Source organism: Nonomuraea sp. B12E4, from assembly GCF_039871825.1.
Classification (GTDB): domain Bacteria; phylum Actinomycetota; class Actinomycetes; order Streptosporangiales; family Streptosporangiaceae; genus Nonomuraea.
In genome coordinates this window covers 284,941-397,309 of record NZ_JBDPME010000005.1, presented here as the reverse complement: position 1 = coordinate 397,309, position 112,369 = coordinate 284,941, and the positions used below count along the sequence as shown (strand labels likewise).

The window sequence follows — 112,369 nt, the reverse complement described above, 5'->3', positions numbered from 1 at the left end:
GTTCACGAGACCACCTCGCCACTCGCCCCCGCGGACCGGTGCCGCACGGCAGCGGTCGCATCCCCCGTGGTGCGCGCGCTCATGAGGCAGGTCCGTCGGCCGCGGAAGGCGGTTCGACGGGCCTGCCTGGTGGTCTGTCGGTGGCACGCTCGGCGTCGAGCGCGTCCTGCAGCAGCACGACCGCGGCCGCCTGGTCGACGACCCCGCGCTGCTTCTTGGCCTTCACGCCGCTGGCCCGCAGGCCCTGCTGGGCGGCGACCGTGGTCAGCCGCTCGTCGAAGAGTCGTACGGGCGTGGGCGCGAGCCGGGCGGCGAGGTCGGCGGCGAAGCGGCGCGCCAGCGCCGCCGCCTGCCCCTCCCGCCCCGACAGCGAGGTGGGCAACCCCACCACGACCTCGATCGCCTCGTGCTCGGCGACGATCGCGGCGATGCGCGCCAGGTCGCCCTTGCCCCGCCTGACGGTCTCGACCGGCGTGGCCAGCAGCCCCGAAGGGTCACTGCGGGCCACGCCGACGCGTACGGAGCCGACGTCCACGCCGATCCGTGAACCGAACCTCATGTCAGCCGACGTGCCCCACGGTCTTGTCCGCGATGGCCTGCTCGACCAAACGCAGCGCGTCGCCGATCGCCTCCGGTCGTGTGCCGCCACCCTGCGCGACGTCGTCCTTGCCGCCACCGCCACCCCCAAGCGCCTTGGCGGCGACGCCCACCAGTTGCCCGGCCTTGAGCCCCCGCTCGCGTCCCGCCTCATTGACCGCGGCAACCACCACTGGCCGGTCAGAGGGGGCACCGGCGATCACGACGACCGCCGGCCTGTCTGCCGGGAACCTGCCACGCACATCCAGCGCGAGCTTACGCAGATCATCCGCGCCGGTGCCATCAGGCGCGCGGTGTGTCACGACGGAGACGCCCTGCACGTCACGGGGCTGGGCGGCCAGCGAGCCCGCCACTTCGAGCACCTGGGCGGAGCGGAGCTTCTCCAGCTCCTTCTCCGCCGTGCGCAGCCGGGTGACGATGCCGTCGATCCGCTCGGGCAGCTCCTCGCGGCGCGCCTTGAGCTGCTCGGTGAGCTGGGCGACCAGCACGCTCTCGCGGGCCAGGAAGCGGAAGGCGTCGATGCCGACGAGCGCCTCGACGCGGCGCACGCCCGCGCCGACCGACTGCTCGCCCAGCACCTTGACCAGGCCGAGCTGGCCCGAGCTGTGGACGTGGGTGCCACCGCACAGCTCGCGCGAGTAGTCGCCGATCTCGACCACGCGGACCTCGTCGCCGTATTTCTCACCGAACATCGCCAGCGCGCCCATCGCCCTGGCCTCGGCCTGCGAGGTGTAGAAGGCGTTGACCCTGAGGTCGTTGATCAGCACGGCGTTGACCTCGTCCTCGACGTCGCGCAGCACGCTGGCCGGGACCGCGCCCGCCGCGGTGAAGTCGAAGCGGAAGCGGCCCGGCGAGTTTTCCGAGCCGGCCTGCGCCGCGGTCTCGCCGAGCGCGTTCTTGAAGCCGCGGTGGACGAGGTGGGTGGCGCTGTGGCTGCGCGAGATCGCGCGGCGGCGCTCGATGTCGATCTCCGCCTGCGCCTCGTCGCCGACCTTGAGCTCGCCGCCGGTGACCTTGCCGCGGTGCACGACGAGCCCGGCGATCGGCGACTGCACGTCGACGACCTCCACCTCGGCGCCGCCGGTGCGGATCACGCCCTGGTCGGCGAGCTGGCCGCCGCCCTCGGCGTAGAACGGGGTGCGCCCGAGCACGACCTCCACGGTCGTGCCCGCGCCCGCGACGGGCACCGGCACACCGTCCACGAGGACGCCGACCACGCTCGTGTCGGCCTCGGTCTGGTCGTAGCCGAGGAACTCGACCTTGCCCGCCGACTCCAGCAGCTGCCCGAACACCGAGATGTCGGCGTTGCCGGTCTTCTTCGCCGCGGCGTCGGCCTTGGCCGCCTGCCGCTGCTCCTTCATGAGACGGCGGAAGCCCTCCTCATCGACCTCGAGCCCGTGCTCGGCCGCCATCTCCAGCGTGAGGTCGATCGGGAACCCGTAGGTGTCGTGCAGCTTGAACGCCTGCTCGCCCGGGATCGCGGTGGCGGACCTGCGCTTGGTCTCCTCGACCGCCACGTCGAAGATCGCCGTGCCGGTGCGCAGCGTGCCCAGGAAGGACGCCTCCTCGGCGTCGATGATCCCGTGGATCTGCGGCGCGTCGGCCTTGAGCTCGGGGTATTGCTCGCCCATGACGTTGATCGCGACGTCGGTCAGCTCGTGCATGTAGCGGTCGTCGCCGGAGCCGAGCAGGCGCAGGTTGCGCACCGAACGGCGCAGGATGCGGCGCAGCACGTAGCCGCGGCCCTCGTTGCCCGGCAGGACGCCGTCGGCGACCAGCATGGTGCCGGTCCGCACGTGGTCGGCGATCACCCGAAGGCTCACGTCGGCGCGGTGGTCGCGCCCGTAGCGGGTCTTGGTGAGCTCGGCCGCCTTGTCCAGGATCTTGTACGTGGTGTCGATCTCGTAGAGGTTGTCGACGCCCTGCAGGATCGTCGCCATGCGCTCCAGGCCCATGCCGGTGTCGATGTTCTTCGCCGGCAGCTCGCCCGCCACGTCGAAGTCGACCTTGGAGCGGACGGCGCTGAGCTGATACTGCATGAAGACGAGGTTCCAGACCTCCAGGTAACGCTCCTCGTCGGCGACCGGGCCGCCCTCCTTGCCGTATTCGGCGCCGCGGTCGTAGTAGATCTCCGAGCAGGGGCCGCCGGGGCCCGCCACGCCCATGTGCCAGTAGTTGTCCTCCAGGCCGCGGCGCTGGATGCGCTCCACGGGCACGCCGACGCGGTTGCGCCAGATGTCGTACGCCTCGTCGTCGTCGTGGTAGATCGTCGCCCAGAGCCGCTCCTCGGGGAAGCCGAAGCCGCCGTCGGACTCCGACCTGGTGAGCAGCTCCCACGCGAACGGGATCACTTCGGCCTTGAAGTAGTCGCCGAAGGAGAAGTTGCCGAGCATCTGGAAGAACGTCGCGTGCCGCGTGGTCTTGCCGACCTCTTCGATGTCGGGGGTGCGCACGCACTTCTGCGCGGTGGCCAGCCGGGACGCCGGAGGCTTGCGCTGCCCCAGGAAGTACGGCTTGAACGGCGCCATACCGGCATTGATCAGGAGAAGCGTGGGGTCCTCAGCAACCAGGCTGGCCGAGGGCACTACCTTGTGCCCACGCTCCTCGAAGAAGCGCAGGAAGCGGCGGGCGATCTCTGCCGACTCCATGATGGCCATCCTTTGCATTAGTCATCGGGTCGTCTTGCTTGTCTTCAGCTGTTGCTCTCAGGGTTGTCGAGCCCGAACCGTGCCCGCAACTCTGTTTCGCGCTCCGCGGCCTCGCCGAGCGCGTCCGTAGTAAAGTCTCTCACCCGCCGGAGCATCCCCGCCGCGCCGTCGGCGGTCCTGCGGGCGACATGGTCGGGATGGAGCGCCTGAAGCCTGCGCATCACCCAGAGGGTGAGGAAGGCGCCCAGCGACAGGTAGAACAGCCTTCTGATCACGGCTGTCGCCTCCGAGCCGGCACGGTCTCCCGGCGCGGCCTGCGGGACTCGATGGCGCGCCGCACGCCGTAGCCGAGCGCGGACACCTTGATCAGCGGCCCGGTGAAGATGGTCTGCGTCACGGCGCTGAGCTTCGCCGCGTGCCCGCTGACCTGCTTGACGTCCTTGGCGATGGCCTCGACGGCGACCAGTTGCCTGTTGGTCTCGTTGACCGTGAGGCTCATGTCGTCAAGGAGCGGCGCCAGCCGGGTGGTCAGATCGGAGACCGCCTTGGTGGTCTCGGTGAGCAGCCTGGTGAGCTTGACGAGCACCATGGCGAGAACGCAGACCAGGACAATCCAGCCCGTGGCGGCGATCAGACCGGCGACCTCTCCAGCGGTAAGCATCCGCTCATCTCCCTCGTACGCTGGGCCGGAACGCCAGAACCCTATCGCGTTCGAGTGACAACGTTGGTGAGGCCGCCGAGCCCGGTCAGGCCGCCACGCCCGTCCCCGGGGCTCCGGCGGGCGCCCGCATGAGCCCGCGGGCGGCCCTGATCTCCGGCTCCACCAGGCTTTCCGGCATGGCCGTGGCCGCCGCGCGCAACGCCTTGAGCGCCACGTCGGCGGCGTATCCGGCCGCGCTGTCGCCATCGCAACCGTACATCCGCCTGGCCCAGCCGGGCAGCGTGGCGAACGCCAGCGCGCCCGCCGCGGGCAGCGAGCCGAGGGTTAGCGGCGGGGTACGGAGGGCGAGCCGGAACGACAGGCGCGGGCTGACGGTACGGCGCAGCGCGTCGCGGGCCTCGTCGGTGGCGGCCAGGTGCGGGAGCATGCCGTCGAGGTAGGCGCGCAGCCCGGCCACGTCGCCGGGCACGTCGCGGGCGCCGACGAGCAGGGCGCTGCGCCGCTGCTCGGCCACGTACGCGTCGGCCTCGGCGGCGGTGAGCGGCACGCCGGAGCGGCGGGCCAGCTCCAGGAAGGAGGAGACCTCGGCGCAGTGGGCCCAGCGCAGGTTCTCCTGCTCGTCCACCCGGAACAGGACGCCGTTGTCGGTGTCCAGGCCGATCAGCCGGGCGTGCACCTGGCGGATCCGCTCACCGGCCCGCTCGGCCTGCTCGGCGGTGCCGAACGTGCGCACGGTGACGAAGTCGAGCTGCCGCCGCAGCCGGGCGTGGGCCACCTCGGGGTCGTCGAGCACGCAGTTCTGGGCGATGCCGCGGATGGTGCGCGGGTGCAGGGCCTGGAGCTGGAAGGCACGCAGCGCGGCCGGCCGGCCGAGGGTCTCGGTGTGCACTCGCCAGGTGATCGACTCCGGGCCGAAGAGGCCGCCGTGGGGGGTGACAGTCGCCTTCACAGGGTGAGTGATTCCCCGCGATCACCGCGTCTACCGCGCCTCCGCACGCGGCGGTGCGGAGGCGCGGTGGGTGGGTCCGATGCCACGCAGGAGGCCGGAGCGGCGGAGTCGGACGCGCGGTGAGGCGGGCGGAGCGGGGCGGGGTCAGGTGCCGCGCAGGAAGTCGCGGATCCTGGCCCAGCGGTCGGCTATCGGGGCCTCGGCGCCGTGGCGCGTGGGCTCGTAGTAGCGGCGGGTGCGGATCTGCTCGGGCGCGTAGTCCTGGCGCACCAGGCCGTGCTCGAAGTCGTGCGGGTATTTGTAGCCATCGCCGTGGCCGAGCTTGGCCGCGCCCGGGTAGTGGGCGTCGCGCAGGTGGCCGGGGACCTGGCCGATCAGGCCGCGGCGGACGTCGCCGGCCGCCGCGCCGATGGCCTTGACCACGGCGTTGGACTTGGGCGCCGTGGCGCAGTGGATGACCGCGTGGGCCAGGTTGATCTGCCCCTCCGGCAGGCCGATGAGCTGCACCGCCTGCGCGACGGCCACCGCGGTCTGCAGGCAGGTGGGGTCGGCCAGGCCGACGTCCTCGGAGGCGAAGATGACGATGCGGCGGGCGATGAAGCGCGGGTCCTCCCCCGCCTCGATCATCCGGGCCAGGTAGTGCAGCGCCGCGTCGGCGTCGGATCCGCGCATCGACTTGATGAACGCGCTGATCACGTCGTAGTGCTGGTCGCCCTGGCGGTCGTAGCGCACGGCCGCCTTGTCGACGGCCTTCTCCACCACCTCGACGGTGATGTCGTCGGCCAGCAGCGCCGCCGCCTCCAGGTAGGTCAGCGACCTGCGGGCGTCGCCGCCCGCGAGGCGTACGAGATGCTCCAGGGCGGCGGGGGCCAGCGTGGCGCGCCCGCCCAGGCCGCGCGGGTCGGACACGGCCCGCTCCAGCACCGCGCGCACGTCGTCCTCGGACAGCGACTCCAGGGTGAGCAGCAGCGAGCGCGACAGCAGCGGCGAGATGACCGAGAAGAACGGGTTTTCGGTGGTCGCCCCGATGAAGGTGACCCAGCGGTTCTCCACGGCCGGCAGCAGCGCGTCCTGCTGGGCCTTGTTGAAGCGGTGCACCTCATCGACGAACAGCACGGTCTGGCGGCCGGACATGCCGAGCTCGCGGCGGGCGTTGTCGATGGCGGCGCGCACGTCCTTGACGCCGGCCGACACGGCGGACACCTCGACGAAGCGGCGCTTGGTGACATTGGACACCACGTAGGCGAGGGTGGTCTTGCCGGTGCCCGGCGGCCCCCACAGGAACAGCGACATGGGAGCCTCGCTCTCCACCAGCCGCCGCAGCGGGGTGCCCGGACCGAGCAGATGCCGCTGGCCGATCACCTCGTCGAGGGTGCGCGGTCGCATCCGGACCGCGAGGGGCTGCGGGGTGGCCTCCTCAGCCGCCGAATCGAACAGGCTCTCCACAATGCGAGACTACATGCCCCACACCGCTCTCGCTCCCGAGTCACCGGCGCGGAAGACGTAGTAGCCGGCCACCGCGGCCAGCACCACCGTCAGTCCGGACAGGAGCACGGTCACCGACCGGCCGAACCGGTCGCGGCCGACGGAGTCGCGGGCGGGGCGGCTGGCGTACACGAGGAGCAGCGCCGCCACGGCCAGCCCGAGCGCCGACAGCAGCAGCGGTGTGGCGAAGCTCTGGTGGGTGGCGATGCGCGCGCCCAGCGTGCCGTCGGCCGAGGCGAAGCGGGCCTCCTTGAGGTTCTCGCCGCTCTCCCTGGCCGCGAAGACCGCGGCGGGCGCGGCCAGGGAGAGCAGCACCACCGCCCACGCCAGGTGGGTACGCCAGCGCGGCAGCAGCGCGTAGACCGCGGCGGCGGCGACGAGCAGCGGCGTCAGCACGACGGCGAAGTGAATGATCAATGGATGGGCCGGCAGGCCGAGGATCTGGTCGAACATGGGGTCTCCTTAGTGCTCATTTCAACTACGAATCCCGGCACCGGATGGTTCGCGGCCCCGTAGACCCCAGTCAGTGGATTTCGCCACTTATGCCAGACAGATCTCGGAGGCCGGTAGCATTCGCGGAGTTGTTTGGTCATGTGTCGGCAAAAGATGAAGGAGATATGCGGTGAGCGGCGACGACGACCGCAAGAGCGAGCTGGCGCGCGAACACAAGGAGCGGCAGGAGAAGCGCGCGGCCGAAGAGACCTCGAAGACGAGGCGGAACACCTTCATCGGCGCCGGGGTGGCCGTGGTCGTGGTCGCGGGCGGCATCTTCGCCGCCACGACGCTCGTCAACAAGGACCCTGAGCCGGCCGCGGCGGCGGCGAGCGCTTCGCCCTCGGCCAGCGCGAGCCCGTCGCTGCCCACGCCGTCGAGCTCGCCGGCCAAGAAGGGGCCGGTGACCTGCACGTACAAGCGGGACGACTCGGTGCCGAACAAGTTCGTCGGGCTGCCGGGCAAGAAGCCCAACATGAAGCTCAAGAAGATGACGATCGTCACCAACCGTGGCACGGTCGGCGTCGACCTCATGACCGATGCCGCGCCGTGCTCGGTCAACTCGCTGAGCTTCCTGGCCAAGAAGAAGTTCTACGACAACATGAAGTGCCACCGCCTGGTCACGCCCGACGTGTCCGGTGTGCACTTGCTCCAGTGCGGCGACCCGCAGGCCAAGGCCGACGGCAAGAACCCGACCGACGGCCAGGGCACCGCCGGCTACATCTACGGCGACGAGAACATGGACCTCCCGCTGGTCAAGGGCGTGGTGTTCATGACCCAGCCCGGTGACGCCGCGGGCCACAACAACAGCCAGTTCGCCATCTCGCTGTCGGACGAGAACACCCAGATCGGCCAGGGCTACAACGTCGTCGGCATCGTCAGCGAGGGCATGGACATGCTGCTCGGGCTGGCCAAGAGCGGCCAGGACCTGATCGTCAACCCGAACGACATCACCGGCGACGGCGGCACGACCGTTCCCAAGAACCCGGTGATCATCAAGCGGATCACCTTCTCCTGACCCACGAAAAAGGTGCGGCGGGCGTTCGACACGCCCGCCGCACGCTTTTTGTGCCGTTACGGCTTGGGCTGGGCGTCGACGCCCGCCTCCTTGCGCTGCTCGGAGGTGATCGGCGTGGGCGCGCTCGTGAGCGGGTCGAAGCCGGAGGCCGTCTTCGGGAAGGCGATCACGTCACGGATCGAGTCGCCGCCGGACAGCAGCATGCAGATGCGGTCCCAGCCGTAGGCGATGCCGCCGTGCGGCGGGGGGCCGTACTTGAACGCCTCCAGCAGGAAGCCGAACTTGCTCTCCGCCTCCTCCTTGGAGATGCCCAGCACGTCGAACACACGCTGCTGCATCTCGGCCCGGTGGATACGGATCGAGCCGCCGCCGATCTCCATGCCGTTGCACACCATGTCGTAGGCGTAGGCCAGCGCCTGCCCGGGGTGGTCCTGGAAGTTGTCGGCCCACTCCGGCTTCGGCCCGGTGAACGGGTGGTGCACGGCCGTCCAGCCGCCCTCGCCGCCAGACTCATCAGACACAGGCTCGAACATGGGGGCGTCCACCACCCACAGGAACGACCACAGCGACTCGTCGATCAGCCCGCAACGCCGGCCGATCTCCAGCCGGGCCGCGCCGAGCAGGTCGCGGGCGGCGTTCGGGGCGCCGGCGGCGAAGAAGACCGCGTCGCCCGGGTTGGCGCCGACCTTGGCGGCCAGCCCGGAGGTCTCCTCCTCCGACAGGTTTTTCGCGACCGGGCCGCCGAGCGTGCCGTCCTCCTGGACCAGCACGTAGGCCAGGCCCTTGGCGCCGCGCGAGCGGGCCCACTCCTGCCAGCCGTCGAGCTCCTTGCGGGTCTGCGAGGCGCCGCCCGGCATGACCACGGCGCCGACGTAGTCGGCCTGGAAGACGCGGAAGGAGGTGTCGGCGAAGTAGTCGGTCATCTCGACCAGCTCCTGGCCGAAGCGCAGGTCTGGCTTGTCGGAGCCGTAGCGGGCCATGGCGTCGGCGTACGTCATGCGCGGCAGCGGCGTCGGGAGCTCGTAGCCCACGATCTCCCGCCACAGCCGGCCGATCAGCTTCTCGCCGACCTCGATGACGTCCTCCTGGTCCACGAAGGACATCTCGACGTCGATCTGGGTGAACTCCGGCTGCCGGTCGGCCCGCAGGTCCTCGTCGCGGTAGCACTTGGCGAGCTGGTAGTAGCGCTCCAGGCCGGCGACCTGCAGGAGCTGCTTGAAGAGCTGGGGCGACTGCGGCAGGGCGTACCAGTTGCCGGGCTGCAGGCGGACCGGCACCAGGAAGTCGCGGGCACCCTCGGGGGTGGAGCGGGTCAGCGTCGGCGTCTCGACGTAGACGAAGCCGAGCTCGTGCATCACCTCGTTGGCCAGGTAGGTGGCCTTGGAGCGGGTGCGCATGGCGGCGGCCACCTGCTGGCGGCGGATGTCGAGGTAGCGATACTTGAGCCGCGCCTCCTCCGAGACGCCCACGTTGCCCTCGATCGGGAACGGCAGCGGCGCGGCCTCGCTCAGCACGGTCACCCGGTCGGCCACGACCTCGATCGCGCCGGTGGGCAGCTCGGGGTTCGCGTTGCCCTCCGGCCGCACCCTGACCTGGCCCTCGACCTGCACGCAGTATTCGGCGCGCAGGTCGTGGGCGTGGTCCTCCTCGCGGAAGACCACCTGCGCCGAGCCGGAGGCGTCACGCAGGTCGATGAAGACGACGCCGCCGTGGTCCCGGCGGCGGGCCACCCACCCTGCGAGTGTCACCTGCTGCCCGGCGTGCTCCTCGCGGAGCGACCCGGCGGTATGCGTGCGGATCACTGGACTTTCCCTTCGTACGGGTAGGAGAAGGGCGGCGGCGACCCGGCGCGCGCCGGCTGGCGGATCACTGCACTTTTCCCTTCAAAACATCAACGACCTTGGTCAACGGCACCTCGGTCTGCTCAGCGGTGGCCAGGTCTTTCAGTTGCACGGCCTCGGCTGCGAGGTCACGCTCGCCCAGGATCAGCGCGAACCGGGCGCCCGAACGGTCGGCGCCCTTCATCGCGCCCTTGAGCCCCTTGCCGCCGAAGGCCATGTCGGCGCTGACGCCCGCCTGGCGCATCTCGCTCACGAGCAGGAACATCCGGCGGCGCGCGTCGTCACCCAGCGGGACACCGTACACCTGGACGCGCGACTCCGCCGCGTCGTCCAGCAACCCCTCGGCCTCCATGGCCAGGAACGTGCGGTCGACGCCCAGCGCCCAGCCGACGCTGGGCAGCGGCGGGCCGTCGAGCATCTCGCTCAGCCCGTCGTAGCGCCCGCCGCCGCCCACGGCCGACTGCGAGCCGAGCCCGTCGTGCACGAACTCGAACGTGGTGCGCGTGTAGTAGTCGAGCCCCCGCACCAGCCGGGGGTCGTCCTCGAACGCGATCCCTGCGGCGCCCAGCAGCGAGCGGACCTCCTCGTGGTAGGCCTCGCAGGCCGCGCACAGGTGGTCGACGACCAGGGGCGCGCCGGTGAGCTGGGCCTGCACCTCGGGCCGCTTGTCGTCGAGCACCCGCAGCGGGTTGATCTCGATCCGGGCCCTGGTGTCCTCGTCGAGGTCGAGCCCGCGCAGGAACTCCTGCAGGGCGGCGCGGTAGGCGGGCCGGCAGGTCTTGTCGCCCAGCGAGTTGAGCAGCAGCCGGACGCCCTTGAGGCCGAGCGAGGTGAAGCCGCGCACGCCGAGCGTGATGATCTCGGCGTCGAGCGCCGGGTCCTCCGAGCCGAGTGCCTCGGCTCCGACCTGCCAGAAGTGGCGGTAGCGGCCCTTCTGGGCACGCTCGTAGCGGAACTGGCTTCCCGAATACCACAACTTCACGGGAAGCTGGCCGTTGTGCAGGTTGTGCTGGAGAACCGCGCGCACGACAGATGCTGTGCCCTCGGGGCGCAACGTCAGGGAGCGTCCCGCCTTGTCGGGAAACGTGTACATCTCTTTGGAGACGATGTCCGTTGACTCGCCTACGCCCCTGGCGAACAGCTGTGTGTCCTCGAACACCGGCGTCTCGATGTAGCCGTAGCCCGCTCCGCGCAGCGGTGCGGCCAGCGCCTCCCGGACGGCCAGGATCCGCTCGGAGCGGGGTGGCAGCCAGTCGAAGGTGCCTTTCGGTGCTTGGAAGCTCATTAGATCCCTCGCGTGGGACCGGCGTGCGGCGCCGCCTCTTTCAAGTATGGGTTGGCGGCTCGCTCGTGGCCGATCGTGGTCTGTGGTCCGTGCCCCGGCAGCACGACCGTATCGTCAGGCAGCGGCAGACACTTGGTAGCCAGGCTGCGCAGGATGGTCGCGTAGTCGCCGCCGGGGAGATCGCTGCGGCCGATGGAGCCGGCGAACAACAGGTCGCCCGAGAACATGATCTCGTCGTCGGGCAGCCGGAAGCTCACCGACCCCCTGGTATGGCCGGGTGTGTGGTCGACCACGAGCTCCAGGCCCGCGAGCCGCAGGACCGCGCCGTCGGACAGCTCCCGCACGTCGTCGGGCTCGCTCAGGGTGAGGCCGCCGAAGAGCTGCGCGCTCGTGTCCGACCAGCCCGCGGCCGGGTCGGTCAGCAGGTGGCGGTCGTCGGGGTGGATCCACGCGGGGACGTCACGCGCGCCGCAGACCGGGGCCACCGACCAGACGTGGTCGAGGTGACCATGGGTGAGCAGGACGGCGACCGGCTTGAGCCGGTGCTCGCGCAGCAGCTCCTCGACGCCGTCGGTCGCGTCCTGACCAGGATCGACGATCACGCACTCCTCGCCGGCGGCGGGCGCGACGACGTAACAATTGGTCTGGAAGGCCCCTGCGGGGAAGCCTGCGATGAGCATCTGCCTCAGGTGATCTCGTCGAAAAGCCAATGGGAATGTAACCGAAGGGTACCGGTGCGGGTCGCCGGGCTGCGAATCATTACCCGTTGGCCGATACGATTCGCCCACCTCAGTTGATTGACTATGGGAGGCAAAGCGGTGACCACGGGGAAGGACCGGCAGAAGCAGCTGGCGCGCGAGCACTACGAGCGGCAGATGCAGCGCCGCGTAGAGCGCGAGCAGAAGGCCAAGCGCACAGCGATCATCGGCTCGACCGTGGGCGTGGTGATCGTGGTCGGCGGCATCGTGGCCGCGGTCGCCATGCTGGGCGGCGGCGACACGGCCACGGAGGCGGCCGCCTCGCCCTCGGCGTCTCCCGCGGACACCGCGGCGGCACCGCCGAGCGCCGGGCCCAAGCCCTATGACGCGGCGGCGGGCACCTGCGACTACGTCCCGGACACGGCGGGCGGTCAGGTCAAGGACGTCGGCATGCCGCCGGCCAAGGTCAAGAACACACCCGCGACGAAGACGATGACGCTCAAGACGAACCTCGGCGACATCGTGGTCGAGCTCAACAACGCCAAGGCGCCCTGCACCACCAATTCGCTGGAGTTCCTGGCCAAGAAGAAGTTCTACGACGGCAGCAAGTGCCACCGGCTCGGCAGCGCCCAGTTCCCGATGCTGCAGTGCGGCGACCCGACGGCCAAGGCCGACGGCAAGAGCCAGGACGGCGCGGGCGGCCCCGGCTACGTGATGGCCGAGGAGAACCTCCAGGGCGCCCAGTACAAGCGCGGCGTGATGGCGATGGCCAAAACCCAGGCGCCGGGCAGCACCGGGAGCCAGTTCTTCCTCGTTTTCGGAGACATCGGACTCACCCCGGATTACACGCCGGTGGGTACGATCACCAAGGGGCTCGACATCCTGGACAAGGTGAACAAAGCAGGCGTCATAGCCGACATGGGGGACGGGACTGGGGCACCCAAGCAAACCGTCGAAATCAAAGACGTGACAATCGCCGGCAAGAGCTGACGTAATACAAACTAGGGACGAAGTAGTCCCGAAGGGTCTGATGGATAGTGCGGGAGGACACGGTGAGCACCGACCCGTGGGGCCGGGTAGACGACGACGGCACCGTCTACGTGCGTACGGCTGAGGGAGAGCGAGCCGTCGGCTCCTGGCAGGCCGGTGAACCCGAAGAGGCACTGGCCTACTTCCATCGCAAATACGACGAGCTGGCCGGTCAGGTGCAACTGCTGGAGCAGCGCGTCAGAGGCACCGACCTGGCTCCGGCCCAGGCGGAGGCGAGCATCGCCAAGCTGCGCGAGGCCGTCGCCGACGCCCACGCCGTCGGCGACCTGGCCGCCCTGACGGCCCGGCTCGACGGCCTGACCGAGCTGGTCGGCCAGCGCCGAGAGGAGGTCCGGGCGGCCCGTGAGCAGGCACGGGCCGAGGCCAGGGCGGTCAAGGAGCGCATCGTCGCCGAGGCCGAGCGCATCGCCGACGAGACCACCCACTGGAAGTCCGGCGGTGAGCGGCTGCGCCAGCTCGTCGAGGAGTGGAAGGCCGCCGACCGCATCGACCGGGTCACCGAGGCGGCGCTGTGGAAGCGGCTGTCGGCCGCCCGCACGGCTTTCGCCAAGCGGCGCAAGCAGTACTTCGCGGGGCTCGACGAGCAGCGCGAGGGCGTACGCGCGGCCAAGGAGCGCATCGTGGCCGAGGCCGAGGCCATCGCGGACTCGACCGACTGGGGGGCGACGGCGGCGATCTACCGCGAGCTGATGCAGCAGTGGAAGAACGCCGGCCGGGCCTCGCGCGAGGCCGAGGACGAGCTGTGGGCCCGCTTCAAGGGCGCCCAGGACCAGTTCTTCCAGGCCCGCTCCGCGGTGTTCGCCGAGCGGGACGCCTCCCTGGCGGCCAACGCCCAGATCAAGGAGGAGCTGCTGACCGAGGCCGAGAAGATCCTGCCCGTCACGGACGTACGCACGGCCAGAAACGCCCTGCGCCACATCCTGGAGCGCTGGGAGGCCGCCGGGCCGGTGCCGCGCGAGCAGCGCGACCGCCTGGAGGGCGGCCTGCGCAAGGTGGACGAGGCCGTGCGCAAGGCCGAGGACGCCGAGTGGAAGCGCTCCAACCCCGAGGCCAGGGCGCGCGCCCAGAGCACGGTCGACCAGCTCCGCACCTCGATCGAGCAACTGGAGAAGCGCCTGTCCAAGGCGCAGGCCGCCGGCCGCGCCAAGGACGTCAAGGAGGCCGAGGAGGCCCTGATCGCCCGCCGCTCGTGGCTGGAGGAGGCCGAGCGCACGCTGGCCGAGTTCAGCTGACGCCGTCCGGCCGGGGATCGCGGCTGAGGCTTTCTCCCGGCTGAGGCTTTAGGGCCACGCGGTCGCGCCGCGTGGCTCTAGGCTGGCGGCATGGATCCCGTCAGCGCCGCGCGTGCCCTCGTCGAGGAGATGTTCCCCGGCGCCCTGTACGCCTACGTCGGTGGCAGTGTGCTCACCGAAAGCCGCACCAGCACCTCCGACCTCGACGTCGTGGTGGTGCTCGACGGCCTGGCGAGACCCTACCGCGAGTCGCTGCGCTGGCGTGGCTGGCCGGTGGACCTGTTCGTGCACAGCGAGACCAGCCTGACCGCCTACCTCGACAAGGACTTCGAGCGGCGGCAGCCGAGCCTGGCACGCATGTGCGCCGAGGGCGCGGTGCTGACCGACCGCACCGGCGGGCGGGCCAGCGACCTGCAGAGCGCCCTCGGCGAGCGCCTGACGGCCGGTCCCGGCGGCCTGACGACCGCCCAGACCGAGCGGGCCCGCTACGCGCTCTCCGACCTGCTGGACGACCTGGCGGGCACGACGGATCCCGGCGAGCAGGCGTTCATCCGCTGGGAGGTCGTGCAGACGGCCGCGCGGGCGGCGCTGGGCGTGGGGCGCAGGTGGCAGGGCAGCGGCAAGTGGCTGCTGCGCGAGCTGCGCGCGCACGACCCGAAGCTGGCCGACGAGCTCCTTTCCGCCCGCGACGACCCGGCACGCCTGGCGGCCGTCGCCTCGGAGGTGCTCGAGCGGGCGGGAGGGCGCCTCTGGGAGGGTTACCGGGCCGAGGGCGACCCGTTCCACCGGCCGCTGGGTCACATCGCCGCTGGGGAGCTCTCGGGCGATACGGCGCAAAGCTCCGGCATGCGCCGGCTGGCCGCGATCAGTGGCGCGACCACCGGTTCGTCGCGCCTGTGGATGGGCCAGACCCACGTGTCCCCCGCCACCCGCTCCTCCGACCACCACCACGGGGCTTCGGAGACGGCCATCTACGTGGTCAGCGGCACGCCGTCGTTCGTGTTCCTGGAGGACGGCGAGGAGGTGCGCCACGACACCCGGCCCGGAGACTACATCTACGTCCCGCCCTACGTCCCGCATCGCGAGGAGAATCCCGACCCGTCGCAGGAGGCCGTGGTGGTGATCGCGCGCAGCACCCAGGAGGCGATCGTGGTCAACCTCCCCAGCCTCGCCGGTTAGCGCCCGGCGCGGCCGGCCGCCCGCGTCAGCCGCCCGCGCCGCTCACGCGGTAGACGTCGAAGACGCCCTGGATGCTGCGCACGGCCTTCAGGACGTGGCCCAGATGCTTGGGGTCGCCCATCTCGAACGTGAACTTGCTGATCGCCACCCGGTCGCGGGAGGTCGTGACGGAGGCGCTCAGGATGTTGACGTGCTGGTCGGAGAGCGTACGTGTGACGTCGGACAGCAGCCGCGGCCGGTCCAGCGCCTCCACCTGGATCGCCACCAGGAAGACGCTGTCGTCGCTCGGCGACCAGCTCACCTCCACCAGCCGGTCCGGCTGCGCCTTGAGCTGCTGCACGTTGGTGCAGTCGGCCCGGTGCACCGAGACGCCGTGGCCCCGGGTGACGAATCCCACGATCTCGTCGCCGGGGACCGGGGTGCAGCACTTCGACAGGCGTACCCAGACGTCGGCGTCGCCCGCCACGACGACACCCGCGCCGCCACCGCCCCGGGGGCGCCCGCGCAGCCGGGTCGGCAGCGAGGTCTCGGCGATGTCCTCCTCGGCGCTGTCGACGCCGCCGATCGAGGCCACCAGCTTCTGCACGACCGCCTGCGCCGCGACGTGGCCCTCCCCCACGGCCGCGTAGAGCGCGGACACGTCGGGATAGCGCAGGTCGCGGGCCAGCGCCAGCAGCGCCTCGCCGGACATCAGCCGCTGCAGCGGCAGGCCCTGCTTGCGCATGGCGCGGCCGATGGCCTCCTTGCCCGCCTCGATCGCGGTCTCGCGGCGCTCCTTGGAGAACCACTGCCTGATCTTGTTGCGGGCGCGGCCGGACTTGACGAACTTCAGCCAGTCGCGCGACGGGCCGGCGTCCGGCGACTTGGAGGTGAAGATCTCGACCGTGTCGCCGTTGCCGAGCCGCGACTCCAGCGGCACCAGCCGCCCGTTGACCCGCGCGCCGATGCAGCGGTGACCGACCTCGGTGTGCACGGCGTAGGCGAAGTCGACCGGCGTGGCCCCCTCCGGCAGGGCGATGACCTGCCCCTTCGGGGTGAACACGTAGACCTCGGACACCGACAGGTCGAACCGCAGCGACTCCAGGAACTCGCCCGGGTCGGAGGTCTCCTTCTGCCAGTCGAGGAGCTGGCGCAGCCAGGCCATGTCGCTGCCCGGCTTGACCTTGCCCGTGGGGCCGGGGGCGCCGACCTCCTCCTTGTATTTCCAGTGCGCGGCCACGCCGTATTCGGCCCTGTGGTGCATCGCGTGGGTGCGGATCTGCAGCTCGACCGGCTTGCCCTCGGGACCGATCACTGTCGTGTGCAGCGACTGGTACATGTTGAACTTGGGCATCGCTATGTAGTCCTTGAACCGCCCGGGCACCGGATTCCACCGCGCGTGGATGGTGCCGAGCGCGGCATAGCAGTCGCGGACGCTGTCGACCAGCACGCGGATGCCCACCAGGTCGTAGATGTCGTCGAAGGCCACGTCGCGGGCGATCATCTTCTGGTAGACCGAGTAGTAGTGCTTCGGCCGGCCCTTGACCACGGCCCGGATCTTCGCCTCGCGCAGGTCGCCGGAGACCTTCTCGATGACCTCCTGCAGGAACAGGTCGCGGCGCGGGGCCCGCTCCGACACCATGCGCGCGATCTCGTCGTAGCGCTTGGGGTAGAGCATCGCGAAGGCCAGGTCCTCGAGCTCCCACTTGATCGTGTTCATGCCCAGGCGGTGGGCCAGCGGGGCGAAGATCTCCAGGGTCTCGCGTGACTTCTGGTGGCGCTTGTGCTCGGGCAGGTAGCGCATGGTCCGCATGTTGTGCAGCCGGTCGGCCAGCTTGATGATGAGCACGCGGATGTCGCGGGACATCGCCACGACCATCTTGCGCACCGTCTCGGCCTGTGCCGCGTCGCCGAACTTGACCTTGTCCAGCTTGGTGACGCCGTCGACCAGGTTGGCGATCGTGTCGCCGAAGTCGCCACGCAGCTCGTCGAGGCTGTAGGCGGTGTCCTCGACCGTGTCGTGCAGCAGCGCGGCGCACAGCGTCTCGTCGTCCGTGCCGAGCTCGGCCAGGATGGTGGCCACGGCCAGCGGATGCGTGATGTAGGGGTCGCCGGACTTTCGCTTCTGGTCACGGTGGTGATAGGCGGCCACGTCGTAGGCCCGCTCGATGACGCGCAGATCCGCCTTGGGGTGGGTGGCCCGGACCGTCCGGAACAACGGCTCCAGCACCGGATTCATGGCCCCACCCCCAAACCGCCTTCGACGCACCGCTGGAACGCCGGCCGCCGCCTCGGCATTGCCGGAGTCGGTTACGTCGGGCGCGACCACATCACGGGGCACACAGACTCCTCATGCAATGGCTCCCTCCGCCAATGCTCCCTTGCCTTCGAGTCCAGATCCCCCAAGTGTATCCAGGTGGTGTGCCTGGACCGCCGCGGGCCGGGCTCAGACGATCACGAGGGAGTGCAGGTCCACTCCCTCCAGGCGCTCACGTCCCTTGAGAATGCCCAGCTCCATGAGCACCGCGATGCCGGCGACCTGGGCTCCGGCCCGCTCCACCAGCTCCACGGTGGCCTTGGCCGTGCCGCCCGTGGCCAGCACGTCATCGACGATGAGCACGCTGTCGCCGGGGGTGAAGGCGTCACGGTGGACCTCTAGGGTCGCGGAGCCGTACTCCAGATCGTAGGACTCTTCCAGGGTCTCGGCGGGCAGTTTCCCCTTCTTGCGGACCGGTACGAACCCGGCCGCCGCCCGATACGCCACAGGAGCCGCCAGAATGAACCCGCGCGCCTCGATGCCGACGATCTTGTCCACCTGCCGGACCCCGGCCAGCGCGTCCACCACGGCCACCAGCGCGACCGGGTCGGCCAGGAGCGGGGTGATGTCCTTGAACAGGATGCCCGGCGTGGGGTAGTCGGGGACGTCCCGGATCCGGTCCAGGATCATCGTGCTCAGCTCACTCATGGCGATTCCCTCGCATTCCTACCGGCCACGTGCCGGGCACCATGATGGTGCATCCCGACCCGCGACGGAGCCGCCCCCGGCCGAACCCACCCCGACGGCCGACCCCAGGCCGCCCCTCCACAGGCCCCGCACCACCTCCGACCAGCCCCGGGCAACGCCCCCCGGCCAACGCCCCCCGGCGGGGCTCCGGACAACGCGCCACGACACTTCAAGGCCAGAGCGCCACGCCACCCCGGCCACCGCCGGACGGCGTCCTCGCGACAGATGCGCACGTGCCGTCACTGCCCAGCGCCGAGTTCCTGCGTCTTCCCCGCGTCGGACGTGCACGTGCGGCGCGGTTCGGCACCGGATCGCCCGCGCCGGATGCCCTGGCTGGGGTCGCCTGCGGCTGTCCTCCCACGCCGAACGACGTCCGTCGCGCCCCAGGACGTCCTCTACGGCACCACAGGCAGCCCCTGGGGCCCGATTGGTCCCTCCTCGGGGGAAGAGCCCCCAGTGCGTCATAAGCCCCTTACGAGGCCCTCCAGGCCCTTGAGCGCGGCGACGCCCCCGGTCCCACGAGGGACCGGGGGCGTCGCGACGGCGTGAGGCCGTGGGCGCTCAGCCCTTGGCTACTGCTGCGCTTTTGGAACCCTTTCCACCACCGGTGGAGGCCAGCCGCCGGGCGATCGCCTGGTATTTCGGCTCCCGCTCCTTGAGCGTCACCAGCAGCGGCGTGGCGACGCACAGCGACGAGTAAGTTCCGACGATCATGCCCACGAACAGCGCCAGCGACAGGTCCTTCAGCGTGCCCGCGCCGAGCAGGGTCGTGCCGATGAACAGGATGGCCGCCACCGGCAGGATCGCCACCAGCGAGGTGTTCAGCGACCGGATCAGCGTGTGGTTGAGCGCGTTGTTGGCCGCCATCGAGTATGTCTGCTTCGAGGTGTGCCCCAGCTTGGCCGTGACCTCCTTGATCATGTCGAACACCACGACCGCGTCGTAGAGCGAGTAACCGAGGATGGTCAGGAAGCCCAGCAGCGTCGCGGGCGTGACCTCGAAGCCCGACCAGGCGTAGATGCCGGCCGTGATGACGAGGTCGTGAATGAGCGCGACGATCGCGGCCAGCGCCATCTTCGGCTCGAACGCCATCGACAGGTACAGGATGATCGCGACCATGAAGACCGCCAGGCCGATCCAGGCCTTCTGCAGGACCTCACCGCCCCAGGACGGGCCGATGGCCTGGACGCTGACCTGGCCGACCGGGGTGTTGTAGTCCTCGGCGATCGCGGACTGCAACTGCTCCCTGGTGTTCTCGGGCAGGGCCTCGGTGGTCACCCGCCAGCCGTTGGTGCCGGCCTCCTGGACGATCGCCTGATGCACGCCCTCGTCGAGCACGGTCGCGCGGACCTGCTCGACGGTGGCCTGCTCGGACTTGAACGTGAAGACCGTGCCGCCCTTGAACTCCACGCCCAGGTTGAGCCCGTTGATCAGCAGGCCCGCGATCGAGATCAGCAGCAGGAAGCCCGACAGGCTGTACCAGAGCTTCCACTTACCGACGAAGTCAACGTCGATCTCGCCTCGGTAGAGGCGGCGCCCCAGTCCCATCTCAGGCCTCCTGCGGAGTGGTCGTGCGGCCGGTCGAACCCGCCTCGCTCATGCGCTCGGCGTCCAGACCCGACAGCGGGTGCCCCTTGGCGAAGAACTTCAGCCTTGCCAGCAGGGCGATGAACGGCTTCGTGAACAGGAACACCACCACGATGTCGATCAGCGTGGTCAGGCCCATCGCGAAGGCGAACCCGGCCACACCGCCCACCGCCAGGAAGTAGAGCACGATCGCGGCGATGAACATGACGGCGTCGGCGATCAGGATCGTGCGCCGGGCACGGACCCAGGCCACCTCGACGGCCGCCCGGAGCGACCGCCGTCCTTCCTTCATCTCATCACGTATGCGTTCGAAGTACACGATGAAGGAGTCGGCGGTGATGCCGATCGAGACCACCAGACCGATGATGTGCGGCAGCGACAGCCGGAAGCCGGCATTGTGGCCGAGCACGACCACCGCGGTGTAGGTGAGGATCGTGGCGACCACGAGGCTCAGCACCGCCACGATGCCGAGGCCGCGGTAGTAGAGCATGCAGTAGACGACCACGAGCAGGAGGCCGATCAGACCCGCGATCAGGCCGCCCTGGAGCTGGTCCTGGCCCAGCGTCGAGGAGACCGTGTCGACCGAGCTGCGGTTGAACTTGAGCGGCAGCGCGCCGTATTTGAGCTGGTCAGCCAGGTTGGTGGCGCTGATCTGGTCGAACCCGCCGGTGATCTCGGCCCGGCCGCCGGGGATCGGGCTGAGGATGTTGGGGGCGGTGATGACCACGCCGTCGAGCACGACCGCGACCTTGTTGCGCGGCTCCTGGGCGTTGTAGGCGGCCGTGGTGAGCGTGCTCCACTCGGCCGCGCCCTTGCTCTTGAAGTCGAGCTGGACCACCCACTCGGTGGTGCCCTGCTGGACGCCCGCCGAGGCCGTGTCGATGTCGGTGCCGACGACCTTGGCGACGTCTAGCACGTACTTGAAGCTGCCGTCGGTCTCACAGGCGGCGTACTGCTTGTTCGGGTCGTCCTGGACGCCCTGGCCGCGGTTCTTCGGGTTGGCGCAGTCGAGCTTGTTGTACTGGGCCAGCACCGCGGGGTCGATGCCCTCGGTGTTCATGCCCGCGTTGGGGTCCTGGGCGGGCGGCGCGCTGGGCTCGCCGGACGGGGACGCCGTCGGCGTGGCCTTGGCCTGCTGGCCCTTCGTGCCGTTCTTCTGGCCGTCCTGCCGGTCCTGCTGCTGGCCGTTCTGCGTGGCCGGGTCGGCCACGGACGGCGACGCGGCGGGGGACGGCGCGGTCAGGGCGGACGACAGTGCCTTGCCCGTCGGGGAGGTGCTGGGCTTCGGGGCCGTGGCGGACTGCGAGGCCTTGGGGCTGGCCGGCGTGGAAGGCGAGGCCGACCCGCTCGGGGTGGGCGCGTTGGTGGCAAGCTCCTGCGGCACCTGCGTGGGCTCCATGGCCAGCACCTGGCGGAAGCGCAGCTCCGCGGTGGTGGCGACCAGCGCAATGGCCTCGCTCTGCCCGACCCCTGGGATGGAGATGATGATGTTGTCGCCGGACTTGGCGACCTCCGCGTCGGAGATGCCGGTGCCGTTGACCCGCTCGCGGATGATGTTGACCGCGCGGTCAAGGATCTCCTCCGGCGGAGACGCGTTGTTCAGAGTCACCGGAGACAGAGTCACCGTCGTGCCGCCGGCGAGGTCGAGTCCCAGCTTGGGCGTGTACGCCTTCTGCAGGAGCATCGTCCCGCCCAGGGCGAGGATGAGCGCCAGAAGCACGAGGAGCGTGCGCCCCGGTCGGCTGTGGCTGCTGGTCGGTCGGGCCACTGGTCGTCGATTCTTTCAGATAGAGGTTTGTCGCAGAGCTTAGTCAGGACTGCTTCGTGCTGGAGTCCTGGTCTCCGTTGCGATCCACGGCGGCCTCGGACTCCTTGGTGCCCTCCTCGCCGAGCCCGGCCTCCTGACCTGCCGGTTCGACGCTCGCCGCGTCGCCGGGCGTGACGACGCGGCCGATGGCAGCCTTCACCCAGCGAGTTTCGATCCCGGGTGCGACCTCGAGGATCACGTCCTCATTGTCCACAGCGACCACCGTACCGAACAGGCCGGTTGTGGTCATGACTCGCGCGCCGGGCGTAAGGGAGTTTTGCATTTGAACCGCCTCTTGCTGGCGCTTGCGCTGGGGGCGGATCAGCAGGAAGTAGAACACCACCACCAGAAGAATCAGCGGCAGGATGCTACCGAGTTGTCCCATGTCCATAAGGGGCGACCTTCCATGTTCGTACAAGGAGTTGACACCGGCCTCGTGCCGGAAATTCCGCATGGCGCCACGGGCCGTGCCGCTCAGCCCGTCAGCCTACACAGCCAGCCAAGCCACGGAGTGTAGGCGCTTGTTGCGAAACGCGGCAACGAGGCAGCGTTTCGGCGCGCGGGGAAGTTCCCAATTCGAAATGGTTGCAACCGTTCTGTGATCAGTCGGAAAGAGCGGCTCCGAACGCGCCGGGGGGCGGGGTCATGCCCAGATGGCTCCACGCGGCCGCGGTGGCGACCCGGCCGCGGGGAGTCCTGGCCAGCAGTCCCTGGCGTACGAGGAACGGCTCGGCCACCACCTCGACCGTCTCCGGCTCCTCGCCCACGGCCACCGCCAGCGTCGACAGGCCGACCGGCCCGCCGCCGAACTTGCGCAGCAGCACCCCCAGCACCGCCCGGTCGAGCCGGTCGAGCCCCTCGGCGTCGACCTCGTAGAGGTTGAGGGCGGCCGAGGCGATCTCCTGGTTGATCACCCCGTCGGCGCGTACGTCGGCGAAGTCGCGCACCCGCCGCAGCAATCGGTTGGCGATGCGGGGCGTGCCACGGGACCTCCTGGCGATCTCGTGGGCGCCGTCAACCGGCAGCGCGACGTCGAGCAGCTTGGCCGACCGGTAGAGCACCTGCTCCAGCTCGCCGACCTCGTAGAAGTCCATGTGCGCGGTGAACCCGAACCTGTCGCGCAGCGGCGCGGGCAGCAGCCCTGCCCGCGTGGTGGCGCCGACCAGCGTGAACGGCGCGATGTCGAGCGGGATGGCGGTGGCTCCGGGACCCTTGCCGACGACGATGTCGACCCGGAAGTCCTCCATGGCGAGGTAGAGCATCTCCTCGGCGGGCCTGGCCATGCGGTGGATCTCGTCGATGAACAGCACCTCGCCCTCGCTCAGCGTGGACAGAATGGCGGCGAGGTCTCCGGCGCGCTCCAGCGCGGGGCCGGAGGTGATCCTCAGCGGCGCGTTGAGCTCGGCCGCGACGATCATGGCGAGGGTGGTCTTGCCGAGGCCGGGGGAACCGCTCATCAGCACATGGTCGGGGGGCCGCCGGCGCCGCAGCGCGCTTTCGAGCACGAGCGAGAGCTGCTCGCGCACGCGGCCCTGGCCGATGAACTCGCCGAGCCGCTTGGGGCGGAGCGCCGCCTCGATCTGCAACTCGTCGCCCTCGGCATCGGGCGAGACGAGCTCACGCTCGATCCCCACGCCGGCACCTCCTCCCGGCAGCCCTCAAGCCGGCGACGTCCGGCCCGCCGCACCACGGCGATGCGCCGCCCGGGGCCGGGCGGGTCCCGCCGTGCGGGGCGAGGTGGCGGGTGGTGATCATCGTACGCTCAGCGCCCGGAGGGCGGCCTTCAGGAGGACGGCCACCTGTGGCTGCCGGCCGGCGGCGAGGTCCGCGTCGGCCTCCGGCTCCACGACGGCGACGGCCTCGTCGGCGTCCTTGCTGGAATAGCCCAGCCCCACCAGGCCCGAGTGGACCTGCTCGCGCCACACCGCCACCCGCCGATCGCCGTTGAGCGCGGCGTTGACCGCCTCCTCCGGCGTGCCGAGGCGGTCCTTCAGCTCCAGCACGATGCGCTGCGCCCCCTTCTGGCCGATGCCCGGCACCTGCGTGAGGGCCTTGAGGTCGGCGCCGGCCACGGCGACCCGCAGCGCGTTGGGCGTGTGCACGGCGAGCATCGCCAGGGCCAGCTTGGGCCCGACGCCGCTGGCCGTCTGCAGCAGCTCGAACACGGCCCGCTCGTCGGCGGCGGCGAACCCGTAGAGGGTGAGCGACTCCTCCCGCACCACGAGCGAGGTGGCCAGCCGGGCTTCCTCACCGACCCGCAACGTGGCCAGGGTGCCTGGTGTGCAGTGGGCGAGAATCCCGACCCCACCGACCTCGATCACGGCCCCGTCGGGCGCGATCGCCGTCACCCTGCCCGCCACTGACGCGATCACAGCGCCCCTCCCACCGTCGTTTCGTCCACCGGCCCGGCACCGTCCATCGTCCCAGCCACCGACCCCGCACCGGCCATCATTCCAGCCACCAGCGCAACGGCTCCCGCTTTCGGCCGGGCTCTCGGCCCGGCGCCGGTCGCCGACCCGGCGCCCGCCGCGCGGCCGGTCACGGCCTGAGGTCCTTGATCTTGGCCTTGGCCAGTGCCGCGGCGAGGCGGTGCTGGGCGCCGCCGCGCCAGACGTGGCAGATGGCCAGGGCCAGCGCGTCCGCCGCGTCGGCGGGCCTGGGCATCTCGGACAGGCGCAGCAGCCGGGTCACCATGGCGCCGATCTGCTTCTTGTCGGCGGTGCCGCTGCCGGTGATGGCCGCCTTGACCTCCGACGGCGTGTGCAGCGCCACGGGCAGCCCGCGCCTGGCCGCGCACAGCACGGCGATGCCTGCGGCCTGCGCGGTGCCCATGACGGTGCGCACGTTGTGCTGGCTGAAAACGCGCTCGACCGCGACCGCGTCGGGGCGGACGTCGTCGAGCCAGCGCTCGATCCCGGCCTCGATGCCGACGAGCCGCGCGCCGAGCTCCTCGTCCGCGCCGGTGCGCACCACCCCGACCGCCACCAGCGTCAGTGGCGCCCCGGGACGCCCCTCGACAGCGCCCAGGCCGCACCGCGTCAGCCCCGGGTCGACGCCCATCACCCGCACCGGCATGCCTCCCCGCGCCGCCGAACACCTGTTCGGCACGAGACTTTACCCCGGCGGGACCGGCCGTGCACCGGGAAACGCCTGTCACCAGTGCTCAAGCATGTACGGCTTCGCCGCGAAGGCCGAGTCGAGTGCCTCGTCGTATCGGTCATCTCCGGACATGAGCCCGCTGAGCCGCAGCGTGGCGGACGGGATTCCGGCGTACAGGGCGGAGAGGCCGTTCACGCTGAGCTGAACCCCGTCCGGCGACGTCACCGGCGTGACAGCGCCCGATCCGCCGGAGATCTCCAGCCGCCACGTGCCCCCGCCCCGCACCGCGTCGGCCACGCTGACGACCGCGTCGCACGACACGTGCTCCGGATAGCCCCGGCGCTCGACCGCCGTGGCCACGTCCAGCACCCTGAACATCCACCGCACCTGCCGCACCTCGACCCTCGTCCACTCGCGCAGCAGCCACAGCATCGGGTCGTCCGGCGCCACGGAGGCGAGGACCTGCTTGGCGACCGACGACCCGCTGCCCACCAGCGACCACAGCGTCCTGAGCGTCTCCTCCGACCCGGCGACGAGGCTGTCGACCTCGATGTCCGCCCCGGGCCAGCGGTAGATGACGTAGCCGTCCTCGGTGAGGTAGAGGAAGTCGTCCGGGTTGCCGAGCCACAGACGCCAGGTGTCCACGTCCCACGAGGCGGGCCCGCTGGCGCGGGCGGCGCCGTGCACGCGGTGCAGCAAGGAGACCACCTCGGCGGCGTCGGCCGGCCCCATCCTGCGCACCTTGACCTCCGTGGCCGGCCGGATCGCGCGCAGCGCCTCGGCCGGGAGCGTCACGACGTGCTGCGCGCCGGCGTGCTCGTAGCCGACGGAGCGGTAGATGGGCGTGGTGGCGGGGTAGAGCGCGGACACCGCGTCGCCGAGCGCCACGCCCCGGCGGATGACGGCCCGCATGAGCCGGGTGCCGACGCCGCGCCCGCGGTCCTCGGGGCCGACGGTGACCCCGGCGATCCCGGCCATCGGCTGCGGCCTGCCGTGCCACCACTGTGTGAACCCCCGCAACCGGGCCGCTCCTGCCAGCCGCGAGCCGTCGAACACGCCAATGTAGCGGCCCTCACCGAGCACCGGGAGCACGGCCTGGCGCCACCTCTCCTTGTCGGCCTCCGGCGAGGGGCCGAACGAGCGCCTGCGCAGGTCAAGAACGTCGTCAAGATCATCAGGAGTCACATCGCGAATGTCCACGGTCAATCAACTTACGCAGTCGGCGTACGAGGCCGCGAACCGGACAGTGTGACGGCCAGCCTGTCGAGGTAGAGCACCTGCGCGGCCACGACGGCGATCACGGCGACGGCCACGATGACCAGCGGTGTCGCCGCACCGACGTCGACCGGGGCGGTGCCGTACGCGCTGACCCCGGCGAGCTGCGCGACCGGCGTGGGGAAGAGGGCGGTGTCCTGGGCGACCAGCAGGGGCCAGAGCAGGTCGTGGGCGTTCAGCAGGGTGACGGCCCCGGCGAGGATGCCCGCCATGGGGAGCGAGGGCACGAACACGCCGCTGAAGAAGTCGCGGTCCGTACGCTCGGCCAGCCCCTTGCACAGCAACGTGAGCACCAGCAGCGCCGGGACGCTCACGAGCAGCGGCGGGAAGAGCGACAGGAAGGAGTCGAGCACGCCGAGGTTGCGCATGTTCTGCCAGTTCGCGACGGCGAACGGGCCGGGGCCGACGAACAGCCAGGGCGCGAACGCCAGCAGCAGCCACTCACTGCGCCGTCCGAGCGGCCGCAACCCGCCGATGCCGAGCGCCCCCAGGTACGCGACGCCCACCGAGATGATCGCGCCCGCGACGGCGGGCACCCAGGTGTTCACCTGGGTCCGCAGGCCGATCTGCGGCCCCGCCCCTCTGCCGCCGCCGGGTCGACCCAGCACGCCGTCGATCCACGGCCAGGCGAGCACGAGCGCGACGGCGACCACGACCACCAGTGCCACCACGCCGACGGCCATGCCCGCCGCCCCCGCCCGGCGCTCCGGCGACCCCTGCCGCAGATCGGACGCGGCCGGTGCGCCCTCCCGAAAGCCCGGCGAACCCGCCGGCCCCTGCGGAAACCCGGGAGCCCCCCGCGTTCCCCGCGGAAAGCCCGAAGCCCCCGGCGCCCCCTGAGGGAGAGCCGGGGAGCCCGGCGCGCCCTGCGGGAAAGCCTCAAAAGCGCCCTGCGGGGCCTCTTGGCCGGTGCGCGCCCGCCCGGTCACCGTGATGCTCAGCCGCGAGACCACCGCGATGACCGTGGCGACGATGCCCAGCACCCCGAGGATCACCCCCGCAAGGACCGCCACGGCCGCTCCAGCGCCGAAATCGGCCCGGGTGAAGGCATTGTCGTACTGAAGCTGCGCGAGTGTCCGTGTGCTGCCCTGAGGCCCGCCCCGGCTGAGCACAAAGGCGATCGAGAACGTCTGCAGCCCAGTCGCGATCATGGCGAGCGCGACGAGCGCCGCCACGACGAGCATCGCGGGCACCACCCGCCCCCCGCGCAACGCGGGCAGGAACGCCATGGTGGCCAGCGCGCACACCACGCCGAAGGTGCCGGCCGCGATGAGCAGCCGCATCGTCCCCGGCGCGGTCGCCTGCTCGCGGAGCCCCCGCACGAGGGTGGTGATGCCGGTCGAATCCTGCATGGTCCCCTGGATCCAGCCCAGCGCCACGGCCACCGGCGAGAACGTGACGACGGCGAGCGACAGCACGATCCGCCCGGCCCGCCGCACCCAGATGCCGCCCCGGTCGAGCGCCACGGCCAGCAGCGGCCCCACCACCAGGGCCACCAGGAGCGGCATCAGCGACAGCGAGACGGTGAACCCGAGCGCCCGCCACCAGTCGCCGCCGCCCAGCAACTCGGTGTAGTTGGACGGCCCGGCGAAGGTCGCCTCCTTGAGCACGCCACCGCTCTGGAAGCTGAGCCAGATCGACTGGCCCGTCGGCAGCACCAGCGAGATGAGGGTGCCGAGTAATGCGGGCGCGGCCAGCAGCCAACCGAGCGCGGGAGAGGGTGCCTGCGGAGTACGGGTGGGGGAAGTCACGTCGCCCGACCCTACGCCGCCGCGGCCCCGCCCCGCATCCCGCCCCGCGAAGCCGTCAGGGGCGATCGGACGTCAGCCCCTTCCGGCAGGTCAGTCCAGGGCCGCCAGCACGTCGTCGGCGACGTCGAAGTTGGCGTAGACGTTCTGCACGTCGTCGCTGTCCTCCAGCGCGTCGATGAGCCGGAACACCTTCTTGGCGCCCTCCTCGTCGAGCGGCACGCTCATCGTCGGCAGGAAGCTCGACTCGGCCGAGTCGTAGTCGATCCCGTTTTCCTGCAGCGCCTTGCGCACCGGCACCAGGTCACCGGCCTCGGAGACGACCTCGAACGACTCGCCCAGGTCGTTGACCTCCTCGGCGCCCGCGTCGAGCACGGCCATGAGCACGGTGTCCTCGTCGAGCCCGTCCTTGGGCACGATCACGACGCCCTTGCGGTTGAACATGTAGGACACGGAACCGGGGTCGGCCAGCGAGCCGCCGTTGCGGGTCAGCGCGACGCGCACCTCGGAGGCGGCGCGGTTGCGGTTGTCGGTCAGGCACTCGATGAGCACGGCGACACCGCCGGGCGCGTAGCCCTCGTACATGATCGTCTGCCAGTCGGCGCCGCCGGCCTCCAGGCCGCCGCCGCGCTTGCGGGCGCGCTCGATGTTGTCGTTGGGCACGGAGTTCTTCTTCGCCTTGAAGATGGCGTCGAAGAGGGTGGGGTTGGCGTCCGGGTCAGGGCCACCGGTCCGGGCCGCCACCTCGATGTTCTTGATGAGCTTCGCGAACAGCTTGCCGCGCTTGGCGTCGAGCGCGGCCTTCTTGTGCTTCGTCGTCGCCCATTTGGAGTGGCCGGACATTACCTAGAACTCCCTCAGCATGTCTACGAAGTAACGGTGCACGCGCGCGTCCCCGGTCAGCTCGGGGTGGAACGACGTCGCGAGCAACGGCCCTTGACGGACCGCGACGATCCTATCCCCCGGCTCGCACCTGCCCAGCACTTCCACGTCGCCACCGACCGATTCGACCCAGGGAGCGCGGATGAAAACCGCGTGCACCGACTGCCCGGCGAAGTCCAGATCGGACTCGAAGGAGTCGACCTGGCGGCCGAACGCGTTGCGCCTGACGACCATGTCGATGCCGCCGATCGTCTGCTGCCCGGCGATGCCGTCCTCGATCCGGTCGGCCAGCATGATCATGCCGGCGCAGGAGCCGTAGGCGGGCATGCCCTCCTTGATCCGCAGGCGCATCGGCTGCAGCATGTCGAAGGTCTCGGCGAGCTTCCACATGGTGGTGGACTCCCCGCCGGGGATGACCAGGCCGTCGACCGCGTCCAGCTCGGCGGGCCGGCGTACGGCGGTCGCCGACGCGCCGGCCTCCTGGAGCATGCGCACATGCTCGCGCACGTCTCCCTGGAGAGCGAGTACACCGATCGTGGGCACAGTCGATCCTTCCGTCCGGGTGCGAGTTCAGACCATTCAACACCAGGATCGCCCGGGATCTTCCTCCCAGGCGGCCCTGAGGTGGACGGACTTGCGGCCGAACGGGGAGAACCGGGCCGGGCCCGGCGGCCCGGCCCGGTTCTCGGCGGGTTTACGGGCGTTCCGTCTCCAGGCGGACCGTGTCCTCCGCCGTGATCGGCTGCGAGCGCAGCGCCGGGTCGAGCGGCCGCAGGTACGTCTGCTGCACCCCCGGCACCCGGTCCTCGATCACGAACGTGGCCCTGGTGTAGACCTCCGACCCGGGCGTCTGCACCTGAGGCACCACCTTGAAGTCGGCGGTCATCAGGTCGCGCTCGATCTTGGTCAGCACGTAGCCGCGCTGGTTGTTGTAGAACTTCAGGTGCGGGTTGATCGCGAGGAACGGATGCGAGGCCGGGTCCGAGTCGGCGCCGTTGCCGCCGGTCGAGATCGACGTGGCCACCAGCTCGGAGCCGACGCTGGGCCCGGTCGGGTCGTCGTAGTCCAGCTTGAGGTCGCTGGCCCAGTGGGCGTGCACGTCACCGGTGAGCACCACGGGGTTGCGGACCTTGGCGTCCAGCCAGCCCTGCGTGATGCGCCGGCGGGAGGCGACGTAGCCGTCCCAGGCGTCCATGCTAGTGATCTTGGCGGGGCCGGCGTTGTTGTCGCGCTGGGCGAAGAAGACCTGCTGGCCCAGGATGTCCCACTGCGCGCGCGAGTGGTGGAAGCCGTCCAGCAGCCACGCCTCCTGCTTCGCGCCAGTGATCGAGCGCGCCGGGTCCACGGCGGCCGGGCAGTCGCGGTAGCCGTCGTCGCAGCCCTGGTCGTCGCGGTACTGGCGGGTGTCCAGCATGTGGAAGGTGGCCATCCGGCCCCACCGGATGCGCCGGTAGAGCTGCATGTCGACGCCGCGCGGGATCGAGGTGCGGCGCAGCGGCATGTTCTCGTAGTAGGCGCGGAAGGCGGCCTCGCGCCTGGCCATGAAGTTCGGCTGCGGGATGTCCGGACGCTCGGGCACCGCGCCGGCCCAGTTGTTGTCCAGCTCGTGGTCGTCCCACACCACCAGCCAGGACGCGGCGGCGTGCGCGGCCTGGAGGTCGGGGTCGGCCTTGTACTGGGCGTGGCGCTGGCGGTAGCCGGCCAGGGTCTCGGTCTCGGGGCCCTCGTGGTCGCGGACGTTGCCGCCGGGGATGGTGTAGGTGTCCTTGGTGTACTCGTACTGGTAGTCGCCCAGGTGCAGGATGAGGTCCGGGCGGTCCTCGGCCAGCCTGCGGTAGGACGTGAAGAAGCCGTGCTCGTACTGGGCGCACGAGACGAAGGCCATCGACAGGCCCCGGCCGTACGAGAGCGGGTGCGGAGCGGTGCGGGCGCGGCCGATCGGTGAGACGTACGGGCCGACCCGGAAGCGGTACCAGTATTCGCGGTCGGAGCTCAGGTTCTTGACCTCGACGTGCACGCTGTGGCCCCACTCGGGCGCGGCCACGGTCACCCCCGAGCGCACGACGCGGCGGCCGCGCTCGTCGGAGTAGATCTGCCACAGCACCGGGAACGGCCGCTGCGGCATGCCGCCGAGCCCGTCCTCGGCCATGGGCTGCTGGGCCAGCCTGGTCCACAGCACGAACCCCTCGTGGTCGGGGTCGCCGGAGGCGACGCCGAGCGTGAACGGGTCGGTACGCAGACCGCGCGAGGCCAGGGTCTGGGCCGTCTCGGCGGCGGGGTCGGGAGTGGGATCGGCGTGTGCGGCGCCGGCGGGAATGGCAGCCGCGGCCCCCGCGGCTAACCCTGTGACGAGGAAGTGCCTGCGGTTGAGCTGGGACATGTGTGGCTCCTGAAAACGATCAAGGGTTGCCCGTAGCTTGACTGAGAATCATGACTACTCGGTGAACGCCACACAACACGAAAAAGACGACATCCTTCGCGAATGCCGCCCCTTCCGACAATTCTTGCCGTCACAGGATGGCGCCCCGGCCGGGCGGGGATGCGCCGTCCCACGCCCGCCGTGAGCGATCATGCCACATGGACAAGCCCCCGACCTGCGACGACGCGCCGGTCTACCAGCCGCGCTCGGCCAGCCGGTGCGGCTGCGGGATCTCGTCGACGTTGATGCCGACCATGGCCTCGCCCAGCCCGCGGGAGACCTTGGCGACCACGTCGGGGTCGTCGTGGAAGGTGGTGGCCTTGACAATGGCCGCGGCGCGCTTGGCCGGGTCGCCGGACTTGAAGATGCCCGAGCCCACGAACACGCCCTCGGCGCCGAGCTGCATCATCATCGCGGCGTCGGCGGGGGTGGCGATGCCGCCCGCGGTGAACAGCACGACCGGCAGCTTGCCGGTCTTGGCCACCTCGGCGACCAGCTCGTAGGGGGCCTGCAGCTCCTTGGCGGCGACGTACAGCTCGTCTTCCGGCAGCGAGGTGAGGCGCTTGATCTCGGCGCGGATCGTACGCATGTGGGTGACGGCGTTGGAGACGTCGCCGGTGCCCGCCTCGCCCTTGGAGCGGATCATGGCCGCGCCCTCGGTGATGCGGCGGAGGGCCTCGCCCAGGTTGGTGGCGCCGCACACGAACGGCACCGTGAACTGCCACTTGTCGATGTGGTTGGCGTAGTCGGCCGGGGTGAGCACCTCCGACTCGTCCACGTAGTCGACACCGAGCGACTGCAGCACCCTGGCCTCGACGAAGTGGCCGATGCGGGCCTTGGCCATGACGGGGATCGACACGGCGGCGATGATGCCGTCGATCATGTCGGGATCGCTCATCCTGGAAACGCCGCCCTGGGCGCGGATGTCGGCGGGCACCCGCTCGAGGGCCATCACGGCCACCGCGCCGGCGTCTTCAGCGATCTTGGCCTGCTCGGGGGTGACGACGTCCATGATGACGCCGCCCTTGAGCATCTCGGCCATGCCGCGCTTGACGCGCGCGGTTCCGGTGACGGGGGTGTTCTGGGACGTGCTGCTGGACACGGTCATCCTCACGGGCTCTCGGTAAGTTATCAAGCCCATGGTAGGTCCTGCGGGACCACACCTCCGACATGCCAACATGTCAACATTTGTCGCCCACATTATCCAGACAGGCGGCCACAGCGCGTCTCCGCGTACCTACGGGATGACGGGCTTGCGGCTGGCGAGGGCGACCCACACCTGGCCGGGCGCGAAGTTCATCGGATCGCCGCTCTCCGTGGTGAACGTCGTGCCGTCCTTCTCCGACTTCCGCTCCCAGTTGGCGTTGAAGGCCTGGCCGTCGCGCAGCACGACCGCCTTGCCCTTGCCCGTGGTGTGCACGAGCGGCGTGTAGCTGTCGTTCAGGTCGTGGAACTCCGAGCGCTCGGTCTTGGTGTACTGGATGACGACCGTGGGAGCGCCGAGCTGGCCGCCCTCGGCCGCCATGTCCTTCTTGCCGTCCTGCCAGATCATCCACTGCTTCTTCTCCTCCGACCAGGCGAAGGTGAAGCGGGCGGCGGGCCACTTGACGGTGTAGGACTTGCGTGGCGTCCCGCCCTCCGGCGCGTCCCCGAAGGTGAAGCCGATGTCCTTGGCCTTGCTCGCCTTGGGTGCCTTGGCGATCAGCTTCTTCGTGGTGGCGAACAGGTTGTAAGGGGCGAAGCGGCCGGGCTGGCGGAAGTACGCCGCGGGGTTGCGCGTGTCACCCACGTCGAACAGCGACGCCTCGGCGACGAACGGCAGCATCTTGGTCTGCACGCCGGAGTAGGAGAAGGCCGGCTTGCCGAACTGCGGCGCGATGTGCAGGTCGGAGATGCGGGCGCTGCGCACGGGTCCCACCTTGGCGGGAAGCTTGGAGGAGAAGATCGCCATGAGCCTGGTCAGACCGGCTTCGACCTGCTCGACGTAGACGATGTCCGCGCTTTTCAGGCCGAGCTGCGGCTTGCCCGCCGCGGTGTTCTCGATCTTTACCGCCAGCACCGGCTTGAGCTGCTCGTACGGCTTGCCGGTGAAGGGATGGGTCTTGACCTCGACGGGCTCCTCCGTCGGCGCGGCCGGGGCGGCCTGCGGGGCCTTGCCAGGGGCGGGCTCCTCAGCGGAGCAGGCCGCGACCGGGAGCAGCACGGCCGCTCCGGCCAGCCAGATCGTGATCATCCGGGGTAGCCGCACCTGAACACTCCTCGCTTCAGCCCTGAAAACGGGATGAAGCTTACTGGCTCCGCCAAATTAGGTCATTCAGTTGCCATAGCCGCAGGCGGATTGTCATCTATTTCGAAGAATCGGGGGTATTCGGTATGCCCGGCCAGGCGGAGCATCCGGGCGAGCCAGCGGCGCTGGGCCGTACGCGTGACTCCCACCGCGTTGTTGTAGAAGCGCCGCGAGTAGACCACCTTGGCCACGGCCGTGTCGAGCTCGTCCAGCAGGTCGCGGCCGCCCGGCGCCTCCGACAGCTTCTCCCTGAACCGCTCCTGGTCCACGGCCGCGCGCAGCGCCCGCGACAGGTCGCTCTCGGCGTGCTCGCGCTCCTCGGGCCCGGCCGTCCTGGCCTCGTGCGCGGCGGCGGCCAGCACCAGGGAGGTGGCCGGGTCGAGCAGGCGCGAGCCGGCCAGCTCCAGCACCACCGCCCTGCGCCGCATCAGCGCGGCGTCCAGCGACTCGCCGGCCAGCTCCAGCCGGATGTGCAGGCGGTCCAGCCGGCCCGCCCGCCAGGAGATGTAGACGGCCGTGAGCACCACGACGATGCCCACGACCAGCGCGGTCATGGCCGGAGTCACAGGTCTTCCTCCACCCGCCCGGCACCACTCGTGGTGACCGTCTCGTAGACGCGTACGACGTCCCGCGCGACCGTGGACCAGTCGTACTTCCTGACCGCCACCAGCGCCTCCTCCGCCAGCTTGACCCGGCGCTCGGGGGCGTCGAGCAGCGCGGCGGCCTCACGCGCCAGCGAGTCGGGGTCGCCGTTGGCGAACAGCGCGCCCGCCTGGCCCTCCCCGAGCACCCTGCGGAAGGCCGGGATGTCGCTGGCCAGCACCGTCGCCCCGGACGCCATGGCCTCGGCCAGCACGATGCCGAAGCTCTCTCCCCGGGTGTTGGGCGCGCAGAACACGTCCACCGAGTGGTAGGCGCGGATCTTGTCAGCCTCGCTCACCATGCCGAGCACCGTCACCCGGCCGTGGAAGGCCTTCCGCACCCGCTCGTAGACGTCCTTCGCGTCGCCCGGCCCGGCGAGGAGCAGCCGCAGATGCGGCCGTTCGGCGGCCAGCGTGTTGAACGCGTCGAGCAGGATCGGCAGGCCCTTGCGCTCCTCGTCCATCCGGCCGAGGAAGCCGATCGTGCCCCCGTCGGGTCCCCACCCGCCGAGCGGCTCGGCCTCGGTGTAGCGGGAGACGGTGACGCCGTTGGGGATCAGCACCGCGTCGCCGCCGAACTGCTCCACCAGGCTCTTGCGGGCCGCGTCGGACACCGCGATGCGGCCGCTCAGCTTCTCCAGCGCACTGCGCAGCAGCGGCTCGGCCACCGCGATGGCGCGCGAGCGGGTGAACGAGGCGTGGAACGTCGCCACGATCGGGCCCTTGGCCGCCCAGCAGGCCAGCACGCCCAGGCTGGGGATCAGCGGCTCGTGGATGTGCAGCACGTCGAAGCCGCCCGTACGCACCCACCGCCGCACCCGCGCCGCCGACAGGAACCCGAACGACATCCTGGCCACCGACCCGTTGTACGGCACCGGCACCGCCCGCCCGGCCCCGGTCACGTAGGCCGGCAGGTCCTCGTCGTCGGCCGCCGGCGCGATCACGGACACCTCGTGCCCCTGCGCGAGCAGGGCCTGTGCCAGATCGTCGATGTGCTGCTTGACCCCGCCCGGCATGTCCCACGAGTACGGGCAGACCACGCCGATCCTCATCGGCGCAGGTCTTCCAGCCACAGTCGCTGCATCATGTGCCAGTCCTCGGGATGCTCGGCGATGCCCTTCTCGAACACGTCCGTCAGGCTCTGCGCCACCGCCGCGGCCTTCTCCTGCCTGGTGCCCTCCGCCGGGACGGGAACCTCCTCGTGGATGTGGATGCCCCAGTCGTCGCCCACGAAGTAGACGATGGCGGGCAGCAGCGCGGCCCCGGTCTGCACGGCCAGCAGCGGCGGCCCCGCGGGCACCTTGGTGGTCGCGCCGAAGAAGCGCACCTCGATGCCGCTCTTGGTGAGGTCGCGCTCGGCGGGCAGGCACACGACGCCGCCCTTGCGCACCCGGGCGGCCAGCGTGCCGAAGTTGTGCCCGTCGCCGCCGGTGAGCGGCAGCACCTCCATGCCCAGCCCCTCGCGGAAGGCCACGTAGCGGCGGAACAGCGACTCCGGCCTGAGCCGCTCGGCCACCGTCGTGAACGGGTGCCCCACGCCCACCAGCCAGGCGCCGGCCTGGTCCCAGTTGCCCATGTGCGGCAGCGCCAGCACCACGCCCCGGCCCGCCGCGACGTTGTCGTGGACGTGCTCGGCGCCGATGACGTGGGTGCGGCGCACGATCTCCTCGGTCCGCATCGACGGCAGCCGGAAGACCTCGTGGAAGTAGCGGAAGTAGGAGCGCATGCCGGCCCGGCTGAGCGCGCGCATCTCGCGGCCGCCCGCCTCGAGGCCGGTCACCCTGGCGAGGTTGGACTCCAGACGGCGTACGGACTTGCCACGCCGGCTCCAGACCCGGTCCGCCATGAAGCGGAAGACCGCGGCCGTGGGGCGCTCGGGCAGCAACGGCACGACTTTCCAGCCGGCCGCGAAGCCCGCGGCCACCACACGATCGCTGACGGACGCCTTCTCGCTCATCTCTCCCTCGTCTGCGTGTAGACGTGCCACACCCGCTGACCCACGGTGACCAGGCTGGCCGCCGCGAGCAGCCACATGCCGCCGGCCAGGACGTAAGGCACCCCGAGCCCCGCGAGGCAGGCCGCCACCAGCGCCACGACCAGCCGCTCCGGCCGCTCGGCCAGCCCCACGTCAGCCGTCAGCCCGAGCCCCTCGGCCCTGGCCTTGGCGTAGGAGACCACGGCCCCGGCGACCAGGCAGACGAGTGTCACCGCGGCCATCAGAGTGTCGTCTCTGGAGATGAAATACAAGATCAGGCCGGCGAAGATGGCGGCGTCGGCCACCCGGTCGAGCGTCGAGTCGAGGAACGCCCCCCAGGTGCTGCCGCCATTGCCGCCGAGCCGGGCGACCACGCCGTCGAGCAGGTCGAAGAGCACGAAGACAGTGATCACCAGGGCACCCACGGTCAGGCGGCCCAAGGGGAAGAAGAGCAGGGCGGAGATCACCGTGCCGAGGGTGCCGATCGCCGTGACGGCGTCCGGGCCGATCCCGCGGCCGGCGAGGGCCCTGCCCAGCGGGGTGAGTATCCGGGTCATGGCCGGGCGCAGGAGTTTGAGCATCGCCGTCCGATCGTAGGCCATGAAGCGCCTGACAACTTTCTTTGCCCCGCCCCCCTTGTGATATCCGCCACAGGGGTATTTGGTGAACACACCGCGTCCATGCGGTTTCCATTAGCCCTCCGCGCGGGCGCGGCGTTGGACAACGAACCGACGACGCGGGAGGCCGATGTGGCTGAACGGAACACAGGCGGCGCCGTAGGAGCCGCGGGCAGGGCACCAACGGCCGACAGGGCGGATGCCATACGCAATGTCGTGCTGGTCGGCCACTCAGGAGCGGGTAAGACGACCCTCGTCGAGCAGTTGCTGGCCGCCACGGGCACCATCCAGCGCGCGGGACGGGTGGAAGACGGCAACACGGTCAGCGACTTCGACGAGGTGGAGGTTCGGCAGCAGCGGTCGGTCAACCTCGCCGTGGCACCTCTGGTGCACAACGGCATCAAGATCAATCTTCTCGACACTCCCGGTTACGCCGACTTCGTGGGCGACCTGCGCGCCGGACTGCGCGCGGCCGACGCCGCGTTGTTCGTGGTGTCGGCGGCCGAGGGCATCGACGGCCTGACCCGGATGCTCTGGGAGGAGTGCGGCCGCGTCGGCATGCCGCGGGCGGTGGTCATCACCAAGATCGACCACCAGCGGGCCAACTTCGACGAGGTGCTCGCCGCCTGCCAGGACGTCTTCGGCGACGGGGTCGCGCCCCTTTACCTCCCGGTGATCACCAACGGTCACGTCAACGGGCTGATCGGGTTGCTGACACAGAAGTTCTACAACTACGCCACCGGCGACCGTACCGAGAAGGAGCCGGGGGCGGACTACGAGGCGCAGATCGAGGAGCACCGCGGAGTGCTGATCGAGGGGATCATCCAGGAGAGCGAGGACGAATCGCTCATGGATCGCTACCTCGAGGGCGACCCCATCGACACCAAGGTCCTGATCGAGGACCTGGAGAAGGCCGTCGCCCGCGGCAGCTTCTACCCCGTGCTGTGCACGGGCCTCGGCGTCGGCGCCCACGAACTGCTCGAACTCGTCACACAGGGTTTCCCGTCACCGCCCGAACACCCCATGCCCGAGATCACCGACCTGTCCGGCAAGCCGGTCAAGGGCATCTCCTGCGACCCGGACGGGCCGCTCGTCGCCGAGGTCGTCAAGACCACCAGCGACCCGTACGTGGGCCGCATCAGCCTGGTACGCGTCTTCTCCGGCACACTGCGCCCGGACATGACCGTGCACGTGTCCGGGCACGGCCTGGCCGACCGCGGGCACGAGGACCACGACCTCGACGAGCGCATCGGCACCCTGACCTGCCCCCTGGGCAAGCAGCAGCGCGCCACGGCCAAGGGCGTCGCCGGCGACATCATCGCGGTCGCCAAGCTCTCGCGGGCCGAGACCGGGGACACCCTGTCCGAGGTCGAGCACCCGCTGGTGATGACCGCCTGGGAGATGCCCGACCCGCTGCTACCCGTGGCGATCAGGGCCAGGTCCAAGGCCGACGAGGACAAGCTCTCGCAGGCCCTGGGCAGGCTGGTGGCCGAGGACCCGACCCTGCGGCTGGAGAACAACGCCGAGACCCGCCAGCTCGTCCTGTGGTGCATGGGCGAGGCGCACACCGACGTGCTCCTCGACCGCCTGTCCAAGCGCCACGGCGTCGAGGTGGAGCGGGTCGAGCTGCGGGTGCCGCTGCGCGAGACGTTCGGCGGCAAGTGCCAGGCGATGGGCCGCAACGTCAAGCAGACCGGCGGCCACGGCCAGTACGCGATCTGCCACCTCGAGGTCGAGCCCCTGCCGTCCGGGGGAGGCTTCGAGTTCGTGGACAAGATCGTGGGCGGCGTCGTGCCCCGCCAGTTCATCCCGTCGGTGGAGAAGGGGGTGCGGGCCCAGATGGAGCGGGGCGTCGTCGCCGGCTACCCGATGGTGGACGTGCGCGTCACCCTGTACGACGGCAAGGCCCACTCGGTCGACTCCTCCGACATGGCCTTCCAGATCGCCGGTCAGCTCGCGCTGAAGGAGGCGGCATCGAAGGTCCCGACGCTGCTGCTGGAGCCGGTGGACGAGCTGGCGGTGCTGGTGGCCGACGACTACGTGGGATCGGTGATGTCCGACCTGTCGTCGCGGCGCGGGCGGGTGCTCGGCACCGAGCCCGTCGGCACCGGGCGCACGCTGGTCAAGGCGGAGGTGCCCGAGCTGGAGATCACGCGTTACGCCATCGATCTGCGATCGATGTCACACGGCACCGGTACGTTCCAGCGCACGTTCCTGCGCTACGAGCCGCTGCCGCCGAACCTGGCGAGCAAGGTGGCGGCCACGGAATGAGGCGCGACGAGGCCGGGAGGATTTTGCTTCCTCCCGGCCCAGCCATGCGCTTTAGTCACATAAGTATCACGACTTGATTTCAGTTTTCCGCGCCGGGTGGCACAAGTGAACTGCCACACTGGATGGCACTATGCGAACTGGACGCCCACTCCTCGCCGCCGCCGCCTTGGCGGTCGTCGCCATGGCCGCCGCCTACGTCTTCGGTCCCGGAGCCGGATCGAGTCCCGCGCAGAGCCGGAAGAAGCAGGCCGCCGCCGCGCCGGCCGCCGCCTGTGAGGCCGACACGCGCTACCCCAAGCGGGAGCTGCGCGGGGTGTGGATCGCCACGACCACCAACATCGACTGGCCCTCCAGGACCGGGCTCAGCCCCGCCAGGCAGCGGGCCGAATACGTGAAGATCATGGACGCCGCCGCCCGGCGCAATCTGAACGCGGTCTTCCTCCAGGTACGGCCGGCTTCCGACGCGCTCTACAAGTCCTCGCTGGAGCCCTGGTCGCAGTATCTGACGGGCACGGCGGGCAAGGACCCCGGCTGGGACCCGATGCCGTTCCTCATCGAGGAGGCGCACAAGCGCGGCCTGGAGTTCCACGCCTGGTTCAACCCCTACCGCGCGGCCTACGACGCCAGCCCGGCCAAGCTGCCCGCGGACCACCCGGCACGGCAGCATCCGGACTGGACGGTCAAATACGGCGGCCGCCTCTACTACAATCCCGGCCTGCCCGCCGTGCGCGACCACGTGATCAAGGTCATCACCGACGTGGTGGAACGTTACGACGTGGACGGCGTCCACTTCGACGACTACTTCTATCCGTATCCGGTGGCGGGGGCGAAGTTCGACGACCGGGCGGCGTTCGCGAAATATGGCAAGGGCAAGAAGCTGGCCGGGTGGCGGCGCGACAACGTCAACACGCTGGTCGCCCAGGTGGACGAGGCGGTGCACGCGGCCAAACCGCACGTCAAGTTCGGCATCAGCCCGTTCGGCATCTGGCGTAACAAGTCCAACGACCCGGCCGGATCGGCTACGTCGGGCATGTCAGCGTACGACACGATTTATGCGGACGCGCGGGCCTGGATCCGGTCCGGCACCGTGGACTACGTCCTGCCGCAGCTCTACTGGCCGCGCGGGCACAAGCTGGCCGACTACACCACGCTCGCGCGGTGGTGGGGCGACGCGGTCGAGGGCAGCGACGTGCAGCTCTACATCGGGCAGGCCCTCTACCGGGTCGGGTCCAAGGACGACCGGGCCTGGACCAAGCCGGACGAGCTGGCCTCCCACGTGGCGCTCAACCGCGAGCGCGGGCAGGTGCAGGGCGACGTCTACTTCAGCGGCAAGCAACTCCTGAGCAACCCGCTCGGGGCGATGGACCGCATCGTCAAGGACCACTACAGCCGGCCCGCGCTGCTGCCGCTCATGAAGGATCTCGACAGAGCCGCCCCCGCCGCCCCGGCCAGGGCCCATGCAGCGGGCTCCACGGTGACCTGGCGACCGTCCGCGGGAGCCCGGGCGTACGCGGTCTACCGGGTGCCGGACTCGGGCAAGAACTGCCACACCACCGACGCCCGCAACCTGGTGGCCATCGTCACAAGCCCGACCTTCACCGCCAAGTCCGCGGGAACCTACCTGGTCACCTCACTCGACCGGCTCCACAACGAAAGCAAACCAACCAGGGTGAAGATCAACGATCTCTGACCCCAACACCCCCCAACACCACATACCGCCGCCCCATCACCGGCACCATCGCCACCACCAGCTCTACGGCACCGCAGACCGGCCGGCGCGGCGGTCCCGCGACCCCGGCACCGCCGGAACCGCCGCTCCAGCCCGGAGCCGACCGGACAGGCGGACGGACGGGCAGGCGGCGCGCGGACAGAGGCACGGGCTGACGGGCTGACGGGCTGACGGGCTGACGGGCTGACGGGAAAGCCTGGCCGAGCGTGGATTCCGCCACCACAGCCCGGCACGACCCGGCCCCAGAAGCGCCGTCCAGGGCTGCGCTGGCCGGGTGGTGACCGGACGTGCCGAAGTTGCCATCGCGCCATGAGAGGGTAGTCGGGACGGGTGGCGCCCTCACCACGTGCCACAGAACGAATCGGTGGCGCCCTGTCACAGGCCACAGAATCTCGATCTTTCGGGGAGGTCGTCGGCGTTGAGGCGCGCACTGGTCGTGCTGGCCCTACTCGTCGTTCAACTGCTGGTCGGACCCGGGCTGCTCGCCGGCCCGGCGCGGGCGGATGAGGGCGCGCGACGCGTGGCCCTCATCGGCGTGTCCGGCCTCCACTGGAACGACCTCACCCAGTCCGACACCCCCCACCTGTGGCAGTTGGCCGCATCGAGCGCCATCGGCTCACTCTCGGTCCGCACCGTCAGCAACGTGACCTGCCCCTACGACGCCTGGCTGACCGTGTCGGCGGGCGTCCGGTCGGCGGCCGGCTACCGGTGTGGCGCGCCGCCCAAGCCCCGGCCCGAGGGCGAGGGAGCCGTCATCCCCGACTACCGCTACCTCATCGACGTGGCAGGGCAGCGCGGCGCGGGCACCCTGGGCGAGGCGCTCAAGTCGGCCGGGCAGTGCTCGCTCGCCATCGGCCCCGGCGCGGCGCTGGGGCTGGCCGACCAGCAGGGCGCCGTGCCGCACTACCGCGCCACGCCGCAGCAGGTCACCACCGCCGACCTCGAACGGTGCCGCATGATCGCCATGGACGTGGACGACCTCGTCCGCCCCTACCTGACCGGCGACCGGCTGCCCGACGTCCCCGACCTGCTCTCCCCCGCCGCCCGCCGCGACGCCCTGCGCCGGGCCGACGCCCAGGCGGGCGCGCTGCTGTCCGCGCTGCCCACCGGCACGACGGTGCTGCTCGCGGGCCTGTCCGACCACGGCTCCGTACCCCACCTGCGGGTGGCCGCGCTGCGCGAGCCCGGCGCGCCGGGCCGCCTGCTCGGCTCGGCCTCCACCCGGCGCGAGGACATGTCGATCGTGCCCGACCTGACCGCCACCGTGCTGACCAAGCTCGGCGTGGCCGTGCCGAGCACGGTGGTGGGCGTGCCGCTGCAGGTGGGCGAGCGCGGGGCCACGTTCGAGCGGCTCCAGCGCGGCGACGCCGCCGCGCAGACCATGCGCTCGGCCAAGGGCCAGTACTTCACGGCCCTCGCCGTCCTCCAGGTCGTCTTCTACGTGCTGGCCTTCCTGCTGCTGCGCCGCCGCAAGGGCATGTCCTGGGTCGGCGTGTCCGCCGTGGCGCTGGCCGCCCTGCCCGTCACCTCGATGCTGGTCAACCTGCTGCCCTGGGCCAACCACCTGCAGTTGTTCGGCGGCATCCTGGCCTGGTGGGCCGCGATCACCGCACTGGCACTCGCCGGACCCTGGCGGCGCCGGCCCCTCGGGCCGCCGGCCGTGGTGGCCGGCATCACCGCGATCACGCTGATCGGCGACCTGCTCACCGGGACCACGCTCCAGCTCAACAGCTTCATCGGCTACAGCGCCGAGCAGGGCGCCCGCTACTTCGGCCTGGGCAACATCCCGTTCGCGCTGCTGGCCACCAGCACACTGCTGACCGCCACGATCATCGCGCACCGCTGGCCGGGCAGGGTAGGGCTGGCCGCGATCGTGGGGCTGGGGGCGTTCGCGATGGTGCTCGGCGGGTCCGGCATGGGCAGCGACTTCGGCGGCGTCATCGCGTTCGTGCCGGGCATCGCGGTGACCGCGCTGATCCTCGCGGGCAGGCGGGTCTCGCTGGTGAAGCTGGGAGCGTTCTGCGTGGCGGGCGGGGTGATCGTGATGACGTTCGCCTGGATCAACTACCTCCAGCCGCCGAGCGAGCAGACGCACCTGGGCCGGTTCGTGGGGCAGGTGCTCAGCGGGGAGGCGCTGGAGGTCATCCTGCGCAAGCTGCAGGCCATGCTGGGCACGCTGCTCAGCCCCAACCTGATGCCGATCGTGATCGCCGCCGTGGCGTTTCTCGTCTACGCCATCATGCGGCCCGACCAGGCCTCCTCCGGGGTGGTGCCGGCGGCGTTCGGGCACTCCCCCGCCCTGCGTGCCGGCCTGATCGGCACGCTCGTCAGTGGTGTGATCGGGATGCTGGTCAACGACTCGGGGGCGGCCGTGCTGGCCATGGCGCTGGCACTCGCGGTGCCGCTGCTGCTCGCGACCGGCATCGCCGCGCTGCGTCCGGCCGGCGACCAGGACGCCGAGGCCCCGTCCGACCTGGCCCGAGCAACGAGATAGCCACCGCCCGAAGCGGCCCCGGAGCTCAACTCCGGGGCTCCGGGAGCTCAACTCCGAGCTTCGGCGAGAAGCCGGAGGCAGGTCGATTCCCCGGCCCCGCGGCGGGCTGGAGGTCAGTCCCAGGCGTCGGCGAGGAGCTGGCGGGTGTCGCGCAGGAGTTGCGGGAGGACCTTGGTCCGGGCCACGACCGGCATGAAGTTCGTGTCGCCGCCCCACCGGGGCACCACGTGCTGGTGCAGGTGGGCGGCGATGCCCGCGCCCGCCACGTGGCCCAGGTTCATGCCCACGTTGAAGCCCTGGGCGCCGCTGGCCTTGCGTAGCGCGCGCAGCGCCTTCTGGGTGAACTCGCCCAGCTCGACCAGCTCGTCCGTGACCAGCTCGTCATAGTCGGACACATGCCGGTAGGGCACGACCATCAGGTGGCCGGAGTTGTAGGGGTAGAGGTTGAGCACGGCGTAGACCGACTCACCTCTGGCGACGACCAGGCCGTCCTCATCGCTCATGCGGGGGATCTCGTCGAACGGGCACCCGTCGTCGGGGCCGGCGCCCGTCGGCTTGCCCTCGCCCTTGATATAGGCCATGCGATGCGGGGTCCACAGACGCTGGAAGTTGTCCGGGGACCCTGCCCCTGCCTGATCGTGCATAACTAGCAGCATAGGACCACGGACAAACAGGGTGGTCTTCCGGCACAATCCCAGGGACCTGCCTGAGGAGGCCGTGATGACCGAAGCCCTTGCCGAGCGCACCGCCCAGTCGTCCGACAATCCGGATCCGGACACCGAGCACCCGGATCTGTCCGCCGAGCATTCCGACGCCATGGCCGGCGATTCCGGGCTCGACCCTGCCGCCGAGCCCGCCGACGCCCCGGACGGGACCGAGACGTCCTCCGCTGGTGTCGTCGTGAAGGGACGGATCAAGGTGGCCGACGAGGTGGTGGAGAAGATCGCCTCGCTGGCCGCCCTGGAGGTGCCGGGGGTCGCCGACATGGGTGGCGACCTGGCGCGGGCGTTCGAGTCCGTACGCGACCGCATCGGGATCGGTTCCCGGCGCGGCAACCAGGGTGTCAACGCGCACATCCAGGACCGCGAGGCGTCGGTGAGCCTCACCATCGTGGTCGAGTATGGACATGTCGTGATGGAGGTGGCCGCGGCCGTCAAGACGAACGTGGCCAGAAACGTCAGTCACATGCTGGGCATGCGCGTCGAGGAGGTCAACGTCACGGTCGACGACGTCCGCCTCCCCGGCGACCGCCACCCCTCCTCCCAGCCCGCGGCCGACGACGAGGACCAGCCCGCCGGGAGTTGACCGTCCGCGCGCGGCGGGCCGATCCACGCGCGGCCCGTCGCGCCGCTGCTGCTCGATTCATCACATCGCGCGAAGTCGCGCCTGCCGTCGGTTCATTACGTTCCGAAATCGTGAAAAACCATCGCCATCATCGTGATCGCATCGCCGGGCCTGCTCGCCTGCACGGCCGCCCTCGCCTCCAGACCTCCGCCCGCAACGGGACCCTCCACTCCGAGAGCTGAAGCCGGGGCTCCTCGGCGGCGGCGACAGGAGCGAAGGGGGTGACAACGTCCAGCGCTCGCCCACACCGAGTTTGTCCGGACGCGCACCGAGCCGTCCGAACAGGGTGCGCCACGACCGTACTGCCCGCTCCCGTCGGAACCGACCACCTGGCCGCCCTTGGCGGAACCGACCGCGAGAGCCGCCGGCCGCGCCCGCCGGCCTCTGCGTTGACGGGTCAGCCGTCCTGGTCGCGGAGATCCTTGTGGTAGACGCGGAAGTCGCACGGGGTTGCCAGCAGCCCGGCCAGGCCGGGATGGACCTCCTCGATTCCGGACACCCCGACCACCCGGTAGCCGATGCGGCCGTACCAGCCCGCCAGGAACTCCTTCGACGGATGCGCCCACGTGCGGGGCACCAGCAGTTCGAGCTGCATCACGTGGCGGCCCTCGGCCCGGCTGCGCCGCTCGGCGAAACGTACGAGCTCGCGCCCCACACCGAGGCCCCGGCTCTCCGGCGCGGCGGTGAGCATGCCGAACTCGCTCAGATCATCGGTCAGCCGCTGAAGCCGGACACACCCGACGATTCGCCCGCTCAGCCTGGCCACGGCCATTTCCCCGGCACCAGTGAACCGCGACACCTCGGCCGGATTCGTCCGGGCGGCGTCGTCCTGCCACAACCCTTTCTCCGCGACCGCGTACACGTCGTTGATCAGGTCGCTGAGCATCGACATGGTCGCGGCGTCCGCGGCCGTCTCCGGAGGCAGCGGCTCGATCATGATCTCCCGCGGCACGCGCGTTTCCTCTCGCATCCGTGCATTCCATCAGCCACTGGGACAGGGGCCGAATCCAAGGGTGTTCGGACCGGCTAAGTGATCCCCGCCAGGCGCCGGCGGGTGCGGGCCGGTGCCGTCGGGGGCAGCGAGGCGAGGATGTCGGCGAGGGTGACCCCGGCGAGGCTGCCTCGCCACGCCTCGTGCGCGTCGGCCATCCTCTGAGCCAGGACGCAGGTTTGCCGGCAGTCCTCGGGGGCCAGCGCGCCGCGTCCCTGCTGCCGGATCTCGCGGCACTCGTACGGCGGCGACGTGCCGTCCACGGCCTCGACGATCTGCAGGAGCGTGATCTCGGAGATCGGCCGCGCGATCCGGAACCCTCCCCTCGGCCCCGTGGCGGCGGCCAGCAGTCCGGCTTTGACCAGCGCCTTGAGCTGCTTGGCGAGGTATGGCGCCGGGAGGTCGAAGTACTGCGCGAGCTGGGCCGTCGACGCGGTGGCTCCGGATTCGAGCTGGGCCAGCGTCGCGGCGCAGTGCAGAACCCATTCGGTGCTCACAGGCAGCTTCACGACGGCGAGTCTATCGCAGATATTGTGGATCTGTTTAGTCCATGATAGCTTCCTCGCTTGCAACGAGAAATAGGGAGAGATCATCATGCGGATCGCAGTCGCAGGCGCGACCGGGAGCATCGGGGCGCTCACCGTCGCCGCGCTGGAACGAAACGGGCACGAGGCCGTGCGCATCAGCCGTACGCTCGGTGTGGACCTGTCCACCGGCGACGGGCTGGACGACGCCCTGGCCGGCGTCGAGGTGGTCGTGGACGTGACCAACGCGCCGGCTTCCGGCCGGGACGAGACGATCGCGTACTTCGGTGCCATCACGCGCAACCTGCTGGCCGCCGAGGAGCGGGCCGGTGTCCGGCACCACGTGCTGCTCTCGATCGCCGGGGTCGGCCGCGTCGAGGGCAACGCCCACTACGCGGGCAAGCGCGAGCAGGAGCGCCTCGTGGCCGCCGGGCCGGTGCCGTGGACCATCGTCCCCGCCACGCAGTTCCACGACTTCGCCGCGATGGTGGCGAGCTGGACCGAGCGGGACGGGGTCGCCACGATCGCGCCCCTGCTCATCCAGCCGATCGCGCCCGCAGACGTGGCCGACATCCTCGCCGAGCTCGCGGCCGGCCCGCCTCAGGGTCGGTACGCCGACCTCGCCGGACCCGAACCGCAGGACCTGCTGGACATGGCCCGCCGCACCAACGAGGCCCGTGGCCACACGGTGAAGCTGGTGCCGACGTGGTCGGGACTGTTCGGCCCGGACATGGCCGGCGACGTGTTGCTACCGGGCGAGGACGCGCGCATCGCCCCGACCACCTTCGACGACTGGCTCGCGGAGCAGCGATAGCCGGACATGCCGGTCTCACCGGAAACACCAGGTCCCCAACGGAGATCGTCCCCGGCGCCCCCGGAAGGCGGCGGGGCTGGCTTCGATGGTGCTCGCCGTAGGCGCGGACGTGGGCGGCGCGGCCGTGTTCGTCCAGTTCGACGACGTCGAGGACGCGGCCGGCGTTCTCGCGCCGGACCATGATCTCACGGTCGTCTCCCTGGCATATTCGCCTCTCCCCTCACCTGGTCGGAAGCCATGCCAGCCGTCAGGATGAGGACCATGACAGATCAGCTCGAACCCATGCCGGCCGACTGGCAGCGCGCCCTGGCGATCGTGGCCCACCCCGACGATCTCGAGTACGGCTGCGCGTCGGCCGTGGCCACCTGGACGGACGCGGGCCGCGAGGTCACGTACGTGATCGTGACCAGCGGCGAGGCCGGCATCGACACTCTCGAACCCGCCAAGGCCGGGCCCATCCGCGAGCAGGAGGAGCGGGCCAGCGCGGCGGTGGTCGGCGTAACCGACGTGGAGTTCCTCGGCCACCCCGACGGGGTGATCGAGTACGGGACCGCGCTCCGGAAGGACCTGGCCGCCGCCATCCGCCGGCACCGCCCCGAGCTCCTCATCACTCTGAACCCGGAAGACACCTGGGGCGGGACGTACTGGAACACGCCCGACCACCGGGCCGTCGGCAGGGCCGTGCTGGACGCCGCCGGGGACGCCGGAAATCGCTGGATATTTCCAGATATTCCCGCCGAGCCGTGGAACGGCGTCCGCTGGATCGCCATCGCGGGCAGCGAAGCCCCCACCCACGCCGTGGACGTCACCGACGGCCTGGAACGCGGCGTGCGCTCCCTCATGGAACACCGCGCCTACATCGAGGCCCTCACCACCGAGAACCCGGAAAGCTACGTCCGCAACCTGGTCGAAGGCTTCGCCCGTGAGGCAGCCGCCCAATTCGGCGGACGCCCAGCCGTCACCTTTCGCCTATTTACCCGTTAATAGGGAGCGGGCGACACGACCCGCTCCAGCCGAACGCCGAGCGGTGCCCGGTCAGACCTGGATGCGGCGCTCCACGGCGTTGACGATCTCGGCGATCGCCTCCTCCACCGGCACCCCGTTCTTCTGCTCGCCGCTGCGGTAGCGGAAGGACACCGCGCCGTTGGCGATGTCGTCGTCGCCCGCCAGCAGCATGAAGGGCACCTTCGCCTTCTGCGCGTTGCGGATCTTCTTCTGCATGCGGTCGTCGGCCGCGTCGACCTCGACCCGGACACCGGCCGCGCGCAGCCGCTTGGCCAGGTCCTGCAGGTAGGGCACGTGCGCCTCGGCGATCGGGATGCCCACCACCTGCACCGGCGCGAGCCAGGGCGGGAAGGCGCCGGCGTAGTGCTCGGTGAGCACGCCGAGGAAGCGCTCGACCGAGCCGAACAGCGCCCGGTGGATCATGACCGGGGTCTGCCGGCTGCCGTCGGCCGCCTGGTATTCCAGGCCGAAGCGCTTGGGCTGGTTGAGGTCGAGCTGGATGGTGGAGAGCTGCCAGGTGCGGCCGATCGCGTCCTTGGCCTGCACGGAGATCTTCGGCCCGTAGAAGGCCGCGCCGCCCGGGTCGTCCACGAGCTGCAGCCCCGACTCGGTGGCCACCTGGCGCAGCGCCTCGGTGGCCTCCTCCCACTCGGCCGGATCGCCGATGAACTTGTCGGAGTCGTCACGGGTGGACAGCTCCAGGTAGAAGTCGGACAGCCCGAAATCACTCAGCACGCTGAGCACGAACCTCAGCAGCGACTGGATCTCGTCGGCCATCTGCTCCCGGGTGGTGTAGATGTGCGCGTCGTCCTGCGTCATGCCGCGCACCCGGGTCAGGCCGTGCACCACACCCGACTTCTCGTAGCGGTAGACCGAGCCGAACTCGCACAGCCGCAGCGGCAGCTCCCGGTAGGAACGCCCGCGCGCCCGGAAGATCAGGTTGTGCATCGGGCAGTTCATCGGCTTGACGCGGTATTCGGTGCCTTCGAGCTCGAACGCCGGGAACATGTCGTCGGCATACCAAGGCAGGTGGCCCGAGGTCTCGAACAGCGACGACTTGGTGATGTGCGGGGTGTTGACGAACTCGTAGCCCGCCTCAGCCTGCCGCCTGCGCATGTAGTCTTCCATCTCCTTGCGGATGATCCCGCCCTTGGGATGGAAGACCGGCAGGCCGCTGCCCAGCTCCGGCGGGAAGCTGAACAGGTCGAGCTCCACGCCCAGCTTGCGGTGGTCGCGCTTTTCGGCCTCCGCCAGCAGCGCGAGGTATTCGTCCTGCTTTTCGCGGGACTCCCACGCGGTGCCGTAGATGCGCTGGAGCTGCGGGTTCTTCTCGCTGCCCCGCCAGTAGGCGCCGCCGGAGCGCATGAGCTTGAACGCCGGGATGGACCGGGTGGAGGGCACGTGCGGGCCGCGGCACAGGTCCTTCCAGCACAGCTCGCCGCTCTTGGGGTCGAGGTTGTCGTAGATGGTCAGCTCCCCGGCCCCCACCTCGACCGACGCGTGCTCCTCGGCCTCCGCCACGGCTCCGCCCTTGAGGCCGATCAGCTCCAGCTTGTACGGCTCCGCCGCCAGCTCCGCGCGGGCGTCGTCGTCGGAGACGGCCCGGCGGGAGAAGAGCTGCCCCTGCTTGACGATCTCCCGCATGCGCTTCTCGACGCGCTTGAGATCGTCGGGGTTGAACGCCTGCCTGACGTCGAAGTCGTAGTAGAAGCCGTTTTCCACCGGCGGCCCGATGCCCAGCTTGGCCTCGGGGAACAGCTCCTGCACCGCCTGCGCCATGACGTGGGCGGTGGAGTGGCGGACGATGGCCCTGCCGGCCTCGCTGGAGATCTCGATCGGCTCGACCGCGTCGCCCTCGGCCAGCGGGTGCGCCAGGTCGCGCTGCTCGCCGTTGACCCGGGCCGCGATGACCGTGCGCCCGTCGGCCTCCAGCGCCTCGCCGGCCGTCGTGCCGGCCGCCACCACACGCTCGGCTCCGGCGAGGGTGATGCGTAGCTCGGCTGACACGGTGACTCCCTAGGATCGCCCTCGATGCCCGGCACCGAGGCTGGTTCGAATCGTGAACCCGATGTTATCGCGGGTGAAACCCCAGGCTTGCCAGCTCCTCCCGGCTCCCGGGGAAGAGATCGAGATCGACGGGGCTGTGCGCGTACTGGTGGATCGCCCACGCGCGCCAGGGCGGCGGCACGGCGGGCCGGCCGCGCGGTCTGTCCGGGCCGGAGATCCACAGCGGGTGTTCTGCCAGGCCGGCGCAGTTTCCGCCGCGGGCGAAGGCGTGGAAGGTGCGCACGAACGGCCGTACCCCGAGGTGTCTTCCGACCTGGTGGCACCAGCGGCGCGCGTGCCTGGCCACCTGCTGGGGGCGCAGGCCGTCGTCGCTCTCCAGGTCGAGCGCGACCAGGTCGCCTGGGGAAAGCCCGCCGGCGGACCTGATCACGGCCGCGAAGTGGCGTGCCTGCTCGACCGGGTCACCCGCGGGCCTGGCCACGTGGTACGCGCCGCGCACGAGCCTGCTCTCGCCCATGCCGTCCCAGTTGCGCGTGAAGCACGGGTCGGTGCTCTCGACGCCGTCGGTGGCCCGGGCGAAGGCGAAGCCCACGCCGGCCTCCGCGTGCTCCGGCCAGTCGACGGCGCCCTGCCAGTCCGAGACATCGATGCCCAGTAACACGCGCTCCACTCTGCCGGAGTTTCCGGGTCATGTCTGCCGATCTAGCTCTTCGCCGCGCGGTTCAGCAGCGCCTGCGTACGTTCCCGGCCGGAGAATATGGAGCCGACGAATTCGGTCACCCCGGCCTGCTCCAGCTCGCCGATCCTGGCCAGGACGGTGTCCTCGTCGCCGACGATCGCCACGTCGCCGGGGCCGGCCGCGCCCTCCCTGTCGAGCATGGCCCGGTAGGACGGCAGCCGCCCGTACACCGAGAAGACCTCGTTGGCGCGGGCGACGGCGGCGGCGGGGTCGTCGGTGACGCAGACGGGCAGGGCGCAGACGACGCGGGGGGCCTCGCGGCCCGCCTCGGCGGCGGCCGCCCTGATCGTGGGCACGACGTGCCCCGCGACCGTCTTCGGGCCGGTCATCCACAGGATCGTGCCGTCGGCCACGGTGCCCGCGAGGGCGAGCATGCGCGGGCCGAGCGCGGCGATCAGCACCGGGAAGCCGGCGCCCGGCCCGGTCAGCCGGAGGTTGGCCCTGACCGTCTGGCCCGCGTATTCGACCTGCTCGCCCCGGCCGGCCGGGATCAGGACGTCGAGGTATTCCCGCATGTGCCGCAGCGGGCGGTCGAAGCTGTAGCCGAACATGTTCTCGATCACGACCTGGTGCGACAGGCCGATGCCGAGCGCCAGGCGCCCGCCGAGCGCGGCGTTGACGGTCATGGCCTGCTGGGCGAGCGCGGCCGGGTGGCGCGGGTATGTCGCCACGACCGACGTGCCGAGCTCGATGGCGGGGCCGCCGGCGCCGGCCGCGGCCAGGGCGGTCAGGGCGTCGAGGCCGAAGATGTGGGAGAGCCAGGCGGAGCTGAAGCCGTTCTCTGCCGCTTGGGCGATCTGGTCACGCAGCTCACCGATCGGATCGGACCCTCGCGGCTCGCTCAGGAAATATCCGTAGCGCATCGAACAGAACTCCATTCTGGTGACTGACGAATGTATCCTCCCACGCCGTCAGGGGTTGTCCCGTTTCCACGGGGGCGGATTTGTAAAGTGGCCTCATGACGCACGAACGCGCGGGACAGCCCGCCCGGCCCGACGACCTGATCGACGTCGCCAGGCTGGTGACGTCCTACTACGCGCTGCACCCCGATCCCGGGGAGGTGGGGCAGCGGGTGGCGTTCGGCACGTCGGGGCACCGGGGGTCGGCGCTCAACTCGGCGTTCAACGAGGACCACATCCTGGCCACCAGCCAGGCCATCTGCGAATACCGGAAGTCCATGGGCACCGACGGGCCGCTGTTCCTGGGCATCGACACGCACGCGCTGTCTGAGCCCGCGCGGGTGTCGGCGCTGGAGGTGCTCGCGGCCAACGAGGTCGAGGTGCTGGTCGACACGCGCGACGGCTACACGCCGACGCCCGCGGTCTCGCACGCGATCCTGCGGCACAACCGGGGGCGCACGACCGGGCTCGCCGACGGCGTCGTGATCACGCCGTCGCACAATCCGCCCGCCGACGGCGGGTTCAAGTACAACCCGCCCAACGGGGGTCCCGCCGACACCGACGCCACCGGGTGGATACAGGACCGGGCCAACCGGCTGCTGGCGGACGGGCTGAAGGGCGTGGCCCGGATCCCGTACGCGCGGGCGCTGGGCCTGGCGGGACGATACGACTTCCTCGGTACGTACGTGGACGACCTGCCATCCGTCGTGGACCTCGACGCCATCAGGGCGGCCGGGGTGCGGATCGGGGCCGATCCCCTGGGCGGGGCGAGCGTGGCCTACTGGGGGGAGATCGGCGAGCGGCACGGCCTGGACCTGACGGTGGTCAACCCGCTGGTCGATCCGGCGTGGCGGTTCATGACGCTCGACTGGGACGGCAAGATCCGGATGGACTGCTCGTCGCCGTACGCGATGGCTTCGCTGATCGCCAACCGCGATAAATACGATATTTCCACCGGGAACGATGCCGACTCCGACCGGCACGGCATCGTCACCCCCGACGGCGGGCTCATGAACCCCAACCACTTCCTGGCCGCCGCCATCTCCTACCTCTACACCCACCGGGACGGCTGGCCCGCCGCCGCCGGGGTGGGCAAGACCATGGTCAGCAGCGGCGTCATCGACCGGGTCGCCGAGTCGCTGGGCCGGCGGCTCCACGAGGTGCCGGTCGGCTTCAAGTGGTTCGTCCCGGGGCTGCTGGACGGGACGCTGGGATTCGGCGGCGAGGAGAGCGCGGGGGCGTCGTTCCTGCGCCGCGACGGCTCGGTGTGGACCACCGACAAGGACGGCATCATCCTGGCGCTGCTGGCCTCCGAGATCCTGGCCGTCACCGGCGAATCGCCCGGCGCCCGTTACCGGGGGCTGACCGAGCGGTTCGGCGAGCCCGCGTACGCCAGGACGGACGCCCCGGCCACCCGCGCGGAGAAGGCCGTGCTGGGCAGGCTGACCGCCGAGCAGGTGACGGCCTCCTCGCTGGCGGGCGATCCGATCACGGCGGTGCAGACGTCGGCGCCCGGCAACGGCGCCGCGCTGGGCGGGGTGAAGGTCTCCACGCGCGACGCCTGGTTCGCCGCCCGGCCGTCGGGCACCGAGGACGTGTACAAGATCTACGCCGAGTCCTTCAGGGGCCCCGGCCACCTGGCCAAGGTGCAGGAGGAGGCCCGCTCCCTGGTCTCGTCCGCCCTGACCTGACCAGACCCGCCCTGCCCGGCCCGGGGAGGCGCCGTCAGTACATGAGGTGGCGGCCGCCGTCCCCGACGAGCACCTCCCCCGTCACCATGTCCGACTCCAGCAGCGCGACCACCATCTGGGCGACGTGCTCCGGCTCCGCCGTGCGCCGCAGCGGCGCCCTCGCTCCCTCCTTGGCGGTCATCTCCTGGAAGACCTGCTCCCCCACCCGGTCGATGTGCCAGCGGGTCGCCACGATGCCGGGCGCCACCGCGTTCACCCTGACGTCGGGCCCGAGCGCCACCGCCAGGTCACGGGTGAGCTGGATCATGGCGGCCTTGCTCACCCCGTACGCCACGGAGGAGCCGGTGCCCAGCAGCCCGGCGACGGAGGCCACGTTCACGATCGCGCCTCGGGCGGCCCGCAGGTCGGGGGCGAAGGCACGGGCGCAGTAGAAGGCGCCCATGAGGTTGACCCCCATGATCTGCTGCCACACCTCGTCAGTGAGCCCCTCCAGATCGGGGAACGGCACCCACTTGGTCGTCCCCGCGTTGCAGATGAGGGCGTCCACCCGGCCGTAGTCGGCGCGTACGCGCTCGGCCAACCGGCGTACGGCGGCGTCGTCCGACACGTCGGCGGCCATGGCCGTGGCCTTGCAGCCCATGCCCTCCAGCCGGGCGACCGTCTCCTCGGCCTCCGTGGCCGAACGCGAGTAGTTGACGACCACCCCCGCCGCGCCCTTCCTGGCCAGGCTCTCCGCGACCGCGGCACCGATGCCGGTGCCTCCGCCGGTGACCACGGCGACCGTCCCGTTGATGTCCATGCGCTGCTACTCCTCCACCAGTCGTCCACCCTCCGGGTCCGCCACCGGGTCCGTGGCGGTTCCCCTGGCCACCGCGTCCGTGGCGGTGATGTCCATGTCCTTGGTCTCCCGAGACGCGTAGAACGCCACGAACGAGATCACCGCGGTCCCGGCGAGGAAGGCCGCCACCAGCCACGGCGCACCGTCCAGCCGCGCCGCCAGCACCCCGCCGATCAGCGGCGAGAACCCTGCCAGCGCCGCACCCAGCTCACGAGAGGCCGCGAACCCGGTGTACCGTACCCGTGCCCCGAACAGCTCGGCGTAGAACACCGGCTGCACGGCCACCTGAGGAGCGAACCCGAACGCCCCCATGATCATCATCGCCAGCCACACCACCCAGGCGACCCCGGTGTTGACCATCACGAAGTACGGAAAGACGAAGGCCGCCACGAACACCACGCTGAACAGGTTGAGCGGCCGCCGCCCGATCCGGTCGGAGAGATTGCCGTACACCGGCTGCAGCACGATGACGGTCAGCCCGAACAGCACCACCCCGAACAGCGCCGTCCGGTTGGACAGGCCGAGCTGGCCGGTGGCGTGGGCGACGCTGAAGGTGGCCAGCGTGTAGACGACAGCCGTGTCGCAGATGTGCGCCCCGACGCCGACCAGGAAGTTACGCGGGTACCGGGCGAGCGTGTCCTTGATCGGCAGCTTGACGATCTCGCGGGTCCGCTCCATCTCACGGAACACCGGCGACTCGGCCACCCGCAGCCGCACGTACAGGGCCACCCCGATCAACGCGAAGCTCAGCAGGAACGGCACCCGCCAGCCCCAGGAGGTGATGTCCGGCTCAGGCAGGAGCTGCACCAGCAGGAACACCGAGGTGCCGAGCACCAGGCCGATCTGCACGCCGGTCTGGGCGAAGGAGGCGTAGAAGCCGCGCCGGGCCGGCGGGGCGTGCTCGGCCAGCAACGTCGCCGCACCGCCGAACTCCGCGCCCGCACCCAGCCCCTGACAGACCCGCAGCAGCGTGAGCAGCACCGGGGCCCACACGCCGATGGCGGGATAGGTGGGCAGCAGGCCGATGAGCCCGGTGGACACGCCCATGATCACGGTGGTGATGATCAGCGTGGAGCGGCGGCCGATCCGGTCGCCGAGGTGGCCGAACAGGATGCCGCCGAACGGCCTGACCACGAACCCCACGCCGAACGTGGCGAACGCGACGATCGTGCCCGTGGCGGGATCGGCATCGGTGAAGAACAGGCGGTTGAAGACGAGGGCGGCGGCGGTTCCGTAGATGAAGAAGTCGTACCACTCCAGGGCGGTGCCGACGAGGGCACCGGTGACGACGCGCTTCAACTCGGGTGTGGCGGACATCTAACCTCCAGGGGGCGTGTCAGGCCACGGAACGCCGGCCCGCGAGGCGAGCACCGCGAGCTCCGCCCACACCGGCGCGGGCACGGGGACACCCTCCGCCAGCCTGGTCGCACGGGTCCCGGCCTCCGGCTCCCCCGGCACCAGCACACCGGGACCCGAGGCCCGCAGGGCCAGGCAGAACGACTCGACCTGGGCGACGTAGTCCGTCAGGGGGACGAACGCGCCGATGTCCACCGCGGTGATCACCGTGCCGAACGTGCCGTCGTACTCGGGCGAGCAGGCCGTGCCGGTGCCCGTGAGCAGGCCACCGACCAGCTCGATGAGCACGCTGAGGCCGTACCCCTTGTGGCCGCCGAACGGCAGCAACGCCCCGCCCCGGTAGAAGTCGTCCGGGTCGGTGGACGGGCGGCCGGCGAGATCGACGAGCACACCGTCCGGTGCCGGCGTCCCGGCGGCGCGCAGGAGGCCCAGCTTGCCCTCGGCCATGGCGGCCGTCGCCCAGTCCATGACCACAGCCGCGCCGCCCGCGCGGGGCACGGCCCAGGCCATGGGGTTGGTGCCGAGCATCCTGCGGTGCCCGCCGTGGGGGGCCACCGTGGGGTCGGCGTTGCCGACGACCTGCGCGATGAGTCCCCGGCGGGCCAGCGTCTCCGCGTACTCGCCGAGCCTGCCGACGTGGTTGCACTCCCGGATCGCGACCACGCCGACGCCGTGCGCGGCGGCCAGTGCGGCGGCCTCCTCCATGGCCAGGCCGGCGGCGGCCTGCCCGAAGCCGCGCCGTCCGGACACGACGGCGGTCGCGCCGCGGCGCGCGACCACCTCCGGGCGCGCCTCCGGGACGATCACGCCCGCCTCGATGCGGTCGAGGTAGGGCACGAGCCGCCGGACGCCGTGCGACCCGTGACCGGCGAGGTCGGCCTCGACCAGGGACGCGGCGACGATCCGGGCGGTGTCCGCGGGGACTTTGGCGGCGGTCAGGAGGTCACTGGCGAGATCGCGGAGGTGGTCGGCGGTGATGATGCGGGGGGATGCGTTCACGGTGACCGGTCTCGCTTCGGCAGGACTGCGTTCCGTGCGCGCGCTTATGCCCGTTTCTCATCATCGCAAACGGACCTCCGGAACGGGCTTACCCCGCCGGCTGGGGTGAGCTCGCCGGTTCCGGTTCAGGTGGGCTCGCCGGTTTCCCGCTCAGGTGAGCTCGCCGGCGCAGGCGCTGCTCATGCCGGTACGCCCGAGGTCCGCGCGGCGGCCTGCCGCCACTCCGTGCCGATAGCCGGTGCCGCTGGTCCTGGGCACGCTCATGCGGACGCGCGGATAGCGGTCCGCCACCGCCCGCTCCACCTCGGCCCGGCGGTCGGCCAGGACCAGCGCGGCACCCGTACCGGCCTCGGCGGCCCGGGACTCGGCCGCGCACAGCAGCCGGTAGACCTCGTCGGTGAACCCCAGCAGCCACGACCGCCGGTAGGCCCGCACGCCGGCGACGTCCGCGGGCGGGTGCACGCGGGCCAGCCCCGAGGCCATCTGCAGCAGTAGCGAGGTGGCCAGCAGGTCGGCCCGTTCGAGGTCGGCGGCGAACCCGAACACGTGCACCCGCTGCCCGCCGTCCCCCTGCCCGATGAGCAGCGGCCGGCAGCGCACCGCCTGGGCGACCAGGCTGACGAGGCGGGCCTTCTCCCTGGCCCACGGGGCGGGCAGGGTGACGATGCGGTCGCCGGGGATCTGGCGGGTGCCCGCGGGAGGCAGCGAGTCGATGCCGTGCTTGGCCATGAGCGCCGAGGCGGCCGCCATGAACGTCGCCCGCTCGTGCTCGTTGTCGGTGCGTTCGGCCTTGGCCAGCAGCTTCCTGACGCGTTCGAGCGTGCGCTCCCGCAAACGTGCTCCCCCTACGACTTGGCCAGCACCCGCCCGTCGGCCCCGAGGACGGGGAAGGCGCCGGTGTCGACGATGCCGTGCTGCTGGTACAGCGCCTCGATGAGGGCGTGCGCCTGCGGCTCAAGCTTCCACAGGGCACGATACTCGCGCGCCGTGGACAGCGAGAGCCCGATCTCCTGGGCGATGTCCACCGTACGCGGGACGATGCCCTTGGCGATCTGCCGGTCCCAGTAGTCGCGGGCGGCCCGCATCAGCGCGGCGCGCTGGGCGGTGTCGACGACCTGCGGGGTGGTGTCGAGGACCTCGATGTCCTCGTCCTCCTCATCGACCAGCTCGGCCAGCGCGGGCGGCAGCGCCGGGCGGGCCGGCACCGGGCGGTGGTCGGCCTCGGGCTCCCACGGGACGCGCGGGTCGGCGTCGATGAGGGCGGAGGTGTTGTAGAGGGCGGCGATCTGGGCCAGCAGCGCCTCCTGGCGGGACTCGTCCACGGCCAGCCCGGTGTGCTCGACGGCCTGGTCCATGGCCTTGTCGAGTCTGGCCAGCGCCGCGCGCATCTTCCGCTCGGACCCGCCGCTGTCGCGCAGCGCCTTGGCCCGCTTGGCGGCCAGGGCGACCCTGGTCAGCCTGCGGTGGGCGTCGACCTCGCTGGCCGTGCGGTCGCTGACCTCGGCCAGCCCCATCCTGACCAGCATGCGCTCGGGGGTCAGGCGCCAGTTGATGCGGCCGGTGCCGCGGATGCGGTGGCGCTCGATGGCCATGCCGCGCTCCCACAGCCAGGCGGCCACCAGCGGCGCGGCCAGCCGGAACATCGCCTCGGGCAGGCTGCGCGCGTCCATGCTGGACAGTACGGCGGTCAGGCAGGTCAGCGCCCAGACGGCGATGCCGTCGATGCCGGCGGAGAAGTTCTCGCGCATGTTGCGGCGGGCGCGGACGGCCGAGGTGATGATCGCGACCTCGATGAACGCGAACAGCAGCAGCCGGAGCGGCCCATCCAGGCCCAGCACATCACCGGAGAAGCGCCACATGCCCTGCGCGGACACGCCCGTGGCGATGGACGCGGCCACGATGGTCAGCACGTCCTCGATGGGACGCTGCGCCACGTACCGGCTGAACAACCAGGTGAGGGCGCGCCAGGCGACCCTGATCACCAGGAACGCGAGCGCCAGCCCCACCAGGCTGAGCAGCGCGATGACGGCGGTGGGGAGCGGCTTCTCGGCGATGAAGGCTGTTATTTCCTCGAATGTCGGCATCTGTCACTATCCGTGGGGGCTCTGGCTCCGGCTCTATGCGACGAGATCATCGCAGAATGTCGCCTTCTTGTACGCCAAACGACGGTTGCCGTCCCATTTTGCCCCGGATTCCCACCAGTCCCACCATCATGACCCACGATGCTCCCCGCCCCGGCCGCCTCCCCTGGAGGGTGCCCATGTGGTGAGAGGTACGGAATCGGGATGGCCCTGGCCAGGGACGCGGCGCACAATGAGGTTGTGAGCAAGCGATCACGCCGACGCCGTGCTCTTACCGGTGGGGCACCCAGTTGGCTGCCCGGTTTCGGCCCCGGAGAGCCGCACGGACCCGATGAGGGAGACTCCCCGCTCGACGATCCGCGCGGGGGCGAGGGCGGGGTGCGCGAGCCCCGCAAGCCCAAGCCCGCGCCGCCCTCCCAGCCCGTCGCGGCGGTTCCGCCCGAGCCACCGATCTTAGCCCGCGACCGGTCCGAGATCGGCGAGGCGAGCAGGGCCTGACACCGCTGGGCGAACGGGCCTGCCGGGCGAACGGGGGCGCCGCGTGAACGCGGGCCGCCGGGTGAACGGGGATTGAGGGCAATCCGTGCAGACGCCGATATGCCCAAGCATGAGGGGTAAATTCGTCCTTTCGGAGGGCACGATCCGTGCTTCCGGATGGGACCATCTATGCAGGGATTTATCCCAACATGGTGTGATGTATCCCAGCAGGACGGATATCGATGTCAGACACAGCAGACTTTCCGCTGGTCCAGTTCATGCGCGAGGAGTTCGACCCGGTGGCCGAGCTCGGGCGCATCAGGGCCGAGCACCCCGTCTTCCCGATGGAGATTCCCGGCAGCCAGACGGTTTACCTGGTGACCCGCTGGGAGGACGTACGCGCTGTCCTGGGCGACCACGAGCGCTTCAGCAACGACTTCGCGGGCGTGATCGGGCTCGGCTCCAACCAGGAGGACCCGGGCGGCCTGGGGTTCCGTGACCCGCCCGAGCACACGCGGCTGCGCAAATACCTGACGCCCGAGTTCACGATGCGCCGCCTGCGCAGGCTGGAGCCGCGGATCGAGGCCATGGTCGCCGAGCACCTGGACCGGATCGAGGCCATGGGCCCGACGGTGGACCTGGTGGCGGAGTTCGCGCTGCCGATCCCGTCGCTGGTGGTGTGCGAGCTGCTCGGCGTCCCGTACGACGAGCGCGCCGACTTCGTCAAGCTCAGCAAGGACCGCTTCGACTTCACGGCCGGCCCCGAGGCCTCGCTCCAGGCCATCAACGACGCGATGACCTACCTGACGGACCTGGTGGCGCGGGAGCGGAAGAACCCGGGCGAGGGACTGCTCGGCCAGTTGCTGCGGGCGCACGGCGACGAGCTGGACGACCGCACCCTCGCCAGCATGGCCGACGGGCTGCTCACCGGCGGCCACGACACCAGCACCAGCATGCTCGCCCTGGGCACACTGTGGCTGCTGCGCCACCCCGAGGAAGCCGACAAGGTGCGCGAGGTCGACGGCTACATCAACGACGTGGTCGAGGAGCTGCTGCGGTACATGACGGTCGTCCAGGTCGCCTTCCCGCGCTTCGCCCGGGATGACCTGGAGCTGCACGGTCATCAGATCAAGAAGGGCGAGATGGTGCTGTGCTCGCTGGCCGGCGCCAACCGCGACCCGGCCCTGGGCGAGGCCATGGACGAGGTGCGCCCGGGCCGCGAGTCCGCGGGCTCCCACCTGGCCTTCGGCCACGGCATCCACCGCTGCATCGGCGCCCCGCTGGCCCAGATGGAGATGCGCATCGCCTTCCCCGCCCTGCTGCGCCGCTTCCCCGGGTTGCGCGTCGCGGGCGAGGTGCCCTTCCGCGAGCTGGCCATCGTCTACGGCGTCAAGGAGCTACCCGTCGCCTGGTAGAAGGGCTACGTTCACAGTGTGGACGAGCCCGTCATCGACCTGACCGAGATCGGCGCCGTCGTGTTCGACACCGACGGCGTGGTCACCGACACCGCGCGGGGGCACGCGGCCGCCTGGAAGCACGTCTTCGACGCGTTCCTGCGCGGCCGCTCGGCACCGTTCGACATCCGCGACGACTATCTGCGCCACGTGGACGGCCGCCCGCGGCTCGACGGCATCCGCACCTTCCTGACCGCACGCGGCATCACGCTGCCCGAGGGCACGCCCGGCGACGAGCCGGGCGCCCCCACGGTGCACGGCCTGGGCCTGGCCAAGGACCGGCTCTTCGTGGACCAGGTGGACAAGTACGGCGTGGCCGCCTTCCCCTCCACGGTGAGCCTGCTGCACGAGCTGCGCCGCCGGGGCGCCCGTACGGTGGCGGTCTCGGCCAGCCTGCACGGCCGCAAGCTGGTCACCTCCGCGGGCGTCAGCCACCTGATCGACCTGATCGTGGACGGCAACGACGCGGCCCACATGAACCTGCCGGGCAAGCCCGATCCCGCGCTCTTCCTGGAGGCGGCCCGGCGGCTGGCGCTGCCCGCCGCCAAGGTCGCGGTGGTGGAGGGCACCCTGCCCGGGATCGAGGCGGCCAGGAAGGGCGGGTTCGGCCTCGTCATCGCGGTGGCCAGGGACGGCGGCGTGCCCGCGCCGGGTGCGGACATCGTGGTGACCGACCTCGGCGAGCTGAGCGTGCGCAAGCGCGTCCTACCGTTCCTAGGGGCTGAGCGGGGGTAATGCCTCCTGCCAGATCCCCTGCTCAGCCGCACGCCCCGAACGGTCTTGGGCGCACTGGTCTCCCGCATTCTCGCCGCTTCCGGGCGGCACGGATCGTGTCCATGGCCCGAGAATGCGGAGGCGGGGTTCCTCACACCCAGGGGCATCCGATCCGGCCTGGACGATCCGATGCCCCTGCCCATCACTCCGGTGTGCAGGGGGCGGTGTCGCCCGTCGCCGGATCGGATGCCCCTGGGCGCGCCGTCCGATCGCGATGCTGGCCGCATCGTGACGGGTGGTCTTACGGCGGGGCGTGGCCATGGGCTTTTGCCAGTGCTGGGCGCCCCACTTGGAGGTATATGCCGGATCTACCGCGATGATCGCGATACCCACACGCTCGGCCATGCAAGTCAGCCGTGTGCGGAGTTTGCCAGTCGGGATCCCGGAGATGAGCCGCCGGAAGCGCTTGCGGCCACCATGTGAACGCGGGCGAGCTGGCAACGGCGGGCGAGCGCCCACTGATCATGGGATGCCTTCGTGATCGCCCCCGCCCAACGAGCCGACGACAAGGGGGTAAGCTCCCGCTTCCTGGCCGCCCACCTATCCGCAGAGTGCACCAGGCCATCACGGCAACGCATCGCAAGGTCTTTCGACGCCAGACAGCAAAAAGCCAGAGATGAACGCCTGAGTACGCTCAAGGTCGTGACCGTTCTCATCGATCCGCCCATCTGGCCGGGGCCGCGCGGCCTGATGTGGTCCCATCTGGTCAGCGACAGCTCGCTGGAGGAGCTGCACGACTTCGCGGTGCGGCTCGGAATGCCGCACCGGGCCTTCGACCGGGACCACTACGACGTGCCGGAGAGCGCGCACGCCCGGGCGGTGGCCCTCGGGGCGGAGGCGGTCAGCTCCCGCGAGCTGCTACAGCGGCTCATCGCCGCCGGTCTGCGCCGCCGCAAGCGCCGCTAGCTCGCCCGCCATGTTCGCCCGGGCCCGCTCCTCCCACAGCTCCCGGGCCCGCGGGGTCCGGTAGAGGCGCGGCGCGGCCAGCAGCCGGCGCAGCACCTCGGCCCGCCCCTGCCGGAACGCCGCGTCGGGCACGCGGGCGTATTCCTGGCGGATCCGGGCCGCATAGTCGTCATATCCGGGGCGGCCGAGCACGGCCAGGTCGGCGTCGCACAGGACCGCGCCGTTGCGGTCGCCGGGGGCGAGCCTGTCGTGGGCGGCGGTGAGGCGCACGAGCCTGGCCACCTCCGCCACCCGCGCCGCGGGCACGCCGCAGCCGGGCAGGCGGGACTGCGCGAGCTGGGCGCTGCGTTCCTCGTCCCAGCCGGGCCGCCCGTCGTAGACGGCGTCGTGGAACCAGGCGGCCAGCCGCACCGCCGTGACGTCCTCCGCCTCTTCCGCCAGCCGGTCGGCCGCGGTGAGGACCGCGTCCAGGTGGTCGAGGGTGTGGTAGCGGCGGTGCGGCTCGGCCCAGCGGGCCACCAGCTCGGCGCCGAGGGCCAGGGACGCGCTCCCGCCGCCCGCGAGCCCCCGCCACTCGGCCGTCCAGTCGAAGATCACCCTTTCACGGTACGCCCCCGGGCCGGTTGGGTAACGTGACCAACATCATGACGACACCGAGGGAGCCCAGAAGGCTGCCGCAATGGCGGGAGCTGCGTGCCGTGTTGCCCCGCCGCCCCCTGCTGACCAGGGCGCAGCGGGTGGCGGTCGCGGCCGACGTCGCCGACCTGCGGCGGCTCGCCGCGAAACGCGCGCCGCGCATGGTGTTCGACTATGTGGACGGCGCGGCCGAGGGCGAGCGGTCGATGCACAGGGCGGTGGCGGCCTTCGACCGGGTGGAGTTCAGCCCGCGTGTCCTGCGTGACGTGAGCGAGGCCCCGACCTCCGTCGAGATCCTGGGTAGGCGGATCGCGATGCCGGTCATGCTGGGGCCCACCGGGTTCACCCGGATGATGCACCGCGAGGGCGAGCGGGCCGTGGCCCGGGCCGCCGAGCGGGCCGCCGTCCCCTACACCCTGTCCACGATGGGCACCACGAGCGCCAAGGACGTCGCCACCGCGGCCCCCGGCGGCTGGAACTGGTTCCAGCTCTACGTCGTCCGCGACCGCCCGCGCAACCTGGAGACGCTCGCCCTGGCCCGCGAGGCGGGCATGGACGTGCTGGTGGTGACCGTGGACGTGCCGGTGGCCGGGGCCCGGCTGCGGGACGTGCGGCACGGCCTGACGATCCCGCCGTCCCTGCACTGGCGCAGCGTGCTGCAGGCGGTGTGGCGCCCGGCGTGGTGGTTCGACTTCCTCACCAGCGAGCCGCTGAAGTTCGCCACGGTGGAGGGCGCGCCCGACGACCTCGCGGAGATCACCAACCTGATGTTCGACCCCTCGGTGACGATCGACGACCTGGCCTGGATCCGGTCGGCGTGGCAGGGGAAGCTGCTGGTCAAGGGGGTGCAGCGGATCGACGACGCCAAGGAGCTGGCGGCCGTCGGGGTGGACGGGCTCGTGGTGTCCAACCACGGCGGCCGGCAGCTCGACCGCTCGGCCACCCCGCTGGAGCTGCTGCCCCAGGTGGTGGACGCCGTCGGGGACCGCACGGAGGTCTTCCTGGACGGCGGCGTGCGCACCGGGGCCGACATCGCCGCCGCGCTCGCGTTCGGCGCCAGGGCTTGCTTCGTGGGCCGGGCCTACCTCTATGGCCTGATGGCCGGGGGCGAGCCCGGCGTGCGGCGGGTGCTGGACCTGCTGCGCGCCGAGCTCGTACGCACCTTGCAACTGCTGGGCGTCGGCGGGGTCGCCGAGCTGAGCCGCGACATGGTGCGCCTGCGCTGAAACGTCACGGGAAGTTGACGATCTTCACCGGGACCGTGGCCGTGCCCTGCGCCGGGCCGCCGGGCCGGCGTTCTTCCGCGACCGGCTGCGGGCCTGGTACGGGGATCTGGCGGCCTACGACGCCGTGTACGGCACCGCGCACCCGGACTGGACCGCCGTCGGACCCCCGGACGGGGCGGCGGGCCCGCTCGCGAAGGCCGACTGGGGCCGGTTCCACGCCGAATATCTGGCCGAGGTCTACCGCCTCTGGTCCCAGGCCGCCGGCTCCGGCCTGCCTGTCATCGTCAACCTGAACCCGCCCACCGTGCCCGAGCTGGACGACTGGCTGGCCAGGGTACGGCCGGAGCTGTGGGGCGGCGGGATCTCCTACGGGTTCACCAACTGGATGGGGGTGGTCTCGCAGGACCACGACGCGCACGCCCGCCACGTGATCGCCGCCAAGCGCGCCCCCGGGCCGAACCTGGAGGAGAACTGGGGCTTCTCCCAGCTTTATCTCCAGAACGGACGCGTATTTACCGGCCGGTGCCATCGCTCTGCACCTTCACACGGGGACCTGGGTCCCACCCGGAAAGGAGAGCGCACATGGCGACCGGAGAATTTCAGGTGATGAAAGTACCGGCCGAGCAGTTGGCAGGTGTTCTCCACGGCCAGGTGGTCGACCCGGGCGCGCAGCCGACGGACGTCGTGCGGCGCGGCGAGGGCTGGACCGTAGACGTGAGCTGGGAGGTCACCGGAGAGCTCGTCGACTGGCTGGCGGGCCGCTGGCAGTTGGAGATCATCGCGGACCTGCTGGGAGGGGGTGAGTCCCGGCACCCCTCGCCCCCGGCGGAGATGACCTTCACTCCAGGTTCCGGCAGATACACCGCCTCCATTCCCATGCGCGGCCAGCTCGTCGCCGGCACGTATGACCTGGTGGTCAATCTCACCACGGTAACCGCCGCCGGCACGCCTGGAACGCTCGGCGGATTCGTGGTGATCAGCAAGATCACGGTCAAGGAATGACCGTCGCCGCCCCGGGCCGGGGCCGCCCGGGGCGCCCAGTGGCGCTGGGGCTGAAGTCGCCGCTGTTCAGGGTGCCTGCCGGCGGACCGTTGAGACCGACCTGCAAGCCTGCCGCAAGTCACGCGTCCTAATCTCCTGCCGGTGGCCACGGGGCACGACAGGGCCGCCGTGTATCTGACGCCGCCAAGGGCTCTCTAATCACCTTGAGGCGACGGGACCACATAACGGGAGACCCCATGTCCGACACTCCGATGACCGCGGACGACGTGCTGCGCATCGCCGCTTACAAGGACCGGAGCCCGGCGCTCGAAGCGATGGTCATCGCCTACAGCTACCACCGCGTCGCCGGGGACCTCGCCCAGCACCTGGGCAAGGACGCGAACAACTGGTACTGCTACGCCACCTGGACGTCCAAGGCCATTGGAGAGAGCCTTGACCTCAGCCCGAACTCGCCGTTCATCACGGACTTCGGCCGCCGGTTCAGGGTGCCGGCCCGTTTCCGGCGGCTGTTCCGGGCGATGCTGCTCACCCTGCTCGGTCCCAGCTACGAGCTGGGGCTCGCGCTGGCCAACCGGGCGATCTTCCTGGAGACGGCCAGCCTGGCGGTCAACCTGTGGAACGACGCACCTGACCGCTACCTGAAGGTGAGCCCGGAGTCGGAGCTGACGCCGGCGCCGCCGGAGTTCCTGACGGAGCTGCTGTCGCCGGCCGACGAGCGTTACCTGAAGGACGCCGCGCAGTTACTGATCGAGGCCAAGCAGGCCACCGATCCCGAGGTCCGGGCCGAGCTGATGTTCGGGGCCAACATCGCCCTGTCCGCCTACGAGCAGGCACGCGCGCAGAAGGCCCTGGAGCTGGTCCTCTACCGGCCGGTCCGGTGGCTGACCCGGGTGTCGTGGCGGTCGCTGCGCTCACTGGTCACCCGCAGGCCCTTCCCCCGGTTCCGCCTCTACAGCGCGCGGCACGAGGACCAGCCGTGGCTGACCCGCAAGCTCGAGGACCTGTGGGCCGCCCTCTACACCCGCCACCTGTTCTACGTGCGCACGCCGCTCAGCGACATCAAGGTGGGCAAGCCGCTGGCCCCGCCCGACGGCGTCGACCTGGCCAGGACGTGGAGGCCGATCCAGCACGAGAAGGTCGGCAAGCTGGCCGCGGAGTTCATCACCGATGATCCCGCGACCGCCACGGCCGGAGTGGCCAACTGGGTCTCCTACCCCGACCGCATGCGCTTCATCGTCAGCTATTTCCGCGTCTATCAGCACGTGGCCGCGCTCTACGACGTGCCCTTCGCCAAGGGCGTCGCCGACGGGCTCGCGGAGGAGATGGAGCGGGGGCTGGTGCCCCAGGCCATCAGCGACATGTTCGACAACCGGCCCGAGCTGGGCCGGCCACGGCGCAAGTACTACCTCTATCCGACGGAGAGCGACCCGGACGCGTACGAGATGGCGCATTTCGACTTCGAGCCGTTCCTGGAGGCGATCCAGCTTGACCCGTCGGCCAAATAGCGACCGCAACAGATCAGTCCAGGAAGTCGCGGGTGATCTCGCGGGCCTGCAGAAGCCCGCGTAGCTTCGCGAAACAGCGGGCTCGGGTGGGCCCGATGCTCCCGACCGGCCTGCCCAGCCTGCGCGCCACGTCCACGTAGTGGGGCTCGGAGGTTTCCGTGAGCGCTCTGAAGAGGACCCGCTGTGCCGCCGGCAGCTCCTCGACCAGCTCTTCCAGCGTGCCGGCCAGCCAGATCCTGGCCAGTTCGCGATCCACGTCGTCGGTGCTGCCCAGTGAGTCGAGATCAGGGGTGCAGATCTCCCTGGTCCGTTTGCTGAGCTTGAGGCACTCGCGGAAGGCGATCGTGGCCAGCCACCCCGCCATGCGCTGGCCGTCGGCCACGCTCCGCAGGTTCTGCCAGGCCAGCAGCCAGGTCGTCTGCAACACGTCCTGGGCGTCCTCGTGGCTGAGCCGGAAGCGGCGGATGCGCGCCTTGAGCATGGGCGTGAACTCCTCGACCAGCCGCTCCCACGCCTCGCCGTCGCCGTCCTGCGCGGCCGACACCAGGGTTGCCGTGTCGAGTCGTTCGATGGTGGATTCCAGGTGCATGTCGTTCTCCCTGCCGGCACGGGTACTCGGGGGGCCACTACCGGCCGGCACGTCCACGGTGCTCCGGGTGATCCGACAGGGCTGTCTCGGGGGTGACAGTGCGAGTGTGGTCCTCGTCACATCCGGGAGATCGCTTACCACATACTGCCCCGGCGCGGATTGCGGCCTAGAGTTCTTGCATGAACGGGCACAGTGGGGCTCCACAGGACATCCAGCCGGTCGCGGCCGTGCTGGCGGAGATCCCGCTGTTCCGCGTACTCGGAGAGAGCGGCATCCTGAGCACGGTGCGCGCCGGGGTGGCGAGGAGATACCGCCCCGGGCAGATCATCATCCATCAGGGGGATCCGGGAGAGTCCCTCTACGTGCTGCTGGACGGCCTGGCGAAGGTGGTGTTCACGACCGAGCACGGCGACGAGATCGTGCTCAACATGCTGGGCCGGGGAGACACCTTCGGCGAGATGGCGCTGCTGGACGGCTCGCCGCGCTCGGCGTCGATCGTCACGGTGCGGCCCGCGTGGGTGTTCGCGCTGCCCAGGGCACGGCTGCTGGAGATGATGCGGGAGCATCCCGGGCTGGCCGACGAGTTCCTGCGGATGCTCGGCCACATGGTGCGCCGGCTCACCGACCAGGCCGCCGACCTGGCGTTCCTGGACCTGGGCGGGCGGCTGGCCAAGCTGCTGCTGCAACTGGCCGACCGGCACGGCCGGTCCGACGCGGTGGTGGACCTGCCCGGGCTGACCCAGTCCGACCTGGCGGCGCTGATCGGCGCGTCACGGCCGGCGGTCAACCGGGCCCTGCAGTCACTCGCGGCGCGCAACCTCATCGCCATCGAAGGCCGGACCATCACGCTGCTGGATGTCGCCGCCCTGCGCAAGCGGGGCGGGCTCTGACCGAATCTGGAGTACGGGGCATATGAACGATCATGATGAACGCTGGCCGGAGGAGAGGTTCCGGCGGCTGAGGCAACAGGCGGACCCGGACATCGACAAGGTGGTCGCCGACTACCTGAAATCCCAGCCGGCCGACCGCGGGCCGCTGGAACTGGTCAAGGCCATGGTCGACGAGCTGGCTCGGGCCAAGCGGGAGGAACGGCCGCCGGCCTCGGAGATCTTCTCCGCCATCGACTTCGCCAAGGACCTGCCCGAGTGGGGCGACGACAAGGAGCTGCTGGCCGAGGGCCAGGCCGTGTTCGCCGACTACGGGCTCTACCAGGCGGCCGCGCTGTTCTGCAAGTGCCTGCCGATGGCGTACGTGGAGGTGTCCAGCGCCAAGGTGCTGGCCGGGGTCTCCCAGCTCGCCACGCACAGCCTCACCCGCCGGGTGGCCGAGACCGGGCAGATGCTGGTCGACGTCATGGGCCTGAAGGCCACCGACAGCCTGCAGCCCGGCCGTCCCGGGCACACCACGGCGATCGGGCTGCGGATCCTGCACTCGTTCGTGCGGGCCCTGGTCAACGAGCGTTACGCCGACCAGTGGGACACCGAGCGGTACGGGCCGCCGGTCAACCAGGAGCTGCTGCTGGCCACGATCTTCGACTTCTCGGTGGTCACGTGGGAGGCTCTGGAGAGCATGGGTGTGACCCTCGGCGCGCGGCAGCGCGCGGCCCACCTCTACACCTGGAGCGTCTTCGGCCACCTCATGGGCGTGGAGGCCTGCCACGACGGACCCCTCACGCTTGACGACGTCGAGCCGGTCAGCGAGCGCCTGGGCCGCCTGTACGAGTCCTGCGACGAGGGCCGCCGCCTGATGGCCATGCTGCTGGCGGAGATGGAGGAGTTCATGTACCTGGGCTGGCGCAAGCTGCCGCGCAGCCTGGTGCACTGGGTCTTCCGCGACGCCAGATACAACGCCGACCGCGTGCCTGAGCTGCTCGACGTGCCCAAGCCCGCCTGGTGGTGCACGGCGCTGTTCACGGTGGCGCGGGCGGCGCACCGGCGCGGCCGGGCGGCGGGCCCGGTGGACCGGCTGATCCGCCTGCTGGTGCGCAAGGCCGGGCGGCACATCGTCATCGCCCTGATCGACCGCCACTCCGACGGGCACGCTCCGTTCCGGATCCCGGCCGAGCTGGCCGCCGCCTGGCGGATCAAGCAGTCGAACCGCGCGGTCAAGACCCGCGAGATCCGCCGCGCCGCCCGCCGCAATGTCCGCAGGACGCTCCGGGCGCCCGGGCGGAAGCTGAGAGGGCTGCGCACATGACCGCCCCGCACGAGCCAGGCACGCTGACCACGGCGACGATCCTGTTCACCGACGTGGTGAGCTCCACCGCGCTGCGGATCAGGCTCGGCGAGGAGCGGGCCAACGTCGTCTTCCGCCGCCTCTACCAGCTCCTGCACTCCGTGGTGACCGCCAGCGGCTCGACGTTCACCAAGAGCCTGGGCGACGGGCTGATGGCGGTCTTCGAGTCGGCGACGGCCGGGCTGGACGCGATCATCGCGGTGGAACAGGCCGTGGCCGACGAGAACGAGCGGGCCCTGGAGAAGATCTCGATCAGGGCCGCGCTCGCCGCCGGCGACGTGTGCTGGGGTCACGACGACGTCAGCGGGCTGCCGACGGTGGAGGCGGCCCGCCTGGTGGCCGTGGCGGACGGCGGCCAGGTGCTCTGCACCGATCTGGTGCGCCGGCTGGCACAGGGGCGCAGCCGGCACGAGTTCAAGGATCTGGGGCGGCTGCCGGGCAAGGGGTTGCGCGAGCCGCTGCACACCTACGAGCTGCACTGGCAGAGCGCCGACCACCACCAGAGCGGCGAGCTGCCCTCGTGGCTGGACAACGGGCACGTGCTGCGGTTCGTGGGCCGGGAGGTGGAGCTGCGGGCGCTGGACGGGGAGCTGGCGGCGGCCGAGTTCGGCAGCGGGATGGTGATCCTTCAGGGCGACCCGGGGGTGGGCAAGACCCGGCTGGCCTCCATGGTGGCCAGGCAGGCGCTCAAGCGGCAGTTCACGGTGCTGGCGGGGCGGTGCACCGATCCGGCGCGGCAGGCGTACGAGCCGATCGCCGGCGCCATCGAGCGGCTGGCCCGCACCTCGCCCGCGCTGCTGTTGCGGGCCGGGGTGGACCAGCAGTGCGGCCAGCTCGTACGCCTCGCGCCGTCGCTGGCCGCGCCACCGCTGTCGCTGGAGGTGCCGCCGGCCACCGAGCCCGTGTCGGAGCGCTACCACCTCATGGCCGCGGCCCGGACGCTGATCGAGCGCCTGGCCACCGTGCGCCCGGTGCTGCTGGTGATCGACGACCTGCAGTGGGCGACGCTGGAGTCGCTGCAGATGCTCAACGCACTGATGTGGGACGCCGACGCGCTGCCGCTGCTGGTGCTGGCCACCTCGCGGCCGGTGCCGGTCGAGTCCGCGATGCCCGAGCTGCACAAGCTGGTCGCCGACAGCCGCGTGGTCGAGGTCGGCTCGTTCGGGCTCGACGAGGTCACCGACGCGCTGCGGCAGGTACGCGGCGACGGCGACGCCGGGATGCTGCACCAGATCACCGACGGCAACGCTTTCCTGGTCAGCGAGGTGATCAGGGAGCTGGCCGCGGGCAAGGAGCTGGACGCGCTGGCCGTGCCCGACTCGGTCACCCGGATGGTCAAGACCCGGCTGTCGCAGCTCCACCCGCAGGCCAGGGACCTGGTCAACCTGCTGGCCGTCGGGGAGCGCCTGGAGGCCGCCGAGCTGCGGGCCGGGCTCGGCCTCGACGAGGCCCGCTTCGTGGCCGCGGCGGAGGAGTCCATGGCCTCGGGCCTGGTGAGCGTGACCGGCGGCGGGCGCTACCATTTCTCCCACGAGCTGACCAGGAACGCCCTCTACGCGACGCTGTCGGCGCCGCGGGCCGGGCTGCTGCACGGGCGGGTGGCCGACGCCCTGTGCCGGACGGATCCGGGAGCCATGGAGTCGCGACCGTACGTCGTGGCCACGCACCTGCTCGCCGCCGCCGAGCACGGCCGCGACCCGGCCCGGGTGAGCGAGGCGGCCGGCGCGGCGGTGCGCGCGGCTCAGCACGCCCTGGAGGGGCTGGCCCACCGCGAGGCGGTCACCTGGTACCAGCGGGTGCTCGACCTGCTCGCGGACTCTCCCGGCGCGACCCAGGAGCGGCGCGCGGAGCTGCTCATGGAGTGCGGCCGGGCGATGTGGCTGGCCGGGCACCCGGAGGCCAGGGCCGCCCTGTTGCGGGCGGCCGAGCTGGCCAGGGAGTGCGGGCGCGACGACCTGATCGTCACGGCGGCGCTCGGCGGCGACAGCGGCTCCAGCATCTCGGCGGCGCCCGACAGGCAGCGCATCGAGCTGCTGACCGAGGCTCGCAGGCTGGTCGACTCCACCGACCTGAGCACCAGGGCGCTGCTCGCGGCCCAGCTCGCCTCGGAGCTCATCTGGGCGCCGGACGGCGAGCGGCGTTTCGCGCTGAGCGACGAGGCCGTGGCGCTGGCCCGCAAGTCCGGCGATCCGCGCACGCTCGCCAGCGTGCTCGGCATGCGCAGCCTGACCATCATCCCCGCCGACCCGCTGCACCAGCGGCACCGCGACGGCGACGAGATGCTGGAGGCGGCCCGCCAGACGGGCGACGACCTGGCGCTGTTCCACGCCTACATGCAGCGCACTCCCCCGCTGCTCGACAGCGGCGACGCGGGCCGGGCGGCGATGCTGCTGGGGCAGGCCGACGAGCTGGCTCGCCGGCTGGGCCAGCCCCAGCTCAACTGGCTGATCGGCTACTCCAGGGCCGGGCTGACCCTGATGCAGGGTGACCTGGCGCAGGCCGAGGCCGAGGCTCAGGGGGCCATGCGGCTGGGCTCGGAGATCGGCCGCCGGCTGGAGGCGGTGGCGATCTACTCCGAGCAGATCGCCGAGATCCGGCGGCTGCAGGGGCGGCTGTGGGAGCTGCGCGACCGGTTGCGCCTGGTCGCCCAGGCGCCCCGGGTCGATCCGGTGCACGCGGTGCTGCGTTACCTGTGCGAGCTGGACGACGAGGGGGCCGAGCCGCTGCTGGAGCGCATCCTGGCCGACGGAGGGGCGAGCCCGCCGCGCAACATGGCGCTCCGGTCGGCGCTGGACAACCTGGCCATCGCCGCCTCGCGGCTGGGCCGCGCCGAGCTGGCCCGCCAGCTCTACGACTCGCTGGCCGGTGACGGGGAGACGTTCGGGCACGGGACGGTGGCGCACCACTGCGGGCACCACTACCTGGCCCACCTGTGCGTGACGATGGGCGAACCGCGACGGGCGAGCGAGCACTTCGAGGCCGCGGCCGAGGTGCACGAGCGGCGCGGGGTGCCGCTGATGCTCGCGGAGTCCCTGCTGGACTGGGCCGACCTGCTCGAAGGGCACCTCGCGGGGGGCGATCGCTCCGGGGGTGACGCGGTGAGCGGGCCGAAGCCGGCCGACCTGCGCGGATGGTGCGCCACGCTGCTGTCGAGCCGCGGCGCCCTGCTGCTGGACCGCCGCCTGCGCTGACCCCGGCGCCCTGCCGGACCGCCGCCTGCGCTGACCGCGGCGGTCAGCGCAGGACCGGTGCCACAGAAGATCAGCGGAGGTAGGAGGCGCCGTTCAGGTCGAGTACGGCGCCGCTGGCCCATTCGGCGGCCGGGGAGGCCAGGTACACGACGGCGGCCGCGATCTCCTCCGGCCGGGCCACCCGCCCGAAGGGGCTCTGCGCGCGGATCGCGTCGCCCCGGGGTGCCTTGAGGTGCTCGTTGGTCATGTCGGTCTCGACGAACCCGGGCGCGACGGTGGCCACCGCGATCCCGCGCGGGGCGAGGCTGATCGCGAGGGACTGGCCGAAGGCGTTCATGCCCGCCTTGCTGGCCCCGTAGGCCGGGCTGTCCGGCTCGCCGCGGAAGGCGCCGCGCGAGGAGACGTTGACGATCCTGCCGCCCTCGGGCATGTGCCGGACCGCGCACCAGGTGGCGTTGGCGGCGCCCACCAGGTTGACGTCCAGGGTGCGCCGCCAGGCCTGCTGCCACTCCTCGTAGGACATCTCGGTGATGGGGTGGGACAGGAAGACGCCGGCGTTGTTCACCAGGATGTCGATCCCGCCCAGCGTGCCGGCCGCCGCCTCGACCATGTCGCGCACCGCGCCGGGGTCGGCCAGGTCGGCCCGCACGACGGTGTGCCCCTGCCCGGGCAGCTCGCCGAGCAGGCCGTCGGCCTCCTTGGCCGAGTCCCGATGATGGATGGCGACCCGGTCTCCCTGGGCCGCGAACGCCACCGAGATCGCGCGCCCGATCCCTCTCGACGCGCCGGTGACAAGAACTCCACGTCCGCTCATCCGCCGCACCTTAGCAGCCCTTTCCCGGGGCGTTCGCGGAGGGTTCAGTGACGCCGTTCCGGCTCCCCGGCGGGCGCCCGCACGTCGGGCAGGCGGGTGAGCAGGTAGCGGGTCAGGCGGCGGCGCCCCATGTGCCGCAGGCTGGTGCACTTGAGCGAGGACGAGACGTCGGACGCGTTGCCGACGATCAGGTCGCGGGCGGCGCGCGGGCACGGCTCGGCGAACACCAGCTCGTAGGAGAACTCCGCCCACAGCGGCATCATCAGGTCACGCAGCCTGACCACGCCGTGGGCGTCGCCCACCGTACGGGCGACGCACCGCCGGACGAGTTCCTCGGCCTCCGCCCGGGGCACGGCGAGCAGGCCGCGGGTGACGCGGGCGACGGATTCGTAGCGTTCGCCCGCCTCCAGGTGCTCCTGGTGCATTTCGGGGCCGCGCGACAGCCAGTACCAGAACAGGTCCGACAAGGCCCGCAGGGGTTCGACGTGGACCTCCGGCGAGTTCCACTCGTTCTCCAGGTTCTCGGTGATGTGGTGGGCGACCACGGGCTCGCCGGGGCGGTGGTGGCGGACGACCGGGTGGAGGTAGTGGCCTTCGTGGGCGCGCCGGGCGTCGCTCTGGCTGATGCGGCCGACCGGTGCGGGAAGTACCGGTCGCTGTAGCGGGTGAACAGCAGGTTGGGGTCGTCCGGCAGCAGGGAGTTCCAGTCCATCCGGAGGTTGAGCTCGGGGTCGTCCCAGCCGGTGTGCTTCTTGTTGATCGAGATGAGCGTGCGATGGCGCGGGAAGGTGCGGAAGAACTGGCCCGGCGCGGAACCCGCCTCAAGGATCAGGTAGTTCCGCCCGGTCTTGCGCAGGAAGTACCCCAGCTGCAGTCCCGCCGGTCCGGCGCCGATCACCAGGTAGTCCAGGGGGTTGTCCGGCACTGACGCCTCCGTCACAGCGATGTGGTTGAACGGACAACATCAGTGTTGGCGGCCAATTCTCAGAGTTGTCTCAGAGATCCGGGCGGTGGCGGGCCAGCAGGGCGCGCTTGTCGGGCTTTCCGCTGGTGGCGACGGGCACGCCGGGCACCGTCACGATCGCCCGTGGCACGCTGTCCGCGCCGAGCTCGGCGCCCACCAGGGCGGCCAGCTCGCCGGGGTCGGGGGTGCGGCCCGGCGCGGGCACCACGAACGCGTGCACGGCCTCGCCGGTGGCCTCGTCCGGCGCGCCGGCCACGTACGCCTCGGCCACGTCGGGATGGGAGGTCAGGACCCGCTCGAATCGGCGCGGGCTTCGGCCGCACGGGCACCGCCTCGCTGAAGGCGGCGCTCGAACTACTGGGGTACGGTCCCTGCTATCACATGTCGGTGGTCATCGCCGAGCCCTACCGGGTCCGGCAGTGGCTGGAGGTGGGCGAGGGCCGCTCGCGCGACTGGGACACGGTGTTCACCGGCTTCCGGTCGGCGCTCGACTGGCCCGCCGCCGCCTACTGGCGCGAGCTGGCCGAGCACTATCCCGACGCCAAGGTCGTCCTCACCGTACGGGACCCGCAACGCTGGTGGGACAGCGTCAGCGCGACCATCTTCCGCAGCGCCCTGGCGGAACGGCAGCGGCTGGATTTCGCGCTAGAAATGCGACGTTGAGCTATAAAACAACCACCGTGTCGATAAACCACCACCGTTACCCAAATCAACCATCGTGGCGATAAGCGACCTTTGTGACATGAACAAAGAGCGGCGGCGCGATCCCGGACCGCCCGCCGCTTCTTCTCAGACCCGCCCCGGGATCAGCACACGATGAAGATGCTCTTCCAGCCGACCGGCGTGCGCTGCTCGGCGTTGCGGTCGGAGGGAAGCGTGAAATGCGCCACCCCCTGGGCGTTGGGCTGGTTGTACATGCGGCCGGACTGCCCGTCGCCGTACCACTTGTACGACCCGTTGAACGGGATGTTGGACACCCCGCAGGCGTCGAGGACGACGGACCTGCCGGTGAAACCGCGGCCTTCGTAGGCGATGTACTGGGAGGCGTGGGCGGCACCGGCGGTGATCGCGATGATCCCGGCCGCGATCGCGGGGGCGAGCAGGATTCTCTTCATGTGGCGCTCCTTCGGGTAAAGCGACTGCGCTTGCCACGGGACGCACCAATCCTGCGCGAAGAGTAATTGATCCAACACTTTCCGTGACGACAGGAACACGTCACTGGCCGCCTGATCCGACGGCTTCTCGCCGATTTCGCCCCTGACGATCAGAAAGGCCGTCTCCCCGTACAGGGAGACGGCCTGGGATGTGGTGGGCGATACTGGGATCGAACCAGTGACCTCTTCGGTGTGAACGAAGCGCTCTCCCGCTGAGCTAATCGCCCGCCCCGCCGGCTCCTTGCGGTGCCGACGGGGAAAACCATACCGCACTCTGGCACCTGCTGGCGAAGCGAAACCGGCGGGAGGGTCGCGGCGGGCCCAGCCAGAGGGATTCGGGCAAAACGCGGCGGTTGCCCACCGGCACACCGGGTGGGTGTCATACCATCGTCGTGTTCCGGGACGCTTCGATCGCGATCTTTTGGGGAGAAAACGTTCATGGTCGAGGTGCGCCGGGGCAGGATCCACAACACGCAAAACCCTTGCAAATACGACCCGATTGATGCCGTTTAGCCTGGTAGATGCCTAAATGTCCAGCTGTGATGTGCGTTACAGAAGGCCCCGGGAGCGGAATCTTTCCTACAGGTTTCTTCGTTCCGCGTCATAGCTCAGGACGAAGTCCGTCAGAGCAGTGAAAGCCCCGAAGAGGGGACCTACGACGAAAAGGTTTGGCTGACGATGAACAGCACCACCGTCTCCGCCGAGCTTGGCCTTCGGCTTGTGGTCCCCGACCGTACTACCGTCCCCCTGCTCGCCGGACTGAGTTACACAGCCGACGACCCGTACGCCATCCGCATGGCCTTCCACGTAGGGAACGACGAGCCGGTCGAGTGGATCTTTGCACGCGAGCTGCTGACCGTGGGCATCGTGCGGCGCGTCGGCGACGGCGACGTACAGGTCTGGCCCGCGCGCGCCGATGGCGAGCGCACGCTCCACATCAGCCTCACATCACCGTTCGGGCAGGCGCTCTTCGAGGTGCCGCTGGCCCCGCTCACCGAGTTCCTGCACCGCACCTACGAGAAGGTGCCGGCGGGCCGGGAGACCGACTACATGGACCTGGACGCCGAGCTGACCAACATGCTCTGGCCGTCCTGAGCCGGCTCTGTCAGGACGGCAGCGACTTCAGGGCGTCGGCCATGCGGGCGATCTCGATGCTCTGACCGGAATAGACATCCTTGGCCAGCAGCCGCATGCGCAGGTCACGGCCGGCCGCGAGCTCCTCGCCCGCCATCTTCACCGCCCCCTGGTGGTGCCGCGTCATGAGCCGCAGGAACATCCGGTCGAAGGCCGCGCCCCGGACGGCGCGCAGAGCGTTCAGCTCGGCCTCCGACGCCATGCCGTAGCCGGCCGCGCGCTCGTGCGCGTGCCCGGCGGGGGCCGGTCGGCCTAATTCGGCCAGCCAGGCGGTCATCGTGGTGATCTCCGGGGTCTGCGCCGCCGTGATCGAGCGCGCGAACGAGCGGATCAAGGCCGTGGTGGTACGCGCGTCGACCAGCGAGGTCATCTCCAGGGCCTGGCGGTGGTGCGGGATCATGGCCTCCGCGAAGCGCACGTCCGAGGCCACCGCCGGCTCGGGCGACCGACCCACCCGCTCCCCCGGTGCCGCCGTGCGGCCCGGGTCTCCCGGTCTGCCCGGCACGAGGACGGGTGCCCCCGTACCTACGGGAGAAATCTCCTCAGGCTGCTCAGAGCAGGCAACGAGGGAGAATGTAATCACAACTGTGATGAAGACCGTACGCATGCGTGAACCCGCTGGCATAGCTTCCATAGTGAGCTACGAGACAAAGGGGATGCGCGTTGATCTCTGCCAAGTTGCGCGGAGCGTTGTTGTGTACGGTCCTGTTACTGGTCTCGGCGTGCGGGTCGGGCCAGCAGCCGTCGGCCGGGACCTCGACGCCCACCACCGGATCGCAGGAGACCAGCGCCACGCCCAGCACGCCGGCCGCCGTCCCCTCCGGCGAGGTGATGACCAGCGACAACGTCAAGCTGGTCGCCACCATGCCGAAGACCGCCCCGCTCGACAAGGAGGGCGATCTCAACACGGATCTGGCCTTCCAGGGCGACTACGCCTACGTCGGCAACTTCGGCGGCTTCGCGATCTACGACATCAGCGACCCGGCCAAGCCCGTCCTCGTGAGCCAGGTGTCCTGCCCGGCGCAGCAGAACGACGTCACCATCTACGGCGACCTGCTGGTCCTGTCGATCGACGAGCCGCGCAGCAGCGAAAGGTGCGACTCGAACCCCGGAGAGCAGTCCTGGGAGGGGCTGCGGATCTTCGACGTCAGCGACAAGAAGAGCCCGAAGTACGTCGGCGCCGTCGGCACCGACTGCGGCTCGCACACGCACACGATGGTCCCCTCCGGTGACAGCCTGTACGTGTACGTCTCCTCGCCGGGCCCCGAGCCGGACTCGGAGACCTGCCCGCCACCCCACGAGCTCATCCAGATCGTGGAAATTCCGCTGAAGTCACCTGAGTCCGCAAAAATCGTGGCGAAGCCGGATATCTTCCCGGATCGCCAGATCTCCGACCTCGCCTCGGGCTGCCACGACATCACCGCCTACCCGGAGAAGAAGCTGGCCGCGGCCGCCTGCTTCGGCGACGGCGTGCTGCTCGACATCTCCGACCCGGTCAACCCCAAGGTGCTGCAGCAGATCACCGACAAGGAGAACTTCCAGATCTGGCACTCGGCGACGTTCAACAACGACGCCACCAAGGTCGTGTTCAGCGACGAGCTGGGCGGCGGCGGCCAGCCCACCTGCGACCGGAACACGCCCGCCACCAAGGGCGCGAACGCCGTCTACGACCTGGTGAACGACCGGCTGGAGCGGCGCAGCTACTTCAAGATCCCCAGGGAGCAGCAGCGGAACGAGAACTGCGTGGCCCACAACGGCTCCCTGATCCCGGTGCCGGGCAGGGACATCATGGTCCAGGCGTGGTACCAGGGCGGCGTGTCGATCTGGGACTTCACCGACTCGGCCGACCCCAAGGAGATCGGCTACTTCGAGCGCGGGCCGTTCCCGGGGGGCATGGGCATCGCCGGGTCCTGGTCGGCCTACTACTACAACGGCTACATCTACTCCAGCGACATACAGAAGGGTCTGGACGTCATCGAGATCAACGACCCGCTCACCGACCCGGCCAGGCAGGTCAAGATGGATGACTTCAACGTGCAGACCCAGAAGTCGTACTGAAGCCGGTCCGCGCTCACGTGGGCCAGCAGCGTGCCGACCGCGTCGCCGCGCCCGCGATGGCGGCGCCGTCGAGCCGCACCGCCTCCGGCCCGATGCCGGCCCACGGCCATTCCACGGTGAGCAGGAAGTGGTCGGGCGGCGGCAGCGGAAACAGCCACAGCGGCATCTGGTAAAGGGTGTATGCCGCGTCGCCGCGTACCCCTCCGGGGAACCACGACAGGCTCGGCGGCGCGCAGTGGCGGTCCATGTCGGAGGCGACCTCGCGGCCGTCGGGATAGCGCAGCGTGATGTGCAGGGAAGTGGCCTCCTCGCCGGAGAAGGCCGCGTCGAGCTGCAGCGCCAGGCCGCTGGGGGCGGTGGCGTTGCGGGCCACGACATCCATGTTTAGCAGGCAGCCGGAGTCGTAGACCTGGATCATCGGCAGCAGGACGGCCAGGGCCGTGGTGCGGGCCAGCACCCGCTCCACGGTGACGATCGCGCCCATCGTCGAGATCGGCGGTGCCGGAATGCCACCATCAGCACTCATCTGGGCTCACCCTGCGTCGGAGGCGATCCTTTGCGAAATCGTAACGCCGCAGAGTCAGGCCCGGAAAGCCGGACGCGACCCGGAACCCCCCACCGCCACCCGCGACGGTGCGCCCCCGGACGCGCGCTCACCTACGACCGGCTCGCCACGGCCCGCGCCCGGCGGCCGTCGGGACGGGCCGCCCGGTGCCGGCCGGCGAGGTCCGGGAGCGGCGATGCCCGAAGGCGGCGGCCCCACCGGGTGGGGTGGGGCCGGGGCGGGGTCAGGGGTTGAGGTCGGCGCTGGAGCGCTCGGCGAAGACGCGCATGGCCTTGGCGGTGATCGGGCCGGGCGCGATCGGCAGCTCCGTGTCGTCGACCCGCGCGATCGGCTGGATGTCACGCGTGGTCGAGGTCAGGAACGCCTCCTCGGCCTCGTAGAGGGCCGACAGGGGCACATCGGCCTCCTCGCCGCCGCACCATTCGAGCACCAGCGCCCGCGTGACGCCGGCCAGGCAACCGGACTCCAGGGTCGGCGTGATCAGCCGGCCACCGCGCACGATGAAGACGTTGGAGCCGGTGCCCTCGCACAGGTTGCCCGCCAGGTTGCCGAAGACGGCCTCCCCGCCGCCGCGCCGCTTGGCGTGCAGCAGCGCCTTGGCGTTGTCGCCGTAGGAGGTGCTCTTGACCCCGGACAGCGCGCCGCGCTCGTTGCGCGGCCACGGGACGACGGCGACGTCGGCCGTCCCCGGGAACGGCTTCTGCTCGTCCACGATGACGACGGAGGTGGTGCCCTGGTCGCCCCGGTCGGAGCCGAGCGGGCCCGGCCCGCTGGTGTAGGTGACCCGGATGCGGCCGAGCGCCCAGGCCGGAGCGGCCGCCAGGCACTTGGCGATGCCGTCGGCGATCGCCTCGACGTCCGGCTCGGGCAAGTCCATGCGCTGGGCGGAGAGCGTGAGCCGATCGAGGTGCCTGGTGAGCGCGAACGACTCGCCGTTCACGATCTTGATGGTCTCGAAGATGCCGTCGCCGACCATCAGGCCATGGTCGAACACCGAGACGGTGGCCTGCGCGGGGTCGATCAGCTCCCCGTTGACCCAGACCGGGATGTTCATTCAGTTCCTCCTGTGGATGCCAGTGCGATGAGCCTGGCTGCCTTGAGCTCGGTCTCGAGCCACTCCCGCCCGGGGTCGCTGCCCCAGGTGATGCCCGCTCCCGTGCCGAACCGGATCTCGCCTGCCGAGATCCAGAATGTTCTGATGCCCACGGCCAGCGCCGCCCTGCCTCGGTCGGCGTCTACCCAGCCCACGGCCCCACAGTACGGGCCGCGGGGGGCTGGTTCGAGCTCATTGATGATGCGCAGCGCCGACGACTTGGGTGCGCCCGTGACCGACCCCGGCGGGAACGTGGCCGCGAACAACTCCGGCCAGCCCGCTCCCGGCGCCAGCCGGGCCCGGACGGTGGAGACGAGGTGGACGAGCCCGGGATGCTCCTCGACCGCGCACAGCGACGGCACCTCGACCGAGCCGACGGCCGCGACCCTGCCGAGGTCGTTGCGGACCAGGTCGACGATCATGACGTTTTCCGCGTAGTCCTTCTCCAGCAGGTCGTCCGCGGTCGCGCCGGTGCCCTTGATGGGCCGGGACTCCACGACGTCGCCGTCGCGCGAGAGATAGAGCTCCGGCGAGGCCGACACCACGCTCAGCCCGGGAACCCGGATGACGGCCGCGTACGGTGCCGGGTTTCCGGCGGCCAGGCGGCCGGCCAGCGCGAGCGGGTCGGCGCCCGGCGGGACGGGGGCGGTCAAAATCCGGCAAAGATTCGCCTGGTAGACCTCGCCCCGCTCGATGTGGCCGCGGATCGCCCGCACGCCGCGCTCGTAGGCGGGCCGGTCGAGCGAGCTGCGCCACTGGTCGGGACGCGGCCCGTGCCAGGGATCGGCCGCCGCGGGCAGAGGCACCCGGCGCACCCGGTCGAACCGGGCGCACGTCACCTTGCCCTCATAGTCCACGACGACCGCCCACCAGCCCTCGCCGTCGAGCGCGGCCAGGTCGGACGTCACGTCGCGCAACCCGGTCGCCAGCATGTTGCCTAAATGGGCGAAACCGTCGTACACGCCTTCCATTCTCCCAGCACTCCGACCGGCTCCAGTGCGGCGGGTGGCGGTGTCTCGGGCAGGGCCGCGTACGCCCGCCGCACGGGAGCCGTCGCGGGCCCCGGCACCAGCATCACCCCCAGCCCGGCGGCGGCGAACCCGGCCCCTTGGCGTCAGGCGAGCGAGCCCGTGACGGACTCCGCCGCCGTCACCACGCCGCCGTCGGCCACCAGGCGGACGGCGGCGTCGATCTCCGGCGCGAGGAAGCGGTCGGGGCCGGGGGCGGGCACGGTCTCGCGCAGCGCCCTGACCACGGCCGCCGTGGCGGGCGCGGGCTCCAGCGGGGCGCGCAGGTCGAGCGCGCGGGCGGCGGTGAGCACCTCGACGGCCAGCACCCTGGTCAGCCCGTCCACGGACCTGCGCAGCTTGCGGGCGGCCGACCAGCCCATGGACACGTGGTCCTCCTGCATGGCCGAGCTGGGGATGGAGTCGACGCTGGCGGGCACGGCCAGGCGCTTCAGCTCGGAGACGATGGCGGCCTGGGTGTACTGGGCGATCATGTGGCCGGAGTCCACGCCGGGGTCGTCGGCCAGGAACGCGGGCAGCCCGTGGTTGCGGGCCACGTCCAGGAAGCGGTCGGTACGGCGTTCGGACATCGAGGCGAGGTCGGCGGCCACGACGGCGAGGAAGTCCAGGACATAGGCGACGGGCGCGCCGTGGAAGTTGCCGTTGGACTCCACCCGGCCGTCGGCCAGCACGGCCGGGTTGTCGATGGCGCTGGCCAGCTCCCGGCCGGCCACCGTGGCCGCGTGGGCGATCGTGTCGCGGGCTGCGCCGGCGACCTGGGGGGCGCAGCGCAGGGAGTAGGCGTCCTGGACGCGGGCGCAGTCCTCGGGGTCGCGGTGGCTGGCCATGATGCCGGAATTTTGCAGAATTTTCGTCATATTGGCGGCGGACAGTGCCTGGCCCGGGTGCGGCCGGAGCGCCTGCAGTTCCGGAGCGAACACCCGGTCGGTGCCCAGCAGCCCCTCCACGCTCATCGCGGCGCTCACGTCGGCGGTCCTGACGAGCCTGGTGAGGTCGTCGATGGCCAGGATGAGCATGCCCAGCATGCCGTCGGTGCCGTTGATCAGCGCCAGGCCCTCCTTGGCGGCCAGCTCGACGGGGTCGATCCTGGCCTGCTTGAGCGCCTCGGCGGCCGACTGGACGTTTCCGGGCTTGTCGCGGACGACGCCCTCGCCCATCAGCGTCAGCGCGACGTGGGCCAGCGGCGCCAGGTCGCCCGAGCAGCCGAGGCTGCCGTACTCGTGCACGACGGGGGTGATCTCCGCGCTGATCATCGCCGCCAGGGCCTTGGCCGTGGTCGGCCTGATGCCGGTGTGGCCGGTGGCCAGCGTGTGCAGGCGCAGCAGCATCAGCGCGCGTACGACCTCGGTCTCGACCTCGGGACCGTTGCCCGCCGCGTGGGAGCGTACGAGGGAGCGCTGGAGCCGGGCGCGCAGCGCCGGGTCGATGTGCCGGGTGGCCAGCGCCCCGAAACCGGTGGAGATGCCGTAGGCGGGCGTGAGGCTCTCGGCCAGCTCGTCCACCCGCTGGCGGGCCGCCGAGATGGCGGCCATCGCGTCGTCGGTGAGCTGCACGGGGGCGCCGTGCCTCGCCACCCTGATGACGTCGTCGAAGGTCAGGGGCTCCGGGCCGACGTTCACGACTCCGTTGTCGCGCATGATGTCTCTCTCGCTGCTAGGTAACCGGCGTATGCGATGTTAGCTCCTTACCGGGCAGAAGCTCCGCCAACCCCCGCCTGCCCTCGTCGGTGACGATCACCGCCCTGGGCATGGTCCCGCGCCGGTACCATCCCCGCTCCAGAAGCACCGCGGTGATCGCCGCCCCGAGCGCGCCGCCGAGGTGATACCTGCGCTCCGTCCAGTCCAGGCACTCGGGCGCGAACCGCCTCCTGGCCCGGCGCGCGCCCGCCACGTCCACGCCCAGCCGGGCCAGCAGCCGCTCCCCCGACTCCGTCAGATCCTGCGCCGCGTAGTGGCCGCCCTCCGTCAGCCGGTCCAGCAGGGCCACCCCGGCCCGTCCCGCCAGGTGGTCGTAGCAGGTGCGGGCCTCCTCCAGTTGCTTGGCCTGGCGCGACTGGCGTAGGGAGCGTACCGGCGGGCGGGTGCCCATCCTGGCCAGCACCTCCAGCACCTCGGCCACCTCGTGCCCGGCCAGCCGGTAGTAGCGGTGGCGGCCCTGGCTCACGACATCGACCAGCCCGCCAGCGAGCAGCCTGGCCAGATGGGCGCTCGCGGTGGCCGCGCTGACGCCCGCGAGCCTGGCCAGCTCGCCCGCCGCCAGCGGGCGGCCGCCGAGCAGGGCGGTGAGCATCGCCGCCCGGGTCGGGTCCGCGATGAGCGCGGCGACGGGCGCTATGTCCACGTCATGAGCGATGTACTCCATGCTCCCGACGGTAGTGCGCCGACGTTTCGGCTGGTGACGAAAGGTCGTCACTGCTTCCCGATGGCCTTGCGGATCACCTCCCGGGCCCGGTCCATCACCGCGAGCGGCGTGCCCAGCAGCACACTCATGGCGGCGCTCTCCGTACCGGGATGCGGGCGGATCGGCGCGAGCGCCTCGGCCGCCCGCACCGCCGCCGCCATCGCCCGGCGCTCGGTCACCGAGGTGCGCGCGCGCAGCGGGGCGAACTCGTGACGTTCCTCGTTGAGCGCGTGCTCCGCCACGGCGGTGCGCAACTCGGCGAGGCGGTCCCGGAACTCCGGGTGGTCCACCCCCGCCCGGTGCAGGCCCAGCAGGAGCCGCTTGGCGCGGTTCTCCTCGCTCAGCCGCTCGCCGACCACGCTCTCGCCGTCGCCGAGCTTCCAGCGCGCGTACGGGTGGACGATCTCCTCCTCGGCCGTCTCATGCACCGACAGCATCCGCGTCAACCGCTCGAACGCCGCTTCCACCTTGTCCGGCGGCGCCTGCTCCACCTCGTCGAACAGCTCCCTGATCCGGCCGTGCTGGGCCACCAGCACGTCGATCACATCGTTTTCCCCCACGTCAGGGCCCTACCCGGGGCTGGATGCGGCACGCGTCCCCTTACCGAACGCGAGCTGAACCCGGATGCAGGGATATGTGAGGGAGGCCCTGGTCTGGTCGGCGTGGCGGTGGCTAGAGTCGTGGCTCATGACAGTTGCCCTTGTGACGGGGGCCTCGCGCGGTCTCGGGGCCGCCGTCGCGCTCAGGCTGGCGGCGGACGGGCTGGCCGTCGCCGTCAACTACCGCAGTGACGCCGCCGGGGCGGCCCGGGTGGTGGACGCCATCCGGGCGGCGGGCGGGCGCGCCGAGTCGTTCGCCGCCGACGTCACCGACGAGGCCGAGGTGACGGGCCTGGTGACCGCCGTCGGCGAGCGGCTGGGGATGGTGACGGTGCTGGTGCTCAACGCGACCGGCCCCCAGCCGTCGATCCCGCTGCCCGACCTCACCTGGGAGGCCCAGCTCGACCAGCTCCGCTTCTTCGTCAAGAGCCCGACGCTGCTGGTGCGGGCGGTGCTGCCGGGCATGCGCGAGCGCGGCGGCGGGCGGGTCGTGCACATCGGCTCCGACATCGTGGACCGCAAGCTGCCGGGCATGTCCGCGTACATCGCGGCCAAGGGCGCCCAGCACGCGCTGGCGCGGGCGTGGGCGCGGGAGCTGGGCCCGTACGGCGTCACGGTCAACGTCGTCGCCCCCGGCTGGATCCCGGTGGAGCGGCACGACGGCCTCGACCGGAGCGATTACCTGGGGGAGGTGCCGCTGGGCCGGATGGGCACGCCCGAGGACGTGGCGGCGGCGGTGTCGTTCCTCGCCTCGGAGGGCGGCGCGTTCGTCACCGGGGAGCGCATCACCGTCAACGGCGGCCACACCTGACCTGGGCGGGCGTATTTCAGTTTGGGGACTGGGCCAGGATTCGCTAGAGTTCTCTCGTCGCCCAGCACCGTTGGGGCGGACGCGGAAGTGGCTCAGTGGTAGAGCATCACCTTGCCAAGGTGAGGGTCGCGGGTTCGAATCCCGTCTTCCGCTCGGAGCTTCCGGCTCGGTGGCGTGGCCGAGAGGCGAGGCAGCGGCCTGCAAAGCCGTCCACACGGGTTCAAATCCCGTCGCCACCTCTGCAAGGACGATTAGCTCAGCGGGAGAGCGCTTCCCTGACACGGAAGAGGTCACTGGTTCAATCCCAGTATCGTCCACCAGCTCCACCCCTCCACAGCCCCGGCTCCCCGGCCGGGGCTCTGTTCGTGCCGGGCCTCTGCGGCGTCAGGGACGCACTTGTGGAGCGCTGCTGGTGCCGGCCGGGCCGGGCGGCGTGGGATACGACGCCGCCCGGGTGCGGGGGCCATCGGGTTGCTACAGGCCGCGCACCGGAGCGGCAAGTCCGTGCAGGCGTAGCAGGTTCTCGCCCAGGATCTTGCGTTTGGCCTGGTCGGTGAGCTGCGGGTAGCCGTAGCCGTCGCACAGGTCCTGCGGGATCTGGAAGTCTCTGAACGCGCGCAGCGCCCACTGCGGGTGGAAGATCGGCGCCTCCGAGCCATAGATGATCTTGTCTTCGCCGCACCAGAAGAGCAGCTTGCCGATGATCTCGGCGAACATCCGGGGCGCCCGGACGATGAAGTTGATCGTGGCGGCGAGGTCGGCGTACAGGTTGGGGTAGCGGATGAGCTGCCAGCAGGTCTCGTCCAGGAACGGCAGGCCGACGTGGAAGATGACGAAGTTGATGTCGGGGAAGCCGGCGGCGGCCCCGTCCATGTCCCACGTCTGGGTGTGCTCGATCGGCTGCGGTCCGAGCGGCACGCCCTTGTGCACGCCGATCAGGTTGATGCCCAGGTCGCGGGCCTTCTCGAAGATGGGGAAGGCCACCCGCGGGTCGTCCATGCGCCACGGGTAGGGCGAGCCGTAGTCGTAGCGCACGTTGTAGAGCTTGAAGGCGCGCGCGTTGAACTCCCCCACCTGGCGTTCCATGAGGTCGAGCGCCTTGCGGCCTTCGAGCGGGTTGACCGTGCCCCAGAAGATCGTGCGGTCGGGGTCGCGGGCGGCCAGCTCGGCGCACTCCGTCCACGGCGACAGGCCGTCGTGGTAGAGGTCGGTGAGCGGCAGCGGCATCGCGACCAGCATGTCGGTGCCGGACTCCTCGAAGACCATGCGATGGATGTCGTCGATCGTCCACTGCCGCAGAAACTCCTCGGGCGGCAGCTTGGTCTCGCCCTCCGGGGTGAGGGTGGTGTGGAAGGCGTACAGGTGGTTGGAGAACATCCGGCCCGCCGGCCCGAGGGCGTTCTTGGCCTCGAAGTTGAAGACGTGGGCCACGCTGTCGAACACGAACATGTCGTCGATCATCGGAGTTCCTCCCTGATATAGGCCTCCCGGTCGGGCACCTGCGCGGGGGCGGGCAGGAAACGCAGCATGCGGGCCGCTCTCGGGGACAGGCGGTCCACCGTCCACGCCTCGTCCCAGACGACCTCGACCTCCGCCTCCCGGATGCCCGGCTGCTCCTCGATCCGGTCGCGTACCTCGGTGAGCACCCTGGCGGCGAACGGGCACCAGCCCGACGTCAGCAGCAGCTCCACCCGGGCCTTCTCCCCGGTCACCTCCACCGATCTGATCAGCCCCATCTCGACGACCGAGATGCCCTTCTCCCGGCAGCACGGGTCATAGACCCCGGACAGTGCCTCACTTGCCCACTGCGGTATCTCCGGCATGCCCTCATCGTCGGACGGGTGTGCCGCCTTGAACAGATCATCTCGGCGGCCGGATTTCACATCATGAACCTCCCTTCACGTAAGGTCACGAAGGCTGACCTCGCGTACATTCTTGGGTGATGACCGGCGAACCACCCAGCGATCTGATCCGCAGCGTCTCCCGCGCGCTCCGCGTGCTGGAGGAGGTCGCGCGGGCCGACCGGCCGCTGTCGGTCAAGGTCATCGCCCGCCGCTGCGGCCTGAACCTCTCGACCTCGTACCATCTGGTCCGCACCCTGTGTTATGAGGGCTACCTGCACCGGCGGCCCGACGGGGACTATCTGCTCGGCTCGCAGGTGGCCGAGCGGTACCACGAGATGCTGGAGGCGTTCGAGCGCCCGCCGCGCGCCTCCGTGGTGCTGCGGCACCTGGCCGAGACTTCCGGGCACACGGCTTACCTGGCGCAACTCGCCGACGGGCGACTGGTCGTGCTGGACGTGGCCGAGGGGCCGCGCTCGCCGTACCTGGAGGATCTGCAGGCGGGCCTGGAGACGGCGCCGCACGCGACCGCGCTCGGCAAGGCGCTGCTGCTGTCGCTCCCGTCCCGCGCCCGGCGCGGCGTCCTGACCGGGTACGGGCTGCGCCGCTTCACCTCCTCCACCCCGGCGAGCGTGGAGGACGTCGAGGAGGAGCTGTCGGGCCTGCGGCCGGGGCAGATGGTGGAGGAGCACGGGCAGTTCAGGGAGGAGGTGGCGTGCATGGGCGCCGTCGTGCCCGGCACGCAGTGGGCCGTCGGCATCTCCACCCGCGGCCTGGCGATCCCGCAGCCCGCCGCCGCCCGCCTGGCCGCCGCCATCCGGGACCTGGCACGAGCCTGAGCCGGACCCGGCGGTAAACCGGTTGCCGCCCGGTCGGGCCCCTCGCCAGGCTGGTCGGCATGAACGTGCCCTACCGGCAGATCCGAGCCACCTACACCGAGCGGTCGATCACCGTCTACCAGGCCTACCACGCCGCCATCGCGGCGCCCGCCGTCGCCGCGCGGCGCTTCGTACCGCCGTTCAAGCGGGAGCGGATGACGTGGATCAAGCCGTCGTTCCTGTGGATGATGTACCGGTGCGGCTACGCGACCAAGCCCGGGCAGGAGAGGGTGCTGGCGATCGAGCTGAGCCGGGAGGGGTTCGCGTGGGCGCTCGCGCACTCGTGCCTGAGCCATGACGACCGGCGCCCGGGGTGGGCCGAGCGGCTGCACCGCAGCCCGGTCCGCATTCAGTGGGACCCGGAGCGCGGGGTGCGGCACGAGGCGCTGCCGCACCGGTCGATCCAGATCGGGCTGTCCGGGGAGGCGGTCCCGCGTTACGTCGAGGACTGGACCCTCGGGATCACCGACGTCACGGACCGGGTGCGCGAGTTGCACACGGCGGTCCGCCGCCAGGCGGACGTGAGCGCGTTGCTGCCCGCCGAGCGGCCCTATCCCCTGGACGGGGAGCTCCTGGAGACGATCGGGGCGAGCGCACATGAGTGATCCTCTTCGGAGCCGGGCGGGCGCGCCCAAGTGGGTCTTCGGGCCCGCCGGCGTCAACGGGCTCTGAGCGGCCGGGGGGACAGCGGCACGGCCAGCAGTGACGCGGCCGCGGTGAGTGCCCACACCGCCTGCCAGGAGGTGAGCGCCAGTGCGATCGGGATGAGCAGCGGGGTGAGGCAGCCGACGCCGAAGAGCGTGGTACCGAGCAGGCCCAGCGCGGTGCCGGCCCGGCCCGGGCCCGCCATCTCGGCGATCTCCGTGTACGCGACCCCGTGCCAGGAGTTGGCCAGCAGGCCGCCGAGCGCGAGGGCGGCGACCGTGATCGGGGTGGGAGCACCGGTGAGCACGGCCGCGGCCGCCATGGCGACCCCGGTGAGCACGCCGATGGCGCGCAGGTGGGTGCGGCGGTCGCCGCCCCGGTCGGTGCGCCTCCCGGTCCAGATGCGGGCCGCCCCGCCGCCGACCTGGGCGATCAGGACCGTGACGCTGGCCAGGGCCGTGTGCCCGCCTTTCACGTCGTGCAGGAAGATGGCGGTGAAGGACAGGACGGCGAACTGGGGGACGGTCAGCAGGGCGCTGGACAGGGCCAGCCGCCAGACGTCCCAGCGCCGCAACGGGGAGCGCGTGTTCCCCGGCGCGACGCGTGGCGATGCCGGCTCGGGCGACCGGGGGCGGGGCGGGGGCTCGTGCAGCCAGCGCCAGGTTGCCGCCGCGGCCAGCAGGCAGAAGGCGGCGGGGGCCGCGTAGACCGCGCGGAAGCCGTACGTGTCGGCGAGCCAGGGCAGCAGGGCGACGCCGACCGCGCCGCCCGCCGGGATGGCCGTCTGGCGGATGCTCATGGCCAGGCCGCGTTCCCCGTCGGCGAACCAGGTCAGGATCGCCCGGCCGGAGGCCCCGTTGACGCTGCCGCCCAGGGCCCCGGCGAGCAGCAGGCACATGGCCAGCAGCGCGACCCCGGCGCCGTCGGCCGGGGTGACGGCCGTGGCCATCAGGGCCAGGAGGGCGCCGGTGGCGGTCAGGCCGGTGAGCAGGATGCGCCGGTCGCCGTACCGGTCCGTGAGCAGTCCCCAGACGATGTCCGAGGCGGCCACGCCCAGCCCCAGGCAGGCCAGCACCAGGCCGAGCGTGCCGGTGGACAGGTGGTAGCCGGAGCGCATCGCGATCCCGGTGACCGGAATGCCGGAGAACATCGCCGAGAAGCTGCCCTGCGCCCCGACGCCCACGGCCAGGACGACCCAGCGGTGCTGGGGCCCGCGCCGGTGGATGCCGCTATCGACGCTGGAGATGGCCACGAAAGCCCCCATTTCACGAAATAACCTGATTTGGCGGTTACTTACCTTGGCGGTGCCCCAAGTAACTTGTCAATCCGGTTACCGTGGGCTCGTGGACTTCATCTTCGTCAGCGGGAACCTCGGGCTCGACCTGGCCGGGACCGTCGGCCACCGGCGGGGCGCGCGCTTCGACATGCTGGCCACCCCGGAGGACCTGGCCCGCTGGACGGTCGCCGCCGAGCTCCTCGACGCGCCGCCCGCCGCCGGCGACGACGACCTCGCCGAGGCGGTGGCGCTACGCGAGGCGATCTACCGGCTGGCCTCGGCGGCCCGCACCGGGTCGGCGTTCGAGGCGGCCGACCGGCACCTGCTCAACGAGGCCGCCCGGCGCCCACTCGCGAGCGTCCTGCTCGGCGAGGAAGGGCTGGAGCGCGGCGGCGACGTGCGGGCCGCGCTCTCCAGCGCCGCGCGGGCCGCCGCGGAGCTGCTCGGCGGCCCGCGGGCCGCGCTGATCAGGGAGTGCGAGGCGGACCCCTGCACCCGGCTCTACCTCGACACCTCGCACCGGCGCACGCGACGCTGGTGCGACATGCGCGGGTGCGGCAACCGGGCCAAGGCGGCGGCGTTCCGGGCCCGGGCCCACCGGAGCTGACCATGATGGAATAACCGGGTACGCGCTGGCGCTACGGTAGCCGTCAAAGATTCAACAGTCATGGATGGTGACTAAAGTGCAGTTCGGGATCTTCAGTGTGGGCGACGTCACGACGGACCCCACCACGGGCAGGACGCCGACCGAGCACGAGCGGATCAAGGCGATGGTGGCCATCGCGCTCAAGGCCGAAGAGGTCGGGCTGGACGTGTTCGCCACGGGCGAGCATCACAACCCGCCGTTCGTGCCGTCCTCGCCGACCACCCTGCTCGGCTACATCGCGGCCAGGACCGAGCGGCTGACGCTGTCCACCGCCACCACGCTCATCACCACCAGCGACCCGGTGAAGATCGCCGAGGACTTCGCCATGCTGCAGCACCTGGCCGACGGCCGGGTGGACGTCATGCTGGGCCGGGGCAACACCGGGCCGGTCTATCCCTGGTTCGGCCAGGACATCAGGCAGGGCGTCCCGCTCGCCATCGAGAACTACGCGCTGCTGCACCGGCTGTGGCGCGAGGACGTCGTCGACTGGGAGGGCCGCTTCCGCACGCCGCTGCAGGGGTTCACCTCGACGCCGCGCCCGCTGGACGGGGTGCCGCCGTTCGTCTGGCACGGCTCCATCCGCAGCCCGGAGATCGCCGAGCAGGCCGCCTACTACGGTGACGGCTTCTTCGCCAACAACATCTTCTGGCCGAAGGAGCACTTCATGCGCCTGATCAGCCTCTACCGGCAGCGCTTCGCGCACTACGGCCACGGCACGCCCGAGCAGGCCATCGTGGGCCTCGGCGGGCAGGTGTTCATGCGGAAGAACTCCCAGGACGCGGTACGCGAGTTCCGTCCGTACTTCGACAACGCCCCCGTGTACGGCCACGGCCCCTCCCTGGAGGAGTTCACCGCGGAGACCCCGCTCACCGTGGGCAGCCCGCAGCAGGTCATCGACCGGACCCTCGAGTTCCGCGAGTACTTCGGCGACTACCAGCGCCAGCTCTTCCTGATGGACCACGCGGGGCTGCCGCTCAAGACCGTGCTGGAGCAGCTCGACCTGCTCGGTGAGGAGGTCGTGCCGGTGCTGCGGGAGGAGTTCGCCAAGGACCGGCCGGCCGAGGTGCCCGGCGCGCCGACCCACGCCTCGCTGCTCGCGGCCGGGTCCGTGAGCGCCTGACCACGTACGAACCGCGGAAGGAGATCCCGCCCATGAAGCTCGTCGTCGTCACGGCCGGCCTGACGCAGCCCTCCGCCACTCGCCTGCTGGCCGACCGCCTGACCGAGGCGGTGACCCGGCGGGTGACGGAGGAGGCGGACGTCCATGTGGTCGAGCTGCGCGAGCTGGCCGTGGACATCGCCAACAACTTCGTCACCGGCTTCCCCAACGCCAGGCTGCGCGCGGAGATCGAGGCGGTGGCGGAGGCCGACGGCCTCATCGCGGTCACGCCGATCTTCAGCGGCTCCTACAGCGGCCTGTTCAAGTCGTTCTTCGACGTGATCGACAACACCGCGCTGGCGGGCAGGCCCGTCCTGCTGGCCGCCACCGGCGGCACGCCCAGGCACTCGCTGGCGCTGGAGCACGCGTTGCGCCCGCTGTTCGCCTACCTGCGCGCCATCGTGGTGCCGACCGCCGTCTACGCGGCGGCGGAGGACTGGGGCGGCGGGGGTGACGCCTTCACCGACGGACTGGGCGAGCGCATCGCCCGCGCCGCCGAGGAGCTGGCCGGGCTGCTGCGCGGCCGCGAGCCGGGTCCCAAGGCCGAGGAGGAGCTCGTACCGTTCGAGGAGCGGCTCGCGGCGCTGCGCCCGGCGCCATAGAGCCGGCGGGGCCGCCCCGGCGCGGGTGCCGGGGCGGCGGAGCCGGGGTCAGGACTTGATCGCGACCACGGAGTAGGCGGTGTCCGGGGTCGGCGGGGTGGTGAAGCGCGCGTTGGGCAGGTAGAGGCGGTGGCCGTAGGCGGCGACCGTCGTGGGGACGTCGAACCGGGGGTCGGTCAGGCGCCGCACGATCTTGCCTGATCCGCCGTCGCGGGCCAGGCCGATCACGGCGATCGTGTTCAGCCGGTTCTGCACGGCGTACAGGGTGCGGCCGGACAGCAGCAGGCCGTCGCCGTTGGTCAGCGGCTCGCCGCCCAGGTCCACCTCGGTGGCGACGCCGGAGGACGGGTCGACCTCGAACAGCTTGCCGGTGTTGGACTGGACGACCAGCAACGACCGGCGGTCCGGGCTGGGGGCGATGCCGTTGGCGTTGTTGCCGGTGGTGTACTGGATGTCGCCGCTGAGCGGGATCTTGACGGCCTCGGCGGGCAGCGAGCCCTTGCGGCCGAGCTCCAGCTTGTACAGGACCGGGTTGGCGGAGTCGGTGAAATAGGCGGCGTCACCGACGAGGATGACGTCGTTGACGAACGAGGTCCCGGTGGCCAGCGTGTACGTCTTGAGCACCGCCCCGGTACGCAGGTCGATCACCCGGGCGTCGCCCCCCGTGCCCCCGGCCACGAACAGCCGCCGCCCGTCCGTCTTGACCCCGAGCGAGGGCGTGCCGGGCCCCTCGCTGAAGACGGTCCCCTTCCCGGTACGCAGGTCGGCCCGGTAGATGTCCCCGGTCAGCCGGGAACCGAAGTAGGCGAACGGCCCCGGACCGATCGCTATCCCCTCCGGCTGGAACCCGTTGGGCAGCGGGAACGTGTCGGGCTTGGATGCGGCCTGGGCAGGCACGCTGCCGAGCAGGACCACGACTAATGCGCTGAGTGCGGTCTTCAGGATCGCGGATCTCATGCGGCCCACGATGCCCCCCGGCCGGGAGCGCCGCAAAGACCCAGAAAGGGCTTCACAGCGAGTTCTCAGAAAGGCCTGTGAGGCCGTGCCGGGAACGAAGGGGCGGCGCTCGTACCGGCGCCTGACCCGATTCCAGGACCATCCGCGGGGACGGATCCCACTGGGGTAGGTTGGCATTAATCGAACAAACGGGGAATGAGTCATGTCAAATGCTGCCCGTCACGTTCTGGGAGTGGTCGCGGGGCTGCTGATCCCTCCCCTGATCGCCGCCGGGCTGTGCTACGGCGTCGGCGAGTTCCAGTTCCAGCGAGGTGCGGCGTTCACGTTCTCCTGGCTCGGGCTGGGCGTGATCGTGGTGTCGGCGATCGTGCTCGCCTTCCTGGCCGGTTCGCGCCTGTCACCCATCGCCTCCCTCCTCGGCGGGCTGGGCTTCACCGCGCTGGGCCTCATGGCGCTGCTGGAGATGCTCGGCACGCGGCTCCTGCCGGAGGACGGGTGGCTGCCCGGCGTCCTCATGGTGGGCTTCCAGACGGTGGCCTACTCGGGCTGGCTGCTGTTCATCGGGGTGACACTGCTGATGACCTCGCTGTTCCCGTCCCGGTGGCGGGGCGGGCGCGAACGCGAGCTCTACTCGCCGTCGTACGACCCGGGGCCGGCGTACGGTTCCGAGCCGTCGCCGTTCCTGCCGGACAGGGATCCCAACGACATCACGCGGCCGATGCGCCGCGAATGAGCGCCGCCTGGCCTGGCAGAATGCGGGCATGCGCGACTCGAGGATCGTCGATTTCCTGGCCGAACTGGCCGACAAGGTGCCCGCGCCAGGGGGCGGCGCGACGGCCGCCCTGCATGCGGCGCAGGCCGCCGCGCTGCTCGGCATGGTCGCCCGCTACACCACCGGGGAGAAGTACGCCGCGCACGCCGAGACCGTCGTCGCCGTGATCGGCGAGACCGACACGCTGCGGGCCCGGGCACTGCGGCTGGCCGAGGAGGACGCGGCCGCGTTCACCGCGGTCACCACGGCCTACCGGCTGCCCAAGGGCGAGGAGCGCGGCGCCGCCATCGCCGAGGCGCTGGCGGGGGCGGCCGAGCCGCCCGCCCGGGTGGTCGAGACCGCCACGCGGGTGATCGAGCTGTGCGAGTCGCTGCTGCCGATCGCCAACCGCAACGTCGTCACCGACGTGGCCGCCGCCGCGGAGGCCGCCCGCGCGGCCCTCACCACGGCCAGGGTGAACGTCGAGGTCAACCTGGGAGGCATCAGGAGCGAGCCGGTACGCGAACGGCTGAACATCCGCGTCGCGGGCGTGGACGCGGCCGTCGCCAGGGCAGAGAGGGTCACCGCCGAGGTACGCGAGGAGATCAACCCGTGAAGACTCTGACCGGCAAGGACCTGGCCGCCGCCATCAGGGCGCAGACCGAGACCGAGGCGGCGGCGGGCCCGCAGCCGCGGCTGGCCGTGGTGGTGGCCACCGCCGACGAGGCGAGTCTGTGGTACGTGCGCTCGATCGCCAAGGCCGCGGCCGGCGTGGGCATCGACTGCGACGTGGTCGACCTCGGCCCGCGGGCCACGGCCGAGCAGATCGGCGAGACGCTGTCCAGGCTCAGCGCCGACGCCCAGGTGCACGGCGTGATGCTGCAGACGCCGCTGCCCGAGGGCGCCTCGGCGCAGCGGCTGGCCGCGGCCATCGACCCGCGCAAGGACGTCGACGGCGCCAACCCGCTGTCGCTCGGCCGGCTGGCGGCCGGGCTGCCCGCGTTCCCGCCCGCGACGGCGGCGGCCGTGCTGGCGCTGCTCGACCACTACGAGGTGGAGCTGGCCGGTCGGCGGGCCGTGGTGGTCGGCCGCTCGACCGTGGTCGGCAAGCCGGTGGCGCACCTGCTGCTCGACCGGCACGCCACGGTCACCGTCTGCCACTCGCGTACCCGCGACCTCGCCTCGGTGACCGCCGGAGCCGAGGTGCTGGTCGCGGCGGTGGGCAGGGCGGGGCTGATCGGCGCCGATCACGTGGCGCCGGGGGCGGTGGTGATCGACGTCGGCACCAATCCCACCGACGAGGGCGGGCTGAGCGGCGACGTCGACTTCGACGCCGTCGCGGGCGTGGCCGGGGCGCTCACCCCGGTGCCCGGCGGGGTCGGCCCGGTGACGACCGCGCTGCTGCTGCGCCACACCGCCAGGGCGGCGAACCTGCCGTGACCCACTGCGAACCTGTCGAGACCCGCGGAGCTGCCCTGATCGTCCGCGGACCTACTGTGACCCTGGCGAAAGGCTGCGATGGGTGACGTCCTGATCGTGCAGAACAGCAAGAGCGGCGGCCCCGGCCGGCTGGGTGACTGGCTGGCGGAGGCCGGGCTGGAGCTGGACGTGGTGCTCGCGCACGAGGGCGCGCCGCTGCCCGACCGGCTGGCGCACCGCGCCCTGATCATGCTGGGTGGCGGCTACCTGCCGAGCGAGGACGACCGGGCGCCGTGGCTGCGCGACGTACGGCGGCTGGCGGGACACGCGCTGGCCGACGGGGTGCCCTTCTTCGGCGTCTGCCTGGGCGGGCAGTTGCTGGCCGAGGTCGCCGGGGGCGAGGTGACCGGCGATGTGGGCGCGCCGGAGAACGGCAGCGTCCCGGTCACGATCCGGCCGGAGGCGGCCCGCGACCCGCTGTTCCGGGGCCTGCCCCGGGTGGTGCCCGCCGTCGAGCACCACAAGGACGCGATCACCAGGCTGCCCGCCGGCGCCGTTCACCTGGCGGAGACCGGCAGGTGTCCTTACCAGGCGTTCCGGGTGGGCGAGCGGGCCTGGGGCGTGCAGTTCCATCCCGAGGTGGTGCCGGAGCGCATCCGCGCGTGGCAGGCCGACGGGTTCGACCCCGACGAGGTCTACGCTCGGGCGCTGGCCGACGAGCCGGTCTCGACGCCGATCTGGCGCGAGGTGGCCGCCCGCTTCGCCAAGGTCGTCGCCAACAGGCGCGTCAGTCGCGGGGGCGGGGGCGGACCGCACGGCGCGCCGCGTACATGAGGGCCAGCAGTGCCGCGCCGGCGCCCGCCGTGGCCCGGCGCTGGCGGGTGACGCGGCGCTCGACCTCGGCGTACGGGGTGGTCGAGAAGGAGATCAGCTCGTAGCGGGAGACGTAGCCCGGCACCACCCGCTCCAGCGCGTGCTCGACCCGCTTGCCCGCCAGGAACATCCTGGAGCCGACCTTGTCGCGCATCTCCACGAAGTTGTCCAGCGCCAGCCGGGCGATCACGTCGGTGTCCGCCTTGCGGCGCTCGAACAGCTCCAGCGCCCTGGGGAAGTCGTCCTTGGCCTCGTCCAGGCAGCGGTCCAGCTCGACGCAGTCCTCGAAGCCGCAGTTGGCGCCCTGGCCGTAGAAGGGCACGATGGCGTGCGCGGCGTCGCCGACGAGCCCGATCGTGGTGGCCCCGGTGGTGATGTGCCAGGGCGAGCAGCGCATGGTGACCAGATGGCCGACCGGGTTGTCGCGGTAGGCGGCGACCAGGTCCGGCATGAGCTGGAGCGCGTCCGGATAGTGCTCGGCGAAGTAGTCCTCGATCCGCCGTGGGCTGTCCAGCGCGGCCAGGCTCTCATGCGGCCAGAACAGGGTGCAGGTGAAGGAGCGGTCGGCGTTCGGCAGGGCGATCATCATGGAACGGCCGCGCGGCCAGATGTGCAGCGCCCCGGGATCCATGGCGAAGCGGCCGTTCCGGGGTGCGATCGACAGCTCCTTGTAGCCGTAGTCCAGGTAGTCCTGGCTGAAGCTCACCCCGGGCAGTTGCTGCAGCCTGGCCCTGACCGCGCTGTACGCGCCGTCCGCCCCGATCACCACCTGGGCGGTACGCTCCCGCCCGCCCGCGAACTCCAGCCGCCCGGTGCGCTCGTCCAGCGCGGTCAGCCGGTGCCCGAACAGCACCTCGACGCCGGGAAGCGCCGTCGCGGCGTCCAGCAGCTCCCTGTTGAGCTCGGCGCGGCCGATGGAGTTGATCGCGTGGCGGCGGTCGGCACTGTACGGCTGGAAGGTCAGGGTGCCGTCGGGGGCGTGCATCATCCGGCCCGGCATGGGGAGGGCGGCCCGCAGCACCTTGGTGTCAAGGCCGAGGCGGCGCAGGGCGTCGATGCCGCGCTCGGAGATGGCCAGGTTGATCGATCTGCCGCGGTCGGGGCCCTGCTCGCGGGGGTCGGGGCGGCGTTCGTACAGGGTGACGCGGTGGCCGCGGCGGGCCAGGAAGCAGGCGAGCAGGCAGCCGACCAGGCCCGCGCCGACGATCGTGACCTCCATTCTTCCATTGGTACGGCGGGGCGGGCGCGAAGTCCACTACGTCAGGGCGGCGGTGATGGCCCGAGCCGTGGCCTGCCAGATCGGGGCGGAGGGGGTGATGACGGCGAAGTGGTCACCGGGCATCTCCAGATATTCCGCGTCATCACCGGCCTCCTGCGCCGCTCTCGCGTAACGGCGGCTGAAGTCGACCAGGTCCAGGTCGTCGGCGGCACCCTGCACGATGAGCTGGCGACGCCCGAGCGGCAACCGGAGCAGCGGCGACGCGCCGGCGTACACCCCGGCGGTCTCCTCGCCCGGGTCGGCCTCCTGTGTGGAGCGGCGGCCGAGGGCGGCGGCGACGGCGCCGGAGCTGACCCATCGGCGGTCGCCCTCGACGAGATCGAGCACGCCCGCCAGCGACACGGCCAGCGCCACCCGCGCCCCGTCGGCCACCGCCCGCAACGCGAGCTGCGCCCCGGCCGAGTGCCCGGCGACGACGACCCGGCGCAGGTCCAGTGGGGAGTCCCCGCCGAAGGCACCCGCTCCCCCGCCAGGGGCCGCTTCTCCACCGGTGGCCGCGTCCTGGAGGGCCGGTGTGGCGAGGGCGGCCAGGCCGGCGGCCACGTCGGTGGTGGTCGCGTGCCAGCCGTGCAGGTCGGGGCGGCGGTATTCGAGGTTCCACACCGCCAGGCCGCGGCCGAGCAGGTCGGCGCAGAGCGGCTCCATGATGTCGGCCGCCCAGATCGAGCGCCAGTAGCCGCCGTGGACCAGCGCCACGACGGGTGCGTGCGCCGCGCCCGCCGGCACGTACAGATCGCCCCATTGCTCCGGCGACGGCCCGTACGACACGCGCCGGGACGGGTGCCGCGTCCGGTGCACGGCGTGCCGGATGCCCCAGGCCAGCCCGCCGACGCCGCGACCGTGCAGGTGGGTGGCCCCTTCCCCGGTCGTCACCCCGTCGGCGCGCTCGATGTCCACCCAGACCACCGGCCCGAGCGGCCGCCCGATGAGGTCGCGCGCCTCGGCCGAGGGACCCGGGAGCACGACCGTCCCGCCGATGACCAGGGACCGCAGGTGGGCCGGGTCGCGGGCGTGCACGAGCTCTCCGCGCACGCCGAGCGCGGCGAACTCCCGCTCGGCCACCTCGGCCAGCAGCCCGGGATCGGCGACGACGCCGGGACCGGCGACCACGAGGACCTCACTCATGAGCCCTGACATTACAGAGCCCCGCCCCCCGCCGGACGCTGTGAGCATCCTCCATGAAAGGGACATACCGTAGCCCCGTGCATGTTGAACGACTTCACCCCTGGCCCACCGATGTCGCCGAGGCGGAGGCCGTCCAGGACCGGCTCCGCGGACGCGTCGAGCTGACCGGGCCCGGCACCTTCACGCTGGTGGCGGGCCTGGACGTGCACTACCACGGCGACGACTCGCTGACGGCCGCCGTGGTGGTGCTCGACGGGGACACGCTGGAGCCGGTGGAGCAGGTGGTGGCGCACGGGCGGGCGGCGTTCCCGTACGTGCCGGGCCTGTTCGCCTTCCGCGAGCTGCCCGCGCTGGTGGAGGCGCTCGAACGGCTCACGGTGACGCCCGACCTGCTGGTCTGCGACGGGTACGGGCTGGCGCACCCGCGCGGGTTCGGCCTGGCGTGCCACCTGGGCGTACTGACCGGGCTGCCGGCGCTGGGGGTGGGCAAGACGCCGTTCGTCGGCACGCATGAGACGCCGGGGCCGGAGCGCGGCGACTGGACGCCGATCGTGCACGGGGGCGCCACGGTCGGTCGGGCGCTGCGCACCCGACCCCACGTCAAGCCGGTGTACGTCTCCCAAGGCCACCGCATCTCCCTGGACACCGCCGCGGCGCAGGTGCTGCGCCTGACCTCCCGCTACCGCCTCCCCGACCCCATCCGCCACGCCGACCACCTGGCCAGGCACCCGTCATAGCCCTCCACCCGGGCCGCGGCGGGCGCCCGTGGGTCAGCGGCGCCAGGACCAGACGAGGAGCCACACGCTGAGCCCGAAGATCGCCATCCCGAGCGGCACGTGCACGGCCACCACCCCGGAGCCGCCGATAGCGGACTGGACGAAGCCGAGCAGCAGCACCGCCAGACTGGCCAGGGCCGGCCAGCCGGCGCCGCGTCCGGGCCGCCACATGAGCACGGCGACCACGACGAGCACCAGGCCGAGCACGTGCACGGCACCCGCCCCGATGCCGTGCGGCCCGGCTCCTCCCCCGCTCATCATCTGCCCGGCCGTGACGGCCTGGAGGAGCACGGACACCGCGTTGAGCACGGTGACGGCCTTGAACGCGGTCATGTACCCGCTGCGCCCGGCGACCTGGCTTACCACTGGACATCTCCTTCGATCTCGGGGGAAGGACTCCAGGATCTTGCCGTGGCCCGCGGACGGCATCCACTGGCCGTCGTCATCCCCGCTACCCCGCGGGTCGTACGCCCGGCGCCACCCGCCTAATCCGGGAGGCGCACGCCGGGGCCGGTGCCTACCCCGGTGGACCGGGACCCGGCAGACTCACATCGGGTCGTGCGCCCCCGATCGGGCCAGGGGCGGCAGGACGGCCTGGGCGTCGGCGCCACCGAACCACAGGCCGATCATGAAGGCCGCCGTCGCCTCCAGCAGCATCGCCCGGTCGAGCCCGCCGCCGTGCACGGGGGTGCACCCGAGGTCGGTGACCAGCGTACCGACGGCTGACAGGGCGGCCGGGTCGTCGCCGCACAGCGGCACCGCCAGCGGACGGCCGTCGAACACCGGCGGCGTCATCCGCCACACGTCCACGTGACACAGGTTGAACGCCTTCACCACGTGACCTCCGGTGAGCTCGCGGATCAACCCGGCCAGGGGCCGGGTGGGGTCATAGACACCGGGCCCCTCGGAGTTGCTCACGTCGATCACGGGCTTGCCACGCGTCGCCGCGCCGGCGGCCCGCAGCACGTCGGCGACCCCGGCCTGCCGGACGGCCACCATCACGACCTCCCCGAACTCGGCCGCCTCCACCCAGGTCCCGCCCCGCACCCCGACCTGCTCTGCCCGCGCCTCCGCCGGCTCATCCCGTGCGCCGCCCCGGGCCGCCTGTGCGGCCGCCGTGTCGTCCCAGGCGTTCGCCGCCGCGGCCTGGGCGGTCATCTTCACCGCCTGTGCGGTGGTCCTGGCCAGGTCCCGGCCGCTGATCAGCACCTCGTGGCCCGCCCTGGCCCACTGCGTGCCCAGTGCGTCCGCCATCCCGCCGGCGCCCAAGATCCCGATGCGCATGTCCGTCCTCCGTCTTCGCGCGGGTGGATTACTGTCATGGACACGGTAGAAATCCCGTCCCACACCATTCGGTGCCTAACGGAGGCCCCCGTTGTTCCTCGCCGACTGCCAGGCCAGGCTCGCCTTCGACCTGATCTCCAACACCTGGAACGCGGTCGTCGTCTGGTCGCTGCGCCACGGCCCGCGCCGGCCCGGGCAGTTGCGGGAGGAGATCGGCGGCATCAGCCCCAAGGTGCTCACGGAGACGCTGCGCCGCCTGCAGTTCAACGGACTGGTGACACGCCGCACGTACGCGGAGGCACCGCCCCGCGTCGAGTACGAGCTGACCGACCTGGGCCGCACCCTCCTGCACCCGATCGGCGTCTTCGGCGAGTGGGCCTTCGAGCACGCCGACGACGTGATGGCCGCGCAGGACAGACAGCAGTCCTGAGACCCGGCGAGGGACGGCGGCGGACCGCCGAATCTTTTCCGGCAACAGAGTGTTACGCGACAACTACTCTGGGTAGCTAGTCGTGGGTCGTTCTTTACCATTACCCAGGAGGTTTCATGCGTTCCATCCCCCGCCGGATCGCCGCCGCCGCGATCGTCGCCGGTGGACTGATCCTGATCACCGCCCCCGCCGCGCACGCCGTGCTGGACCCCGTCGGCGTCATCACCTGCCTGGCGAGCTCCGCGCCCGACGTGAGCGGGGTCGTCGATCCGGCCAGCCCGGGCGTTCCGACCGAGGTGCCCGGCATGAGCTGCCTGCAGCCCTGAGCCGGCAGCCCTCCTCCGGCACCACCGGCCGGCAGTCCTGACCCCTCCCCCGCACGCGGGCGGCGTGGCCGCGCCGCCCGCCCCCCGGTTCACGACAGCGCAACGAAGGTCCCCCGAAAGCAGCAGCAAGGAGTCCCGTTGAAGACTCGCGTCCTGACCGCCATCGCCCTGCTGGCGCTGGCCGCCATCACGCCACCGATCACCCTCGACACCCTCACGGGCGAGCCGCCGCTCGTGGACGTGGAGGCCTGGATCCAGCACGTCAACGTCCTGACGTCCTAGTGCGGCTGGCACACCTCCCCGTGGCCGACACGCCGGCCGGGCCACGGAGGATGCAAGGGCGTGTCGGCTACGTCATGTTCCTCAGCCGGTGGATCCAGGCACCGCTCTACCTGGGGCTGATCGTCGCCCAGGTGGTCTACGTGTGGCGGTTCATGGTCGAGTTGCTGCACCTGGTCCAGCTCGGGTTCGGCGGCACGCCGGCGGAGACCACGGTCATGCTGATCGTCCTCGGCCTGGTGGACGTGGTGATGATCTCCAACCTGCTCATCATGGTCATCATCGGCGGCTACGAGACGTTCGTCTCGCGGCTGCGCATCCAGGGGCATCCCGACCAGCCCCAGTGGCTTTCGCACGTCAACGCCAACGTGCTCAAGGTCAAGCTGGCCATGGCGATCATCGGCATCTCGTCCATCCACCTGCTCCAGATCTTCATCAACGCCTCCCGACCGGCCGTCACCGACAGAGAGTTGATATGGAAAACACTCATCCACCTGACCTTCGTGGTCTCGGCACTGGCCCTGGCGCTCATCGACCGGATCATGGCTGGTGGCCGGCCCGTCCAGGGCACCGGCCGCAGCGAGCAGCCGGCGAACCTGCATCCGGAACGGGCCGCCGCCGCCTGACCCCGCTGGATCGCCGGAGAGGAGCGCCGCCGCGCTGGGACCGGGGTTTCTGATGCGGGCGAGAGGGGCCACGGTGCTGGCCGTGATCGCGGCCGCGTTGTTCCACTGCGCCGCCGCACACGCCGTCACCGGGCCCCCTGAACCCCCCGAGGCCCCTGAGCCGGCCGAACCCGCCGAGCCCGCCGCGCCGCCGGGTCCGGCCCCGCTCATCGGCAACGTGACGATCTTCAACGACGAGATCGTCGAGCCCGTGTCGTTGCCCGTCAGCACCTGCGGCGGCCTGCTGCCGGTGCTCAGCAAGTCACCCAGCACGTGCAAGGACACCTCGCGCGTGTCGGACGACGACGCGTGAGGCCGTACGTGCCCGCCCTCCTTCGGCGGGCGGGCACCACGGTTCAGCCGAAGAGACGCTCCAGCACCACCGCCACGCCGTCCTCGTCGTTGGAGAGCGTCCGGTGCTCGGTCGCCGCCAGCACCAGGTGGTGGGCGTTGGCCATGGCGTAGCCCGCGCCCGCGAAGGCGAGCACGGCCACATCGTTGGGCATGTCGCCGAAGGCCACCACCTCCGCCGGTGTCACCCCCCTTTCCTGGCAGAGCCAGTCGAGCGCGCCCGCCTTGATCACCCCGGGCGCGCTGATCTCCAGCATCCCGTCGACTCCGGAGTGCGTGACCTCGGTCTGCCCCTCGATCGCCGCCACCGCGGCCGTGAACATCTCGTCCGCCGTGTGCCCGTTCGACAGGACCAGCAGCTTGACGATGGGCTCGCCCGCCTCGAAGACGGAGCTCACCTCGCGGTAGAAGGCCAGGTCGCTGCTGACCCGCCGGGTGTAGGCGGGTTCGGCGAGCACGTTCCGGCCGGTCTCGGCGGCCAGGCCGATCCCGGGCAGGGCCGCGGCGAGCAGGGCGGCGACCTCCCTGGCCGCGGCGGGTTCGAGCGGGTGGCTGCGCACGATCTCGTCGGTGGCCAGGTCATAGACGATGGCGCCGTTGCTGCAGATCGCGGTGCCCGTGACGCCCGCCGGCTCCGCGATCAGGCCGGCGCCGCGCGGGGCCCTGGCGGTGACGAAGACGATCTCGGCGCCGGCCTCGCGGGCCGAGCGCAGCGCGTTCCTGGTACGGGGTGTGATGGTGCCGGTGGAGGTGAGGAGGGTGCCGTCAAGGTCGGTGGCCACGATGCGAGGAGGGGTCACGGGGGCCGATCATCCCGGTGGCGTGTTCGTGGCCCTCCACCCGCCCCTCACAGGCGCAGCTCCGGCGGGAGCACGGTGGAGGCGTTGAGCAGTTCCAGGCCCAGGAGCTCCCCCGAGTCCGCGTAGTCGAGCAGGACACCGTCCGCTTCGACCCGCCGAACCGCCCCTCCTGGCACAATTTCGTGTTTCATTGCGACATAGGCGGTATCTTGCGCTGGGTCGATGGTCACGTAGACCGTTCGCGCCCGCTGTCCCGACGGCATCTCGTCCCAGCTCAGCAGACCCTCCCTGGCCTCGTGCGAGCCGGCCAGCGCCGCCCGCACCATGACCATCGCCAGGTCGACCGCCTCCAGCGAGTCGAACCCGGTGACCTTCCGCTCGTGCTCCCACCCGTCGAGCCCGTCGATCCGGTAGGGGCACGACCACTCGCCCGTCGGCTCCTCGTAAGGCACACCGATCGTGACCACGACATCCCTAGGTGGATCGGTACGTAGCAGCAGCACCCGATGGGCGATCTCGTACATGTCTGCTGATCTACCCGTCTGGTCTCTCATGGAAGACTCTGCCCGGCACCTGTTCGGCCACGGCGGCCCCGGTCCCATATCGTCCGCGAAGGAACCATTCCGGCCTCCGGCCTCCGGGAGCTAGTCTGCGTACGGTCGTAAGGGGGCCCTTGAGATGAATGACTCATTCGGGACACGCCTGAGAGCCAGGCTCGACAAGTGCGGACCACTCTGTGTGGGCATCGATCCGAGCCCGGCGCTGTTGGGCGCCTGGGGACTGGACGACTCGCCCGCCGCACTGGAACGTTTCAGCCGTACGGTCGTGGACGCGGTGCACGACGTGGCCGCCATGGTCAAACCGCAGTCGGCCTTCTACGAGCGCTGGGGCAGCCGCGGCGTCGCCGTCCTGGAGCGCACCATCGCCGACCTGCGCGAGGCCGGAGCGATGGTGCTGCTCGACATCAAGCGCGGCGACATCGGCAGCACGATGGCCGCCTACGCCGAGGCCTACCTCGACCGGGGCAGCCCGCTGGCGGCGGACGCCGTGACCTTGAGCCCCTACCTGGGATTCGGGTCGCTGGAAGGGGCGATCACCTCGGCCCTGGCCAACGACGCGGGCGTGTTCGTGCTGGCCCGCACCTCCAATCCGGAGGCGGCCCGGCTGCAGCGGCCCGTCGCCGGCCAGGTGCTGGCCGGGGCCGCCGCCGCGAACGCGGGCCACACGCCGTTCGGGCCGGTCGGGGTGGTCATGGGCGCCACTCTCCCGGAGCTTGAGCACTCGCTGGCCGACCTCAACGGGCCCGTCCTCGCGCCGGGGCTGGGTGCTCAGGGCGCCTCGCCGGCCGACGTGGCGCGCCTGTTCGGGCCCGTACGGCACCTGGTCCTGCCCTCGGTCTCCAGGGCCGTGCTGGCCGAGCCCCAGCGCCTGCGTGCCCGCGCGCTGTCCTACCGCGACGAGTGCGCCGCCCACCTGGCCCACGGGGTCGCCGCTCAGAAGTGAGTGGCGACCCCGAACGCCTCGCGTAGCCGCGCCATGTCGTGCAGGTCGCGCGACCTGGGCCGGTAGCCCCGGTGGAAGGCCACCTGCTGGGCGACCGACAGGCAGGGCACCCGCACGCCTTCGATCACGCCGGTGGTGAAGGCGTGCGGTGGGTAGGAGAACGCGCCGCCCGCGTCATCGAGCCGCTGGAGCGCGGACCCGTCGGCGGCGAACCGCAGCGGGTGCAGGTCGAGCTCGTTGCCGTGGGCGTCGGCCATGACGAAGCGGGCCGGACGGCCCGGCACGACGCCTTCACGCTCGGTATAGCCGGCCGCCGCCAGCGTGGCGATCACCGTGGGCTCCTGCTCCACGCGATGCAGCAGGTCGAGATCGCCGTGCTCCCGGGTGGCGCGGCCGACGAGCGCGTCGATCCCCCAGCCGCCGGCGATCCAGACCTCGCATCCCGCCGCCCGCAGCGCTGCCAGCACGCCCAGGACCGTCTCCGCCGCGAACACGCCATCGATCCTACGGCGTGCCGGGCTTACGGCGTGCCGATGCTACGGCGTGCCGGGCTCGCGGTCGACGGCGGCGAGGACCGCGTGGACCGAGGCCGTCAGGACGGAGGTGTCCCGGGCCGCGCCCCACCGGGTCCGGCCGCCGAGGACTGGACCGCACGGTTGCGGCGGGCCGCCGTCGCGGACGTGTACAAGGTCCGCATGATGGTCGAGATCCAGGCCGCCCGGCTGGCTGCGGAGCGGCGTTCTGAGGACGAGGTGGCGGTCCTGGAGTCGGCCCTGGCGGCCCTGGCGGCGGCGGCCGGACTGGACGACGCCGCCTTCGTGGACGCCGACATCGCATCGGCATCTAGCCTGCGTCGGGGGGACGGACGCGGCGTCGGGCGCACAAGCGCTTCGTCGTGCGGACGGGCGGCGTCGGGCCGGCCGGGCTTGCCGGGGCGGCTGTCAGCCGGTGGGGCCGACGTCGGTGCGGATGACGTCCCCTTCCTCGTCCTCGGGCACTTCCTCCGGCTGTGGCTCGTCCAGGGCGTCCGGTGGGTCGGCCGGGATCGGGCGGCGGGTTCGTGGTGTCTCGATACCCGCACGCTCGGCGACGACGTCACTCTCCCCGTTGACCCGCCCCACCGCCTCAGGCAGCTCTTCGGGCTTCTTGGTCATAGCCGTTCATCTGCCCTAATGTCACCATCCGAACCTTTTATACGGTGTGATCATGACGGCGCCCACGCACCGCCCGGCTGCCCGCCGATGGTGACCAGGCCGGCGACCCCGCCGAGCTCATTCGCTGAGAGCGGCCTCGATCTCCAGACGGGCGGGCATCGAGGTGCTGGCGCCCTCGCGCTGCACCGACAGCCCGGCCGCCGCCGAGGCGAAGCGCAGCGCCTCCTCGATCCCGAACCCCTCGGACCGCGCCACGGCCAGCGCCCCCACGAACGTGTCACCGGCCGCCGTCGTGTCCACCGCGTCCACCTTCGGGGCGGGCACCCGCAGCCGCTCCCCCTCCCGGGACCCGTACAGGGCGCCCGCCGAGCCCAGCGTGATCACGGCCTCTTCGACGCGTTCGAGCAGCGCGTCCATGGCGGCCTCCGGGCCGGTGACGCCGGTGATGGCGGCGGCCTCGTGCTCGTTGGGGACGATCAGGGCGACCGCGTCGAGCAGCTCGTCCGGCAGGGGCTGGGCGGGGGCGGGGGTGAGGATGGCGGGCACGCCGGAGACGCGGGCCGCCTCCGCCGCCGCCATGACCGCCGCCATGGGCAGTTCGAGCTGGAGCAGCAGTATCTGCGAGCCGGCGATGGCGGCCAGGTCGTCGCCCGAGGGGCCGGTGATGGTGCCGTTCGCGCCGGGGACCACGATGATCGAGTTGCCGCCTGTGTCGTCCACCACGATGTGCGCGATGCCGGTGGGCCCGGGCACCTGGCGCAGGCAGTGTACGTCGACTCCGGCCTCCGACAGCGTGGCCCGCAACTCGGCGCCGAAGCCATCGTCGCCCACCGCCCCGAGGAAGGACACCTCGGCCCCGGCCCGCGCGGCGGCGATCGCCTGGTTGGCCCCCTTGCCGCCGGGCACGGTGCGGAACCGGTGACCCGTGACGGTCTCGCCCCGCCGGGGGGCTTCGGACACATACGCGACGAGGTCCATGTTGGCGCTGCCGAAAACCGAGATCATGACCCCATCATCTCCTGTGTACGTGCCGCGAGCTCGTCCAGGCCCACCCCGTCGAACCCGGTCAGGCTGCTGGCCAGGCTGTTGCGCATGCGCCAGCGGTCCGGGACCCCGCCGTTCAGCGCGCCCGCGACCGAGCCGGCCGTGGCGCCCGCCGAGTCGGTGTCCCAGCCGCCGGCGACCGCACCCGCGATCGTGGCGGTGAAGTCACCCCCGCTGTGCACCAGGGTGGCGGCGACCAGGGCGGCGTTGTTGATCGTGTGCACCCAGTGCAGGGTGCCATGGCGCTCGTGCAGGAGGTCGATGACACGCTCGAAGTCGTCCTCGCGGGTGGCGTCCGCGACGGCCAGGCGTACCGCCTCGTGCAGCCGCGACCGCTCGGGCACCACGGACAGCCCGGCCCGTACGACCTCGGCCGCCGAGGTCGCCACCAACGAGGCGGCGCACATCGCCGCCGCGAACATCGCCCCGTAGATCCCGTTCGCGGTGTGCGTGAGGCGGGCGTCGCGCCAGGCGAACTCCGCCGCCGTGGCCGGATCGCCGGGGTTGACCCAGCCGTACACGTCCGCCCTGATCATCGCGCCGATCCACTCCCGGAACGGGTTGCGGTACGTCGCCGTCCCCGGGGGCTCGGCGCCGTCCAGGAGATTGCGGTAGGCCACGCGCTCGGCGGTGAACGTCCGGCCGGCGGGCAACTCCTCCAGCCACAGCCTGGCCACGTCGTCGGTGGTGAAGCCGCGGCCGTGGCGCTCCAGCGCGGACAGGGCCAGCAGCGGGTAGTTGAGGTCGTCGTCCTCGGGCACGCCGTCGATGTTCTCGGCCAGGGAGTTGACGGCGCTGCGGCGGTTCCACGGCCAGCGGGCGGCGACGCCGGCGGGCAGGCCGCTCGCGGTGAACCAGCCGCGGATCGGCCAGTTGCCGGTGGCCTCGGCGATCTCCCTGATGCCCGTACGGGGGATCTTCTCGACGGGCTTGCCCAGCACGCACCCGGCCGCCCGCCCCAGCCACGCCCCGAGCACCCGCGCCGGATCCACCGGCCCGGAACCCGCGTGCCTTTCGCCCGCCGGGCGACCGTCGCGAAATGCGGCACCCTTCGCGGTGTGGGGGGCGGAGGGCGCGTCGCGGGTGGCGGGTGTGCCGCCGGTCGGGCCGGGCCAGGAGGGGCAGGCGGCGATGATGTCGGCCAGCTCCGACGGCTCGGCCAGCGGTGACGGGATCGCGGCCAGCTCGTCCAGCAACTCCTCGGCCAGCCCGCGCAGCCGCCGGGCGCCGGGCGCCGAGGCCCCGGCGCGCGGCGGCGCGTCGTGCCCGCCCGCCGCGTGCCACCGGGCGGCGATCTCCCGCACGTGAGCGCCGCCCTCCCCGCTGTCCCAGCCGCCTTCCCAGCCGCCCTGGCCGCCTTCCCGGGCGCCTCGGACGCCTTCCCGGGCTTCCCGGCCGCCCCGGCCGTCCTCCATGGCCTGGCGCAGTTCGTGGCCGACGAGGTCCTCGGGCTGGACCCAGGTGAGCCGGATCATCGGCGCACGAGGCCCGCGAAGGCGGCCTCGTGGGCACGCCGCCGGGCCATGTCGTCGGTGTGCACCCGGCGCGCCACGCCGGCGATGGCGATCCCGGGCGCCACCAGGTCCGTACGGCTGGCCGTGGCCACCCGCTCGGCCCACTCCCGCGGCACGGACGCCAGCCCGCCGAGCGCGCCCGCGATGGCCCCGCCCATGGAGGCGATCGAGTCGGCGTCGCGCCCGTAGTTGACCCCGCCCAGCACCGTCTCGCGGTAGTCGCCCTTGGCGATCACCAGGAATCCCAGCGCCAGCGGCAGCTCCTCGATGCTGTGCACCCGGCTCGGCCGCCGCGCCCCCAACCCCTGGTCGCGGTAGGTGTCGGCGACCGTGTCGAAGGGCCGGACGCCCGCCCGCAGCGCCTCGAACGAGCCGTCCCAGTGCCCCAGCCCCGCCGCCGCCTCGCAGACCGCCTCGATCGCGGCCCTGGTGCCGTCCTTGGCCAGGCGCAGGCACGCGGCGACCACGGAGTCGGCGGTGGCCTCCGGGCGCATGGCCTCGGCGACGGCGGCGGCCATGACCGCGGCTGCCTCGCGGCCGTAGCTCGACTGGTGGGCCCCGGCCAGGTCGGCGGCCTCGGCGTAGGCGGCGTCGGGGTCGGCGGCGTTCACGATGCCGACGGGGGCGACGTACATGGCCGCGCCGCAGTTCACGATGTTCCCGACCCCGGCCTCGCGCGGGTCCACGTGGGCGTAGTGCAGCCTGGCCACGATCCACTTCTCGGCCAGGAAGATCCGCTGCAGCGGCAGCGCCTCGGCCTCCAGCTCGGGGATCCACCGCCGCTCGCTCATCAGCTCCGGCACCAGGTGCTCGGCCATCGCGTACGCGTCGAGGTGCCCGCTCACCTTCTCGTACACGCGGATGAGGGCGTGCGTCATCAACGTGTCGTCGGTGATGTGGCCGTCGCCCTTGTGGTAGGGGGCGATCGGGCGGGCGTTGCGCCAGTCCTCGTTGAACGGTGGCACGATGCCCTCGACGCGGCCGCCGTACCGCTCGACGATCTGCTCGGGGGTCCAGCCCTCGGTGGCGCCGCCGAGCGCGTCACCGACCGCCGCCCCCGCCACGCAGCCAGTGGCCTTGTCTTCAAGCGGCGTCATGCGTTTTCCTCCGTCAGATTGTTCGCTATGTCGATCAGATCCCGGCCCGCCAGGCCGGGCAGGCAGCATCCGGCCAGCGTGCGGCTCGACGCGATCCAGCCCTGCGGCATCGCCTCGTACCCGCCGCACGCCCCTGCCAGCGCGCCGGCCAGCGCGGGCGCCGAATCGGCCAGCGATGCCAGGCATGCCGCCGCGGGCACGGCCCGGCCCAGGTCGCCGCCGGACGCCTCGGCCAGCGCCAGCGCCACGGGCACGGTCTGGGCGGCGCCGACGCCGTAGCTGTAGACGTGGTCCACCAGGGCGTCGTCCAGCGCGGGCACGGCCGCGAACGGATCTCCCGCCCGCCTGGTGACGGCCAGCGCCCGGCGGGCGTTGTGCCCGATCGCGGTGTCCTCGGGCAGCACGGCCAGCGCCGCCTCGACCGCGCCCGCCACGGAGCCCGTGGCCACGGCCTCGGCCACGGCGGCGGCCATCGCGCGGGCGCCCAGCAGGCCGTCGTAGGCGTTCGTGACCTGGGCGTCCTGCGTGGGATCGCGCCCCAGCACGCCGAACGCGACCGCCCGTACGGCGGCGGCGTCGTCGAAATGGTGCGGGTTGTCGTGCCCGGACGCGGGCGGCTCGACCCCCTTGGCCAGATTGTCCAACGCGGTAGCCACCGAAATACGCGCCCGAACCCGCCCAAACCCAGCACGCTCGGCTCCGGCCTGGCCACCCGCGGCACGATCAGCTCCGGCCTGGCCGCCCGCAGGACGGCCGGCTCCGGCCGGTTGTTCGGTGAGGAGGGCTCTGAACGCCTCGGTGCGCGGGCGGGTGATCGTGAGTGCCGTCCAGGCGAGCCACTCGGCGTCGTCGGACGGGCCGACCCGCAGCGGTGCCGTGGGCTGGTTGAGCGCGAACGGCACGGGCAACGTCGTGACCCCGTGCTCCTCGGCGAACGCGTCCAGCTCCCGGTGCAGGCGTCTGCTCCAGGGCGCGTGCAGAGCCGCCCGGTGGCGGGCGGCGGGCCAGCCCGCGGCGTCACCGATGGCGAGCCCGGCGAAGGCTCCCCTGATCCTGTCCCCCGACATCGTGATCTACCGTCCTCCCGCCAGTTCGTCGGCGACGTCCAGCACATGTCTTCCGGCCACGACGGGCAGGCACTTCCCGCTCACCGGTCCGATTCTGGCGGCCCACCGGGCGGGCACGCCCCGCTCGCCGCACATGGCACCGGCGACGGCTCCGGCGATGGCCCCGATCGTGTCGGCGTCCCTGCCCAGGCTCACCCCGAACGTCACCACCGCCTCCACGTCACCACCGCCCACCAGGAACGCGGCCATCGCCAGCGCCACGGCCTCGGGGGCGATGTCGGTCCAGGGATAGTGCTTGACGACCACGGCCTCGTGCAACGCCTCGACCATACGGAGCTCGTCCGCGCCCTGCCCGGTGGGACCGGGCTCGACCGCGGCACCCGCGACGGCCGCGCGGGCGCGGATGATGTCGCGGGCCGTCCACGAGTCCGCGGGGATCACCGACAGCGCGGCCGACACCACGTCGTCCACCGCGGCCCCGCCCATCGCGGCGGCCACCGCGCCGGCGACCGCCCGCCCGCCGAGTATGCCCTCCCCGGACCCGCTGACCAGCCCGTCCTGCTCCACCAGCCGGGCCGCCTCGGCGGGATCCCCGGGACAGAAGACGCCGTAGGACGCGGCCCGCATGGCGAGGCCGTCCGACCACCCGTGCGCGTGCACCAGTCCCGTCAGCGGCGGCTCCAGCCCGCGCCGAAGGGCCTCGATGGTGCCCAGCTCGGAGAACCCGGCCCCACGCATCGGCCCCGTCATTCGCGGAATGACCTGCGTGCGGTAGGCGGCCGCCACGTCGGCGGAGGTCAGCGCGTGCCCGTGCCGCACCAGCAGGGACGCCGCGAAGATGGCGTACTCCGTGTCGTCGGTGCCTCCGCCCTCGATCTCGGTGAGCCGCCCCCACCGCCGCCGGATCTCCGCCGGCGAAAGGTTCTCGGCCGGGGCGCCCAGCGCGTCGCCGGCCGCGAGACCCAGCAGGCACCCCCGGGCCCTGTCCCGATGGGCGCCCTCCCGATGGGCGCCGTCCCGATGGGCGCCGTCCCGAGGTGCATTGTCAGGATGTGTCAACGCTGGTACCGCTCCAACACCTTGTTCCCGTCCTCGACGAGCCGGGTGGCGGCCTCATCAATGGTGATCTTGTTGGCGAGGTACTCCTGCAGGACCGGCGTGGCGACCTTGGTCTTCCACTCGTCGAACCCGTTCACCTTGAGGAACGGCGCGACGACGAGGTTCTTGGCCGAGGCGGTGGCCACGTTCCAGCCGTTCTCCTCGGTGGTCATCGCCGGGTCGGCGGCGGCCGTCCGCGAGGTGGGCAGCAGCCAGTCGCCCTTGGCGAGCTTGGCCTGGTTGGCGCCGTTCAGGAAGAAGGCGATGAACTTCATGGCCTCGTCCGGGTGTTCGCTCTCCTGCGCGATCGACAGCGTCTGCGAGACCGCGCCCTGCTGGGCGCTGGTGCCCACGGGCGCGGGCAGCGTGACCCACTCGAAGCCCTCGGGGGCCTGCTCGACCACCTGCTGCCGCAGGTAGACGCCCGCGGGCAGGAGCGCGAACTTGCCCTTGTAGAAGGCGGGCAGCGGATCCGCGGTGCCCTGCCCGAGCGCCGCCGGGTCGGCCGACTTGTCCTTGTAGAGCTGGTCGTGGATGCGCTGGAGCACCTGGCGCTCCTCGGGGCCGACCTTGACCGTGGTCTTGCCGCCGGCCGTCTGGAAGAACGTGCCGCCGAAGTTGAGCGCCAGGTTGAGGATCTTGTTGACCGGCGACTTCATCGGCCAGGCGACCCCGTAC

113 protein-coding genes, 4 tRNA genes and 1 pseudogene (1 of these 118 cut by a window edge) are annotated in these 112,369 nt (G+C 71.4%); 45 read left to right on the top strand and 73 right to left on the bottom strand.

Annotation, left to right across the window (positions count from 1 at the left end):
• Positions 1-79 precede the first annotated feature (79 nt).
• From ruvX to ABGB18_RS15495, 7 genes are all read right to left on the bottom strand, one after another.
• Positions 80-559, bottom strand: coding sequence for a Holliday junction resolvase RuvX (gene ruvX, locus ABGB18_RS15525; RefSeq protein ID WP_347696178.1), 480 nt, complete (start codon positions 557-559; stop codon positions 80-82).
• A gap of 1 nt (position 560) precedes the next feature.
• Positions 561-3,245 (bottom strand): alanine--tRNA ligase, encoded by a 2,685-nt coding sequence (alaS, locus tag ABGB18_RS15520; protein ID WP_347696177.1) that lies wholly within the window; start codon positions 3,243-3,245, stop codon positions 561-563.
• 44 nt (positions 3,246-3,289) lie between these two features.
• The gene (locus ABGB18_RS15515) at positions 3,290-3,520 is read right to left on the bottom strand and encodes a hypothetical protein (protein WP_347696176.1); all 231 of its coding nucleotides are present in this window, start codon (positions 3,518-3,520) and stop codon (positions 3,290-3,292) included.
• Positions 3,517-3,906: a DUF948 domain-containing protein gene (locus ABGB18_RS15510; RefSeq protein ID WP_347696175.1), complete on the bottom strand. Its 390-nt coding sequence runs from the start codon at positions 3,904-3,906 to the stop codon at positions 3,517-3,519. Before ABGB18_RS15510 ends, ABGB18_RS15515 begins: the two co-directional genes overlap by 4 nt.
• 85 nt (positions 3,907-3,991) lie before the next feature.
• A complete protein-coding gene (locus ABGB18_RS15505) occupies positions 3,992-4,855 on the bottom strand; it encodes an oxygenase MpaB family protein (RefSeq protein ID WP_347696174.1) in 864 nt (287 codons plus the stop codon).
• A gap of 144 nt (positions 4,856-4,999) precedes the next feature.
• Entirely contained in the window at positions 5,000-6,301 is a 1,302-nt protein-coding gene (locus ABGB18_RS15500; RefSeq protein ID WP_347696173.1) for a replication-associated recombination protein A, read from the bottom strand.
• Between the two features lie 9 nt (positions 6,302-6,310).
• Complete coding sequence (locus ABGB18_RS15495; RefSeq protein WP_347696172.1) at positions 6,311-6,793, bottom strand: DUF2231 domain-containing protein; 483 nt, start codon at positions 6,791-6,793, stop codon at positions 6,311-6,313.
• A 169-nt stretch (positions 6,794-6,962) separates the two neighbouring features.
• On the opposite strand from ABGB18_RS15495, the gene ABGB18_RS15490 reads away from it, so the two are divergent.
• A complete protein-coding gene (locus ABGB18_RS15490) occupies positions 6,963-7,850 on the top strand; it encodes a peptidylprolyl isomerase (protein WP_347696171.1) in 888 nt (295 codons plus the stop codon).
• A 56-nt stretch (positions 7,851-7,906) separates the two neighbouring features.
• Here the strand turns inward: ABGB18_RS15490 and aspS are convergent, their stop codons facing one another.
• The 3 genes from aspS to ABGB18_RS15475 form a co-directional block, all read right to left on the bottom strand.
• Positions 7,907-9,652: an aspartate--tRNA ligase gene (gene aspS, locus ABGB18_RS15485; protein WP_347696170.1), complete on the bottom strand. Its 1,746-nt coding sequence runs from the start codon at positions 9,650-9,652 to the stop codon at positions 7,907-7,909.
• Positions 9,653-9,716: 64 nt separating this feature from the next.
• A complete protein-coding gene (gene hisS, locus ABGB18_RS15480) occupies positions 9,717-10,976 on the bottom strand; it encodes a histidine--tRNA ligase (protein WP_347696169.1) in 1,260 nt (419 codons plus the stop codon).
• Positions 10,976-11,656 carry an MBL fold metallo-hydrolase gene (locus ABGB18_RS15475; RefSeq protein WP_347696168.1) on the bottom strand — a complete coding sequence of 227 codons (681 nt, stop codon included), beginning with the start codon at positions 11,654-11,656 and terminating at the stop codon, positions 10,976-10,978. The genes hisS and ABGB18_RS15475 overlap by 1 nt, the downstream gene beginning before the upstream one ends.
• 138 nt (positions 11,657-11,794) lie before the next feature.
• Here ABGB18_RS15475 and ABGB18_RS15470 point away from each other — a divergent pair, with 138 nt between their 5' ends.
• The 3 genes from ABGB18_RS15470 to ABGB18_RS15460 all read left to right on the top strand — a co-directional run bounded on the left by ABGB18_RS15470 (position 11,795) and on the right by ABGB18_RS15460 (position 15,135).
• A complete protein-coding gene (locus ABGB18_RS15470; RefSeq protein WP_347696167.1) occupies positions 11,795-12,664 on the top strand; it encodes a peptidylprolyl isomerase in 870 nt (289 codons plus the stop codon).
• 62 nt (positions 12,665-12,726) lie between these two features.
• Positions 12,727-13,956: a DUF349 domain-containing protein gene (locus ABGB18_RS15465; protein ID WP_347696166.1), complete on the top strand. Its 1,230-nt coding sequence runs from the start codon at positions 12,727-12,729 to the stop codon at positions 13,954-13,956.
• Between the two features lie 90 nt (positions 13,957-14,046).
• Complete coding sequence (locus ABGB18_RS15460) at positions 14,047-15,135, top strand: cupin domain-containing protein (protein ID WP_347696165.1); 1,089 nt, start codon at positions 14,047-14,049, stop codon at positions 15,133-15,135.
• A gap of 25 nt (positions 15,136-15,160) precedes the next feature.
• On the opposite strand, the gene ABGB18_RS15455 is transcribed toward ABGB18_RS15460, so the two are convergent.
• The 19 genes from ABGB18_RS15455 to pgsA form a co-directional block, all read right to left on the bottom strand.
• The gene (locus ABGB18_RS15455; RefSeq protein WP_347696164.1) at positions 15,161-17,353 is read right to left on the bottom strand and encodes a bifunctional (p)ppGpp synthetase/guanosine-3',5'-bis(diphosphate) 3'-pyrophosphohydrolase; all 2,193 of its coding nucleotides are present in this window, start codon (positions 17,351-17,353) and stop codon (positions 15,161-15,163) included.
• A gap of 207 nt (positions 17,354-17,560) precedes the next feature.
• Positions 17,561-18,079, bottom strand: a complete 519-nt coding sequence (locus tag ABGB18_RS15450) for an adenine phosphoribosyltransferase (protein WP_347696163.1) — start codon at positions 18,077-18,079, stop codon at positions 17,561-17,563.
• A gap of 600 nt (positions 18,080-18,679) precedes the next feature.
• Positions 18,680-19,666: a protein translocase subunit SecF gene (gene secF / locus ABGB18_RS15445; protein ID WP_347696162.1), complete on the bottom strand. Its 987-nt coding sequence runs from the start codon at positions 19,664-19,666 to the stop codon at positions 18,680-18,682.
• A 1-nt stretch (position 19,667) separates the two neighbouring features.
• Positions 19,668-21,425, bottom strand: a complete 1,758-nt coding sequence (gene secD, locus ABGB18_RS15440; protein WP_347696161.1) for a protein translocase subunit SecD — start codon at positions 21,423-21,425, stop codon at positions 19,668-19,670.
• 91 nt (positions 21,426-21,516) lie between these two features.
• A complete protein-coding gene (yajC, locus tag ABGB18_RS15435) occupies positions 21,517-21,903 on the bottom strand; it encodes a preprotein translocase subunit YajC (RefSeq protein WP_347696160.1) in 387 nt (128 codons plus the stop codon).
• Positions 21,904-22,114: 211 nt separating this feature from the next.
• A complete protein-coding gene (gene ruvB, locus ABGB18_RS15430; protein ID WP_347696159.1) occupies positions 22,115-23,146 on the bottom strand; it encodes a Holliday junction branch migration DNA helicase RuvB in 1,032 nt (343 codons plus the stop codon).
• 117 nt (positions 23,147-23,263) lie between these two features.
• Positions 23,264-23,884, bottom strand: a complete 621-nt coding sequence (gene ruvA / locus ABGB18_RS15425; RefSeq protein ID WP_347696158.1) for a Holliday junction branch migration protein RuvA — start codon at positions 23,882-23,884, stop codon at positions 23,264-23,266.
• A 166-nt stretch (positions 23,885-24,050) separates the two neighbouring features.
• Positions 24,051-24,581, bottom strand: a complete 531-nt coding sequence (gene ruvC, locus ABGB18_RS15420; RefSeq protein ID WP_347696243.1) for a crossover junction endodeoxyribonuclease RuvC — start codon at positions 24,579-24,581, stop codon at positions 24,051-24,053.
• Between the two features lie 84 nt (positions 24,582-24,665).
• Positions 24,666-25,811 (bottom strand): GNAT family N-acetyltransferase, encoded by a 1,146-nt coding sequence (locus tag ABGB18_RS15415; protein WP_347696157.1) that lies wholly within the window; start codon positions 25,809-25,811, stop codon positions 24,666-24,668.
• Between the two features lie 11 nt (positions 25,812-25,822).
• Positions 25,823-27,637, bottom strand: coding sequence for a hypothetical protein (locus tag ABGB18_RS15410; RefSeq protein ID WP_347696156.1), 1,815 nt, complete (start codon positions 27,635-27,637; stop codon positions 25,823-25,825).
• 90 nt (positions 27,638-27,727) lie between these two features.
• On the bottom strand, positions 27,728-28,477 hold the full coding sequence (locus ABGB18_RS15405; protein ID WP_347696155.1) for a YebC/PmpR family DNA-binding transcriptional regulator: 750 nt from the start codon (positions 28,475-28,477) through the stop codon (positions 27,728-27,730).
• Between the two features lie 3 nt (positions 28,478-28,480).
• Positions 28,481-29,059, bottom strand: a complete 579-nt coding sequence (pdxT, locus tag ABGB18_RS15400; RefSeq protein WP_347696154.1) for a pyridoxal 5'-phosphate synthase glutaminase subunit PdxT — start codon at positions 29,057-29,059, stop codon at positions 28,481-28,483.
• Between the two features lie 151 nt (positions 29,060-29,210).
• Positions 29,211-30,896 (bottom strand): alkaline phosphatase D family protein, encoded by a 1,686-nt coding sequence (locus ABGB18_RS15395; protein WP_347696153.1) that lies wholly within the window; start codon positions 30,894-30,896, stop codon positions 29,211-29,213.
• 232 nt (positions 30,897-31,128) lie between these two features.
• Positions 31,129-32,043: a pyridoxal 5'-phosphate synthase lyase subunit PdxS gene (gene pdxS / locus ABGB18_RS15390; RefSeq protein ID WP_347696242.1), complete on the bottom strand. Its 915-nt coding sequence runs from the start codon at positions 32,041-32,043 to the stop codon at positions 31,129-31,131.
• 129 nt (positions 32,044-32,172) lie between these two features.
• Entirely contained in the window at positions 32,173-33,183 is a 1,011-nt protein-coding gene (locus tag ABGB18_RS15385; RefSeq protein ID WP_347696152.1) for a DUF3048 domain-containing protein, read from the bottom strand.
• A gap of 62 nt (positions 33,184-33,245) precedes the next feature.
• On the bottom strand, positions 33,246-33,776 hold the full coding sequence (locus ABGB18_RS15380; RefSeq protein WP_347696241.1) for a hypothetical protein: 531 nt from the start codon (positions 33,774-33,776) through the stop codon (positions 33,246-33,248).
• A gap of 8 nt (positions 33,777-33,784) precedes the next feature.
• Positions 33,785-34,915: a glycosyltransferase family 4 protein gene (locus ABGB18_RS15375; RefSeq protein WP_347696151.1), complete on the bottom strand. Its 1,131-nt coding sequence runs from the start codon at positions 34,913-34,915 to the stop codon at positions 33,785-33,787.
• Entirely contained in the window at positions 34,912-35,820 is a 909-nt protein-coding gene (locus ABGB18_RS15370; RefSeq protein WP_347696150.1) for a phosphatidylinositol mannoside acyltransferase, read from the bottom strand. The genes ABGB18_RS15375 and ABGB18_RS15370 overlap by 4 nt, the downstream gene beginning before the upstream one ends.
• Complete coding sequence (gene pgsA, locus ABGB18_RS15365; protein ID WP_347696149.1) at positions 35,817-36,440, bottom strand: phosphatidylinositol phosphate synthase; 624 nt, start codon at positions 36,438-36,440, stop codon at positions 35,817-35,819. Before pgsA ends, ABGB18_RS15370 begins: the two co-directional genes overlap by 4 nt.
• Before the next feature lie 147 nt (positions 36,441-36,587).
• Between pgsA and ABGB18_RS15360 the strand changes: the two genes are divergently transcribed.
• From ABGB18_RS15360 to ABGB18_RS15350, 3 genes are all read left to right on the top strand, one after another.
• Entirely contained in the window at positions 36,588-38,726 is a 2,139-nt protein-coding gene (locus tag ABGB18_RS15360; RefSeq protein WP_347696148.1) for an elongation factor G-like protein EF-G2, read from the top strand.
• A 130-nt stretch (positions 38,727-38,856) separates the two neighbouring features.
• Positions 38,857-40,416: a family 10 glycosylhydrolase gene (locus ABGB18_RS15355; RefSeq protein WP_347696147.1), complete on the top strand. Its 1,560-nt coding sequence runs from the start codon at positions 38,857-38,859 to the stop codon at positions 40,414-40,416.
• A gap of 457 nt (positions 40,417-40,873) precedes the next feature.
• The gene (locus tag ABGB18_RS15350) at positions 40,874-42,949 is read left to right on the top strand and encodes a hypothetical protein (RefSeq protein WP_347696146.1); all 2,076 of its coding nucleotides are present in this window, start codon (positions 40,874-40,876) and stop codon (positions 42,947-42,949) included.
• Positions 42,950-43,062: 113 nt separating this feature from the next.
• Here ABGB18_RS15350 and ABGB18_RS15345 read toward each other — a convergent pair whose 3' ends face one another.
• Positions 43,063-43,593 (bottom strand): HIT domain-containing protein, encoded by a 531-nt coding sequence (locus ABGB18_RS15345; protein ID WP_347696145.1) that lies wholly within the window; start codon positions 43,591-43,593, stop codon positions 43,063-43,065.
• A gap of 76 nt (positions 43,594-43,669) precedes the next feature.
• Here ABGB18_RS15345 and ABGB18_RS15340 point away from each other — a divergent pair, with 76 nt between their 5' ends.
• Positions 43,670-44,254, top strand: coding sequence for an Asp23/Gls24 family envelope stress response protein (locus ABGB18_RS15340; protein WP_347696144.1), 585 nt, complete (start codon positions 43,670-43,672; stop codon positions 44,252-44,254).
• A 436-nt stretch (positions 44,255-44,690) separates the two neighbouring features.
• Here the strand turns inward: ABGB18_RS15340 and ABGB18_RS15335 are convergent, their stop codons facing one another.
• Together ABGB18_RS15335 and ABGB18_RS15330 are read right to left on the bottom strand one after the other, a co-directional pair.
• Entirely contained in the window at positions 44,691-45,263 is a 573-nt protein-coding gene (locus ABGB18_RS15335) for a GNAT family N-acetyltransferase (RefSeq protein WP_347696143.1), read from the bottom strand.
• 56 nt (positions 45,264-45,319) lie between these two features.
• On the bottom strand, positions 45,320-45,793 hold the full coding sequence (locus tag ABGB18_RS15330) for an Rrf2 family transcriptional regulator (RefSeq protein ID WP_347696142.1): 474 nt from the start codon (positions 45,791-45,793) through the stop codon (positions 45,320-45,322).
• A gap of 85 nt (positions 45,794-45,878) precedes the next feature.
• Between ABGB18_RS15330 and ABGB18_RS15325 the strand changes: the two genes are divergently transcribed.
• Both ABGB18_RS15325 and ABGB18_RS15320 read left to right on the top strand, forming a co-directional pair.
• Positions 45,879-46,622 (top strand): NAD(P)H-binding protein, encoded by a 744-nt coding sequence (locus ABGB18_RS15325; protein ID WP_347696141.1) that lies wholly within the window; start codon positions 45,879-45,881, stop codon positions 46,620-46,622.
• 261 nt (positions 46,623-46,883) lie between these two features.
• The gene (locus ABGB18_RS15320) at positions 46,884-47,606 is read left to right on the top strand and encodes a PIG-L deacetylase family protein (protein ID WP_347696140.1); all 723 of its coding nucleotides are present in this window, start codon (positions 46,884-46,886) and stop codon (positions 47,604-47,606) included.
• A 51-nt stretch (positions 47,607-47,657) separates the two neighbouring features.
• Here ABGB18_RS15320 and thrS read toward each other — a convergent pair whose 3' ends face one another.
• From thrS to ABGB18_RS15305, 3 genes are all read right to left on the bottom strand, one after another.
• Positions 47,658-49,634 carry a threonine--tRNA ligase gene (gene thrS / locus ABGB18_RS15315; protein WP_347696139.1) on the bottom strand — a complete coding sequence of 659 codons (1,977 nt, stop codon included), beginning with the start codon at positions 49,632-49,634 and terminating at the stop codon, positions 47,658-47,660.
• Positions 49,635-49,698: 64 nt separating this feature from the next.
• On the bottom strand, positions 49,699-50,295 hold the full coding sequence (locus ABGB18_RS15310; RefSeq protein ID WP_347696138.1) for a GH25 family lysozyme: 597 nt from the start codon (positions 50,293-50,295) through the stop codon (positions 49,699-49,701).
• A gap of 41 nt (positions 50,296-50,336) precedes the next feature.
• Complete coding sequence (locus ABGB18_RS15305) at positions 50,337-51,236, bottom strand: TIGR03564 family F420-dependent LLM class oxidoreductase (RefSeq protein ID WP_347696137.1); 900 nt, start codon at positions 51,234-51,236, stop codon at positions 50,337-50,339.
• A 95-nt stretch (positions 51,237-51,331) separates the two neighbouring features.
• Between ABGB18_RS15305 and pgm the strand changes: the two genes are divergently transcribed.
• Positions 51,332-52,963 carry a phosphoglucomutase (alpha-D-glucose-1,6-bisphosphate-dependent) gene (pgm, locus tag ABGB18_RS15300; RefSeq protein ID WP_347696136.1) on the top strand — a complete coding sequence of 544 codons (1,632 nt, stop codon included), beginning with the start codon at positions 51,332-51,334 and terminating at the stop codon, positions 52,961-52,963.
• A gap of 34 nt (positions 52,964-52,997) precedes the next feature.
• Here the strand turns inward: pgm and ABGB18_RS15295 are convergent, their stop codons facing one another.
• From ABGB18_RS15295 to ABGB18_RS15275, 5 genes are all read right to left on the bottom strand, one after another.
• Positions 52,998-53,762 carry an SDR family oxidoreductase gene (locus ABGB18_RS15295; RefSeq protein ID WP_347696135.1) on the bottom strand — a complete coding sequence of 255 codons (765 nt, stop codon included), beginning with the start codon at positions 53,760-53,762 and terminating at the stop codon, positions 52,998-53,000.
• Between the two features lie 6 nt (positions 53,763-53,768).
• Positions 53,769-55,118 carry an MFS transporter gene (locus tag ABGB18_RS15290; protein ID WP_347696134.1) on the bottom strand — a complete coding sequence of 450 codons (1,350 nt, stop codon included), beginning with the start codon at positions 55,116-55,118 and terminating at the stop codon, positions 53,769-53,771.
• Entirely contained in the window at positions 55,119-56,156 is a 1,038-nt protein-coding gene (locus ABGB18_RS15285; RefSeq protein ID WP_347696133.1) for an Ldh family oxidoreductase, read from the bottom strand.
• Positions 56,157-56,306: 150 nt separating this feature from the next.
• On the bottom strand, positions 56,307-56,990 hold the full coding sequence (locus tag ABGB18_RS15280) for a DUF2786 domain-containing protein (protein WP_347696132.1): 684 nt from the start codon (positions 56,988-56,990) through the stop codon (positions 56,307-56,309).
• Between the two features lie 11 nt (positions 56,991-57,001).
• Positions 57,002-58,240, bottom strand: coding sequence for a hypothetical protein (locus ABGB18_RS15275; RefSeq protein WP_347696131.1), 1,239 nt, complete (start codon positions 58,238-58,240; stop codon positions 57,002-57,004).
• Positions 58,241-58,477: 237 nt separating this feature from the next.
• Between ABGB18_RS15275 and ABGB18_RS15270 the strand changes: the two genes are divergently transcribed.
• From ABGB18_RS15270 to ABGB18_RS15255, 4 genes are all read left to right on the top strand, one after another.
• Positions 58,478-58,735: a hypothetical protein gene (locus ABGB18_RS15270; protein ID WP_347696130.1), complete on the top strand. Its 258-nt coding sequence runs from the start codon at positions 58,478-58,480 to the stop codon at positions 58,733-58,735.
• 221 nt (positions 58,736-58,956) lie between these two features.
• Positions 58,957-60,129: a cytochrome P450 gene (locus ABGB18_RS15265; protein ID WP_347696129.1), complete on the top strand. Its 1,173-nt coding sequence runs from the start codon at positions 58,957-58,959 to the stop codon at positions 60,127-60,129.
• A gap of 18 nt (positions 60,130-60,147) precedes the next feature.
• Positions 60,148-60,903 carry an HAD family hydrolase gene (locus ABGB18_RS15260; RefSeq protein ID WP_347696128.1) on the top strand — a complete coding sequence of 252 codons (756 nt, stop codon included), beginning with the start codon at positions 60,148-60,150 and terminating at the stop codon, positions 60,901-60,903.
• Positions 60,904-61,584: 681 nt separating this feature from the next.
• Positions 61,585-61,848, top strand: a complete 264-nt coding sequence (locus tag ABGB18_RS15255; RefSeq protein WP_347696127.1) for a DUF4031 domain-containing protein — start codon at positions 61,585-61,587, stop codon at positions 61,846-61,848.
• Here ABGB18_RS15255 and ABGB18_RS15250 read toward each other — a convergent pair.
• On the bottom strand, positions 61,801-62,445 hold the full coding sequence (locus ABGB18_RS15250; RefSeq protein WP_347696126.1) for a metal-dependent phosphohydrolase: 645 nt from the start codon (positions 62,443-62,445) through the stop codon (positions 61,801-61,803). The genes ABGB18_RS15255 and ABGB18_RS15250 overlap by 48 nt on opposite strands.
• Positions 62,446-62,492: 47 nt before the next feature.
• On the opposite strand from ABGB18_RS15250, the gene ABGB18_RS15245 reads away from it, so the two are divergent.
• The 4 genes from ABGB18_RS15245 to ABGB18_RS15230 all read left to right on the top strand — a co-directional run bounded on the left by ABGB18_RS15245 (position 62,493) and on the right by ABGB18_RS15230 (position 66,217).
• Positions 62,493-63,710, top strand: coding sequence for an alpha-hydroxy acid oxidase (locus ABGB18_RS15245; RefSeq protein ID WP_347696125.1), 1,218 nt, complete (start codon positions 62,493-62,495; stop codon positions 63,708-63,710).
• A gap of 124 nt (positions 63,711-63,834) precedes the next feature.
• Positions 63,835-64,317 carry a hypothetical protein gene (locus ABGB18_RS15240; RefSeq protein WP_347696124.1) on the top strand — a complete coding sequence of 161 codons (483 nt, stop codon included), beginning with the start codon at positions 63,835-63,837 and terminating at the stop codon, positions 64,315-64,317.
• A complete protein-coding gene (locus tag ABGB18_RS15235) occupies positions 64,293-64,712 on the top strand; it encodes a hypothetical protein (RefSeq protein WP_347696123.1) in 420 nt (139 codons plus the stop codon). The genes ABGB18_RS15240 and ABGB18_RS15235 overlap by 25 nt, the downstream gene beginning before the upstream one ends.
• A 236-nt stretch (positions 64,713-64,948) precedes the next feature.
• Entirely contained in the window at positions 64,949-66,217 is a 1,269-nt protein-coding gene (locus tag ABGB18_RS15230) for a hypothetical protein (protein WP_347696122.1), read from the top strand.
• A 13-nt stretch (positions 66,218-66,230) separates the two neighbouring features.
• Here ABGB18_RS15230 and ABGB18_RS15225 read toward each other — a convergent pair whose 3' ends face one another.
• Positions 66,231-66,806 carry a sigma-70 family RNA polymerase sigma factor gene (locus ABGB18_RS15225; protein WP_347696121.1) on the bottom strand — a complete coding sequence of 192 codons (576 nt, stop codon included), beginning with the start codon at positions 66,804-66,806 and terminating at the stop codon, positions 66,231-66,233.
• A 179-nt stretch (positions 66,807-66,985) separates the two neighbouring features.
• Here ABGB18_RS15225 and ABGB18_RS15220 point away from each other — a divergent pair, with 179 nt between their 5' ends.
• Genes ABGB18_RS15220 through ABGB18_RS15210 form a run of 3 tightly spaced genes read left to right on the top strand, consistent with a single transcriptional unit; the run spans position 66,986 to position 72,232 of the window.
• A complete protein-coding gene (locus ABGB18_RS15220) occupies positions 66,986-67,696 on the top strand; it encodes a Crp/Fnr family transcriptional regulator (protein WP_347696120.1) in 711 nt (236 codons plus the stop codon).
• 22 nt (positions 67,697-67,718) lie between these two features.
• A complete protein-coding gene (locus ABGB18_RS15215) occupies positions 67,719-69,002 on the top strand; it encodes an oxygenase MpaB family protein (protein ID WP_347696119.1) in 1,284 nt (427 codons plus the stop codon).
• Positions 68,999-72,232 (top strand): AAA family ATPase, encoded by a 3,234-nt coding sequence (locus ABGB18_RS15210; RefSeq protein ID WP_347696118.1) that lies wholly within the window; start codon positions 68,999-69,001, stop codon positions 72,230-72,232. The genes ABGB18_RS15215 and ABGB18_RS15210 overlap by 4 nt, the downstream gene beginning before the upstream one ends.
• A gap of 70 nt (positions 72,233-72,302) precedes the next feature.
• Here the strand turns inward: ABGB18_RS15210 and ABGB18_RS15205 are convergent, their stop codons facing one another.
• From ABGB18_RS15205 to ABGB18_RS15190, 4 genes and pseudogenes are all read right to left on the bottom strand, one after another.
• Positions 72,303-73,046, bottom strand: a complete 744-nt coding sequence (locus tag ABGB18_RS15205; RefSeq protein ID WP_347696117.1) for an SDR family oxidoreductase — start codon at positions 73,044-73,046, stop codon at positions 72,303-72,305.
• 44 nt (positions 73,047-73,090) lie between these two features.
• A complete protein-coding gene (locus ABGB18_RS15200; RefSeq protein ID WP_347696248.1) occupies positions 73,091-73,591 on the bottom strand; it encodes a hypothetical protein in 501 nt (166 codons plus the stop codon).
• Positions 73,592-73,755: 164 nt separating this feature from the next.
• A pseudogene (locus ABGB18_RS15195) lies at positions 73,756-73,944 on the bottom strand (NAD(P)-binding domain-containing protein); the annotation flags it as partial.
• A gap of 97 nt (positions 73,945-74,041) precedes the next feature.
• On the bottom strand, positions 74,042-74,299 hold the full coding sequence (locus tag ABGB18_RS15190) for a hypothetical protein (protein ID WP_347696240.1): 258 nt from the start codon (positions 74,297-74,299) through the stop codon (positions 74,042-74,044).
• Positions 74,300-74,310: 11 nt separating this feature from the next.
• Between ABGB18_RS15190 and ABGB18_RS15185 the strand changes: the two genes are divergently transcribed.
• The gene (locus tag ABGB18_RS15185; protein WP_347696239.1) at positions 74,311-74,673 is read left to right on the top strand and encodes a sulfotransferase family protein; all 363 of its coding nucleotides are present in this window, start codon (positions 74,311-74,313) and stop codon (positions 74,671-74,673) included.
• A 143-nt stretch (positions 74,674-74,816) separates the two neighbouring features.
• Here ABGB18_RS15185 and ABGB18_RS15180 read toward each other — a convergent pair whose 3' ends face one another.
• Positions 74,817-75,125, bottom strand: coding sequence for a MiAMP1 family antimicrobial peptide (locus ABGB18_RS15180; RefSeq protein WP_347696116.1), 309 nt, complete (start codon positions 75,123-75,125; stop codon positions 74,817-74,819).
• 191 nt (positions 75,126-75,316) lie between these two features.
• Positions 75,317-75,391 (bottom strand) — tRNA-Val (locus tag ABGB18_RS15175).
• A 451-nt stretch (positions 75,392-75,842) separates the two neighbouring features.
• Between ABGB18_RS15175 and ABGB18_RS15170 the strand changes: the two genes are divergently transcribed.
• Entirely contained in the window at positions 75,843-76,259 is a 417-nt protein-coding gene (locus tag ABGB18_RS15170) for an SsgA family sporulation/cell division regulator (protein ID WP_103958541.1), read from the top strand.
• 10 nt (positions 76,260-76,269) lie between these two features.
• Here the strand turns inward: ABGB18_RS15170 and ABGB18_RS15165 are convergent, their stop codons facing one another.
• Complete coding sequence (locus tag ABGB18_RS15165) at positions 76,270-76,752, bottom strand: DUF305 domain-containing protein (protein ID WP_347696115.1); 483 nt, start codon at positions 76,750-76,752, stop codon at positions 76,270-76,272.
• A gap of 209 nt (positions 76,753-76,961) precedes the next feature.
• Between ABGB18_RS15165 and ABGB18_RS15160 the strand changes: the two genes are divergently transcribed.
• Positions 76,962-78,356, top strand: coding sequence for a hypothetical protein (locus tag ABGB18_RS15160; protein WP_347696114.1), 1,395 nt, complete (start codon positions 76,962-76,964; stop codon positions 78,354-78,356).
• Between the two features lie 13 nt (positions 78,357-78,369).
• On the opposite strand, the gene ABGB18_RS15155 is transcribed toward ABGB18_RS15160, so the two are convergent.
• From ABGB18_RS15155 to ABGB18_RS15130, 6 genes are all read right to left on the bottom strand, one after another.
• A complete protein-coding gene (locus ABGB18_RS15155; RefSeq protein WP_347696113.1) occupies positions 78,370-78,882 on the bottom strand; it encodes a hypothetical protein in 513 nt (170 codons plus the stop codon).
• Positions 78,883-79,144: 262 nt separating this feature from the next.
• The gene (locus ABGB18_RS15150; RefSeq protein WP_347696112.1) at positions 79,145-79,975 is read right to left on the bottom strand and encodes an aminotransferase class IV; all 831 of its coding nucleotides are present in this window, start codon (positions 79,973-79,975) and stop codon (positions 79,145-79,147) included.
• On the bottom strand, positions 79,972-80,985 hold the full coding sequence (locus ABGB18_RS15145; RefSeq protein WP_347696111.1) for a chorismate-binding protein: 1,014 nt from the start codon (positions 80,983-80,985) through the stop codon (positions 79,972-79,974). The genes ABGB18_RS15150 and ABGB18_RS15145 overlap by 4 nt, the downstream gene beginning before the upstream one ends.
• 143 nt (positions 80,986-81,128) lie before the next feature.
• Positions 81,129-82,679, bottom strand: coding sequence for a histidine ammonia-lyase (hutH, locus tag ABGB18_RS15140; protein ID WP_347696110.1), 1,551 nt, complete (start codon positions 82,677-82,679; stop codon positions 81,129-81,131).
• A gap of 16 nt (positions 82,680-82,695) precedes the next feature.
• Positions 82,696-83,403, bottom strand: coding sequence for a winged helix-turn-helix domain-containing protein (locus ABGB18_RS15135; protein ID WP_347696109.1), 708 nt, complete (start codon positions 83,401-83,403; stop codon positions 82,696-82,698).
• A gap of 47 nt (positions 83,404-83,450) precedes the next feature.
• Entirely contained in the window at positions 83,451-84,002 is a 552-nt protein-coding gene (locus ABGB18_RS15130; protein ID WP_347696108.1) for a hemerythrin domain-containing protein, read from the bottom strand.
• 127 nt (positions 84,003-84,129) lie between these two features.
• Here ABGB18_RS15130 and ABGB18_RS15125 point away from each other — a divergent pair, with 127 nt between their 5' ends.
• The 4 genes from ABGB18_RS15125 (at position 84,130) to ABGB18_RS15110 (ending at position 85,172) form a co-directional block, all read left to right on the top strand.
• A complete protein-coding gene (locus ABGB18_RS15125; protein WP_347696107.1) occupies positions 84,130-84,852 on the top strand; it encodes an SDR family oxidoreductase in 723 nt (240 codons plus the stop codon).
• A gap of 81 nt (positions 84,853-84,933) precedes the next feature.
• A tRNA-Gly gene (locus tag ABGB18_RS15120) sits at positions 84,934-85,005 on the top strand.
• A gap of 15 nt (positions 85,006-85,020) precedes the next feature.
• Positions 85,021-85,091, top strand: a tRNA-Cys gene (locus ABGB18_RS15115).
• A 6-nt stretch (positions 85,092-85,097) separates the two neighbouring features.
• Positions 85,098-85,172, top strand: a tRNA-Val gene (locus ABGB18_RS15110).
• 154 nt (positions 85,173-85,326) lie between these two features.
• On the opposite strand, the gene ABGB18_RS15105 is transcribed toward ABGB18_RS15110, so the two are convergent.
• Both ABGB18_RS15105 and ABGB18_RS15100 read right to left on the bottom strand, forming a co-directional pair.
• Complete coding sequence (locus tag ABGB18_RS15105) at positions 85,327-86,313, bottom strand: amidohydrolase family protein (RefSeq protein ID WP_347696106.1); 987 nt, start codon at positions 86,311-86,313, stop codon at positions 85,327-85,329.
• Positions 86,310-86,675: a metal-sulfur cluster assembly factor gene (locus tag ABGB18_RS15100; protein WP_347696105.1), complete on the bottom strand. Its 366-nt coding sequence runs from the start codon at positions 86,673-86,675 to the stop codon at positions 86,310-86,312. The genes ABGB18_RS15105 and ABGB18_RS15100 overlap by 4 nt, the downstream gene beginning before the upstream one ends.
• Positions 86,676-86,794: 119 nt before the next feature.
• Here ABGB18_RS15100 and ABGB18_RS15095 point away from each other — a divergent pair, with 119 nt between their 5' ends.
• Positions 86,795-87,532 carry a helix-turn-helix domain-containing protein gene (locus ABGB18_RS15095; protein ID WP_347696104.1) on the top strand — a complete coding sequence of 246 codons (738 nt, stop codon included), beginning with the start codon at positions 86,795-86,797 and terminating at the stop codon, positions 87,530-87,532.
• Positions 87,533-87,591: 59 nt separating this feature from the next.
• Positions 87,592-88,176, top strand: a complete 585-nt coding sequence (locus tag ABGB18_RS15090) for a DUF4291 domain-containing protein (protein ID WP_347696103.1) — start codon at positions 87,592-87,594, stop codon at positions 88,174-88,176.
• Positions 88,177-88,229: 53 nt separating this feature from the next.
• Here the strand turns inward: ABGB18_RS15090 and ABGB18_RS15085 are convergent, their stop codons facing one another.
• Entirely contained in the window at positions 88,230-89,468 is a 1,239-nt protein-coding gene (locus ABGB18_RS15085; RefSeq protein WP_347696102.1) for an MFS transporter, read from the bottom strand.
• Between the two features lie 91 nt (positions 89,469-89,559).
• On the opposite strand from ABGB18_RS15085, the gene ABGB18_RS15080 reads away from it, so the two are divergent.
• The 3 genes from ABGB18_RS15080 to ABGB18_RS15070 all read left to right on the top strand — a co-directional run bounded on the left by ABGB18_RS15080 (position 89,560) and on the right by ABGB18_RS15070 (position 91,899).
• Positions 89,560-90,099 (top strand): ABATE domain-containing protein, encoded by a 540-nt coding sequence (locus ABGB18_RS15080; protein ID WP_347696101.1) that lies wholly within the window; start codon positions 89,560-89,562, stop codon positions 90,097-90,099.
• A gap of 76 nt (positions 90,100-90,175) precedes the next feature.
• A complete protein-coding gene (locus ABGB18_RS15075; RefSeq protein WP_347696100.1) occupies positions 90,176-91,258 on the top strand; it encodes an LLM class flavin-dependent oxidoreductase in 1,083 nt (360 codons plus the stop codon).
• A gap of 32 nt (positions 91,259-91,290) precedes the next feature.
• Positions 91,291-91,899: an FMN reductase gene (locus ABGB18_RS15070; protein ID WP_347696099.1), complete on the top strand. Its 609-nt coding sequence runs from the start codon at positions 91,291-91,293 to the stop codon at positions 91,897-91,899.
• Between the two features lie 48 nt (positions 91,900-91,947).
• Here the strand turns inward: ABGB18_RS15070 and ABGB18_RS15065 are convergent, their stop codons facing one another.
• Positions 91,948-92,856, bottom strand: coding sequence for a superoxide dismutase (locus tag ABGB18_RS15065; protein ID WP_347696098.1), 909 nt, complete (start codon positions 92,854-92,856; stop codon positions 91,948-91,950).
• 202 nt (positions 92,857-93,058) lie between these two features.
• On the opposite strand from ABGB18_RS15065, the gene ABGB18_RS15060 reads away from it, so the two are divergent.
• The 4 genes from ABGB18_RS15060 to ABGB18_RS15045 all read left to right on the top strand — a co-directional run bounded on the left by ABGB18_RS15060 (position 93,059) and on the right by ABGB18_RS15045 (position 95,860).
• Entirely contained in the window at positions 93,059-93,589 is a 531-nt protein-coding gene (locus ABGB18_RS15060) for a hypothetical protein (protein WP_347696097.1), read from the top strand.
• Positions 93,590-93,617: 28 nt separating this feature from the next.
• Complete coding sequence (locus ABGB18_RS15055) at positions 93,618-94,223, top strand: cyclodeaminase/cyclohydrolase family protein (protein WP_347696096.1); 606 nt, start codon at positions 93,618-93,620, stop codon at positions 94,221-94,223.
• Entirely contained in the window at positions 94,220-95,047 is an 828-nt protein-coding gene (locus tag ABGB18_RS15050) for a bifunctional 5,10-methylenetetrahydrofolate dehydrogenase/5,10-methenyltetrahydrofolate cyclohydrolase (protein ID WP_347696095.1), read from the top strand. Before ABGB18_RS15055 ends, ABGB18_RS15050 begins: the two co-directional genes overlap by 4 nt.
• A 78-nt stretch (positions 95,048-95,125) precedes the next feature.
• Positions 95,126-95,860 carry a type 1 glutamine amidotransferase gene (locus tag ABGB18_RS15045; RefSeq protein WP_347696094.1) on the top strand — a complete coding sequence of 245 codons (735 nt, stop codon included), beginning with the start codon at positions 95,126-95,128 and terminating at the stop codon, positions 95,858-95,860.
• Here the strand turns inward: ABGB18_RS15045 and ABGB18_RS15040 are convergent.
• Together ABGB18_RS15040 and ABGB18_RS15035 are read right to left on the bottom strand one after the other, a co-directional pair.
• Positions 95,814-97,118: an NAD(P)/FAD-dependent oxidoreductase gene (locus tag ABGB18_RS15040; protein ID WP_347696093.1), complete on the bottom strand. Its 1,305-nt coding sequence runs from the start codon at positions 97,116-97,118 to the stop codon at positions 95,814-95,816. The two genes, ABGB18_RS15045 and ABGB18_RS15040, sit on opposite strands and share 47 nt — an antisense overlap.
• A gap of 36 nt (positions 97,119-97,154) precedes the next feature.
• A complete protein-coding gene (locus tag ABGB18_RS15035) occupies positions 97,155-98,303 on the bottom strand; it encodes an alpha/beta hydrolase (protein WP_347696092.1) in 1,149 nt (382 codons plus the stop codon).
• A gap of 77 nt (positions 98,304-98,380) precedes the next feature.
• Here ABGB18_RS15035 and ABGB18_RS15030 point away from each other — a divergent pair, with 77 nt between their 5' ends.
• Positions 98,381-99,040 carry an endonuclease V gene (locus ABGB18_RS15030; protein ID WP_347696091.1) on the top strand — a complete coding sequence of 220 codons (660 nt, stop codon included), beginning with the start codon at positions 98,381-98,383 and terminating at the stop codon, positions 99,038-99,040.
• A gap of 33 nt (positions 99,041-99,073) precedes the next feature.
• Here the strand turns inward: ABGB18_RS15030 and ABGB18_RS15025 are convergent, their stop codons facing one another.
• Together ABGB18_RS15025 and ABGB18_RS15020 are read right to left on the bottom strand one after the other, a co-directional pair.
• Entirely contained in the window at positions 99,074-99,445 is a 372-nt protein-coding gene (locus ABGB18_RS15025) for a hypothetical protein (protein WP_347696090.1), read from the bottom strand.
• A 180-nt stretch (positions 99,446-99,625) separates the two neighbouring features.
• Complete coding sequence (locus ABGB18_RS15020) at positions 99,626-100,363, bottom strand: NAD(P)-binding domain-containing protein (RefSeq protein ID WP_347696089.1); 738 nt, start codon at positions 100,361-100,363, stop codon at positions 99,626-99,628.
• Positions 100,364-100,454: 91 nt separating this feature from the next.
• Between ABGB18_RS15020 and ABGB18_RS15015 the strand changes: the two genes are divergently transcribed.
• The 5 genes from ABGB18_RS15015 (at position 100,455) to ABGB18_RS14995 (ending at position 102,376) form a co-directional block, all read left to right on the top strand.
• Positions 100,455-100,793, top strand: a complete 339-nt coding sequence (locus ABGB18_RS15015) for a helix-turn-helix domain-containing protein (protein ID WP_347696088.1) — start codon at positions 100,455-100,457, stop codon at positions 100,791-100,793.
• A 116-nt stretch (positions 100,794-100,909) separates the two neighbouring features.
• On the top strand, positions 100,910-101,119 hold the full coding sequence (locus ABGB18_RS15010) for a hypothetical protein (protein ID WP_347696087.1): 210 nt from the start codon (positions 100,910-100,912) through the stop codon (positions 101,117-101,119).
• A 138-nt stretch (positions 101,120-101,257) separates the two neighbouring features.
• Complete coding sequence (locus ABGB18_RS15005; RefSeq protein ID WP_347696086.1) at positions 101,258-101,401, top strand: hypothetical protein; 144 nt, start codon at positions 101,258-101,260, stop codon at positions 101,399-101,401.
• Positions 101,402-101,451: 50 nt separating this feature from the next.
• The gene (locus ABGB18_RS15000; protein WP_347696085.1) at positions 101,452-102,024 is read left to right on the top strand and encodes a TIGR00645 family protein; all 573 of its coding nucleotides are present in this window, start codon (positions 101,452-101,454) and stop codon (positions 102,022-102,024) included.
• Positions 102,025-102,076: 52 nt separating this feature from the next.
• A complete protein-coding gene (locus ABGB18_RS14995) occupies positions 102,077-102,376 on the top strand; it encodes a hypothetical protein (protein ID WP_347696084.1) in 300 nt (99 codons plus the stop codon).
• A gap of 43 nt (positions 102,377-102,419) precedes the next feature.
• Here the strand turns inward: ABGB18_RS14995 and ABGB18_RS14990 are convergent, their stop codons facing one another.
• Positions 102,420-103,214, bottom strand: a complete 795-nt coding sequence (locus ABGB18_RS14990) for a Cof-type HAD-IIB family hydrolase (RefSeq protein ID WP_347696083.1) — start codon at positions 103,212-103,214, stop codon at positions 102,420-102,422.
• Between the two features lie 47 nt (positions 103,215-103,261).
• Positions 103,262-103,738 carry a DUF2283 domain-containing protein gene (locus ABGB18_RS14985; protein WP_347696082.1) on the bottom strand — a complete coding sequence of 159 codons (477 nt, stop codon included), beginning with the start codon at positions 103,736-103,738 and terminating at the stop codon, positions 103,262-103,264.
• A gap of 154 nt (positions 103,739-103,892) precedes the next feature.
• On the opposite strand from ABGB18_RS14985, the gene pyrF reads away from it, so the two are divergent.
• Positions 103,893-104,717 carry an orotidine-5'-phosphate decarboxylase gene (gene pyrF, locus ABGB18_RS14980; protein ID WP_347696081.1) on the top strand — a complete coding sequence of 275 codons (825 nt, stop codon included), beginning with the start codon at positions 103,893-103,895 and terminating at the stop codon, positions 104,715-104,717.
• Here pyrF and ABGB18_RS14975 read toward each other — a convergent pair.
• The 8 genes from ABGB18_RS14975 to ABGB18_RS14940 form a co-directional block, all read right to left on the bottom strand.
• Positions 104,708-105,211, bottom strand: a complete 504-nt coding sequence (locus tag ABGB18_RS14975) for a hypothetical protein (protein ID WP_347696080.1) — start codon at positions 105,209-105,211, stop codon at positions 104,708-104,710. The genes pyrF and ABGB18_RS14975 overlap by 10 nt on opposite strands.
• A 447-nt stretch (positions 105,212-105,658) precedes the next feature.
• Positions 105,659-105,871 (bottom strand): hypothetical protein, encoded by a 213-nt coding sequence (locus ABGB18_RS14970; protein ID WP_347696079.1) that lies wholly within the window; start codon positions 105,869-105,871, stop codon positions 105,659-105,661.
• Positions 105,872-105,988: 117 nt separating this feature from the next.
• Positions 105,989-106,876 carry a ribokinase gene (gene rbsK, locus ABGB18_RS14965; RefSeq protein WP_347696078.1) on the bottom strand — a complete coding sequence of 296 codons (888 nt, stop codon included), beginning with the start codon at positions 106,874-106,876 and terminating at the stop codon, positions 105,989-105,991.
• Entirely contained in the window at positions 106,873-108,390 is a 1,518-nt protein-coding gene (locus tag ABGB18_RS14960) for an ADP-ribosylglycohydrolase family protein (RefSeq protein WP_347696077.1), read from the bottom strand. Before ABGB18_RS14960 ends, rbsK begins: the two co-directional genes overlap by 4 nt.
• Positions 108,387-109,526, bottom strand: a complete 1,140-nt coding sequence (locus ABGB18_RS14955; RefSeq protein WP_347696076.1) for an ADP-ribosylglycohydrolase family protein — start codon at positions 109,524-109,526, stop codon at positions 108,387-108,389. Before ABGB18_RS14955 ends, ABGB18_RS14960 begins: the two co-directional genes overlap by 4 nt.
• Positions 109,523-110,593, bottom strand: coding sequence for an ADP-ribosylglycohydrolase family protein (locus ABGB18_RS14950; RefSeq protein WP_347696075.1), 1,071 nt, complete (start codon positions 110,591-110,593; stop codon positions 109,523-109,525). Before ABGB18_RS14950 ends, ABGB18_RS14955 begins: the two co-directional genes overlap by 4 nt.
• Before the next feature lie 6 nt (positions 110,594-110,599).
• Positions 110,600-111,652 (bottom strand): ADP-ribosylglycohydrolase family protein, encoded by a 1,053-nt coding sequence (locus tag ABGB18_RS14945; RefSeq protein ID WP_347696074.1) that lies wholly within the window; start codon positions 111,650-111,652, stop codon positions 110,600-110,602.
• A protein-coding gene (locus tag ABGB18_RS14940) for a sugar ABC transporter substrate-binding protein (protein WP_347696073.1) crosses the window boundary here: on the bottom strand, positions 111,649-112,369 show its 3' portion. 584 nt of this gene lie beyond the right edge of the window; the window shows 721 of its 1,305 coding nt (coding positions 585-1,305); its start codon lies off the right edge, out of view; its stop codon occupies positions 111,649-111,651. Before ABGB18_RS14940 ends, ABGB18_RS14945 begins: the two co-directional genes overlap by 4 nt.

Coding starts and splice junctions, on each gene's coding strand:
- ruvX (WP_347696178.1), bottom strand. CDS start 559: ATGAGGTTCGGTTCACGGATCGGCGTGGACGTCGGCTCCGTACGCGTC.
- alaS (WP_347696177.1), bottom strand. CDS start 3,245: ATGGAGTCGGCAGAGATCGCCCGCCGCTTCCTGCGCTTCTTCGAGGAG.
- ABGB18_RS15510 (WP_347696175.1), bottom strand. CDS start 3,906: ATGCTTACCGCTGGAGAGGTCGCCGGTCTGATCGCCGCCACGGGCTGG.
- ABGB18_RS15495 (WP_347696172.1), bottom strand. CDS start 6,793: ATGTTCGACCAGATCCTCGGCCTGCCGGCCCATCCATTGATCATTCAC.
- hisS (WP_347696169.1), bottom strand. CDS start 10,976: ATGAGCTTCCAAGCACCGAAAGGCACCTTCGACTGGCTGCCACCCCGC.
- ABGB18_RS15475 (WP_347696168.1), bottom strand. CDS start 11,656: ATGCTCATCGCAGGCTTCCCCGCAGGGGCCTTCCAGACCAATTGTTAC.
- ABGB18_RS15460 (WP_347696165.1), top strand. CDS start 14,047: ATGGATCCCGTCAGCGCCGCGCGTGCCCTCGTCGAGGAGATGTTCCCC.
- ABGB18_RS15455 (WP_347696164.1), bottom strand. CDS start 17,353: ATGAATCCGGTGCTGGAGCCGTTGTTCCGGACGGTCCGGGCCACCCAC.
- ABGB18_RS15450 (WP_347696163.1), bottom strand. CDS start 18,079: ATGAGTGAGCTGAGCACGATGATCCTGGACCGGATCCGGGACGTCCCC.
- secF (WP_347696162.1), bottom strand. CDS start 19,666: ATGGGACTGGGGCGCCGCCTCTACCGAGGCGAGATCGACGTTGACTTC.
- yajC (WP_347696160.1), bottom strand. CDS start 21,903: ATGGACATGGGACAACTCGGTAGCATCCTGCCGCTGATTCTTCTGGTG.
- ABGB18_RS15405 (WP_347696155.1), bottom strand. CDS start 28,477: ATGTCCGGCCACTCCAAATGGGCGACGACGAAGCACAAGAAGGCCGCG.
- ABGB18_RS15395 (WP_347696153.1), bottom strand. CDS start 30,896: ATGTCCCAGCTCAACCGCAGGCACTTCCTCGTCACAGGGTTAGCCGCG.
- pdxS (WP_347696242.1), bottom strand. CDS start 32,043: ATGACCGTGTCCAGCAGCACGTCCCAGAACACCCCCGTCACCGGAACC.
- ABGB18_RS15380 (WP_347696241.1), bottom strand. CDS start 33,776: ATGACCGCGCTGGTCGTGGGCATCGTCGTGGTGCTCACGGCCGTCTAC.
- ABGB18_RS15375 (WP_347696151.1), bottom strand. CDS start 34,915: ATGAGGATCGGCGTGGTCTGCCCGTACTCGTGGGACATGCCGGGCGGG.
- ABGB18_RS15370 (WP_347696150.1), bottom strand. CDS start 35,820: ATGAGCGAGAAGGCGTCCGTCAGCGATCGTGTGGTGGCCGCGGGCTTC.
- pgsA (WP_347696149.1), bottom strand. CDS start 36,440: ATGGCCTACGATCGGACGGCGATGCTCAAACTCCTGCGCCCGGCCATG.
- ABGB18_RS15355 (WP_347696147.1), top strand. CDS start 38,857: ATGCGAACTGGACGCCCACTCCTCGCCGCCGCCGCCTTGGCGGTCGTC.
- ABGB18_RS15345 (WP_347696145.1), bottom strand. CDS start 43,593: ATGCACGATCAGGCAGGGGCAGGGTCCCCGGACAACTTCCAGCGTCTG.
- ABGB18_RS15340 (WP_347696144.1), top strand. CDS start 43,670: ATGACCGAAGCCCTTGCCGAGCGCACCGCCCAGTCGTCCGACAATCCG.
- ABGB18_RS15335 (WP_347696143.1), bottom strand. CDS start 45,263: ATGCGAGAGGAAACGCGCGTGCCGCGGGAGATCATGATCGAGCCGCTG.
- ABGB18_RS15325 (WP_347696141.1), top strand. CDS start 45,879: ATGCGGATCGCAGTCGCAGGCGCGACCGGGAGCATCGGGGCGCTCACC.
- ABGB18_RS15320 (WP_347696140.1), top strand. CDS start 46,884: ATGACAGATCAGCTCGAACCCATGCCGGCCGACTGGCAGCGCGCCCTG.
- ABGB18_RS15305 (WP_347696137.1), bottom strand. CDS start 51,236: ATGCGCTACGGATATTTCCTGAGCGAGCCGCGAGGGTCCGATCCGATC.
- pgm (WP_347696136.1), top strand. CDS start 51,332: ATGACGCACGAACGCGCGGGACAGCCCGCCCGGCCCGACGACCTGATC.
- ABGB18_RS15295 (WP_347696135.1), bottom strand. CDS start 53,762: ATGGACATCAACGGGACGGTCGCCGTGGTCACCGGCGGAGGCACCGGC.
- ABGB18_RS15290 (WP_347696134.1), bottom strand. CDS start 55,118: ATGTCCGCCACACCCGAGTTGAAGCGCGTCGTCACCGGTGCCCTCGTC.
- ABGB18_RS15275 (WP_347696131.1), bottom strand. CDS start 58,240: ATGCCGACATTCGAGGAAATAACAGCCTTCATCGCCGAGAAGCCGCTC.
- ABGB18_RS15265 (WP_347696129.1), top strand. CDS start 58,957: ATGTCAGACACAGCAGACTTTCCGCTGGTCCAGTTCATGCGCGAGGAG.
- ABGB18_RS15245 (WP_347696125.1), top strand. CDS start 62,493: ATGACGACACCGAGGGAGCCCAGAAGGCTGCCGCAATGGCGGGAGCTG.
- ABGB18_RS15235 (WP_347696123.1), top strand. CDS start 64,293: ATGGCGACCGGAGAATTTCAGGTGATGAAAGTACCGGCCGAGCAGTTG.
- ABGB18_RS15230 (WP_347696122.1), top strand. CDS start 64,949: ATGTCCGACACTCCGATGACCGCGGACGACGTGCTGCGCATCGCCGCT.
- ABGB18_RS15225 (WP_347696121.1), bottom strand. CDS start 66,806: ATGCACCTGGAATCCACCATCGAACGACTCGACACGGCAACCCTGGTG.
- ABGB18_RS15220 (WP_347696120.1), top strand. CDS start 66,986: ATGAACGGGCACAGTGGGGCTCCACAGGACATCCAGCCGGTCGCGGCC.
- ABGB18_RS15215 (WP_347696119.1), top strand. CDS start 67,719: ATGAACGATCATGATGAACGCTGGCCGGAGGAGAGGTTCCGGCGGCTG.
- ABGB18_RS15210 (WP_347696118.1), top strand. CDS start 68,999: ATGACCGCCCCGCACGAGCCAGGCACGCTGACCACGGCGACGATCCTG.
- ABGB18_RS15205 (WP_347696117.1), bottom strand. CDS start 73,046: ATGAGCGGACGTGGAGTTCTTGTCACCGGCGCGTCGAGAGGGATCGGG.
- ABGB18_RS15180 (WP_347696116.1), bottom strand. CDS start 75,125: ATGAAGAGAATCCTGCTCGCCCCCGCGATCGCGGCCGGGATCATCGCG.
- ABGB18_RS15170 (WP_103958541.1), top strand. CDS start 75,843: ATGAACAGCACCACCGTCTCCGCCGAGCTTGGCCTTCGGCTTGTGGTC.
- ABGB18_RS15155 (WP_347696113.1), bottom strand. CDS start 78,882: ATGAGTGCTGATGGTGGCATTCCGGCACCGCCGATCTCGACGATGGGC.
- ABGB18_RS15150 (WP_347696112.1), bottom strand. CDS start 79,975: ATGAACATCCCGGTCTGGGTCAACGGGGAGCTGATCGACCCCGCGCAG.
- ABGB18_RS15145 (WP_347696111.1), bottom strand. CDS start 80,985: ATGGAAGGCGTGTACGACGGTTTCGCCCATTTAGGCAACATGCTGGCG.
- hutH (WP_347696110.1), bottom strand. CDS start 82,679: ATGCGCGACAACGGAGTCGTGAACGTCGGCCCGGAGCCCCTGACCTTC.
- ABGB18_RS15135 (WP_347696109.1), bottom strand. CDS start 83,403: ATGGAGTACATCGCTCATGACGTGGACATAGCGCCCGTCGCCGCGCTC.
- ABGB18_RS15125 (WP_347696107.1), top strand. CDS start 84,130: ATGACAGTTGCCCTTGTGACGGGGGCCTCGCGCGGTCTCGGGGCCGCC.
- ABGB18_RS15105 (WP_347696106.1), bottom strand. CDS start 86,313: ATGATCGACGACATGTTCGTGTTCGACAGCGTGGCCCACGTCTTCAAC.
- ABGB18_RS15100 (WP_347696105.1), bottom strand. CDS start 86,675: ATGCCGGAGATACCGCAGTGGGCAAGTGAGGCACTGTCCGGGGTCTAT.
- ABGB18_RS15095 (WP_347696104.1), top strand. CDS start 86,795: ATGACCGGCGAACCACCCAGCGATCTGATCCGCAGCGTCTCCCGCGCG.
- ABGB18_RS15090 (WP_347696103.1), top strand. CDS start 87,592: ATGAACGTGCCCTACCGGCAGATCCGAGCCACCTACACCGAGCGGTCG.
- ABGB18_RS15070 (WP_347696099.1), top strand. CDS start 91,291: ATGAAGCTCGTCGTCGTCACGGCCGGCCTGACGCAGCCCTCCGCCACT.
- ABGB18_RS15065 (WP_347696098.1), bottom strand. CDS start 92,856: ATGAGATCCGCGATCCTGAAGACCGCACTCAGCGCATTAGTCGTGGTC.
- ABGB18_RS15060 (WP_347696097.1), top strand. CDS start 93,059: ATGTCAAATGCTGCCCGTCACGTTCTGGGAGTGGTCGCGGGGCTGCTG.
- ABGB18_RS15055 (WP_347696096.1), top strand. CDS start 93,618: ATGCGCGACTCGAGGATCGTCGATTTCCTGGCCGAACTGGCCGACAAG.
- ABGB18_RS15045 (WP_347696094.1), top strand. CDS start 95,126: ATGGGTGACGTCCTGATCGTGCAGAACAGCAAGAGCGGCGGCCCCGGC.
- ABGB18_RS15040 (WP_347696093.1), bottom strand. CDS start 97,118: ATGGAGGTCACGATCGTCGGCGCGGGCCTGGTCGGCTGCCTGCTCGCC.
- ABGB18_RS15035 (WP_347696092.1), bottom strand. CDS start 98,303: ATGAGTGAGGTCCTCGTGGTCGCCGGTCCCGGCGTCGTCGCCGATCCC.
- ABGB18_RS15020 (WP_347696089.1), bottom strand. CDS start 100,363: ATGCGCATCGGGATCTTGGGCGCCGGCGGGATGGCGGACGCACTGGGC.
- ABGB18_RS15010 (WP_347696087.1), top strand. CDS start 100,910: ATGCGTTCCATCCCCCGCCGGATCGCCGCCGCCGCGATCGTCGCCGGT.
- ABGB18_RS15000 (WP_347696085.1), top strand. CDS start 101,452: ATGCAAGGGCGTGTCGGCTACGTCATGTTCCTCAGCCGGTGGATCCAG.
- ABGB18_RS14995 (WP_347696084.1), top strand. CDS start 102,077: ATGCGGGCGAGAGGGGCCACGGTGCTGGCCGTGATCGCGGCCGCGTTG.
- ABGB18_RS14985 (WP_347696082.1), bottom strand. CDS start 103,738: ATGTACGAGATCGCCCATCGGGTGCTGCTGCTACGTACCGATCCACCT.
- pyrF (WP_347696081.1), top strand. CDS start 103,893: ATGAATGACTCATTCGGGACACGCCTGAGAGCCAGGCTCGACAAGTGC.
- ABGB18_RS14970 (WP_347696079.1), bottom strand. CDS start 105,871: ATGACCAAGAAGCCCGAAGAGCTGCCTGAGGCGGTGGGGCGGGTCAAC.
- rbsK (WP_347696078.1), bottom strand. CDS start 106,876: ATGATCTCGGTTTTCGGCAGCGCCAACATGGACCTCGTCGCGTATGTG.
- ABGB18_RS14960 (WP_347696077.1), bottom strand. CDS start 108,390: ATGATCCGGCTCACCTGGGTCCAGCCCGAGGACCTCGTCGGCCACGAA.
- ABGB18_RS14955 (WP_347696076.1), bottom strand. CDS start 109,526: ATGACGCCGCTTGAAGACAAGGCCACTGGCTGCGTGGCGGGGGCGGCG.
- ABGB18_RS14950 (WP_347696075.1), bottom strand. CDS start 110,593: ATGTCGGGGGACAGGATCAGGGGAGCCTTCGCCGGGCTCGCCATCGGT.